Genomic DNA, 115343 nt, shown 5'->3' on the forward strand with positions numbered 1-115343 from the left:
GGAAAGTTTGGATGCTATTGTAAAATGGAAAAATAATGTTGAGTATACTGAAGCTAGAAATAAAGGAAGAGAAAGGTGGTATAAAAAATATCAACTGCGTATATGTAAAGTTGAACGAGAGTATGGGGTTGAAAAAGGTTAATAGATAGATAGTAAATTTATGTATGCAGCACTAAATAAATTTTTAAGTAAGTTTTTTAAGAAAAGTACCATATTTAAGTATGGGTTTAACTTATCTCCCATGTACAAAAGGTCTACAGGAAAAATAATATATGTATCTGATGACTTATTGAATGTGAAAGTGAAAATTCCTATTAGTTATAAAAATAAGAATTATGTGGGATCTATATTTGGAGGAAGTTTATTTTCGGCAACAGATCCAATTTATATGATTCAATTAATTAATATTTTAGGAAATGACTATGTTGTTTGGGATAAAAGTTCATCTATTAAGTTTATAAAACCTGTTTATGAAGATGGCTTAATAGATTTTATTTTTTCTACTGATGAAATTGAAGAAATAAAGAAGAGAATAGAAGTAGAGAAAAAAATAGATTTGATTAAAGAGCTAGAAATAGTAAGTAAAGATAAATCTACTGTTTTTACAAAAATTGATAAAACCATATACATTGCAGATAAAACGTACTATAAAAATAGACGAAAGAATAAATAATTTTTTATTGGTTCTTATAGCTTTATTAGTTATAACTTCTTGTAAAAAAGAAAAAAGTAATTTTACTGATAAACAAGTTTTTCGCTATAATGAGCATTCAAATATTACCTCATTAGATCCTGCTTTTGCAAAAGATCAGCGAAATATTTGGGCAGTAAATCAGCTGTATAATGGATTGGTAGAATTGGATGATAGTTTACAAGTACAACCTTCGATAGCAAAAAACTGGACAGTTTCTGAAGATGGAAAAACCTATCAGTTTGAGTTAAGAAATGACGTGTTATTTCATAAGCATGAGTTATTTGGAAAAGATTCTACGAGAAATGTAATAGCCCAAGACTTTGAATATTCTTTTAATAGATTACTTGATAAGAATGTAGCGTCTCCAGGAGGATGGGTGTTACAAAATGTTGCTGATTTTAAAGCAGAAAGCGATTCAGTTTTTACAATTAATTTAAAGCAGCCTTTTCCACCTTTTTTAGGGCTGCTGGCTATGAAATATTGCTCGGTTGTACCAAAAGAAGCTATTGATTATTTTGGGAACGAGTTTAGAGCAAATCCGATTGGAACAGGACCTTTCCATTTTAAACTTTGGGTAGAAAATACAAAGTTGGTATTGAGAAAAAATCTACTCTATTTTGAAAAGGACGAAAATGGAAAACAACTTCCGTATTTAGAAGCAGTAGCAGTTACTTTTTTACCAGATAAACAAAGTGAGTTTTTACAATTTATTCAAGGAAATATCGACTTTATGAAGAGTTTGGACGCTTCGTATAAAGATGATATTCTAAACACTGATGGAACTTTAAAAGAGAAATATGCTTCTACAATCAATATGCAAACAGGAGCGTATTTAAACACAGAATATTTAGGAATTTACTTAGATGGAGAAGAGAAACATCCAACAAAATCAAAATTGATACGACAAGCCATCAATTATGGTTTTGATAGGGAGAAGATGATTAAGTTCTTAAGAAACGGAATTGGGAGTCCTGCTACAAGTGGATTCATCCCGAAAGGATTGCCTTCATTCAATAACCAACAAGGATATTCATACAAACCTGAAGAAGCAAAGAAGTTGATAACGCAATACAAAGAAGAAACAGGAAATGAGAATCCACAAATAGCCATTACAACAAATAGTAACTATTTAGATTTGTGCGAGTTTATTCAACGTGAATTACAGAAAATAGGAATAGTAACTAAAGTAGATGTGATTCCGCCTTCAACCTTGCGTCAAGGAAAAGCAAATGGAAAGTTGCCTATTTTTAGAGCAAGTTGGATTGCCGATTATCCAGATGCAGAAAATTATGTATCCTTATTTTACAGCAAAAATTTTACTCCTAATGGGCCTAACTATACGCATTTTAAAAATGATTTTTTTGATACTTTGTATGAACAATCTATCAAAGAAGTAGATGTGAAAAAACGCTATAAACTATATCAAAAAATGGATAGTATTATTATTGCTGAAGCACCAATTGTACCGTTATATTACGATGAGGTAATTCGCTTTACACAGAAAAATGTTACCGGTTTAGGAATTAATCCGATTGATTTGTTAAACCTAAAAAGAGTACAGAAAAACTAAGTGTTACTTTTTGTTTCGTTCCAGTAATAGCTGTCAGGGTATATTCGTTCTCCAAAAATAGCTGTTCCAACACGTACAATAGTAGCGCCCTCTTCTATAACAATTTCTAAATCACCACTCATTCCCATAGAGAGTTCATTCATTTCTACATTAGGAATTTGTAGTGCTTTAATCTTTTCTTGAAGTTGTTTTAAAAGTTGAAAACATTTTCGAATTTCATCTGATTCCGAGCTTAGCAAATCAATGGTCATTAATCCTTTGATATGAATATTTTTAAACTTAGAAATTTCTTTCACAAACTCAATAGTTTCCTCTGGTTTGGCTCCAAATTTACTTTCTTCAAAAGACGTGTTTACTTGTATGTATACATCAATTTCTTTTCCTTCAAAAGTTAAACGTTGATGCAATTTTTGAGCTACAGATAAGCGATTGATAGATTCAATACAACTATCCCATTTTATAACTTCTTTAATCTTATTACTTTGTAAATGACCTATAAAATGTACTTCAGGTTGGAGGTGTTTTATTGCATTACATTTTTGTTTTAGCTCTTGTACTTTGTTTTCACCAACAAGAGATTCACCTTGCTATAAAGCAAAATTTATTTTATCAGTATTTACTGTTTTTGTAGCTAGTAACAATCGAACATCTTCTGGGTTTCTATTGGCTTTCTTACAAGCAAATTGTATTCTTTGATGAATAATGTTGATGTTGTTTTGAATATTATCCATTTACTAATTGATTGTTTAGTTCTTCTTTTTCAATAATTTTATTTTTTACAGCTCGAAGAGTAATGTCTTTAGCTTCTGCATACGATATATCATACATACGACTTACTTCTCTAAATTCTTCCGGGAATTGTTGCAGTAATGTTTCGTAATAGCTGTCTAAGTCTGATTCACTAGGTGCTTCGAATTTTAGTTTTAATTGAAAACGTCTTAAAAGAGCAGTGTCGATAACACTAGAGTGGTTCGTAGCAGCAATTAATAAAACATCATTTGGAAGTTGATCCACAAGTTGAATTACAGTATTAACCAATCGTTTCATCTCACTAGAATCTTTACTATCGTAATCTCGAGCTTTACCGATGTAATCAAACTCATCTAAAAATAAGACAGCACTTTCTCGAGTTGCTTTTTTAAAAACTTCGGAAATATTTTTAGCTGTTTCACCAAGTTTAGAAGAAACAATGCTGCCCAAATTAAGTATGATAATTTTTTTATCAAGCTTTTTAACAATAGCCTTTGCAGTGGTAGTTTTACCACAACCAGTATGTCCGAATAATAAGATTTTATTATCAACAGGGAGTTTGTATTGATTCAAAACAGCTACGTGTTTAAATTCTTTTAGTAGTTGCTGTAGCGTTTTTTTGTTTTCATTGCTAAGATGAACTTCATCTAGCTCTACAGTTGTTTCTTTCGATTGAAGAATCAGGTTATGTATAGCCATTTTTGTTGATTTTTTTGGTTTACAAATATACTAAGAGCTATCAAGAAGAAGTAGTAGAGAGTTACATTTTAAAACAATCTTAAGGTAAAATAAAATAGGAAGTTGGTGTTTTTTGAAGTGAAAAAGTTCTGTAATTTTGACAGTCTTAATTGTTTCAGAAAAAAGAACGTATAATTGAAAGTATATAAAAATTGTTTTAGGAAAAATAGAAAGAAAAAAACTGCCTTAAAGCAAATAGTTTTAGGAATGTTTTTTCTATTCAGTTATAAGCTGTTTGCTCAGTCTGAAATGCAAAGTTTCAAGGCTTTTGGGGTAAATCCAACGATACCTAACGATTCACTTTTTAAAAACATTAATCAAGCAAAGGATTTTAAAACAAAGTATGTTGCTACCTATGATCTTATTGAGTTTCATCAACAAAAAGGGAATATAGATTCAATCATATATTATGGGCATAAACTGTATACTGAAACTACTAATGAAAAACTTTTATCGAAGAAAGAAGAGTACTTATCTAAGGTTTCTTGTGCTATTGCTGAAGGAAAACTAGAAAAAGGGTTGTTTGATGAAGCGTTAAAGTGGTTTTTAAAAGGAATAGAACATTCTAAAAAGAATTTTGATGATGAGCTTTACGTTAAAAACAGAATAGGGTTAGGAGTTGTAAAATATGTTAGAGGAAAGGAAGAGGAAGGAAAAGAAATTATAGAAGAATGTATTGAAAACGCTCCTAATGAAAAACTAAAACACGACGGTTTTTTTGAACTCGGGTTTATTTATTATACTAAAAATGAGTTAGAAAAGGCAAAAGAAAATTATAATAAAGCAAAGTTGTTTTACGTTTCTGAAGGATATTTAAAAAAAACGTTAGAAGTTGATTTATGGCTTAGTAGAATATTAGAGAAAGAAGATAATATTAAAGAGGCTTTAAATGTTTGTTATAACGTCTTTAATGAGTCTCTTTCAAAAGGTTTTTTTACCCTCTATGCAAAGACAGGGAATGTACTTGGTGGATTTTATTTAAAAGAGAAAGACTACGATAATGCAAAGAAAATTTTATCAACTGTTTATATAAACTCTATTCAATGGGGGAATTTAGAAATAGAAAGAAGAGCCGTTTTAGGACTTCAAAATGTTTATGCTGAAACTGGAGATTTTAAAAATGCTCATGCTTTAATGACTCAGTTAAACCGTGTAAATCATAAAATACTAATTAGTCAAAACAGGCAGCAGGTAAATGAATTAGAAGTTCAATACCAAACATTAGAACAGCAACAAGAGATAGAGCGACAAAGAACAATAAAAACAAATATTTTAATAGGTTTTCTAATTGTTTTAATTCCTGTACTAGGCTTGTTGTATATGTATTATCAAAAACTTCAAACACAAAGTAAGCTTACCAAAACCTTAGAAGAGGTTAGTCAACAAAAAATAACAGCACTGTTAAAAAACCAAGAGTTAAAATTGGTAAAAGCTTCGTTAGAAGGTCAGAATAATGAAAGAAAACGTATTGCGAGAGAGCTTCATGACAGTATTGGAGGAAATTTGGCAACTATAAAACTACAATTATCAAACGAAGCCAAACTAGAAAAAGGAAACCTTATTAAGCAGGTTGATAATACTTACAATCAGGTAAGAGAATTGTCTCATAACTTAATGCCTAAAAAGTTTAAAGATTCTGCGTTTACATCAATAATTTCAGAATATATAGATAACGTAAAGAATTTGTCTAGTGAAGAAGTAACACTACAAATTCACCCAAAAGAAGAGGTTGATAAGATTGAAGAAAATTTAAAAGTAGAGCTGTACAAAATAATTCAAGAATTGCTAACAAATGCTTTAAAGCATGCAAAAGCAACTCAGATAGATATTCAACTTTCCGTATTTAATAATAGTATAAAGTTACTTTTTGAAGATGATGGGGTAGGATTTGATCAAGAAAAAGTAAAGTACGGACTTGGCTTTCAAAACTTAAAAGATAGATTAAAAATCATTAAAGGAGAAATGTTTATAAATGCTTTTCCTGATAGAGGAACGGTAATAGATATAGATGTACCTTTAAATTAATGTAGTATGGCATATAATATTATTCTGGTAGACGACCACAAAATGTTTTTAGACGGGTTGTTAAGCATTTTTAATAATGAAGAGGCTTACAATATTTTGTTAACAGCTAATAGTGGCGAAAATGTTATTAAGTATATAGGTGCAAATCCCAATCAACCAATAGATATTGTAATTAGTGATATATCTATGCCAGATATTGATGGTATTACATTAAACGATTACATAAAGAAAACTCGTCCAGAAATAAAAACATTGATTGTTAGTATGCATACCGATACAGGTATGATAGATACGTTAATAAAAAATGATGTTGATGGTTACTTGTCAAAAAACGCTACTCAATCAGAGTTACTTTTGGCTGTAAAAACAATACTGAGTAACGATAAGTACTTTTCAGAATCGGTGAAACAAGCTTACATGAATAATGTCTTTAATAAAGGAAAGGACACAATGGTAACACTTACCAAACGAGAAAAAGATGTACTAAAACTTATCGCTGAAGAATATACTACACAAGAAATAGCTGATAAACTTTTTTTAAGCAAACACACGATAGAGAGTTATAGGAAAAATTTGATATCGAAATTAAATGTGAAAAACTTAGCAGGTCTAACTAAATACGCAATAAAACTGGGCTTAGTAGAGTAGTTTTTACGTCTACCCCTGAAAACAGGGTATTAACTTTCGCTAGTTTCAGTCTATTTTAAGAAACACTTCCAACGCATCTTTGTACCGTAATTATTAAGCAATAAAGTTATGGTCATTTTTGGATGGCGTGAAGCCAAAATAAACATACAACCTGTAAACAATCATAGTTGTAGTTATTGTAATACACCAGAGCGTTTATTTATTCAGGTAAATAGATTGTATGCGCATATATTTTGGATTCCTTTTTTTCCATTATTCAAAAAAACGTATAGTATTTGCGGACATTGTAAGTTAGAGATGAGTAAAAGTCAAATGCCTCCAGATTTACAAAAAAAAGCAAAAGACTTTAAGCAAATAAGTAAAACACCTTGGTGGATGTTCTTTGGGCTTATAATCATAGCTTCATTAATGCTGTTTGTATTTTCTTCAGCACTTTTTAATTCATAAATAATAAAAATCAATATACAAACCATTTAAATTTTAATTAAACATGATTTACGGAATTTCATTAGTATTTCTAAGTATAGTGGCAGTACCGTCATTAATTTTAGCGAAAAAACCTAATGCAAAAGAGTTACTTGAAAAAATAGAGCCTTACCAAGGATGGATCGGTCTTATTTTTTGTATCTGGGGAATTTGGGGAATAATTTCAGCTATTTTAAACTTAGGTTGGTTAACTACTGCGCCAATTTGGTGGGTAACTTTATTAGCGGGTAGCGTAGTTGAAGCTGTCTTAGGATTTATGTTAGGATACGGAATGATAAACAAATTATTCTTATCAAAAAATGCTGAAGCTAAAGAAAAAGCAGAACAGTTGAGAGGGAAGATTGCGCCGAAACAAGGAAAGTTTGGAATATTAGGTATAATAGTAGGAATTTGGATGATTGTTGCTTCATTTTTATTCATATAAAACCTAAAAAGAAAGAAAAAGAAAAATATTTATAGCATTGCAAACTAAGGTGAAATATAGGTAGGGGTGTGGGGTTTCTATCAAAAAATCAAAAGCCTTGTTTGCAATGTTTTTTTAAACAAAAGGAAAGTTTACTTTTATAATCCAATAAAAAATTGTCAAAAATGAAAAAGATAAAAAGTGTTTTAACAATCATGGTAGCGTTTGTATTATTAGCAAGCTGCCAGAAAGAAACTCCGCAAAAAGTTGTTGAAAAAACAGTGTTAAAAGCCAATTTGTTAACGGCTAATTATGGTATAGGATATTTTGAACAACTGAAAGAATTACAAAAAAATGAATATTTAAAGTATTATGATAATGATGGAGAAGAATATGCCGCAACATTCTCTCAATATCTTCATAAGGTAACAATTCCAGATTTAGAAAAAAGTTTAAAAGATGTTCAAAAGTTAGAAATAAACGAAGACTCAAAAGAGTTGATAAATACTTCTATTGAATTGTTCGAATTTTGTATTAGTTTTTATAAAGAAGACTATGCAGAAATAGCCTACATGTACGACGAAGGAAAATCTCAACAAGAAATTTATATCTTAATCAATGAGTTTGAAGCTAAAAGTTTTCAAGAGTTTAAAGAGAAAAACCTTAAACTAGATGAAGCGGCTAAAATTTATGCTGAGAAGAAAGGGGTAAAGTTGAAGTTTGTTTAAAAAAAGCAACCCTTTTAAGGCTGCTTTTCATCTTTAAGAAACTAAATTTTTAATTCGTTTCGCAATAGTTTTTTTAATGTCTTTAGGGTAACTTCTATCTCCGTGAAAAACATCAGCCATAGCTTCGCTAAACTGCTGGCCGTATTTTTTTAATACAATATTTCGAATACTTTTTTGTTCGTAAAACCATTTAGAAAGCCATAAACCAGTTTTTATTTCAGGAAGTAAGTTTTCTGATATTTTTTCTAAGTATAACTTTTCAGCTAATTCAGACTTTTTATTACTCTCAATTATAGCTTCAGCAGCCAATTTACCACTGTAAATAGCGTTAGAAATTCCCTCAGCTGTAATAGGATCAGCAAAACCAGCAGCATCACCAATTAAAAACACATTGTTTTTAACAAATCCGTCTGTACGAGGAGCAACAGGGATTTGAAAACCATGTTGTGATTCGCTAACAATATTTGTAATCCCTAATGTTTTTAAATATTCTTGGTAATATTCTTTTAAATTAATTTTTGTTCTTCTTGCGGAAGCAACTCCGATAGATAAATGTTTTTTCTTCGGAAAACTCCAAGCATAACCATAAGGAATAGCATCAATATCAAAACGAACTTCTTTTGATAAACGTTCAAAATCTTCGTCAGAAACTTCTACTTCATATTCTAGAGCAGGAATTAATTTACGGGTATCTTCTTTCCATCCAGCCATTTTAGCTGTTGGACTCAAAGCGCCATCAGCAGCAATAACAAAATTAGCAGTAAAATTGCCTTTAGAAGTTTCTAGAGTAATAATGTCATCAGAAAAAGTTAATCCTTTTAACCTGTGATTTTCTAGTAAAGTAGCTCCAAATTCTTTAGCTTTTTGGGTAATAAGATTGTCAAAAGAATCACGCATGATCATAGAAATTGTAGGCTCTTCTCTATGTGTTTTAAAGTGAAGTTTCTCTCCCAAATAAATATCAACAGTATGGAACTCTTTTTCTACTACCTCTTTAATATCAAAAGGTAAGTTTTTACGACCTCTAAAAACAAAACCTCCACCGCACGTTTTATAACGGGGTAAAGTTTCTTTTTCAATAATAACAGTTGAAATACCTTTTTGTGCTAAATAAAAAGCTGTTGAAGCTCCTGAGGGTCCGCTACCAATAACAGCAACATCGTAGTGTTGTTTCATAGATTTATTTTAATTCGGATAAAAATACATTTTTATTCCGTACAAAATAATAAATCTACCAGTGTAAACGAGTCATAATAGGATGATGATCAGATAATTCTAAATCGGTATACGTTTTAAAATGGTTGATAGTCGTGTTTTTATCAGCCAAAATAAAGTCGATTCGCATAGGGTAGATATAGCGAAAAGACTTACCCAGACCCATGCCAGCTTCAATAAAAGCATCTTTTTTATTTGTTGCTAGCTGCTTGTATGCCCATGAATAGGCAGTGTTGTTAAAATCTCCACAAATTATTTTTTTACCTTTCCAAGTAGCTTCGTGTTGAGTTATCAAATCAACCTGATCAACTTGTTTCACAAAACCATTTTCTAAGCGTTTAAATAAACGTTCAGAACTTTTTTCGCCAAAATTCTCTTTTTTCGGATTAAGTTTTAACGATTCTAAATGTACATTGTATACACGAACGGTGTCTTTTTTTATAACAATATCAACAAAAATAGTGTTGTTGGCACTGCTTTTAAAATTAAGAGAACCGGAGTTAATGATAGGGTATTTTGAGTAAATCGCTAATCCGAACTTATTTGTTTTGGTTTTAGTTTTTATGTACTTGTAAGGAAGTTTTATGTCTAAAAGTTTTGAGTTGTAAAACTCTTGAAAAGCAATAACATCGGGAGTTTTGTCATTAATGAACTTGTATATTTTTTGCTCGGTTGTAGCATCATTTTCATGTTTGTAATGATTAAACAAACGAACATTATAACTCATAATTTTTAAATCATTGTTAAGTATAACTTCTTTGTTCGTAAACTTAATTAGGGGAGTAGAAATAAACCATCCTATAATTAAAACAAGAAATGATAATAAAGCATTTTTATGAATTTTAATCAACCAATAAACAAAAAAGCAAATATTAGTAACAACTAGTAATGGAACAGTTAAACTAAAAACTGAAAGAAAAGGAATTGTTTTAGGAGAAATATATGGAAGCGCATACGAAAGCAATAAAACAGTTGCAAAAACTGAATTAATGAAAAATAAAAATTTATGAGCTATCGAATACTTTCTCATTTAGTTTTTTCCTTGTTTGAATAAAAATTCTTTTTCACTTTTACTAAGTGTATCGTAACCAGACTTGCTAATTTTATCTAAAATAGCATCAATATCTTGTTGATTTTGTGTCTTATTAGCGCTTTTTTTAGGAGTTTTATTACCCGATTTATATACTGTTTTAAGCTTTGGTTCTTTTTTAGCAAAGAATTTTTTAATCGATTCAAAAATATCTAACTCTTTATTACTAGCACTACGAACGTAGAAAAAACCAAACAAAGCACCGCCAATGTGTGCTAAGTGTCCACCCGCATTTCCGGCAGGAATTTGAATAATATCAATAGCTACCCAAATACATGCCAATACCCACAATTTTACAAAACCAATTAAAGGAAATTTTAATTCATAATTAGGCATGTAGGTAGCAATACCTATAAAAATAGCTGAGATACCAGCAGAGGCTCCTAACAAAACACTATTATGAGCAACATTTTGTAAAGCAGGGAAAAAGTTATAGCTAGCTATAAAAATAATTCCTCCAAATATAGTTCCTAACAAGTAAAAACTAAGTAGTTGTTTGGGAGTAAAATATTGTTGAAATAAATATCCTACATAAAACAAAGCGATTAAGTTTAATAAAATGTGTAAAAAACTCGTATGTAAAAAACCATAGGTAATAAGAGTCCATGGTTTGGTGATAAAATCGTTAAAACTGGCAGGCAAAGCAAACCATTCAACAATAAAGTTAGTTTTTGATTGGAATAAAAAACCAAAGGTATTGGTGGTAAAAACCAATAAAAATACAGCAAGGTTTACATAAATAAGTTTTTCAACTACACCTGCGTGCTTAAATCTATATTTTAAGTTATCTAGTATGTTCATTACACATAGCTTCTTTTATAAATATACTAAATTAATGAAATCTGAATTGATTTTTCTTCCAGTACCATGCTATAATAAAACCGATAATAGCTCCACCAACATGGGCAAAATGCGCAATATTACCGATAGAATAACTCGTCATTCCGAAGAATAAATCACTCAAAATAATTAACGGAATAAAGTATTTTGCTGCTATTGGAACAGGGAAGAAGATCAATGCTAGTTTAGCGTTAGGGTAAGTTAATCCGAAAGCAACTAAAACTCCGTAAACAGCACCAGAAGCACCTACAGCAGGAGTGTTGTATAAGCTGTAAAATTCACTCATTTCCTTGTTTGAAAGTGTAATCAAACTATCGTTATACCTTCCCATGTCTAAAATATTTTGTATTTCAGCAGGCGATACTCCCATCCCAATTAATTGCTCATAAATTCCATTAAACTGATAGTAATTTGCAAGTGTATAAATTAATCCAGCTCCTATTCCAGCAGAAAAATAGAAGAATATAAACTTATTTCTGCCCCACATTTGTTCTAACGGAGTACCAAACGCCCATAAACCATACATGTTAAAAAGTAAATGTGCAGGTCCGCCATGCATAAACATGTGTGTAATATATTGCCAGAAACCAAAATGCTCATTTGTAGGATAGTGCAAAGCAAACAAATTGGTTAAATCCATATTTAATAACTGCGGAGCAAAAAATAGAATCACGTTAATGATTATTAAATGCTTTATGGCTTGTGTTAATCTAGGCATATTACTTTTTATTTATTAAAAATGGCATCTATTTCATTTAAAGCTAATGTTTTAAACGTAGGTTTGCCAAATGGTGAAATGTTAGGTTCTTTACAAGAGAATAAGTTGTTTACTAAATTTTCTTGTTCTTTCATATTTAAAGAAGTACCAGTTTTTATAGCTAGTGATTTTGCAAAAGATTTTGCCATTACGTCAAAGTGACTAAAACTACTATCAGGTACTTCGAGTTTAATATCGTCTAATAACTGTTCTAAAATAAGGGTGATTTGACTTTCACTTATAGAGGTTGGAATTCCTGCAATTACTACACTTTCTTTGGTGAACTCATCAAACATAAAACCAGCACTCTCTAAATCAGATTTTATACTGTATATCATTTCTATATCAGATGAAGAGAAAGAAATATTTACAGGAAACAGTAATTGTTGACTGCTTGCTTCTTTAACTGTAATATTCTCTAAAAACTCTTCATACAAAACACGTTGATGTGCTAAAGATTGATGAATTAATACCACGCCTGATTTTATAGAACTCAACAAGTATTTTTTTTGAATTTGGAAGGTCTTTCCTGTTTCAGTTTCTTGTTCAGACTCAAAAAGTTGCTCTTGTTGAGTAGGTTCAATAGTATCAGTATTTGTATATAAAGCTTCCCAACTTCCAGTATCTTTTTTAAAATTAGATTGATAACTGTGTGTTGTGTTACTTTTAGAAGAGCTACTTGTATTAGAAGGTTCTTTGTAGTTAGTTTCCGTTTTAAAAGGATTAAATGTAGGATCAACTGTTATTGGAGGAACTGAAGAGTTACTTTTTTTACTATAATCGTAAGGAGTATCTAAAGTAGCATCTCTATCAAAATCCAATACAGGAGCTACATTATATTGCCCCAAACTATGTTTTACAGTAGCACGTAAAATAGCATATAATGCTTTTTCGTTATCAAACTTAATTTCCGTTTTTGTAGGATGAATGTTAATGTCAATCGTATTTGGAGGTACTTCTAAATACAAGAAATACGAAGGATGCGCTCCTCCTTCCAACAAACCTTCAAACGCATTCACAACCGCATGATTCAAATACGAACTTTTGATAAAACGGTCATTCACAAAAAAGAATTGTTCACCACGTTTTTTCTTAGCAAACTCTGGTTTAGCTACAAACCCATTAACAGTAATAATATCTGTTTGCTCATTAATAGGAACTAATTTTTCATTCATTTTAGTTCCAAAAATAGCTACGATACGTTTACGTAAATTACTTTTCTTTAAATGATAAACTTCGTTGTTATTATGATGTAATAAAAAAGAAATGTTGGGGTGTGCTAAGGCTACACGTTGAAATTCATCAACAATATGACGAGTTTCAACAGTATCAGATTTTAAAAAGTTACGACGTGCAGGAATGTTAAAAAATAAATTTTTAACAGCAATACTAGTTCCTTTCGCAGCTGACACCACCTCTTGAGAAGTTATTTCACTACCTTCAATTTTTATCTGTGTTCCTAATTCATCATCTTCTTGCTTCGTTTTTAATTCAACATGCGCAATGGCTGCAATAGAAGCTAAAGCTTCTCCACGAAATCCTTTGGTATTTAGGTTGAATAAATCTTGTGCATCTTTAATTTTCGAGGTAGCATGACGTTCAAAACTTAAACGAGCATCGGTAGCACTCATTCCTTTGCCGTCATCTATTACTTGAATTAAAGTTTTTCCAGCATCTTTTAACAATAGGGTAATAGAAGTAGCACCAGCATCTATAGAGTTTTCAATCAGTTCTTTTACTACAGAAGCGGGACGTTGAACGACTTCTCCAGCAGCTATTTGATTGGCAACATGATCAGGAAGTAACTGTATGATATCTGACATTTAGTTATTTTTAGGGAAAAAGATTGAAAGATCAAAATCGATAATGAATAAGAAAATAAGCGTTAAAATCAATGCGATAATTACGATTGTTTTATTAAATCGGTATCCTGACCCTTTAAGATCGTCTAAAGCAGCGTTGAATTTCCCTTTTAAACTCTTCTTCTTTCCAATAGTAGTTCTATACTGATCAAACTTTTGTTTTATCTCATAAGGATTCCCTTCTCCTTGATAATAACGAGGTTTGTAATCGAACTTTTTATTTTCTCTTTTGATAAATCCCATAAAAATGTTGCTTCATTAATAGCTTATGTGGAACAAAAATCACACCAAATAAGTCGAAATTCAAAGTTACTGAATTATAGAGAGGTGGTCAAAAATAGTGAATAAATTAAAGTTAAAAAAAAGCGAGAAATCTTAAAAAGATTTCTCGCTTTTTATTCTCTTTTTTTAAGAAATTAAAACCCTAATGAGTTAGATGTGCGCTCTTGGCTTTTAATAGCAGCCATTTTAATAGCAGCTACAGCGCATTCAATTCCTTTGTTTCCTAATTTTCCACCAGAACGATCAAGTGATTGTTGCTTGGTGTTGTCAGTCAACACACAGAAAATTACAGGAACATCGTACTTTATGTTTAAATCTACAATTCCTTGTGTTACCCCTTCGCATACAAAATCGAAATGCTTTGTTTCACCTTGGATAACGTTTCCAATTGCGATAATAGCATCTAATTTTTGAGTTTCAATCATTTTTTTGCATCCGTACACCAATTCAAAACTACCAGGAACGTCCCAAGAAATAATATTTTCTTGTTCAGCACCACAATCTACTAAAGTTTCAATAGCACCTTTATGAAGGTTTTGAGTGATTTCAGGATTCCATTCTGAAACAACAATCCCAAATCGAAAAGATTTCGCATTTGGGATTGAAGCTTTATCGTAATAAGATAAATTTGTTGTTGCCATTACTGAGCGTATTTTGCGCTGTTGATATATTTTTCAATATCTCTTCCTTGATCAGAATCAGCGTATTTTTCTTTAATGGTTGTGTATAATTTTTCAGCTTTACTGTACTCTTTTAAATCCATAGCAATTTGAGCTGCTTTGAATAAGAATAAAGGAGTTGTAAATTGATTGTCTTTTTTGTTGGCTGCTTGTTGGTAGTAATCTAAAGCTTCTTTTGGTTGGTTAATGTCTGCAAAAGCATCACCAATAGCACCTAAAGCAGTAGGACCTAATAATTCGTCGTCAGATTTAAAGCTACTTAAATAGTCAATAGCTTCTTCATACTTTTTCATTTTTAAGTAAGAAATACCAGCATAATAGTTTGCTAAGTTACCTGCATTTGTACCGCTAAATTGATCAGCAATATCAATAAAACCGTATTTACCATCACCACCTTCTAAACCTAATGTGTATAAAGAATCTGCAATAGCACCTGCAGAAGTATTTGCTTTATCGAAGAATGTACGAGGGTACGCTAATTCATTTGAAGCTTCTTGTTGTGTAGGTTCAGCAATAAATTTATTATAAGCTAAGTACACTAAAATTAAAGCTGCAATAGCTACCAATCCGTAAAATAATGGCTTGCTGTTTTTCTCAATCCATTCCTCTGATTTGTTTGCAGTTTCGTCTAAAGTATTAAATACTTCAGCGGTAGTACTTTGCGTTTCATCAAATGTTTCTTCTACTTCTTGTGTAACCTTTTCTTTCTTAGGTTTATAACCTCTTTTCTTGTATGTAGCCATAGTTGCTTAAAAAATTAGTGGCGACAAAAATAGTTTTTTTAATTGGATTTTAAAAGTCGTTTTTTCGTAAATTTTCGATAATTTGCGCTTTCTTTCAGTAATAAGGCTTATTCATGTATTTGCAAAAACTATCTTTGGTAAACTTTAAGAATATTGAATCGCAAACTTTTGATTTTCAAAAGAAAATTAACTGTTTTGTAGGAAATAACGGTATTGGAAAAACCAATGTGTTAGATGCAATTTATTACCTGTCATTTGCCAAAAGTTACTTCAATTCGATTGCTGGACAGAATATCCGACACGGTCAAGAATTTTTTATGATTGAAGGAGATTATTTGTTAAACGACCGACAAGAAAAAATTATTTGCTCCTTGAAAAGAGGTCAGAAAAAAGTATTGAAACGCAATGGAAAAACTTATGAAAAATTTTCTGAACACATAGGGCAGTTACCGCTGGTAATCATTTCTCCTGCAGATAGAGATTTAATTGTTGAAGGAAGCGAAACGCGTCGTAAATTTATTGATGGAGTAATTTCGCAACAAGACAAACAGTATTTACAAGCTTTAATCTCGTACACAAAGATTGTAAGTCAACGAAATGCCCTGTTAAAGTATTTCGCAGCAAATAGAACATTTGATGCTCTGAATTTAAAAGTATACGATGAGCAGCTAATTGAGTATGGAACGGTTATTTATAACAAAAGAAAAGCTTTTTTAGAAGAGTTTGTGCCTATTTTTAACGATAAGCATAAAATTATTTCTGGAGCAAACGAAGAGGTAAATTTACGTTATAAAAGTCAGTTGCACGAGGTGTCTTTAGAAGTTTTGTTGCAACAAAACTTAGAGAAAGACAAGATGCTGCAGTATACATCTGTTGGAATTCATAAGGATGATTTAAATTTTGAGATAGAGGAACATCCGATTAAAAAATTTGGTTCGCAAGGACAACAAAAATCGTATTTAATAGCATTAAAATTAGCGCAGTTTGAATTTATAAAAAAACAATCAAACGTAACTCCAATTTTGTTATTAGATGATATTTTTGATAAGTTAGATGAAAATCGTGTTGCTCAAATTGTTGATTTAGTGAATAGTGATGAGTTTGGACAAATTTTTATCACAGATACGCATGCTGATAGAACAGAGGAAGTGATAAAAAAGAGTAATCAAGAATATCAGATTTTTAAATTATAATAGCGTTGCTATGAGCAAGGCACAAAGTAGAATAAATGGCTAAAAGAGAAAACGATAGTTTTTCAATCAAAGATTTAATGGGGAGCTTTATTCAAGAGAATAATAAATTGAAAAAAGGATTTCAAAAAATTCACATTGACGAAGCTTGGGAAAAATTGATGGGTGCAGGAGTAGCTTCGTATACCAGTGAAGTAAAACTACAAAACGGAACCTTAATTGTTCGTTTATCTTCTTCAGTATTGCGAGAAGAGTTAAGTTACGGAAAAGACAAGATTGTCCGTATGATTAACGAAGAAATGGGAGAAGAACTTGTTAAAAAACTGATGTTGGTTTAAAAGAAGTTTTTTGGTTTGTTTTAAAAATGACAAAATGACCTTTTTTTAATAAAAAAATAATAGGTGGCTGTAAAAATAACAGTCGAATGTTAAAGAAAATTAAAAGTTAATAAAAGAAGTTGTCTCGTTTTTTATTTTGGCTCATTATTTGCAAAATAGGTGATTGAAATCACTTAAGGTTTCATATTTGAAATAATGTTTAATTAAAATTTTGTAATTATGAGCAGTTTAATTAATGTTCCTAAAAACGGAAGTTTAACAAGCACTAATTCAAACGTAAACTTCCCTAACTTGTCTAGTTGGCTAGATGATGTGTTTAATAGAGATCTTCCAGCTGTGTTTACATCAAACTTTAATACAGGTATTACTTTACCTAAAGTAAACATTAAAGAAACAGCAGATAGTTATATTGTAGAAATGGCTGTTCCTGGTTTAAGTAAATCTGATTTTCATATAAATATTGATAATCAAATATTATCTATTAGCACAGAAATAAAAGAAACAAATGAAGAAAAACAAGAAAACTATACTCGTAGAGAGTTTGGATATTCTTCGTTTAAAAGAACATTTACGCTACCAGAAAGCGTGAATGATGATAAGATTAATGCTAGCTACAAGGATGGTATCTTAAACATCTTTTTACCTAAAAAAGATGAAGCAAAACAAAAACCAGCAAGAACAATTAAAATTTCATAATGTTTTTTTATCCTTAAAGGAGGTAAGGAGGCTGAATTAACAGCCTTCTTTATAAATATTTTCCTATTAATTTAAAATACAATCATATGCCTAGAAAATTTAAATCAGGAGATTGGGTGAGATTAAAAGGTAGTAATAAAACTCCAAAGATGGAAGTGCTCAAATACATCCTAAAGAAGGATGCCTTATTAGGGGTGAATAATAATGATACTTATTTAGAGTGTTTGGTATAAAGAAGGTGAACGAAAATCAAAAATATTTCATCAAAACAATTTAGTGAAGTCACCAGAAACAGGAGGTTTATATAAGGTGTAGAAGTTTAATTAACCTTATTAAGTTTACGAATTGTTTAACAAAAAATAAAAATGATGAGAAAGTATATGTTATGTATGGTCTTGGCTTTGTTAACTATTAGTTGCAATGGTCAAAAACACAGACAAAAAGAAAGTGTTGAGCGTATAGAAAAACAACCTAAAGGAAGTTGGAAAGTTGATAAAGAGTTTGATGAAAATGGAAACTTGATACGGTATGACAGTATTTATACCTGGTCACTTAACAACAATGAAACAAATCTTTCTTCTATTGACAGAGATAGTTTGTTAAAATCATTTAAATCTAAATTTTTTACAAACTTTTCAGAATTTCAAAAGCAAGGATTTGAAGATGTCTTTTCTGAAGACTCTCTTTTTAGTAAACATTATTTTAGTAATGACTTTTTTAAAAGTAATTTTGGTAGAGAGTTTATGGAGATAGATAAAATAATAAAACAAATGGAAGATAGGCAGAAGAAGTTTTTAGAAAAATATCAGTCTGAATTTATAAACCCTAAATAAGCTAGTTTAAATTAGCTAAAAGGATGCATTTTGCTTAGTAAAGGGAAAATAATTAGAGAAAGATTTATAAAAAAACTCGCTACAAAACTGTAGCGAGCTTTTATAATATCTATAAATTTAGTAACCTAAATTAAAGATTAAAACATTTCTCTTCCTGAAAAGTGGAAAGCACCTTCGATAGCTGCATTCTCATCAGAATCAGAACCGTGTACTGCATTTTCACCAATAGAAGTAGCGTATAATTGACGGATAGTTCCTTCAGCAGCTTCAGCAGGGTTAGTAGCACCAATTAAAGTTCTAAAATCTTCAACAGCGTTGTCTTTCTCTAAGATCGCAGCGATGATTGGTCCGCGAGTCATAAACTCAACTAATTCACCAAAGAAAGGACGCTCGCTGTGTACTCCATAAAAAGTTTCAGCATCACGCTTAGTCATTTGAGTTTTTTTCATAGCTACGATTCTAAATCCTGCAGCGTTAATTTTTTCTAAAATTGCACCAGTGTGTCCGTTTTCAACAGCATCTGGTTTAATCATTGTAAAAGTTCTATTTGTTGCCATTATTAAATGTAATAATTATCAATAAAATGATAAATTCCTTAATTGTTGTTGTTTACACAAACTTTGTGTAAATCGGCGCAAAAATACACTTTTTAATGTTATCTACAAGTTAAGGGTATATTTCGTTGATTTCTTGTAAGATAGCTCCATCTTTACCACGCATTTGTAAGGTGGCTTTTTTAGTTTTTAAATCTAAAAGTAACGTACCATAGCTTAAAGAGTTTACAACTTTTCCAATTCGGTAGTCATTTTTTTCAGAAGTAAAAGAAGAATACGCATGTGTTAACCCACTTGAAGTGAAATCAATAACTGGGTATTTTAATCCTTCGACAGTTGTTTTAGAGAATTCAGAAATATGTCTATCTCCTGAAAGAAGAATTACACTCGTATTTTTAGCTTCTTTAATTAAGTTGAATAACTTATCTACTTCATGAGGGAAGTTACCCCATTTTTCAAAACCGTGTTCTTTTGATAGTATTTGAATACTGCTTACAACTACTGTGAAAGTAGCGGTAGAGTTGGTAAGTTCGTCTGTAAGCCATTTCCACTGAGTATCACCTAAAACAGTACCTTCGTTATAACTGTTTGGTTGAAAACGTTGTCCGTTAGTTCCCTTAGTTAAAGCAGTTCTGAAGTAGCGTGTGTCAAGAACAATTACTTTAACATCTCCATTTTTGGTGTTAAATGTTTTTGAGTGATACACACCTTTTTGTTTTCTTCTTGGAGAGTCTTTCGGTACATCTAAAAAATCTAAAAATAACTGCTGACTTTCATCTTTCATCACAAATTCTACTCCAGCATCGTTTTTACCATAATCATGATCATCCCAAGTAGCAAGTATAGGAGTTGTAGAGCTTAATTCTTTGTAGCCTTTTATGTTTTTTTGAGTTTTATACATGCGTTTCATTTTACGCATATTGTTGGTGTCGGCATAAATATTATCACCTCCCCAAATCCATACATCTGGTTGTAATGAAACGATATCTTGCCAAAAAGGATTGTCAAGTTTTTGGTTGTTGCACGATCCAAAAGCAATGGTGAAATTTTCTTGTCCAAATGAGGTGATAGAAAAAGTAACTAAGAGTACAAAAGAAATTATAGATTTCATAAATGTTATGATGATTTAATTTTTATGCGAAGAAACAAAAAGAAAAGCTTAAAAAGGTTAGTAAAACATTAATTTGTATCTTCGCCACTTATGATTTTAAAGCACTTTACAGAACTAAAGCAATTTTTATCACAACCAAGAAATATTGTGATTATAGGACATAGAAATCCTGATGGAGATGCAATTGGCTCAACCTTAGGGTTAAAACACTATTTGGATAAAAAAGGGCATACTACTCAAGTGTTGATGCCAAATGAATATCCTGATTTTTTACATTGGGTTCCGGGTTCAGAAACAGTTAAGCGTTTTGATAGACAAAACAAGCAATCTGTAAAAGCTTTAGCAAAATCAGAGATCGTTTTTTTATTAGATTTTAATGCTTTGCATAGAGTTGGAGATGATATGCAAAATACTTTAGAGCAATATGAAAATGAATTTGCATTGATAGATCATCATCAACAACCAGATGAATTTATGTACATGTATTCAGATACTTCAATGTCTTCTACTTGTCAAATGGTCTATAATTTCATAGAAATGATGGATGATGTTGAGTTGATAGATAAAAATATTGCTACTTGTTTGTATACGGGTATTATGACGGATACTGGTTCTTTTCGTTTTCGTTCTACAACGAGTACAACCCACAGAATCATAGCTCATTTAATAGATAAAGGAGCTGAAAATGATAGAATTCACAGCAATGTGCAAGATTCGAACTCGTACGATAGGTTGTTGTTGTTAGGGCAAGCTTTGAGTAATATGAAGGTGTTGCCAGAATATAAAACAGCATTTATAACACTAACGGAGGAGGAAAAGAGAAGGTTTAATTACGAAAAAGGAGATACGGAAGGAGTTGTGAATTATGCACTATCTTTGAAAGGGATTGTTTTTGCAGCTATTTTTATAGAGGATGAAGAGCAAGGAATTATAAAAATATCTTTCAGATCTAAAGGGAATTTTTCAGTAAATCAGTTTGCTCGTAACTACTTTAATGGAGGAGGGCATGACAATGCTGCAGGTGGAAGAAGTGATGAAAGTATGGAAGATACGATAGCAAGATTTAAAACGTTATTAACTTCGTATCAACAAGAACTACAAAATTCGTATGAAGCATAAAACAATACTTTTTATTCTTATAACTTTATTGGTGGTGGTTTCGTGTGAAAAACCTGAAGCAAGAAGACCTAAGCAACACGGTACAACAAATTTTTATGATGAAGTTCTTGAAGAGAATAAAAAATTAAACGCTTTGGAAAAAGAGCGTTTAGAAAAATGGATTTCTCAAGATACAATTGCAGAGTATAAAACTTCACCTCATGGTTTTTGGTATACTTATCTTACAAAAGATACCTTAGGGTTAAGTAGTCCTAAACCAGAAGATGTAGTTTTATTATCATATAGTATTTCAGATATGAGCAACGGACTTATTTATGAAAGAAGAGAAAAAACTTATAAAGTAGATAAAGAAGATTTTATTCCTGCATTACAAGAAGGAGTAAAGTTGATGAAAAAAGGAGAAACTATTACATTTGTAATTCCATCATATAGAGCTTTTGGAGTTACAGGTGATGGAAATAAAATCGCTGTTAATCAGCCAATACAAAGTACAGTAACACTAATCGATATAAAATCAAAAAAAGACAATGAAATTAACTAATATTTTAGCAGCTACGGTAGTAGGTTTATCAGTTGTATCTTGTAGCAACGGTCAATTCAAAGAAAAAAGCTCATTAGCAACAGAAGTAGATTCTGTAAGCTATGCTTTAGGATTAGATATGGCAAATAAAATTAAAGTAAACTTTGATGATATGGATCAAGGTTTATTCGTTCAAGGCTTTAAAAACGGAATGGATTCTACCAACTTATTAATAGAGTCAAAAGACATCAACAATATTTTAAGAACATTCTTTCAAAAGAAACAACAAGAAAAAATGAAAGAAATGCAAGAAGAGCAAGCTAAAAAAGCAGAAGTTGAGTTTGGAGATAACAAAAAAGCAGGAGAAGAGTTTTTAGCAGAAAACAAAACTAAAGACGGAGTACAAACTACTGAAAGTGGCTTACAATACATCGTTTTAAAAGAAGGTGAAGGTGATGCTCCTACTGCAAGCTCTAGAGTTAAGGTTCATTATCACGGTACTTTAACTGACGGAACCGTTTTTGATAGTTCAGTTGAAAGAGGGGAGCCAAGTGAGTTTGGAGTAGGGCAAGTAATTAAAGGGTGGACAGAAGGTTTACAGTTAATGAAACCAGGAGCAAAATACAAGTTTTTCATCCCTCAAGATTTAGCTTACGGAGCACAACAAAGAGGGCAGCATATTAAACCTTTTTCAGCTTTAGTTTTTGAAGTTGAGTTATTAGAGGTAAAATAAAATTAAACTCAAAAGGTTGATAATTAATTAGGTTAGCACTGGTTGTTAACCTAATTAATTGTTTATAAAAGTAATTTTTTTAAAAATAAATTAATGAAACTATTTAAAATTCTACTATTCGTGTCGGTGTTGTTTGCGTCATGTAAAACAACAAAATATTCTGATTTAGAAAATGGATTGTATGCTGATATTCAAACCAATCAAGGTGATATTTTAGTAAAATTGTTTGATAAAGATGTACCTATGACGGTGGCTAATTTTGTAGCTTTAAGTGAAGGAACGCACCCTAAAATGACCGATTCTTTAAAAGGAACTCCTTTTTATGATGGGGTTGTATTTCATAGGGTGATTAAAGATTTCATGATACAAGGAGGAGATAGAACTGGTAAAGGAAGTGGAGATGCAGGGTATACTTTTCCTGATGAATTTACTACAGATGAAGAAGGGGAGCTATTACATAAGCATGATGGACCAGGTGTTTTATCTATGGCTAACTACTCAAGGCCAGTAACAAACTCTAGTCAGTTTTTTATTACTCATAAAGCGACTCCTTGGTTAGATAATGGACATTCTGTTTTCGGACGTGTTTTAAAAGGTCAAATGGTGGTAGATACTATCCAAAAAGGGGATGTTATTAATAAAGTAGTGATTCTAAGAATAGGAGAGAATGCAAAAAAATTCGAAGCATCATTAGTGTTTGAGCAAGAGTTAGCAAATGCAGAGAAGATGGAGGTAGAGCGCAAGCAAAAATTAGAAGAGCTAAAAAAGAAATACCAAGAAGAGCAAGGAATTAACGATGCAATTACTACTAATTCAGGATTAAAAATTTTATCGTTACAAAAAGGAAATGGGAAAAAAGTAAATCCAGCTTTGCCTACCACTGCACATTATACATTATATTTAACAGACGGAAGAAAAATAGATTCTAGTTTAGATAAAGGTGAAGCTTTTGTTTTTACAGTTGACGATGAAAATTTTCCGTTAATAGCTGGTTGGAAAGAAGGAGTGAAAACGATGAGAGAAGGAGATAAAGTACGTTTGTTTATTCCTCATTATTTAGGATATGGAGACCAAAGAATGGGGCCAATTCCTCCTAAATCAGATTTAATTTTTGAAATAGAAGTTTTAAAAGTAGGAAAGTAGTTTTGATAGAAAATATTATACAAAAAGATAAAGAGCTTTTAATTTATCTTAATAATTTAGGAAGTGAGCAATGGGATGGTTTTTGGATAACAATAACCAATCAGTTTACTTGGACTCCTTTATTTGTTTTTGTGCTTTTTTTAGTGTTTAAGCAATTTGGATGGAAAAAAGGTTTGTTTACAGTCTTGTTTATAGCTGTTATCGTAGCTTTTTCTGATCAGTTTACGAACTTAATAAAAAACACTACCGAAAGAGTAAGGCCTTGCAATGCAGAGGGTATAAAAGAGTATTTACGCCAAATAAAATACAGATCTGGCGGGTATAGCTTTTGGTCAGGACACGCGTCATTGTCAACCACAGTAACAACGTTTATGATTTTATTGTTAAGAAAGCATTTTAAGATGATTTACTTAATGATTTTATTCCCTTTAATATTCGGTTATAGCCGTATTTATTTAGGAGTGCATTTCCCTGTAGATGTAACAACAGGGTATGTTACAGGAATCATATTAGGAACATTGTTTTACTTCGGGTATTCTGCCCTAGAAAAGAAATTAAGTTTAGTAAAAGAACAAGAGTAGTATAAGAATTTAAATACTTATTAAAATCAAAAAAAGCTTACGTAATTGTAAGCTTTTTTTCTTTAATCCCCTAAAAAAAAACCGAAGCTTTCACTTCGGTTTTGCGGAGAAAGAGGGATTCGAACCCCCGGACCTGTTACAGTCAACGGTTTTCAAGACCGCCGCATTCGACCACTCTGCCATTTCTCCTGAGCGTCTCATCAGATATTCCCTGATTGCGGGTGCAAATATATGACCTTTTTTCAATTCTAAAAAAGTTTTTACCTACTTTTTTTAAGTTTTTTTCAATCAAAAAGTAAAGGTAATTATAACACTTTTGCAATCAGTTAGTTTGCTTTAACTTGGAGAAGAAAAAAAATACTGTTTTTTTATTGAATCTAATGATGGGTTAGGTAAAACAGTAGCTTTGTAAGGAAATAATAGACTTTTAAATGTAGATTTTTTTATAAAATAATTCTACCTTCGTTCTTAAATTTATTAAGTATGTTTAATTCGTTTGGAAATATTTTAAAAGTGACTACTTACGGAGAATCTCACGGAGTGGCAATAGGAGGTGTTATTGATGGATTCCCAGCAGGAATGAAAGTAGATTTTGAAGCAATTCAATATGAATTAGACCGTCGTAAACCAGGTCAGTCTAAAATTGTAACACAACGTAAAGAACCAGATACAGTTGAGTTTTTATCGGGAATTTTTGAAGGTGTTACTACAGGAGCTTCTATTGGTTTTGTAATTAAGAATACCAATCAGAAAAGTAAAGATTACAATCATAATACCGACGTATATCGCCCTTCACATGCCGATTATACTTACGATAAAAAATATGGTATTAGAGATCATAGAGGTGGAGGAAGAACCTCTGCGCGTGAAACTGCCAATTGGGTAGTAGCAGGGGCGTTGGCAAAACAGTTAATAAACCATATAAATATTAATGCATTTACCTCGTCAGTTGGTGATGTGTTTATGATGAAACCGTATCAAGAGTTAGATTTTTCAAAAACAGAAAGTAATATTGTTCGTTGTCCTGATGAACAATCTGCTGAAATTATGATTGATAAAATCAATGAAATACGCAAAGCAGGTGATACGATTGGAGGAACTATTACTTGTGTGGCACAAAATGTACCTGTAGGTTTAGGAGAACCTATCTTTCATAAGTTACATGCTGAGTTAGGGAAGGCAATGTTATCTATCAATGCAGTAAAAGGGTTTGAGTTTGGAAGTGGTTTTTGCGGAGCGAAAATGCAAGGTTCTGAACATAACGATATTTTTAATCCAGACGGAACAACACAATCTAATCTGTCAGGAGGTATTCAAGGAGGAATTTCTAACGGAATGGATATTTACTTCCGTGTAGCGTTTAAACCTGTGGCTACCATTATGCAAAACCAAGCAACAATTAATTCAAAAGGAGAATCTACCGATATTCATGGAAAAGGGCGTCACGATCCTTGTGTGGTGCCGAGAGCGGTGCCTATTGTAGAGGCGTTGACAGCTTTGGTATTAGCAGATTTTTGGTTGTTAGACAGAACTAGAAGAATATAATTTTAAGCTGAACTTCTAAAGTTGATAAATATCAAATCAATCTAACAAGCTTGTTTTAATAAAAAAGCTCACCATTAGGTGAGCTTTTTCTATATCTGTTTATTGAAAACTATGCTAACATCGTAACTGGGTTTTCAATATACGTTTTTAAAGTTTGTAAAAACTGAGCACCAACAGCACCGTCAACCGTTCTGTGGTCACATGCTAGGGTTAATTTCATTGTATTACCTACAACGATTTCTCCGTTTTTAACGACTGGTTTTTGTACAATTGCTCCAACCGATAAAATAGCTGAATTAGGTTGGTTGATAATTGAAGTAAAACTTTCAATACCAAACATTCCTAAGTTAGAAACTGTAAATGTACTTCCTTGCATTTCGGCAGGAGTAATTTTCTTATTTCTAGCTTTACCTGCTAAATCACGTACCGCAGCACCAATTTGTGTTAAACTTAACGCGTCGGTATGTTTTACTACAGGTACAACTAAACCTTCATCAACAGCTACAGCTACACCTACGTTAATATGACTGTGGAATAAAGTGTTATTATCTGTCCAAGTAGTATTTACTTGTGGATGTTTTTTTAATGCCATTGCACATGCTTTTACTACCATATCGTTAAACGATATTTTAGTATCAGGAATCTCGTTGATTGTTTTACGAGAAGTCATGGCATTATCCATATCTACTTCTATATTTAAATAGAAGTGAGGAGCAGAGAATTTAGAATTACTTAATGCTTTAGCAATAGCTTTGCGCATTTGAGAATTCTTAACTTCAGAAGTGTCTTCTTCTCCAGCAATTGCAAAATTAGTTGCTGCTGAAGGTGTAGCCGCTACACTTTCGCTTGCTGCTACTGGAGCTTCAACTTTAGCAGTTGGGGTATAGTTTTCAACATCTTTTTTGATGATACGACCATTTTCTCCAGAACCTTTAATATCTGCTAAATTAATTCCTTTGTCTTTAGCAATTTTCTTAGCTAAAGGAGAAGCAAAAATACGTCCACCTTTATTATTTGATACAGTCTCTACTGGAGCAGCAACTGTTTCTGTTTTATTTTCTACAGCTTTAGGAGCTTCTTCTTGTTTTTCAGAAGTTTCTCCACTAGTTAGAGTGCCAGCTTTGTGAGCTTCTACTAATGATGAAATATCGGTACCAGCTTCACCAATAATAGCTAATAAGCTGTCTACAGGAGCGCTTTCACCTTCTTGAACACCGATATGTAACAAAGTACCTTCATTGAAAGATTCGAACTCCATGGTAGCTTTATCAGTTTCAATTTCAGCTAAAATATCACCTTCTTCAACTTTATCACCTACTTTTTTTAACCAAGAAGCAACGGTACCTTCAGTCATTGTATCACTTAAACGAGGCATGGTTACCACTTTCACTCCTTCAGGAATAGCAGTATTTGTAGATGTTGCTTTGGGCTCTTCAGTTTTAGGTTCTTCTGATTTTGTTTCAGCAGAAGCGGAAGTGTTTCCATTTAATAATGCTGAAAAATCTTCTCCTTCTTCACCAATAATAGCTAATAAACTATCAACAGGAGCTGTTTCGCCTTCTTGAACTCCGATATGTAATAAAGTTCCTTCATGGAAAGACTCGAATTCCATTGTAGCTTTATCAGTTTCGATTTCAGCTAAAATATCACCTTCTTCAACTTTATCACCTACTTTTTTTAACCAAGAAGCTACCACTCCTTCTTCCATTGTATCGCTTAAGCGAGGCATGTTTATAATTGTAGCCATAGTTTACTTAGATTTTATAAATGGATAATCTTCTTGTTCATATACCATATCATATAATTGATTAAGCTCTGGATATGGAGAATCTTCAGCGAATTTTTCACATTCTTTAACCATATCTTTTACTTCTTTATCAATTGCTTTGATCTCATCTTCTGTAGCGTACTCTTTTTCTTTGATGACATCTAAAACTTGAGTGATAGGATCTATTTTTTTATACTCTTCAACTTCGTCTTTTGTACGATAATGTTGAGCATCTGACATAGAGTGACCTCTATATCGGTATGTTTTCATTTCTAAGAAAGTAGGACCATCACCACGACGAGCTCTTTGAATAGCTTCATCTACAGCTTCAGCTACTTTGATAGGGTTCATACCGTCAACTGGTCCACAAGGCATTTCGTACCCTAAACCTAATTTCCATATATCTGTGTGGTTTGCAGTTCTTTCAACAGAAGTTCCCATAGCATATCCATTGTTTTCAACAATAAATATTACAGGTAACTTCCAGTTCATTGCCATGTTAAAAGTTTCATGTAAAGAACCTTGACGTGCAGCACCATCACCAAAATAACATAAAGTAACAGCATCGCTACCTTTGTATTTATCTCCAAAAGCGATACCAGCACCTAATGGAATTTGTCCTCCTACAATTCCGTGACCACCATAAAAACGGTATTCTTTCGAGAAAATATGCATTGAACCACCCATACCATGAGAAGTACCTGTAGCTTTACCATATAACTCAGCCATAACACGTTTTGGATCTTCACCCATACCAATTGGTTGAACGTGATTACGATAAGCAGTAATCATTTTATCTTTAGTCAAATCCATTGCATGTAATGAACCGGCTAAAACAGCCTCTTGACCGTTGTATAAGTGTAAAAAACCTCTTACTTTTTGTTGAATGTAAACTGCAGCTAGCTTATCTTCGAATTTTCTCCAAAATAGCATGTCTCTATACCAATTGATATAGGTTTCTTTGGTGATTTTCTTCATTATATACTTAGTTGTTTATTTAAATGTTTGTTTGCTTTACTTATTACAAAACGTAGCTACAAAAATAAGTAGTTTTTAGTAATTTAAAAAAAGTTATTACTAAAAGTTGAAGAAAGGTTTTTGGAGAAGTGTAAAGGTGTAATTATTATTCTTTAGCTACAATTATAGTGGCTTTAGCAGCTGTAGCTAAATTCCACTCGTTAGATGAAATTAACATACCTGCATCGTTATAAATTTTAAATGCGGCTGTGTTTGGACCAGAGGTACCTTGGTTTAAAGCTACAATTTTTATAGTGTTAATACCTTCATCTAAAGGAAGGTTGAAAGACTGATAACGTTGTTTAAGTGTTAAGTTACTTACAACAGGTACGTCATTTATATAGATGGTTACTCTGTCTCCATCAGGATATTGGTAATCTCTACAAATAATATTTACACTACCACTTTTTGTTCTGAAACTTCCTAAATCTTGATCAATAACAGGGTATTGATACATTCCGTTTACTTGTTTAAAAGCTTTTAGGTGTCGTTCTTCGGCAATTTTAGCTCTTGTTAAAATTCCTTTATTCTCAAACTCACTTTTAGCTCGTTGTTTTTCAAGTTCTTTTTGTAGGTCGTTATGTGCAGTTTTAAAACCACTATCACTATTAAAATCTAAGCTCTTAGGTTTAGTAACTTCTTTTGCAGGCGCAGTAATAATTCCGAAGGAAGTATTTCCTTTTTCTTTACCGCCTGTTGTACCATCCATTTGAGCAACAACATTAGATGTTATGCTGAATAAAAAAATGATAGCGAGTGTTGGTGTAATTTTCATCATTGCAAAAAAACTAAACAAATATAATGCCGATTTTTAAGAGCTTCTTTTAATAAAGAGTTAAAACTAATTATTTTACAGGGAAATCAAAAAAAGTTTTAGGGAAAGGTTCACCTCTAAGAGTAAAATGCCACCATTCTTTACTGTAAGACCTGAATCCATGTTTATTCATAACTTTTTGTAGTAATTGTCTGTTCTTTTTTTGTTGATCAGAAAGACTATCATAAGCGATATGAGATGAAATTCCGAAGAAATCATACGGACTTCCCATGTCTAATTCTTCTCCAGTTTCTAAATTGATGATGGTAAGGTCAACAGTACTACCTCTTGAATGTCCAGATTTAGAAGAAATATATCCTTTTTTAAACAGATGGCGCTTGTTTATTTTTGGATAGTATTGCTGTTTCATTAAAGTGTCGTTTACTATTCGAGCCCATTTTACAAAATGATTAACAGCTGTTTGTGGGCGATACGCATCGTATATTTTTAAGCCTAAGTTTTTGGTAGCTAACTCATCTTGTACTTTTTTCAAAGCTTCAGCAGTAGGAGTGGTGGCAATCAATATATTTTCTTCGTATCCATTAACTGGAACCCCCATAAAGTTGTTGTTATGGCAATATCTTAAATCAGCTTGTATTGTGGGAGAAATATCATTAATATATGAAAAACCTTTAGGTAAATTTTGAGAGTGAACTCCTAAAGTAATTAGTAGAGCTAAAGTTAAAATCCATTTCATAGAGTGAGGGTAAAAGGGGAGTTATTCTGTGACTTTTAAACGCGCTTTAGCGGTTACTGAAATATCAGAATAATCATTGTTTAAGTATTTTAAATATCCAGCAATAGCAATCATAGCAGCATTATCTGTGGTATATTCAAATTTAGGAATGTAGGTTGTCCATCCCCAGTGCTTTTGAGCTGTAGTTAGTCGTTTTCTAATTTCAGAATTAGCAGAAACACCTCCAGCTATAGCTATGTGTTTTATGTCTGTTTGTTTTACAGTATTTTTTAGTTTATCCATTAAAATTTCAATAATGGTATGTTGAATAGAGGCACAAATATCGTGTAGATTTTCTTTAATGAAATCAGGATTTTCTTTTGTGTTTTTTTGAATGAAGTATAAGATTCCTGTTTTCAATCCACTAAAACTAAATTCTAAATTCCCAACTTTCGGTTTGGTAAATTTGAAAGCTTTCGGGTTTCCTAATTGCGCGTATTTATCAATTAAAGGACCACCAGGGTAAGGTAAGCCTAATATTTTTGCAGACTTATCAAAAGCTTCACCAACAGCATCATCAATCGTTTCTCCTAAAATTTCCATTTCAAAATGATTGGTGATTTTTACGATTTGAGTGTGACCTCCACTAATAGTTAAGCAAACAAAAGGAAAAGGAGGAATTTGACTACCTTCTTCTTCAATAAAATGTGCCAAAATATGCGCTTGCATATGGTTTACATCTATTAAAGGAATGTTTAATCCTAAAGCTAAAGATTTAGCAAAAGAAGTTCCGACAAGTAATGAACCCATAAGCCCAGGGCCACGAGTAAAAGCAATAGCATTTAAGTCATGTTTTGTAATACCTGCTTGCTCAATGGCCTGTTGAACCACAGGAACGATGTTTTGTTGATGTGCTCTTGAAGCTAATTCAGGAACCACACCGCCGTATTTAGCATGTACTTCTTGGTTAGCAACAACATTACTTAGTACTTTTCCGTTGCAAATTACTGAGGCACTTGTATCGTCACAAGAGCTTTCAATTCCTAAAATATAAACAGTTTTGTTACTCAAATCATTTCGGATTTAGACCACAAAAATATTGATATTACGTTAGATTTTCGTTAAAATCAATATTTCTTTAAAATAAGGCAGCATTTTTGCAGTTTGCTGATTACTTTTGTTTATTAAGATTGTAAAAAGGGGAAATCATTAAAAGAGTAGGTAACATAATAGGTAGGATATTAAAGTACACGTTGCTTTTTCTACTCTTGCTTTTCATTTTATTATCACTTCCTTTTGTTCAAAGCAAGATAGCAAAGCAAGCTACAAATTGGGTAAATAAAGAGTTTAATACAAATATTGTTGTAAAACGAATAGATTTATCTTGGTTAGGCAAGGTTCAACTAAAAGAAATTGAAATTAGAGACCATCATAAAGATACCCTTATTTTTGTTAATAAACTAAGTACTTCCTTATCAAATGTTAAACGAGTATTAGAAAATAAAGTAGATTTAGGAGAGGCGTCTTTAACGGGGGTTCATTTTTATATGAAAACCTATAAGGGTGAGAAAAATGATAACATGTCTATTTTTGTAGACAGTTTCGAAGATGGTAAGCCTAGAGATAGTTTAGCAGCTCCTTTTATTCTTAAAAGTGAAAAAATCGAGTTAGAAGACCTGACTTTTAAACTCATGGATGAGAATAAAAACGAATTACTTCAATTTGCAGCGTATGATGGAGGAGGAGAGTTACTAGATTTTTCTATTGTAGGGCCCGATGTTTCTGCAAAAATTAAAAACTTATATTTTACCGAGAATAGAGGGATAAATGTATCTAATTTATCAACGAATTTTACATACACAAAATCATCTATGGATTTTGCTGAAACAGTACTTGAAACAGATAATAACACTAAGCTACAAGCAGGTATAAAATTCACTTATGATAGAAAAGACTTTGTGAATTTTAATGATAAGGTGAAAATTAAAGCGAAGTTTCAAGAAAGTACAGTCTCAGTTAAAGATTTGAATAAGCTTTATAATGAAATAGGAGGAAATGATTTCTTATATGTAAGTGGAGGAATTAATGGTGTTCTTAATAATTTTAGTGCAAATAATGTTCGAATTCACTCTAAAGGAGGGATGCGAATTATTGGCGATATGGGATTTGTTAATTCCTTTAATACTGATAGAGGTTTTGTTTTTGATGCAGATTTAGAAAACCTTACGGCAAATTATTATCAGTTAAGGAATGTGCTTCCAAATTTACTAGGTAAAACACTACCAACAGAATTTCAACGATTAGGTAATTTTACAATGAATGGTTTGGTAAAAGTAACACCTGATCAAATGGACGCTACTTTATCAGTAAAATCTGAAATAGGAACTGCTATCTCAGACCTTCAATTAACTAATATAGATAATATAGACAATGCTGAATACACCGGTGAAATTGAGTTTAAGAACTTTGATTTAGGGGTTTTTGCAAACGATCCTGTACTAGGAACGGTATCATTAAAAGCAGATGTAAATGGAAGTGGATTTAATGTAGAGAATGTAAATACTATTATCATTGGAAAAGTAACTAGCTTGTATTTTAATAACTATGAATACAAGAATTTACTGGTGAACGGACAATTTCAAAATAAAAAGTTTGATGGATTATTAAATGCTGAGGACGATAATTTTAAATTGAATTTTGAAGGATTGGCAGATTTTTCATCAGAAATAAATAAGTTTGATTTTATAGCAAATGTCGATAGAGTTGATTTGAAAAAAACAAATCTATTTACAAGGGATAGTATTGCTGTGTTAAAAGGAAATATCAACTTGAATATTTCAGGAAACACTTTTGATGATATTGTAGGTAAGGCAACGTTTAAAAACTTAGTGTATACAAATCAAAAACAGAGCTATCCTTTTAGGAGTTTTGAAGTAAATTCATCCGTAAAAGATAGTATTAAAACAATAGAAGTAAATTCTGAAGATATTGTAAAAGGAGAATTAAGAGGGAAGTTTTCTTTTGAAGAACTATTACCAATTACGCAAAATGCTTTAGGTAGTGTGTATACGAACTATCGTCCGCATGAAGTAGCCCCTAATCAGTTTTTAGATTTTGATTTTACTATTTACAATCAAATTATCGATATCTTTTTACCTAGTGTTTCAATAGGTAGTAACACTCGATTAAAAGGACGAATCAATTCTGATAAAAATTCCTTAAAACTTACTTTTGAGTCACCTGAAATAAATGTTTATAAAAATATAATTGAAGGAGTTGTTTTAAGGTTAGACAATAAAAACCCATTATATAATACACACCTAACAGCCAATAAGGTTAATACGAAGTATTATAACATAGAAAAATTAAACCTATTAAACCGTACTCAAAATGATACGCTGTTTTTTAAGTCGGTTTTTAAAGGTGGTAAAGATTATGCTGAGAGTTTTAATTTAGATTTCTTTTATACGATTGATGAACTTCAAAAATCGGTTGTAGGAATTCAAAAATCAACCTTATACTACAGAGGGTTTGATTGGGTTGTGAACCCCAATGATGATAAAAATAATAAAGTAGTTTTTGACCTAAAAAAAGACGATTTTACTATTAGTCCATTCGTGTTTAAATCAGGAGAACAACAAATAGGTTTTAAGGGAGTTGTAAAAGATAGTACTTATAAAAACATACATGCCAACTTTAATAAAGTAAAATTAGCTAGCTTTTTACCTCCTGTAGATAGTTTAAAATTAAATGGGAAATTAAACGGAAAACTGGAATATAAACAAGAGCAAGGAAAAGTAGCTCCTAAAGGAAATCTATATATAGAAGATTTTCTTATTAATGATTATCCTCAAGGAAACTTGGCTTTAAATGTTACAGGAGACAACTCTTATGAAAAATATAATGTTAATCTTGCTTTAGAAAATGAAAGTGCTAAAAGTATTTCAGCAACAGGTAGAGTGGATTTTTCTAAGAAAAGACCTATAATAGACTTAGAAGTATACCTAAAAGAATATGATATAGCAGCTTTTAGTCCTTTGGGAGAAGACGTTTTATCTAAGTTAAGAGGAAAAGTAACAGGAGATTTTACAGCGAGAGGTTATTTAGGGAGTCCAGATTTACAAGGAGAGCTTAATTTTGAAAACGCAGGATTGGCATTCCCTTATTTAAATGTAGATTTTGATTTAAAAGGGAATTCATATGTTGAGTTAGATGCACAAGAATTTATCTTCAAAGATATTATTCTCGAAGACACAAAATACTTAACGCAAGGAGATTTATCAGGAAGTATAGCGCATCAAAACTTTAAAGATTGGTTTTTGAACTTTGATATTAATACAAGAAATTTATTAGTATTAGACACACAAGAAAAAGAAGAGTCTCAATATTATGGAACAGGTTTTTTAGATGGAGAAGCTAAAATTAGAGGACTTACAAGTAATTTGAATATTGATGTAAATGGTAGAACAAACAAAGGAACTTTGTTTGTAATCCCTTTAAGTGATGTTAAAACGATAGATAATTATAAGCTAATTCGATTTAAAACAGAAGAAGAAGGAGATGAAACCAAAGGAAGAATCATTAAAGATATTAAAGGGTTAGATTTAAACTTAAATTTAGCGGTAACGAAAGATGCTGTTGCGCAAGTAGTAATAGACAAAGTTTCTGGAAGTGAATTAAAAGGTAGTGGAGAAGGGAATTTATTTATAGATATAGATACCAGAGGTAAGTTTAATATGTTTGGAGATTTTACGGTAGATAATGGTTTTTATAACTTTAAGTATGCAGGAATTACCAAACCATTTATAGTACAAAAAGGAGGAACGATTTCATGGAATGGAGATCCTTATGATGCAGAATTAGATATTACTGCAGTATATCGAACCAAGGCGAATCCAGCACAATTGTTAGATAATATCAATTCCAACCGTAAAATACCTATCGATTTATACACAAAAATTACAGGAGGTTTATTTAGCTCAACACAAGAGTTCGATATTAAAATACCTAATGCGAATTCAACGGTGACTTCAGAGTTAGAGTTTATTCTGAATGAAAATGATTTAAATACCAAAATGCAGCATTTTTCATTCTTACTAGCTTTTGGAACATTCTATAATGCAGATGCAATTGGAAATAGTGCAAGTGCAGGAATAGCAGGAACAGCATCAGGAATTGCCTCGAGTATATTAACAAATATGTTAAATAGTGATGGGAATAAGTTCCAATTAGGAGTAGGGTATACACAAGGAGATAGAAGTGAGGTAGATAATCTTAACTCAGATGACCAAGTAGATGTTTCTGTTTCTACACAATTAAGCGACAGAGTGTTAGTAAATGGTAAGGTTGGTGTACCAGTAGGAACAAATACACAAACAAGCGTTGTGGGTGAGGTAAAAGTAGAGGTGTTGTTAAATGAAGAAGGAAACTTAAGAGGTACGGTTTTTAATCGTCAAAATGAAGTGCAATATTCTACCGAAGAGGAAGGATATACGCAAGGGGTAGGTATTTCTTATCAAGTTAATTTTAATAACTTGCGTCACTTAGGAAGAAAACTAGGGCTGAATAAAAAGAAGGAAAAAATAGACACTCTAAAAGATAGTATTCAACCAAAAAGGAAAAAAGGACTGATCAACTTCAAGTCTAAAAAAGAAAAATAACCAAACAATTTTATGAGTAGAACAGTTAAGGATTACGTGGTAATCATATTGAAAGGAATGGCTATGGGAGCTGCTGATGTTGTTCCTGGAGTTTCTGGAGGTACAATCGCATTCATTTCAGGGATTTACGAAGAATTATTAGGGTCTATTAGTAACATTAATCTAAAATTATTAAAAACTCTAAAAGAGAAAGGTATAAAAGCAGCATGGAAACAAGCTAATGGTAATTTTCTAGCTTCTCTTTTAATAGGGGTTTTTATAAGTATAGTTTCGTTAGCGAAAATAATATCTTGGTTGTTAACGAATCATCCAATCTTAGTTTGGTCTTTTTTCTTCGGGTTAGTATTAGCAAGTGTTATTTATATTGCAAAACAAGTAACACAATGGAACGTTTTATCAGGAGTTTTACTAATTTTAGGAGCAGTTGTGGCATATTACATCACTACTTTAAATCCGTTAGTTTCTGAACACTCTTCTATGTCGTTTATGTTCTTAGCAGGGGCAATTGCAATTTGTGCGATGATTTTACCAGGTATTTCAGGATCCTTTATATTAGTGCTTTTAGGAGCGTATAAACCTGTTTTAGCGGCAGTAAACAATCGTGATTTAACAACGATAGCAGTTGTAGGGGTTGGAGCAATTATTGGATTGTTATCTTTTTCAAGAGTTTTAAAATATTTGTTTGCTAATTATAAAAACTATACGTTGGTCGTGTTAACAGGCTTTATCGTTGGTTCATTAAATAAAATTTGGCCATGGAAAAAAGTGTTGACCTATCGTACCAATTCGCACGGTGAACAAGTTCCGTTTAATGAATTGTCAATATCACCTTTTTCTTATGACGGAAATCCTCAGTTAATGTATTCAGTATTGTTAGCTTTCTTAGGATTTGGACTAATTTTAATGTTGGAAAAATTAGCGGTAAAAAAGCAATAGAAAATAAGTACCTTAGCGTTCTAATCAGATAATATGTATAGAGAGCGCACGCTACCACAAAAAATCTATCTTTTTTTAAAAGGCCTAATCATGGGAGGTGCTAATAAAGTGCCTGGGGTTTCAGGTGGTATGGTAGCCTTTGTTATGGGGTTTTATGAAGAGCTTATTTATACGTTTCAGAGAATAAATGGTAAGGCTTTTAAACTGCTTTTTAATGGTAGGTTTAAAAGCTTTTCGAATTATACCAATTTACAGTTTTTAGTGTGGGTAATGGCGGGGAGTATGTTTAGTTACTTTAGCGTTTCTTTGGTGTTAGATTATTTTCTGAAAAATTACGAGTTATATGTTTGGTCATGGTTTTTCGGAATGATTATAGGTTCTATTTATTATATTTCAAAAGACTTTGGTGATTGGAAACCTAAAACTGTTTTAGGGTTAGTTCTTGGAGCTTTAGTGGGTGCTTCCATTAGTTTTATGACACCAGCAACAGAGAATGATAATTTATGGTTTGTGTTTGTGTGCGGGATTATAGGTGTATCAGGAATGACATTACCAGGCTTGTCAGGATCTTTTATTTTGATATTGTTAGGAAACTATGTGTTGTTACTAGTTGATAGTGTAAATGTTTTAGGAAACGTAATTACGAACTTAGTTTCGGGTAATTTTGAGGTGTTACAAGACGAGGTTAAAGTAAGGTACCTAAAAATAATAGCAGTTTTTACAGCAGGTTCAGCATTCGGATTGGTTTCTATTTCACATGTGTTAGGGTATGTGTTAAAAAGATGGCATCAGATTGTGACAGCTATTATTATAGGGTTTATTACAGGGTCTCTAGGGGTTGTTTGGCCTTGGAAAAAAACAATATATAAAACTGATGGAACTTCTTTTTTGTTAGATCAGAACGGGAATAAGATCATCGAAAATTACCAAAGATTTATTCCTAATTTTAACAATCAAGAAACATGGATTTCAATAGGATTCATTATTATTGGGATCTCATTAATCTTAATTATTGATTTTTATGACAGAAAAAGAAAATAAGTATTTGTATGCTTTAGTAGGAAGAAATATTTCTTACTCATTTTCTCGTGGATACTTTACTGAAAAATTTGAAAAATTAGACTTAGAAGATCATAAGTACATCAATTTTGATATTCAATCAATACATGAGCTTCCTCAAAAGATAAAAGAAAATAAAAAGAGGTTAAAAGGAATGAATGTTACTATTCCTTATAAGCTTGAAGTATTTAATTTTTTAGATAGGATTGACAAAAAAGCATTGAAGGTTGGAGCGGTAAATACTATAAAAATCTCCAAAAAAGGAAGGCTAAAAGGGTATAATACTGATGTATACGGATTTAAAAAATCACTAAAACCTTTACTGAAAAAAAATCATAAAAAAGCATTGATTCTAGGAACAGGAGGGGCAGCCAAAGCTGTTACCTATGTGCTTGAAAATTTAGAAATTAAATACAAGCAAGTTTCTAGAACACCAGAAGGTAAGAAACAAATTTCTTATAGTGATATAACTGAAGAAATGATGAATTCATATCATCTAATTGTAAATTGTACACCGTTAGGTACACATCCGAATGTGGAAAATTGTCCTGATATTCCTTATGAGTTTATTTCAGATAAACATTTGCTATACGATTTAATATACAACCCAGAAGAAACCACTTTTTTAAAAAAAGGAAAAAATAAAGGAGCAGTCATAAAAAACGGATTAGAAATGCTAGAGCTTCAAGCCGAAAAAGCTTGGAAAATATGGAATGAAGACTAATTCCCTAAAAATGAAAATAAAATTTGCTATTACATTAGAATCCGTATCTTTATAATCTAAATCAAGGAACTTAAACATTGTAGATATGTTAGAAAACAACGAAGAAAAAGTGGAAAACCCAATTACAGAAGCGCAAAACGACGCAAGTAAGGAAACTGAAAGTGCAGTTAACGAAGTAGAAAACGAAGTGGCTAATGAATCTGAAAAAGCAGATGAAAAGCACGAAATTCCAATGCTTGATTACGCTTCGATGGAATTGGAGAAATTGGTTGATGAATTAAAAAAGTTGCTAAAAAACCATCCAGTTCAACAATTAAAATCAAATGTAGATGCTTTAAAAACAGCGTTTAATTCAAAGTTTGGGGCTTTACTTGCTAAGAAAAAAGAAGCTTTTTTAGCAGATGGTGGTAATTCTATTGATTTTCAGTTTTCTAGTCCTGTTAAAACAGAGTACAACAAATTACTTGGTGAATATAAAACCAAAAGAGATACGTATTATTCTCAATTAGAAAAACAACTAAAAGAGAATTTAGAAAGAAGAAATAATTTAATAGAAGAGTTAAAGAATTTAATCGAAAACGCTGACCCTAAAACGATGTACAATGATTTTCAAGAAATTCAAAATCGTTGGAAGAGTATTGGTCCTGTTCCTAAAACAAAGTATAATGATACTTGGAGAACCTATCATCATCACGTAGAGCGTTTTTATGACTTATTACACCTAAATAAAGATTTTAGAGAGCTTGATTTTAAGCATAATTTAGAAGAAAAGCTACGATTAATTGAAAGAGCAGAGGCTTTAAATGAGATTGAAGATGTAAATGTAGCTTTTAAAGAGTTACAAGAATTACACCGTTTATGGAAGGAAGAAGTAGGACCTGTTGCAAAAGAAAATAGAGAAGAAGTTTGGGGTAAGTTTAGTGAAGCTACAAAAAAAATACACGATAAACGTCATCAGTACTTTAGAGAGTTAAAATCAAAGTATCAAGAAATGATTGATGCAAAATTGGCAGTTGCTGCAGAAATAAATGCATACGATACATCAAACAATAAAACACACAACGACTGGCAAAAAAGTATTGTAGAAATAGAAAAGCTACGCAAAAAATACTTTGACATAGGAAAGTTACCTTACAGTAAAAGTGAAGCTGTTTGGCAAGAATTTAAAGCAGCTACCAAAAAGTTTAACTCAGCAAAAAATGCCTTTTACAAGCATGAAAAAAGTGCACAAAATGAGAACTTAAGAAAGAAAAAGGAATTGGTAGAGCTTGCAGAAAGTTTAAAAGATAGTGAAGATTGGAGTGAAACTACCAATACCATGAAACGTATTCAAGCAGATTGGAAAAAAATAGGACACGTACCTAGAAAATTCTCTGATGATATTTGGAAACGATTCAAAAATGCTTGTAATTACTATTTTGATAGGTTACATGCTCGTAAAAATGAGGAAAATAAAGAGCAATTAGCAGTAGTAGAAGCTAAAAAAGAGTTTATAGAGCAAATTAAAACTGCTGAGATTTCTACAGAAGAAGATGTTGAAAGAGTGTTAGGAGAGTGGAGAGATTTAGGAGCTTTACCTAGAAACGCTCGTCATTTAGACGAGAAATTCAACAAGGCGATGGATGCTCATTTAGAAAAATTGGATATGAATAGAGTAGATGTTGAAATGATGAAGTTTAAGAATGTAGTAGATTCATATTTATCACAAGAAGATTACAGAAAGTTAGATAGCGAGCAGTTCTTTATTCGTAAGAAGATTGATGAAACTGTAAGAGAAATGCAGCAGCTAGAAAATAATTTAAGCTTTATTTCTAACGCTACAGAAGATAATCCTTTAGTTCAAAATGTACGTAAAGGAATCCAAGATTTCAAAGACCAATTAGATCTTTGGCAAGAAAAGCTAGATTACTTAAAAAGATTAGATTACTAATCAGATGTAATTTTACAAAACAAAAAAACTCGAATCAATTTGATTCGAGTTTTTTTGTTTTGAATAACTGTTGTTAAACAGGTTTAGAATACACATAAAAGCTTTCATCAACTTCAATGGAAGTTCCTTTAATCGTTTTTGTTTGCCAGTCTTCTGTCGGATATAATAATTCAGACTTTCCGTTAATTGTTATTCGTAAAGGCATGTTGAATCCTTTAACAACATTAGTCCAACGATATTTTAACTTGTTATTCTCAATATGATATTCAAATTCAGGGATATCAACCGTACGTAAGTATTGGTCAAAAATTTTACTTAAATCAATTCCTGATTTTTCAATCATATATTTTTCAATTTCTTGAGTGGTAACTGTTTGATGATAAAAATCAGCGTTTAATCCGCGTAAAATTTGTCGCCATTTTTCATCGTTATTTACTAGTTGACGAATGGTGTGCAACATGTTAGCTCCTTTGTAATACATGTCTCCAGAACCTTCGTTATTAACATCATATTGTCCTATAATTGGTTTGTCATTTTGAATAGCATCACGAGTTCCTATAACATATTCAGCAGACGCTTTTTTTCCGTAGTAATAATCTAAAAATAAGTTTTCAGAATAAGCTGTAAAGCTTTCATGAATCCACATATCAGCAATATCTACATTCGTAATATTGTTAGCAAACCATTCATGACCAGCTTCGTGAATAATAATAAAGTCGAATTTTAACCCCCAACCAGTTCCGGATAAATCTCTACCTAAATACCCGTTTTTATATTGATTTCCATAAGTAACAGAACTTTGATGTTCCATTCCTAAATAAGGAACTTCTACTAGTTTAAAACCATCTTCATAAAAAGGATATTTTCCAAACCAATGTTCAAATGCTTTCATCATTTTAGGAGCATCTTTAAATTGCTTTTTGGCTTTTTTAAGATTGTCACGTAACACATAATAATTCATGTCTAATTCTCCATCTTCACCTTTATATTTTTCAGAAAAATGTACATAATCTCCAATATTAACATTTACTCCGTAGTTGTTGATTGGATTATCAACAAACCAATGGTAGGTAGTCGTGTTGTCATTATGTTGTTCTATTTTTCGTAGGCGTCCATTAGAAACATCCATTAAATTTTTAGGTACACGAACACTAATCGCCATACTATCTACTTCGTCATACATATGGTCTTTATTAGGCCACCAAACACTGGCACCTAATCCTTGACAAGAAGTAGCAACAAAGTGATTTCCATTACTGTCTTTTTCCCATGAAAAACCACCATCCCAAGGAGCTCTGATAGCTTCTTTAGGTTTTCCTTCATAATATACATCAACAGAATTTACAGTTCCTTTCTTTTGAGGAGATTGTAGTTGAATAAAATGCGCATTTCCTTCAGAAATAACTTGTAGTTCTTTATTGTTTTGAGTCGCTTTGGTAATTTTTAAAGGAGATTGTAAATCTATTTGTAAAACCTGATGAGGTTTTAAAACTTTATATTGTACTGTATTTTTTCCTTTAATAAACTTTTTGTCAGGGTTAACAGTTACATTAAGATGGTAATATGTTAAATCCCACCAAGATCTTTCAGGAGTAATAGAACCACGTAAAGAATCTTGACGTGTAAACGTCTCACTTTTTGAAAATAACGATGTGCTTTTTTGAGCGCTTGAAGAAGAACATCCAGCAATTAAAATTGCTAAAGATGTCATAAAAACAGATAAAGAAAATGTTTTTTTATACATAGTATTTGTTCTTGAAAGATAAAACGCTAAGATAAGTTTTAAAGTTTTTTTATTGAAGTTAACTTTAAGATATTTGCTTAAAATAAGAACAATGTCGAAAACAGTTTTCATTACAGGAGCTTCTTCAGGGATAGGGAAATCAATAGCTACCTATTTACACGATAGAGGGTTTAAAGTTTACGGAACAAGTAGAAATCCACAAAAAGTAACTACTCCATTTCAAATGGTAGCATTAGATGTAACCAATCAAGAGTCTATTAAGAAAGCTGTAGAAGAAGTAATCACTGCTGAAGGAAAGATTGATGTGTTGATAAACAATGCAGGAAAAGGAATTACTGGTCCAATTGAGGATACACCTACACAAGAAATGAAAGATAATTTTAATACAAATTTTTTTGGGGTAATTGATGTTGTTAAAGAGGTGTTACCTCACATGAGAAAACAGCAATCGGGAACGATTATCAATACAACTTCAATCGCGGGGTATATGGGATTGCCTTTTAGAGGAATTTATTCTGCAAGTAAAGGGGCGTTAGAGTTGGTAACAGAAGCGTTAAGTATGGAGGTGAAAAGTTTCGGTATCAAGGTTGTTAATGTAGCTCCAGGAGATTTTGCTACGAATATTGCTGCAGGAAGGTATCATACACCTGTTTTTGAAAACTCTGCTTACAAAGAAAAATATGCTGAAAACTTAGCCTTGATGGATGCTCATGTTGATTTAGGAGCAGACCCAATACTAATGGCAGAGGCAATCTATAAAATAATTCAAAACAAGAATCCTAAAATTCACTATAAAGTAGGAGGGTTTATGGAGAAATTTTCAATTGTGTTAAAAAGAATATTACCTGATAAAGTTTATGAAAAACTACTAATGAATCATTATAAATTGTAAATTCGCAAAAGATTTGTAATTAAAGAAAATTACGGTGTAAAATGTTGTTTTACATGTTGTTTTGTAGAGAGTTGAGCTCTCGGAAAAAATTAAGGATTAGAACACAACTACATAATAAATATACAGATGAAATTTTTTATTGATACAGCTAACTTAGATCAAATTAGAGAAGCGCAAGCTTTAGGTATTTTAGATGGGGTAACAACAAACCCGTCATTAATGGCTAAAGAAGGAATAACAGGAGAAGATAACATTATCAATCACTACAAAGCAATTTGCGAAATAGTAGAAGGAGATGTTTCTGCTGAGGTAATCTCTACTGATTTTGACGGTATGGTGAAGGAAGGTGAAGCGTTAGCTGCTTTAAATCCTCAAATCGTAGTGAAATTACCTATGATTAAAGATGGAATAAAAGCATGTAAATATTTTTCTGATAAAGGAATTAAAACCAACGTAACTTTAGTGTTTTCAGCTGGTCAAGCATTATTAGCAGCAAAAGCAGGAGCAACGTATGTGTCTCCGTTTATTGGTCGTTTAGATGATGTTTCTACAGATGGTTTAAACCTAATTGCTGAAATCCGTCAGATATTTGATAACTATGCATTTGAAACAGAGATTTTAGCAGCTTCTGTACGTCATACTATGCACATTATTGACTGTGCTAAGATTGGATCTGATGTTATGACAGGGCCTTTAAGTGCTATTGAAGGATTATTAAAACACCCTTTAACTGATATTGGTTTAGCTAAATTCTTAGCAGATTATAAAAAAGGAAACTAACCAGCTTTAGTTGGAAAAAATATAATGTCATTTCGACAGAAGTGAAAAATCTACTTAATCAAAAAAGGTTTTTCGTTTTTTCGAAATGACATTTTTTAACTTAAAAAGAAATGTTCCCAAAAAAAGAACTCGCGCAATTAGTAGTTTCAGCATGTAATCAATTTAATATTGATACCGTTGTGATTTCTCCAGGCTCTCGTAATGCACCACTTACAGTCGGATTTTCAAATCATCCAGAAATAAAAACATTAAGTGTAGTAGATGAGCGTTGTGCAGCCTTTTTTGCAATGGGGATAGCACAACAAAAGCAACAACCTGTAGCCATTGTATGTTCTTCTGGTTCGGCTTTATTGAACTATTATCCTGCGATAGCAGAAGCTTTTTATAGTAATATTCCGCTAGTTGTAATTTCAGCAGACAGACCAAAGCACCTGATTGATATTGGCGATGGACAAACCATTCGCCAAGAGAATGTGTTTGAAAATCACATTTTGTTTTCGGCTAATTTGATTGAAGAAGAAAATCAATTAAAAAATAATACCGATTTGTTGACGGAAGCTTTGCAAACTTCAATTAATAACAAAGGGCCAGTTCATATCAATGTTCCATTTGATGAGCCTCTGTATGAAACAGTAGAAGAGCTTAAGTTTTTTGATTTTACAAATGTTACTTCGAATGCGGTCGAGAAATCTCAAGTAGATTATCAAAAAATTTCATCTATTTGGAATTCTTCAACTAAAAAAATGATTTTGGTAGGAAGTCATTTTCCAGATACTGAACTTCAAAAAATATTGAATGTATATGCAGAAGATACTTCTGTTTTAGTATTAACAGAAACTACTTCAAATATATACCACCCTAAGTTTATCAATAGCATTGATAAATTAATATCTAAATTAACTGAAAAAGAATATAAAGAGTTGCAACCTGAAGTATTACTAACTTTAGGAGGAATGGTAATTTCTAAAAGAATTAAACAGTTTTTACGAAAATTACAGCCGAAACATCACTGGCATGTTGATGAGTTAAAGGCAATGGATACGTATCACTGTTTGTCAGAATTTTTACAAGTAAAACCTGTAACCTTGTTAACAAGTCTTTCTAAGGAAAAGAAAAATGTTGAAAGTAGTTATCAACATGCATGGTTACAAGAAAAAGAACAAAGAGCTGTAAAACACGAAGAGTATTTGAAAGATTGCGAATATTCAGATTTAAAATCTTTTGAAGTTATTTTAGAAAGTATTCCAGATAATTCGCAAGTACAAATAAGTAACAGCTCAATTATTCGATATTCACAATTGTTTGATGTAAACTCTACGCTGAAAGTATTTTGTAATCGAGGGACAAGTGGGATTGATGGTAGTACAAGTACAGCTGTAGGAGCAGCATACGCCTCAAAAAATCAAACAATATTTATAACAGGAGATTTAAGTTTCTTTTACGATAGTAATGCGTTGTGGAATACAAATATTCCGAAGGATTTTAGAATTATTATTTTAAACAATGCTGGAGGTGGTATTTTTAGATACATCCCAGGGCCATTAACGACAAATGCGACTGAGTATTTTGAAACACCGCACGGTTTAACAGCAGAGCATATGTCAAAAATGTATGGTTTTGATTATGTTCAGGTAAATGATTTAAAGAGTTTACAAACTAGTTTGACTTCGTTTTATGAAGAATCGAAACAACCAAAAATAATGGAGGTTTTTACTCCAAAAGAAATAAATGACGTAGTTTTAAAAAACTATTTTAAAAACTTATAAGATGGAATTAAAAGAAGGTGATAAGGTAGATTTAGTAATTGGCGTTCAAACCGCTTTAGGTTATTCAGTATTAATTAATGAAGCATATGAAGGCTTGTTGTATAACAATGAAGTTTTTAGTGATGTAGAAGAAGGAATGCGAACGGTAGGTTATATTAAAAAGATACGTGAAGATGAAAAAATTGATGTATCTCTACGACCGCAAGGATTTAAGAATGTAATTGATTCAGATGTTGATATAATCTTAAAAAAGCTAGAAGAAAAAGGCTTTTTATTGTTAACAGATAAAAGCTCTCCTGAATCAATTAAATTTCACTTGCAGATGAGTAAAAAAGCATTCAAGAGAGCTATTGGCAGTTTATATAAAAGTAAAAAAATAGAATTACAAGAAGACAGAATAGTGTTAAAATAACCTATTCTTGTCCTTCTTCTTGTTGCTCTTCTATATTTTCGTATATTTCTTCAGTAGGATTTTCTTTCTTTTCTGTTTTCATTAAATCGTTTATACGTTTAATGTTTTCATAAAAAGCATCAGCATTAGGGTTTGAAGGATCCATTTTTCCGTAAGCAGCTTTATAGTAAAAATCTGCTTTTTCATATTCTTTTCCTAACTCATAATACTTACCAATATAAAAATCTCCCATATGTGAGTCAGGGTATTTTATCATAACAAAGTCACCTAAAACTCTAAGATAGTCACCATCCTGCCTGTCTATAACGATATCTTCAATAACAAAAATATCATCCAAACGAACATTTAAGTTAGATCCGTATAAATATTGAATATCTAAGTATTTTTTCTCAACATATTTAATAGCATCTAGCGGAGCTAAGTCTTTAACATTAGCTTCGTACTCTTCTTTAGTAATTTTAGAATATAAGCTAAACATTTGTGTAAAAGCTCTAGGAATAGTTTCGGCAATTACAGCTAAGTGGTTAGGGGCATTAGGGAATTCATCAAAATTAACGTGTAAGTTTTTAGCTTCGTAAGAAGTTACTAATGTTTTGATCTCACTGAATAAATTGTATTGCTTAGAGTCTATATATTTATTGTTATTACTAGTGTATAAAAAGTAAGTGTTGTCTATAGAGCTTAACCTGCTTAAAGAATAAGACTCTATAATAGCAGGAGCAAATTGCGGAAACTCTGGAGTGATACAAATAAGCGAGTTGAAAATAGGTTGCTCATCTTTTAAGTAATGAGTTATAAAGTTAGCAGCTTTCCCTTCACCTACAATTGTCATAAAAGGAGAGGTTCTAAAGTTCCCTTCCATAAAAGGAATTAACTCATGCTTTATAAAGTTAAAAAAATGTACCCCAGAAGTTGTTAAAGCATTGTTAGCAGGTATTATTGAAACGTCTCTCCCGTATGTGTCTTTCATGTCAATTCCAACAACAATTTGTCTCGGTGCTTTATCAACGTTAGCATATAGCTTTGCGTTTCCTACATATAAATCAAAAAGGTATTCATCTCCTAATACAATAGCCAACGGGTAATTAGTAGTTTCATCTGCATCATAGCCTTTTGGAAGGTAGATTTTTACATTTCTATCTTTTTCTAATTCTTTTGAATTGATTTTTTGAGTAACAACTTTTTGAGAAAAAAGACTAGTACTAATTAATAAGGTAAATAATAAATATACTTGTTTCATATTTAGGGGTAAATTATATCGTTCAAATATAGAAAAGAAAAATAAAGTTATTATGTTATTTTTGTACAACTAAATAACGACAATATTTTAAGATTATGATACAACCAGACTGGAAAGTTGCCAAAGAGTACGAAGATATTACCTATAAAAAGTCACACAACGTTGCAAGAATAGCATTTAACAGGCCTAATGTACGTAATGCGTTTCGACCAAAAACTACTTCAGAGTTATTAGATGCATTTCATGATGCACATGAAGATACGAATATAGGAGTGGTATTGTTGTCTGCAGAAGGACCATCAACTAAAGATGGAGTCTGGAGTTTTTGCTCTGGAGGAGATCAAAATGCACGTGGACACCAAGGGTATGTTGGGGATGATGGTTACCACCGTTTGAATATTTTAGAAGTACAACGCTTAATTCGCTTTATGCCAAAAGCAGTAATTTGCGTCGTTCCAGGTTGGGCTGTAGGTGGCGGACATAGTTTGCACGTAACTTGTGATTTAACTTTAGCGAGTAAAGAACATGCTATTTTTAAGCAAACTGATGCCGACGTAACTTCGTTTGATGCAGGATATGGTTCAGCATATTTAGCTAAAATGGTGGGGCAAAAGAAGGCCCGTGAAATATTTTTCTTAGGAAGAAACTACTCAGCACAAGAAGCGTATGAAATGGGAATGGTAAATGCAGTAATTCCTCATGACGAGTTAGAGCAAACAGCTTTTGATTGGGCACAAGAAATCTTAGCAAAATCACCAACTTCAATAAAAATGTTAAAGTTCGCAATGAACTTAACGGATGATGGAATGGTTGGTCAGCAAGTATTTGCAGGAGAAGTAACTCGTTTAGCATATATGACGGATGAAGCCAAAGAAGGACGTGATGCGTTTTTAGAAAAACGTAAGCCTAACTTCCCAAAAACTTGGATACCTTAAAAGCCAACCCTAACCCTCCCAAAGGGAGGGAGTTAGTTTGAGTAAATTATAAAAATAAAAGAGTATGATTTTTCCCTTTGGGGAAATTAAAAGGGGCTTATGAAAATAATTTGTATTGGTCGCAATTATGCAAAACATATAGAAGAATTAGCGAATGAAAAACCAGAAAACCCTGTAGTTTTTTTAAAGCCAGATTCGGCTATTCTTCCAAAGAAAATGCCATTTTTTATCCCACCATTTTCAAATGATGTACATTATGAGGTAGAAGTATTGGTAAAAATAAACAAAGTGGGAAAACATATTTCTCCAAAATTTGCACATAAGTATTATGATACTGTCGGACTAGGAATCGACTTTACTGCACGAGATGTACAAGCAGAGTGTAAAGAAAAAGGATTGCCATGGGAAAAGGCGAAAGCTTTTGATGGCAGTGCCATTGTTGGAGAGTTTTATCCGAAAGAAGAGTTTGATTTAGAAAATATTTCTTTTCAGTTGCTAAAGAATGATGAGGTGGTTCAAGATGGAAACACGTCTAGTATGTTGTGGAAAATTGATGAGTTGATTAGTTATGTGTCGCAATATTTCACGTTGAAAAAAGGAGATATTATCTTTACAGGAACACCAGCAGGAGTTGGAAAAGTGGCAGAAAATGACATTTTAACAGGAACTATTGAAGGAAAACAAGCTTTTCAAATTAAAGTAAAATAAAATATATCCCGCTTCGGCGGGATTCTTTTTTAGATATATAAATGAATGCAGAAATTATAACGATAGGAGATGAAATTCTTATCGGACAAATTGTAGATACCAATTCACAATGGATTGGTCAAGAACTTAATAAAATAGGAATTTCGGTTTATCAAATCTCTTCAATTCAGGATGAAAAACAGCACATATTAAATGCGTTAAAAGAAGCAGAAAGTAGAGCAGATATTGTGATAATAACTGGAGGATTGGGACCTACCAGAGATGATATCACAAAAAAAACAATTGCTGAATATTTTCAAGACGATAAGGTTGTTGAATATCCAGAGGTGATTGATAATATTAAATTTTTATTCAAAAAAGTTAATCATCCGTTCAACGAAATACAGAAGTATCAAGCGCAGCTTCCTTCGAAAGCAACCTTATTAATGAATCGTTTAGGAACCGCACCTGGAATGTGGTTTTATGAAAATAATACTGTTTTTGTTTCTCTTCCGGGAGTGCCATATGAAATGAAAGGGTTAATGAAGTATCATGTATTGCCTAAGCTACGGTCTACTTTTAAATTGCCATTTATTTTACATAGGACAATTATGACGGTAGGTACAGGGGAAACAATTATTGCAGAAAGAATTTCTGATTGGGAAGAGAGTTTACCTAATTTTATAAAGCTAGCCTACTTGCCATCTTATGGACGTGTTCGTTTACGTTTATCAGCTAAAGGAAAAGATAAAGAGGTATTAGTGAAAGAGATGGAAAAGCAAGTTGCAGCATTATATATGCTAATACCAGAAATTATCGTTGGAGATGATAATGAAACATCTTTAGAAAAAGAAGTGGGTAAACTGTTAAAAAAACATGGGAAAACCGTAGCTACTGCAGAAAGTTTAACGGGAGGGAAAATAGCTTCAACTATTGTTTCCGTTCCAGGAGCATCATCATATTTTATGGGCGGATTTGTCACGTATACAGCAGCTTTAAAGGAGCAGCTACTAGGTGTTTCTAAAGAAACAATAGATAAGTTTACCGTGGTAAGTAAAGAAGTAGCTTTAGCAATGGCAAAAGGATGCAAGGAAAAGCTACAAACAGATTATGCAATAGCTGTAACGGGGAATGCAGGACCAACAACTGATCATAATGATAAGAGTGTAGGTTTGGTATATATTGCTATTACTAGTAAAGACGGAGTAGATGTACACGAGTTTAACTTTGGACAACCTAGAGAAAAGGTAATTAATAGAACGGTAACCAAATCTTTAGAACTTTTACAGGCTGCCATATTAAAATAAATTAGTATTTTTGCGCCCGTTACGCTTCCAAATAGGTTAGATGCTGAGCCTAGTTTTGAAAAGATTAAAATTAATTAAAATTTAATCGAGAATATTTTTGTGCAGTAAATTAAAATGCATAAATTTGCACCTCGTTTAGAAATAACACTAAAAACTGTCAAGAAGATGTCTAGAGTTTGTGAATTAACAGGAAAAAAAGCGATGGTAGGTAACAATGTATCTCACGCTTTAAATAGAACTAAAAGAAGATTTAACGCTAATTTAATGACTAAGCGTTTCTATATTCCAGAAGAAGATAAATGGGTAACTTTAAAAGTATCTGCTTCTGCATTAAAAAATATTAATAAAAAAGGAATCTCTGCGGTTATTAAAGAAGCTAGAGAAAAAGGTTTCTTAACTAAATAATTCCTTACTAGATAAAATTTTAGAGAGATGGCAAAAAAAGGAAACAGAGTTCAAGTAATTTTAGAGTGTACTGAGCATAAAGCTTCTGGTCAACCAGGAACTTCTCGTTATATTACAACAAAGAACAAAAAGAATACTCCTGATAGAATGGAATTAAAGAAATTTAATCCAATCTTAAAGAAGATGACAGTTCATAAAGAAATTAAATAATAAGCTACGGCGTAAACTTTAATATAAAATGGCAAAGAAATCAGTAGCATCGTTACAAACAGGTTCGAAAAGATTAACCAAGGCTATCAAAATGGTAAAGTCTCCAAAATCTGGAGCTTATACATTTGTTGAAGCTATCATGGATCCAACACAAGTAAACGACTTTTTAGCAAAAAAGTAATTCTTGTATACAGTTTAAAGAAAAGCTACTTTCATTAGAGAGTAGCTTTTTTTATATTTGACAGTCTCAAGTTTTTAAAACACTTTAAAGATTTGGGCGTTACCCTAGCAGGTCGGGCTTTCGGCAGTCGCTTCCCGAAGTATCGGGAGAGCTTCAACAAATGCCTCAATCCCTAACGAAAAAGTTACGGTATAATGACAATTTGACTGTATCAGTAAAACGGTATAGTTTTTAACCTATGTAAGCGATTATAATATTTAAGAATGAGTTTTTTTAAGAAAATCTTCTCAAAAGAGAAAAAAGAAACCTTAGACAAGGGATTAGAAAAAACCAAAACAAGTTTTTTCTCTAAATTATCAAAAGCAGTTGCAGGAAAAGCAAAGGTAGATGATGATGTGTTAGATAATTTAGAAGAAGTACTCGTGTCGTCTGATGTAGGAGTAGAAACTACCCTAAAAATTATTGATAGAATTGAAGAGCGTGTTGCTCGCGATAAATATTTAGGAACAGAAGAGCTAAACCAAATTTTACGTGAAGAGATTGCTGGTTTATTATCAGAAACAAATACTGGTGATGAAACCGATTTTACTATTCCTGCAAATACAAAACCTTATGTGTTAATGGTTGTAGGTGTTAATGGAGTAGGAAAAACAACTACGATAGGTAAACTAGCTTCACAATTTAAAAAGCAAGGGTTAAAAGTGGTTTTAGGAGCTGCAGATACGTTTAGAGCTGCTGCGATTGATCAACTACAAGTTTGGGCAGATAGAACAGATGTTCCAATTGTACGTCAAGAAATGGGGTCTGATCCTGCTTCAGTAGCGTATGACACTGTACAGTCAGGTGTAAACCAAGGAGCAGATGTTATAATTATTGATACTGCAGGACGTTTACACAACAAGGTAAACTTAATGAATGAGTTGACAAAGATTAAGCGTGTAATGCAAAAAGTGATACCAGATGCACCACACGATGTATTGTTAGTGTTAGATGGTTCAACAGGGCAAAATGCTTTTGAACAGGCAAAACAGTTTACCAAAGCAACCGAAGTAACTTCGTTAGCAGTAACCAAACTAGACGGTACTGCAAAAGGAGGAGTAGTAATTGGTATTTCTGACCAATTTCAAATTCCTGTAAAATATATTGGAGTAGGAGAAGGTATTGATGACTTACAAGTATTTAACAAACACGAATTTGTAGATTCGTTTTTTAAATAGAAAATATAAGTAAATAAAAAACTCCCAATTTGGGAGTTTTTTTATTTTAAACTGTTTCAATAACCTTATCAAAAGCTAATCTTGATTTAGGCTTTCTGTCAGGTTGATTAAAGTCCTCGTCATCTCTATAGCCAATTGCCACAGCAACAACAGTTGCGTAACCTTTGTTGTTTAAAATTTTGTCATAATTTTCTGGTTCAATACCTTCCATTGGAGTAGCATCGATTCCCATTTCTGCACAAGCACTTAAAAAAACTCCTAAAGCCAAATAAACTTGTCTGTTAAACCAGGCTTTAATCTCTTCTTCAGGTTTTGGTTTTATAAATTCTTTATAATAACCAACAGCACCCTCAGGGAGCTCCTCTTCAATTTGTTTTTCAAATAAAGCGATGTCATCAATTCGGTTAAAAACTACAATAGTATCACTTTCAAGAACCTTGCTAGTATTTAGCCAAGATACTTTTGAAAGTTGTTCTTTTGTATCGATGTCAGAAACAAAAGTGAATTTCCATGGTTGACTATTAATTGAAGAAGGACTTAGTTGTAAAACCTGTTGTAACTCTCTAATTTTTTCAGATTCAATTTTTTTTGAAGCATCGTATTTTTTAGTTGTATAACGTTGCTGCATAGATGTTATAAAGCTCATATTTTATTTTTTTAATTAAACTATAAAAATTATAGTAGCAAAAGTAAGTATAGTATTTTATCTTTGCAATAACGGTCAAAAAGGATAGTATAAAATATGGAAACACAAATGTCCAAAACATTTAAATTTAAAGGGAGAGAATTTCCTTGCTGTACAAGTCTTACTATGGGAGTCATTGGGGGAAAATGGAAGACAGTAATTCTTTTTCATTTAATAAAAGGAACGCTTCGCTATAGTGAGTTAAGAAAAGAAATTCCAATGGTTACAGAACGAACTTTAAGTTTACAGTTGAAAGCCTTGGAAGAAGATGGTGTGATTAAAAGAAAAGTGTATACATCAAAACCTCCATTAAAAGTGGAATACTCTTTAACTGATTTAGGAAAAAGTTTAATTCCTATAATTCAGTCTATCGCAGACTGGGGAGATTTTGCTGTAAAAAATCATTCGAAATAATAGTATTTGTGCATCGTCAGCTATTAGAGTTTAGGTAATAAGGTAGTTTTGTTATCCTAAAAAAGCTTTTCAATTTTTATAATTACATTTGAGTATCAAATATTTAACCAATGAGAAAAGCTACTTTTTTATTATTAATTGTTCTATTTATAGGTGCATGTAAGCAAAAAGCTGTAAAAGTATATTTTAAAAGTTACGACGAATCATCAGAAATACAAAAACAGCAAGGTCACGAGAAAAAGAGAATGCAGTTTAAATTACTTCAGTCTCATTTTTTAGATTTAAATAAAGAATTCAAACCTTTTGAAAAGGAGTTATCAAAATTTTCAGAAGAAGAATATCAACAACTAAAACCATTAATTTTAGAAAAAGATATTCCAACTATTCAAAAAAGCATAACAAATAAAAAACTCACCTACGAAAAACTAACATTATTCTATTTATATAGAATACGAAAGTTTGAAAGTGATAGCACAAAGTATTTGAATGCAATTATATCTCTAAATCCAAAGGTGTTAGAAGAAGCAAGAGCAAAAGATAAAGAATCAAAAGAAGTTAATGAATATTCGCTTAGTGGAATTCCTATTTTAATAAAAGACAATATCGATGCAGAAGGAATGAAAACTACAGCAGGAGCGGTAGCTTTACAAAACAACTCAACTGACAAGGATGCTTTTATAGTCAAAAAATTAAGAGAATCGGGAGCATTAATTTTAGGAAAAGTAAACTTGAGTGAATGGGCGTACTTCTTTTGTGAAGATTGCCCGTTAGGATATAGTACTACTGGGGGACAAACCTTGAATCCTTATGGGAGAAAAATTTTTGAAACAGGAGGTTCTAGCTCAGGAAGTGGTGTTTCTGTAGCAGCAAATTATGCAGTAGCTGCTGTGGGTACGGAAACAGCAGGATCAATAACGTCACCTTCTAGTCAAAACTCAGTGGTTGGATTAAAACCAACAATTGGTGTTTTAAGTCGGTCAGGAATTGTTCCAATTTCAAGTACATTAGATACTCCAGGACCGATGACCAAAAGCATAGTAGATAATGTCATTTTATTTGAAGCGATGCTAGGAAAAGATAATGAGGATGCTGCTTCTTTAGAGATAGAAGATTTTAGTCCTAAAGAATTACTCAATAACAACTATACAGTTCAAGGAAAAAGAATAGGGGTGCTACAACCTATTTTAACAGATTCTATTTACAAAGCAAGTGTAGAAAAGTTACAAGAAGCTGGAGCAGAAATTATAGAGATAACACCACCAGAAATTTCATTTGATGGATTTATTACGCTGTTGAATATAGACATGAAACATGATTTACCTGAATACTTATCTACTTACGGAAACAAAAAGCTAACAGTGAAAAATATACAAGATGTGGTTGAGTTTAATAAAAAAGATTCTATAAAAAGAGCTCCTTACGGACAACAGCTATTTGAAGGAATAATAAAAGATACGACTAGTTTAGCTCAGTTAGAGGTAGTAAAAGATAGTCTAAGTTATAATGGAAAGAAATTTTTACAAGCTTTAAAAGTCCAAAATTTAGATGCTATTCTATCGATTAATAATTATCATTCTGGTATTGCAGCAGTAGCGAAGTATCCGACATTAACAGTTCCTATGGGATATAAAAACACAGGAGAGCCTGTTAGTTTAACGTTTATAGGAAAGCCTTTTACAGAAAAAGAGTTACTACAAATAGGGCATGCATTTGAGCAGTTAACCAAAGTAAGAAAAGCGCCAGTTGATTATAACTAATAGACAACATATAAAAACTCCTAATTTGGGAGTTTTATATGTTGAGATTTCAAAAGGTTTCGCTATCGGTTAAGATATCTCTTGTTTCAATGATAGATGTCGTCTTAAAAAGATGTTAGAGACAAACTAACTTTTCATTATTCAAATTAGCTAAAAAGCTGAATTAAAGCGTATATTTGCACTCCGAATTTTTTTTACAATATGCGTACTAAAACAACAAAACAAAACAAAATTAACGTAGTAACTTTAGGTTGCTCTAAAAACGTTTACGATAGTGAAGTGTTAATGGGGCAGTTAAAAGCCAATGGTAAAGAAGTGGTTCATGAAGATGAAAATGACGAAGGTAATATTGTAGTGATCAATACATGTGGTTTTATTGGTAAAGCCAAAGAAGAAAGTGTAGAAACTATTTTACACTACGCACAGAAAAAAGAAGAAGGAGAAGTAGATAAAGTGTTTGTTACGGGTTGTTTAAGTGAGCGTTACAAACCAGATTTAGAAGCTGAAATTACCAATGTAGATCAGTACTTTGGCACACACGATTTACCAAATTTATTAAAAGTTTTAGAAGCTGATTATAAGCATGAGTTAATTGGTGAGCGTTTAACCACAACTCCAGAGCACTATGCATATTTAAAGATAGCAGAAGGTTGTGATCGTCCATGTTCGTTTTGTGCCATTCCATTAATGCGTGGTAAACATGTTTCTACTCCAATTGAAGATTTGGTTACTGAAGCAACCAAGTTGGCAGAAAAAGGGATTAAAGAAATCATGCTAATTGCGCAAGATTTAACCTATTATGGATTAGATATCTATAAAAAACGTGCCTTAGCAGATTTATTAAAGGAGTTGGCAAAAGTTGAAGGAATTGAATGGATTCGTTTACACTATGCTTTTCCAACAGGCTTTCCAATGGATGTGTTAGAAGTGATGAAGAACGAACCAAAGGTTTGTAATTATTTAGATATTCCGTTACAGCATATCAATACCGAGATTTTAAAATCAATGAAACGTGGTACGACACACGAAAAAACAACAGCATTGATTCATAAATTCCGTGAAGCAGTTCCTGATATGGCAATTCGTACAACGTTAATTGTTGGATATCCAGGAGAAACCGAAGAGCAGTTCCAAGAATTGAAAGATTGGGTAGAGGAGATGCGTTTTGAGCGTTTAGGTGCTTTTGAATATTCACACGAAGAAAACACAGGAGCGTATGTGTTAGAAGATGATGTGCCTGCAGATGTGAAGTTTAGAAGGGTGAATGAAATCATGGAAGTGCAGTCGCAAATTTCTTGGGAATTGAATCAAGAAAAAATAGGAAAGACTTTTAAATGCTTGTTTGATAGAAAAGATGGTGAATATTACTACGGACGTACCGAGTTTGACTCACCAGATGTAGATAATGACGTAATTGTTGATGCTCGTGAGTATTATATAAAATTAGGAGAATTTATAGATATCGAAATTTTCGATGCAGGTGATTTTGACTTGCATGGAAAGCCTGTAGTAAAACAAGAAAGACCAGTTCCTTTAAATCAAAAGAGGAAATAAAATCAAACCTGCAAAATGCAGGTTTTTTTTATGCATATTTGTCACATGAAAAAAGCCTATTTTAACTGGAGTTCAGGAAAAGATTCGTCGTTAGCATTGTATAAAATATTACAACAAAAAGAGTACGATGTACAAAAATTAATTACGAATGTAAATCAAGATTATCAGCGTGTTTCAATGCATGGTTTACATGAGGATTTACTGGATGCACAGGCGGAAAGTATTGGAATTCCATTAGAAAAAATATATTTTCCTGCTGAAGTTACCATGGATTTGTACAATCAAAAGATGAAGGAGAAAACTGCTGAGTTAAGAGAAGCTGGACTTGTAAATGGTATTTTTGGAGATATTTTTTTAGAAGATTTAAGAGCTCATCGTGATTCGAAGCTACAAGAGGTTGGAATTACAGGAGTGTATCCACTTTGGAGACAAGATACTAAGGAGTTACTTAGAGAGTTTTTAGCTTTAGGTTTTAAAACGATTACTGTTTGTGTCAATGCTAAATTATTAGGTGAAGAGTTTGTAGGAAGAGTTATTGATAAAGATTTTATCAATGAACTTCCTGAAGGAGTTGATGTTTGTGGAGAGAATGGAGAGTTCCATACGTTTTGCTATGACGGTCCTATTTTTAAGAAACCTGTGGAGTTTGAAATAGGAGAGAAGGTATTGAAATCGTATACGTTACATACAAATGATGATGACAATTGTTATCAAGATTCAAAGAAAACCAAGAAATCAGAAGAAACTACTATTAAAAACTATGATAGAAGTTTTTGGTATTGTGATTTACAGTTAAAAAAATAAACTACTTACTGTTTTTAGTAATTCTTTAGCAGGCGCATTTTCTAAGCAAGAACTACACGCATTGTACATAAACAAGCAATCGATAAAATCGGTTAGCATATGTAATAATAGCCCTAAGCCAATAATGTTGTATGGTCTTTTAAAAAAAAGTAAAATAATATAGAAGCCAATTGCGTAGTAGGAGTGGAGTATATGAAAGCCAAAACTACATCGATTGGGATCAAATATAGGGCTTGCTAATAAGTGATCTAGATCTACCAGCATAGTTGCTAGTAGTATTATAGCAACTTTTTTCCAATTTTTTCTAAAAAAGAAGAAAGCGATTAAAACAGGAAATCCGAAATGTAAAAAGTAATGAATAAATGTCTGCATTTACTTACAAAAGTAAACTACTTTCTTATTCTAAAATAAAAAAAAGCACATGGATTATGTGCTTTTTTTGCTCGCTTAAAGAAACTAGTACTCCGTTTTGAAGATATTTATAAAACAGGTATAAAATATTAGTACTTGTTTTGGTTTTTAAGCCTGTGGTTGTAGAATAATTATCTTTTGTTTATCATCTACTTGTTTCTCATTCTCCTTTTCAATATTGTTTTTTAAAGACTTTATTGTTGTTGTTTGATATTTATAACCATTAAAGTTTTTTGTGATTTCTACTTTTTCTAACCAATAAAAATAGCCTTGATGAATGATAGGTAAGAATAAAAATTTAACTTTTTTATTTCGCCTAACCCTTGTTGTTCTTTTTTTTAATTTTAACTTCATTATGTAGGGGTTTTTAATTAATGGATATTTAAAATAAGTATAAAGAAAACACAACTATAAACATAATTTTTAGTTAATTATTTAACGTGTAAATTTTTAATGTAATCGTAACGATTGTTCCTTTTAAAGGAATTGAAACGGTTGAGAATGAATTAGAAGAAGAATAATTTAACAATTCTAATCGTTCTTCGATTAATTTGGTTCCCTTAGATTGTTTGTTAGAATTGTTATAGTCAACTCCTTTTCCGTTATCAATCACTTCACAAACTAAAGAACCGTTATTTTGAGTAAAGTTTATGGTTAGTTTTGGGTTTTTAGAGTTGCTGTCAAAAGCATGTTTAAAAACATTTTCTATAATTGGTTGTAGTAGCATAGGAGGTATCCCAATCGTATCTAAAGCCAAGTAATCAGCTGTTATTGTAGTGGTTACTTCGGTTTCAAAACGTAACTTTTCAAGCTCTATATAGGTTTTTAAGTAGCTTATTTCTTCAGCTAAGCTTATGTATTGTAAAGATGAATTATGAAGTGTTTTTCTTATTAGTTTTGAAAACTCTCCCATATATTTTAATGAGTTATCAATATCATTATCTATAATAAAATTCTGAATTGAATTCATAGCATTGAAAATAAAGTGAGGATTCATTTGACTTTGCAATGCCTCCATCTTAGTTTCTGAAACTCGTTTTAAAATATCTTGTTTAAGTAGTTCTTCTTTCTTTATACGATTAATTTTAAACCTATAAAGTATATAGCCTCCTAAAAATAGTACAATAGGAATTAAGCTAATAAACCACCAAGTTTTCCAAAAAGGAGGAGTAATAGTTATGCTTAGTAATTTACTGCTGTAAGTTTTTCCGTTACTATAGTCTTTAATTTCTCCAGTAATATTATAATCACCATTGTTTAAGTAGTTTAATTGAACTGTGTTTTCACTAGTCCACTGACTCCATTCATCACTAACTATTTTATATCGATATTTTAATTTATTAGGGAGTGGATGGTTGTTAATATTAAAGGAAAATGAAACAGTATTTTGTTTATAAGGTAGTTTTATAGATTTTTTGGTGTATTGAGACCAATTGTAGTTTGATGACGGTATATCTTTGTAATTTACTTTAATGTTTGAAATACTAAAGTCATAAGGTTTTATATTAAAATTATTAATAATAGTTTTTAAATCAATTTTATAGTAACCTTTGTCAGTTCCTATTAATAAATTATCGTTGGAGATTATTGCTGAAGAAAAAAGCTTATTTGTTATTCCTTGTTCTTCATCTAAGAAAATAACTGAATTATCTCTGTATAAATTAATTCCTTTTTCAGTACCAATAATTAAATATTCTTTATACGATTTTAAGAAAAGTATGGTGTTTCCTATAATCTTACTATTTTCAATTTTATTTACAACTTCAAAATAATCATCCGTTTTAATAAAGAAAACTTCACCTTTTGAATTGCTGATAATTAATTGATTGTTGTTATTAACAGCTGAATAAATTAGCTCTTTCTCTTTCCAAATATTGTTTTTTATAAATGATTTAAATTCCCCGTTATGATACTGATACAAGCCTGAAAATCTAGAAAGGAAAAACAAGTTATTATTTACATCAATGATTGAAGTAACACCTCTTGGATTATTACTGTTTTCAAGTTCAAAATCAGAATGTTTGATATTATTTTCTAGATCTTTTAATAAGTAAACTTTAGAATAAGGAGTTTGAAAAAAAGCATTATTTTTTGAGGTAAAATAAAAAGTATTAGTATAAAAGGGGAAATAACTCTCTACGCTATTATTTTTAGCTACTTTAAATAACCCAATAGTTGTATTTACCCAAATAGTATTATCTATTTTTTTAAGGCTTTTAAATTCTAAATCTTCAAGATTGTTGTTTTTAAAACGAGCAAAACTAAAGCCTTCTTTAAGAGTTAATTTCTCATCATCAAAAAAAAGCTGATATTTTGAATAGAAGTCTTTAGGAGGGATATACATGTAAGTGTTTCCTTTAACATGTAATCCGTCTTCAGACAAATAGTACTCTGTGTTTTCTGTAACTTCAATATCAATAATATTTTTTATTTGATTATACAGCGTAACTTTTTTTGTTAAATCTACTTTAAAAAGTCCTTTATCTAAAGTTCCAATAAATAAAACATTGTTATTTGAGTCGTACTCTAAAGACCATTGTTTTGTGCTTTGCACATTGAATGTCGAATTGAGTATTTCAGCAGCATTATTATTTAAATTAAATAAACCACCTGAAGGGTAATTAATACCATCGGCAACTCCATAAATATTTTGATTTCTGTCAGAAACAAAACTCCAAAAAACGCTGTTACCAAATTCGTTTAAAGGCTTGCTATCATTGATGTAATTTCTAATATTATATTTTTTGATGGATTTATCTTTGTAAAAAAAACCATCAAAACTGACTAGTATTAAATCTTTGTTTTTAAATATTGAAAAAACAGAATCATAATTATGATGTAAAAAAACTAATTGATTTTTTTCTTCATTATACTTCCATAATCCGTCTCTGTAGGTTTGAATATAAACACTTTTTTCAAACTCAAAAAAACCCATAACTTGGAACTTCAAATCGTTGTTGATTACAGGATTAGTAATTTCTTTACTGTTAATATCTATAACCGATAATCCGCTTTTGGTTCCTATAAAAACCTTTTGATTGTGATAAAATATTTTACGTATGTAATTGTTTACCAAACCCTTCGAGGTATTGTAAACAGAGAAGTTGTTTCCATCATAAAATGTTACCCCACCACCGTAACTACCAAACCATAAATTATGATTAGCGTCTTCTTCAATAGCCCAACAATTATTATAAGCTAAACCATCTTCTTCATAAAAATTAGTAATCTTGTTATTCCTTATTTTTGAAACACCTGCACCAGTACCAACCCACAAAATGCCTCTGCTATCTTTTTTTATTGAATAAGCACTGTTATTAGGTAATCCGTTTAAAGTGCTAAAATTAGTAGACGAGAAGGTTTGAGAAAACGTTAATTGAATAGGCAAAAAACAAATAAAAAGGACAAGCTTATTTTTTAGGAAGTATCGCATTTAAAAAACTTTCTTTTTTTCTTGAAGCAAGAGGTAATTGTTCTCCATTATTTAATTCAACATATAAATCTACAGATTTATTGAAACGTACTATATGGTTTAAATTTACTAAATAAGATTTATGAATTCGATGAAAACTTGTTTTAGGTAGTAATTCCTCAATATATTTTAGTGTTTTTGATAAAATTATTTTTTTACCATTTATAAAGGTTACCGAACTATAATTGCTATCAGCTTGACAATATAAAATTTGATTAGGGTTTATAATTTCATACCCAGATTCAGTAGGTAAAGCTATTTTATTAAAGTTGCTATCACCAGAATCTATTTGGTTTAAAATTATTCTTAAATTATCTTGTTTTGTATCGTTTTCTAAGCGTTGTTTATAGCGTTTTATGGTTTCTAATAAATCAATATAATTTATTGGTTTAAGAAGATAATCAAGCGCGTTTTCTTTTATAGCTTTTATGGCATATTCAGAATAAGCGGTGGTAAAAATAACATCAAAACTTCTACTTTTCATTTCTTTTAATAGCTCGAAACCATTTTTATTAGGCATTTCTACATCTAAAAAAATTAGTTCGGGTTCGTTTTTTTCAATAGAAACAATAGCTTTATCAACGCTTTCACATTTATCAAGTACTAAGAATTCATTAGGTAAATATCTATTCAATAATTTTTCTAAAAATTCTCTAGCATTATGTTCATCATCAATAATAATTGTCTTTATCATAACGGTAAATTTATTTTTATAATAAGTGAAAAAAAGTATGAATTAGTAAACGTATTAAAAAATTGTTTTAAAGTAGCATAATTGCTCTTTATTAACTCATTTAAAACTTTTCAAAAACTCCTAAACCAAATAAGGCAAAATCATATTTAACAGGGTCTTTAGCATCAAAATCTCTTAAAGTAAGGTCTAGTTCTTGAATTGCTTTCCAATCATTTTGTTTTCGAGTAAGAATTCCAAGTTTTCGAGCAATATTTCCTGTATGAACATCTAACGGACAATGTAAATGCGCTTGTGAGTGGGTATGCCATATTCCTAAGTCGACACCAGTTGTATTATCTCGAACCATCCAACGTAAAAACATATTTATTCGTTTTGAAGCTGATCCTTTTAACGGATCAGAAACATGCTTTAAAGTTCTTGATTGATGAGGAATTTCAAAAAAAACTTGTTTGAAATGATGAATAGCATGTTGGTAATTATCAGCGTTGTTTTTTGGTTGTAAAACAGCTTCTAATCCATCATGATTTTGATAGATGTTTTTTAACGATTGCACAAAAAACTTAAAATCATCGGCATTAAATGTTCTGTGTACGAATCCGTCAAAATTGGCAAGGTCTTCTTCAGAATGATTCATGATAAAATCGTACGGAGAATTCCCCATTAAATCCATCATTTTATGGGAGTTGTTAATAATCATTTTACGATTTCCCCAAGCAATGGTTGCTGCTAAAAAACCAGCAATTTCAATATCTTCTTTTACTGAAAATTGATGCGGTATTTGAATAGGATCACTATCAATAAAATCAGGATTATTATATTGTATGACCTTTTCGTCTAAAAATTCTTTTAGTTCTTTTTTGTTCATCTTACATTAAATCTCCTAAAAAAGTAGCTCCTACAAAAATCCCATTATAAACAGCATGAAGTGCCATGGCCCAAAGTAAACCAAAACGAACACGAATAAAACCTAAATAGAACCCTAATAAGGTTTGAGGCAACACTAAAATAGGAGAGAGCAATAGTACGTTTGTAGAAATTTGGTAATTAGTAATATGTACAAAACCAAATAAAATAGCAAAAACATAAAAAGCTATCCTAAATTGTTTTCCTTTTTTAAAAGCTGTAAGAGGGGATCTAAAAAAAGTTTCTTCGAGTAAAGGAGCAAGAATAACAGCTAAGAAAAAAACTACAATTTTAGGAAGTGACTTAAATAGCTCTTCAGCTTTATGATCTTCAGCTAAATTAACTAATCCAAGTTTGTCAACAAGACTTATTAAAGCTAAACTAACCATTGCAGTTAGTATGCTTATTATTAAAAGATGTAAGAATTTTTGAAATCGATACAAAGTATCTTGATTGGCATCTTTTTCTAAAATAGGGTTTTTTAAATAGTTGATAAGCTCGTGAAAAGTTTCTTGCATAGTTTTAGGTGTGTTTTATACTACATAGGTATATAGAAACTTAAAAACATTACATTATTCAACAATAATTCCGTCTTTCATTGTAAGTGTTCTATCGGCCATTTGTGCTAATTCTTTGTTATGTGTAACTAACACAAAGGTTTGTCCAAACTCATCACGAAGTTTAAAAAATAATTCGTGTAAGTTTTTTGCTGAGGTTGAATCCAAGTTTCCAGAAGGTTCATCGGCAAAAATAACAGAAGGTTCGTTAATTAAAGCTCTAGCAACGGCAACACGTTGTTGCTCCCCTCCAGAAAGCTCGTTAGGTTTGTGGTTTTCTCTATGTGATAATCCTAAAAAGGCTAGTAATTCTTTGGCTCTTTTTTCGGTTTCTACTTTTCCTTTTCCTCCGATAAAGGCAGGAATACAAACGTTTTCTAAGGCAGTAAACTCTGGTAGCAACTGATGAAATTGAAAAATGAATCCGATATGTTTATTTCGGAAAGCAGAAACTTTTATATCGTTTAAATCTTTTATAGAAACACCATCGACTAATAATTCGTAGCTCTGATTTTTTAAGGGCTTATCTAAAGTTCCTAAAATTTGTAATAAGGTTGTTTTTCCTGCTCCAGAAGGACCAACAATAGCCACAATTTCTCCTTTTTTTATATGAAGATCAACGCCTTTTAATATTTCTACTTCTCCGTAATGTTTGTGGATGTTTTTAGCAACAATCATAGTGTTAATTTGTAAGAAACGAATGTATAAAAAAGAAATCAGATAAACTTTAATACTTACCTGATTTCAAACAATACATAAACGTGTATTTAAATTATGTTTTTGATGTTGTTGTAATCGATAAAATAAACCAATCGAATAGAGAATCTATGCTGCATACTTTGGTCAAAAAGTTTTGAGATGTTGTCTTTAAAATCAATATTAGCTGGAGCAAAATCATGATCAGGCCTTATTGAGTTTCTGTAGAAAAAAATCAATTGACTACCAGGAGCAAATTGCCATTGATAGTTCAAATCTAAGTTCCAACTATTAAAGTTTTTATCGTGTTCTCCTTGATAATTATTTGAAACAAGTTCTCCATTATCTTCATTCAAACTATAAAATAGACCTAAATATGGAACTTTACTCCAATTGTGCCTAAACGATAACGACGCTGCTGATTTTGTACTAAATGTGTATTTTCCAGTTAATGAATTGTCATAAGTATCCCAATCTCGTTGCCCGAAAATAATGTGATTTTTTAAAGGAGCTAATAAAGGTTTTTCTTCTACATCATCTTCATCAATCTTTGTAACATACCCCTGACCGTTATTGGTTTTGCCATATCTAAAACCATAAATCAAAGAAAACTTATTAGTGAAACGATATCTAGGAGAAACTCTAAACCCATAATCTTCTTTAGGGTTGTTTTTGTAAAAAGTATAATACCAATCGTAGTCTATTGCAAACTTTTTTCTATAATCAGTAGACCCCCAATGATTCACATTTAGCCTTTCAGGTCTGTTAAAAAAAACTCCACTAGTAGTTCCTTGTCTAGGTTCAAAAAAATCTTTTCGTTCTGTGCTATAATTCAAGTTTCCTCCAAAACTGAATCGCTTTTTTGTATCAGCGCCAAAAGATAAACTAACATTTGTACCTACATACGTTCCTGGATTGTGTAAGAAGTTAATATCATAAAAAACATTAATTCTATAATTATTGAATATTCCTTTAGGTTTTAATAATCGATAGCCAACAAAACCATAAATAGCTTGTTCGTTGTTGCTAAAAAGAATCCCCATATCGTTAGGGTTGTAGTCTTTATTTTCAAAATTATATCCAATTTCTCCACGCCAATTCCCTGAATGTTTACCTATACTGGTATCGAAAGTGTACCCCGTATTAGGGTTGTCTTCATCGTCAGAGATACTACTCATTTTAAAACTTCCGTCTATATTATACCTACTTTTTTTATCCTCAACATGCCATAGAAGTCCAGTAACATTAGCATCTCTAAATCGTCCATCACGAGTTACATTGGTGTTAATTAAGGTAATAGATGAGTTTTGATTAAACTGTTGGTCTAACACCATAATATTGTAATTAGAAAATGGATTAACTGTAGTTTTATAAGTACTTACATTGCTAATAGTATCTAATCCATTAATTGTTTGCTTAGTTCTTTCAACAGTAGCTTCTGTTTTTTCAGTAATGGCATTAAAGAATCCTATTCCTAAACCACCTTTGGTTCTTCCAGATATTTTTATGGCGTTTAGCATTTGAACTTTATCAGGAAGATCTATAACTTCATCATTTATTTTTTTTCCATTAATAAACTCATCATCGTCTTTTCGTTCGTTAGAAAATTGATCTATTGGTCGTCCTCCAATTCTTCTTGAGTAAAACAAATTACCTTTACTAAATAGTTCAGTTCCTTCAGTAAAAAACTGACGTTGTTCTGTAAATTGCTGTTCAAAAGGCCCTAAATTTAAGGTAACATTGTCAAAACCTACTTGACTAAAATCAGGAATTAAAGTAGCGTCTAAGGTAAAGTTTTCGGTAATACCATACTTTACATCCATACCTACACTCCAATCAAAGTCAGTATTACCATTTTTAGTGGTCGTAGTTGCTGATGCATATGGATAAAAGTTTAATCGGGTAGGAGGTTTTATGTTGGTGAAGTTTTCATACAAACCATCATATTGCGTCCAATTTCCTTGTTGATTATCAATATGATTCCAAGTGAAAAGAGCATTTAAATTAAGTACTTTTCTGTGGAAGTTTATTCCCCATGATTGAACTGGAACATTAGCAAATCGCAAAGCTCTATAAGGAATTTTCATTTCTACAACCCAAGAGTCTTCATTAATACTAAAATCACTGTCCCATACAGCACTCCAATTAAAATCTTCATTTCCGTTTGATACTTTAGAGTCTGCTTGCGCACCTGAACTGGTTACAATAAACTCAAAAGGATTTTGCCCGTCGTCGTTAGGGTTGATAGTTATTAAAAAGAAATCGCTGTTACCAATATTGTCTCTGTTAGTAAACTCAGCAGGTATTTTTGAAGGTTCAGGATCATACATTTTAGCACTAATGTAAATAGCATCATCATTGTACACTAACTTAACTACTGTTTTATGGGTGTTAGGTTCTGCTTTTCCATTCTCGGGGCGCATCATTACAAAGTCTTTTGCTGCAGGAACATTTTTCCAAGCAACGTCGTCTAACTTTCCGTCAATTTTAGGAGGAGTATCTACGCGTACTACGTTTAATTTTTTTCTGTTTTTGTTAATGGTTTGGGCAGTTGTAACTCCTACAAAGAAGAAACAGGCTGTGAAAAATGCTAAAATTTTAAGCATAGTTGATTAGAGATAGAATTAGTTGTAAGGCTAAATTATTATGATTTGTATTAATAAATCACAAAATCATGTTAATTACGGTAAAGACCTGTTAAAAAAAGAATGTTACATGTTTAAATGTTAAAAAAATGTGAAATAGAAAATTAACTAAAATTGATTTTAATTATAAATTAAAGTATAATTTATAAGGTATTATGAATTGAATTTGTATTTTTGTTCGACTTTTAAAAATTCATATCTAATGAACTTACACGAATATCAAGGTAAAGAAATATTAAGCAGTTTTGGCGTTCGTATTCAACGTGGAATTGTTGCAAATACTCCAGAAGAAGCTGTTGAAGCAGCTAAAAAATTAACAGAAGAAACAGGTACTGGTTGGCACGTAATTAAGGCTCAAGTACACGCAGGTGGTCGTGGAAAAGGTGGAGGTGTTAAGTTAGCTAAAAACTTAGATGAGGTAAAAAGTATTGCTGATGACATTTTAGGAATGATGTTAGTAACTCCTCAAACTTCAGCAGAAGGTAAGTTAGTTAACCAAGTGTTAATTGCTGAGGATGTGTATTATCCTGGTGATAGTGAGCCAGATGAATTTTATATGTCAGTTTTATTAAACCGTGCTACAGGTAGAAACATGATTATGTACTCTACTGAAGGAGGTATGGATATTGAAACTGTGGCAGAAGAAACTCCGCACTTAATTTTTACTGAAGAAATTGATCCAGGAACAGGATTGTTACCTTTCCAAGCTCGTAAAATTGCTTTTAACTTAGGGTTAAGCGGTGGAGCTTTAAAAGAAATGGTAAAGTTTGTTACTGCTTTATATACAGCATACGTAAAATCTGATTCATCCTTATTTGAAATTAACCCAGTATTAAAAACATCTGATGATAAAATCATGGCTGTTGATGCTAAGGTTACTTTAGATGATAATGCTTTATACCGTCACAAAGATTATGCAGAAATGCGTGATTTACGTGAAGAAAACCCAATTGAAGTTGAAGCGAATGCTGCAGGATTAAACTATGTAGATTTAGATGGTAACGTTGGGTGTATGGTAAACGGAGCTGGTTTAGCAATGGGAACTATGGATTTAATTAAGCAAGCAGGTGGTGAGCCAGCTAACTTCTTAGATGTTGGTGGTACTGCAGATGCACAACGTGTTGAAACTGCTTTCGGAATTATTTTAAAAGATCCTAACGTAAAAGCTATCTTAGTAAACATTTTTGGAGGTATCGTTCGTTGTGACCGTGTGGCACAAGGTATTGTTGATGCTTACAAAAATATGGGTGACAAAATTAATGTGCCTATTATTGCTCGTTTACAAGGAACAAACGCAAAAGAAGCAAAAGAATTAATCGATAATAGCGGAATGGAAATTATCTCAGCAACTGAGTTCCAAGAAGCAGCTGATAAAGTAGGAGAAGTTTTAAGTGCTTAAAACTTTTTAATTAATTCTTAGTAATATATTAAAAAACCTCACTGAAAAGTGAGGTTTTTTTGTTGATGCTTTTATGAGTGTTTCGCTATCCGATAAAGTGTTTAATATTGAATGACAGTTTACTTATCATTATAATTTTATTTAACAAAATTTATAATCAAATAAGCTCCAAGTATAATAATGAAAATTACCCACTGCCACAGGACACCTCTCTTTCGAATGTCATTAATAGTATTACTAGTTGCTGGTACTGTTTTGTAATCAATAGGTTTCTTTTCAATCATTTTTAAATAACCTTTGGTACCAATAATGAAAAGGATAATTCCAATTATTATAGGGTAATCAGAAATAATTATTTTTAGTCCATCTAAAAAATATTCAAAGTATTCAGTTAATATGTTTAAACTTTTATTTTTCATTAAAGCTATTTTTAGATATTCGTTGTTTTAATGAGCTGATATTGTTCGAAAACGAAGTTAGCAGTTAAAGATTAAGAATAAAATTAAATTTATTTATAAATTCTCTTTTAAAACCTCAATTTCATCACGTAGTTGTGCTGCAACTAAAAAGTCTAAAGCTTTGGCAGCTTCTTCCATTTGTTTGCGTTTGTCGCGTATGCGTTTTTCTATTTCTTGTTTTGGCAGGTATTCTAAATCTTGTTCAGCAGCTTTTTGTGTAGCATTGTCATAATGATACGAAGTAATCGCATTTTTAGATAAAGTGTTGTCTATCTTTTTATTGATTTGCTTTGGTGTAATTCCGTGTGCTGTGTTGTAATTAATTTGTTTTTCGCGTCTACGGTTGGTTTCGTCAATGGTAAGTTGCATACTGTTGGTAATTTTATCAGCATACATAATTGCTTTACCGTTTACGTTACGTGCAGCACGCCCCACGGTTTGTGTTAATGAACGGTGTGAACGTAAAAAACCTTCTTTGTCAGCGTCTAAAATAGCCACTAAGGAAACCTCAGGAAGGTCTAATCCTTCTCTTAGTAAATTAACTCCGATAAGTACATCAAACAAACCTTTACGTAAATCTTGCATGATTTCTACACGTTCTAGGGTGTCGACATCGGAATGTATATAACGACAACGCACTTGAATACGAGTTAAGTACTTGGCTAATTCTTCTGCCATACGTTTGGTAAGTGTTGTTACCAAAGTACGTTCGTCTTTTTCTACACGCACTTGAATCTCTTCAATTAAATCATCAATTTGGTTTAAACTTGGTCGAACTTCAATTTCAGGATCTAATAGTCCTGTTGGTCGAATAACTTGTTCTACAAATAGACCTTCTGTTTTTTGTAATTCGTAATCAGCTGGAGTTGCAGAAACGTAGATTACTTGGTTTTGTAAAGCTTCGAACTCTTCAAACTTTAAAGGCCTATTATCCATTGCAGCAGGTAAACGGAACCCGTATTCTACCAAGTTTTCTTTTCGACTTCTGTCTCCACCATACATGGCATGCACTTGTGGTACAGTTACGTGACTTTCGTCAATGACCATCAAGTAATCATCAGGAAAGTAATCTAACAAACAGAAAGGTCGTGTACCTGCTTCTCGTCCGTCTAAATAACGAGAATAATTTTCAATTCCTGAACAGTATCCTAATTCCCGAATCATTTCTAAGTCGAACTCAGTTCGCTCTTGCAAGCGCTTTGCTTCTAAATGTTTTCCTATTTCCTTGAAATAATCTACCTGTTTTACCATGTCTTCTTGAATTTGATGAATGGCATTTTGTAATATGTCAGGAGAGGTTACAAATAAGTTGGCAGGATAAATATTTAGTTTTTCTAAACGTGTAATAATTTCGTTAGTTTCTATGTTGAAGGTCTCAATTTCTTCAATTTCATCCCCAAAAAAGTGGACTTTATATCCATTATCTCCATACGATGGATAAATGGTAACCACATCACCTTTTACTTTAAACGTTCCGCTTTTTACTTCAACTTCGGTACGGGCATATAAACTTGTTACTAAACGGTGTAAAAATTTTGTACGTGAAATTTGTTGGTCAACTTCAATAGTAATCACATTCTTTTTGAATTCCGTAGGATTCCCAATACCATACAAACAAGATACTGAAGCAACTACCAATACATCTCGACGTCCAGAAAGTAGGGAAGAAGAGGTGCTAATTCGCAAGCGTTCTATTTCATCGTTGATGGATAAATCTTTCTCAATATAGGTTCCAGTGACAGGAATATAAGCTTCGGGTTGGTAGTAATCATAGTATGAAACAAAATATTCTACAGCGTTGTTTGGAAAGAACTGTTTGAACTCTGAATACAACTGAGCAGCTAAGGTTTTATTATGAGCCAATACTAATGTAGGTCGATTTACTTCGGCTACAACATTGGCTACTGAAAACGTTTTACCAGAACCTGTAACACCCAAAAGTGTTTGGTACTTTTCATCGGCTAAAATTCCGTTAGCCAACTGTTTGATTGCTTGTGGTTGATCACCAGTAGGTTTAAATTCAGAGTTTAATTCAAAGTTCATTCAACAAAAATACGGATAGTTTTACTGAAAATCTATCCGTATTAATTGTAATTTATTTAAGAGTTTTTACTTTCTAAGTAAAGAAAAATGTCCTGTCTTTTTTCTTACCTTACCGTTTTTATCTATTAATTCTGCATTGTACCAATAATCGTTTGTAGGTAGGGTAGTACCATTGTATACACCATCCCAACCAGGATGATTTTTATCGGTAATTTCACTAATCAATTTCCCAAAACGATTAAAAATTTGAACTTTAACAACATCATAATAATCATTATCAACACCTAATACTTTCCATGTGTCAAAATGACCATCTCCATTTGGGGTAAAATGACGTTGGAAGTATATGGTTGAAATTTGATTAGAAGATACAACGCCACAACCATTTCGATCTCTAACAGAAATAAAATTCAATCCAGGAGGAATATTGGTAAAGGTATATGTTAGGTTTTCGTCTCCTTTGACAAAATCACCAAAATTAGTACTGTTAAGAGCATATTCATAATCTCCAATTCCATCTACAGTAATTTTTATTTTATTACTATCTGGATTGTCTTGGTCGTCCACAGATTTGATATTAACAATTAATGCTTGATTGGATTCTTTGACAAAAAAAGTGTTATACCCCATGGATGGGGTATTTATGTTAGGATACTTTCTGTATGCTTCAACTTTATATTCACCTGCTGAATTAGCATTATAAATGGCTGATGTTTCGTTTGGAATTAAATTACCATTTAAGTACCATTTGTAGGTATCTGTTGTATTTCCAGTATCAGCATTTAAGGCTATAGTATGAGGTTGAGGGGTTCGTCTTGGGTTGTCTACGCATAAAATTTCCTCGTTTAGATTTCCTTGCGGAATAGGGAGTTTTTCTACAAGTATTTTAAAATTCCCAACAGTTTCACAAGATGTTGTTCCTTTGTTAGAAATCCTTACATAGATATCAGAATTATTAGTAAATAAATGATCTTCATAAGGAGGGAGAATTTGATTTGTTTGTAAAGAGGCGTCTTCTGCAGTTCTGTAATATTGAAAATCGTGAGTAGTTTGCGATAAGGCTCCTCCAGAATTATTGATTATTTGTTGAGTTTTGATTGAGAAATCAAAAAATCCATTACCTGTACCTATACTAAATTTAGCATTTGCATTTGATGCATTTTGATCTAACTCACTAATATGTTCATCAGAGTATATATTTAATCCAGTAGGATTTACCTGTAAATCGATAACCTGAGTTTGATAACAGTTTGTAGTATTGTTTGTTACTTTTACTGTAATAGAATGATTTGTAGCTACTGAATTAGTGTAGTTATTTTTGTTAAGAGGTCTTGAAAAGTTACTATCAGAAGTTTCAAAAAAATCTATTGAAATATTAGAAAAATCATCAACTAAAGAAGCTTCCAAAAGCTCAAGGTTAAAAGTAGCAAATCCGTCATGAGGATTACTATCGAAGTCACATTGAATATAGGGTTGAATTGTATTAATAGTAGGTTTAGGTTCGAATGTAACTTGAACTTTACCTGTATATGTTTTTTTACAATATGAATTAGACTCTATTTTAACTTCGTATAAACCACTTCCAAAATTTACATTACCTACAGTTAATTCTCTCGTTTTGGCTATTTCAACCCCATCTTTATACCATGTGTAAGTATCGTTTGGATTATTAATTTCAGGAACTATCTCATAGCTATCTCCTATACAAAATACTTGATTTGTGTTACTTAATACAGCATTAGAGTCAGCATTCAATAACTTAACAGGAGCAAAAAATGATTGGATAAAAGGAGGTAAGCCCTGAGAGGTTCTTCCTCTTCCTAAATCAATAGCTACTGGTTTGTATGTAACGTTTTTTGCGCTTTCATCAGGGTTTTCAATGGCGCCTAAATATGACTTATCAGGAATAGAACTGTATATTTTTCCATCTGAAGCTAGTTGTAAAGCGCCTCTATACCCAGATCCTCTCCATATTTGAGCTTTTGTTTGCGCTACATCTCTATCAAGTAAGTCGAATTGGAGAATACTAAAGGTAAATGGAGGAATAAATAATGAAGCATAAAGTTTAGATGATTGAGGAGAGAATTCAACACCATAAGGAACTCCATCAATAGAAGGGGTAGTTAATGTTTCTCCTGATGAAGTAATTTTTCCAGTGACGTTATCAAAATCATACAATACCAAACGACCATTTCCTGTATTTTGACCAGCTGTAAAGTCGGCCAAAGCTACTTTTGTACCATCAGGCGATACTTTTAAATATCCTCTTTTATCTTGTAAAATATAAGAAGATTTAGAAATAACAGGGTTCAAATAGTCTACACCGTTTTGATCAATTTTATAAGCATAAAAAGAGTCTTCTACAATAGATAAAACCCAAATTTCAGTACAGTCTTTTCCTTGAACAGCTGTAACTTTTTCAGACCAATAAAAATCTTTTCCATCGGACAAATTGGTGGGACCTTCTATAATTTCGCCACCGTTTCCTTTTGTGATATCAATAGTGTAAAAATTAAAACCAGGATTTCTAGGGTAGCCAGAATTATTAGGGATATAATCGGTTCCTACAGTGAAAATATAGTATATGTTTTTATTTTCTGGAGCAGGAACAATTAAACCAGATTGAGAACTTGATGGATTTCCTTGTAAATTATTAGCAAGTTGCCCATTATAATATCTCATTAATTCGTGGTTTTTTGTCCATACTTTAATTCCATCAGAATAAAATAAAAGATTTCCGTCTTCATCTGAAATAGTAGAACAACCTTCTTCGGTATTTAATGCGCCATTTGTTAAAGCGATTGGAGTTCCATTAAAATCAATTCCAGCGTTGTTTCCAAAATACCAAACATTGGCTTCTTTTTGACTATAAATAGAAAGTGAGCTTATACACAGAAATACAAAAAGTAGTTGTTTTACCATTTAAATAAATTTTTATACAGATAAAACAGCTAAATTACATAAAACCCTCTATAAATCTCGTTTTTTTAACAAAGCGTATGATGAATAAATAAAAATAGCTGTCCAAATTAACACAATTGTTATGTTGAATAAGCTAACAGAATAGTCTTTAGTAAAGTTTTCTCCTATTTGACTTGCTACCGATTTTACAGCTCCTAATCTAGTAAAAGGTTCTTTAATTAAGTTAGCCATTGATTCTAAAGGAAAAAATTGCATGACACTGTTTACTGCTTCATCAGTTCCTGTTTTTACATCTCTAAAAGTCCAATACAAGTAGCCTTTAATTAAACTTTCAACAATTAACCAAACAATCATAGCTGCTACAGCAAATGCTGATCGTTTAATTAAAATACCTAAGAATAAACCAAAAGAGAAAAAGCCTAATAATTTTATGAAAAAAGCAACTAAGTAACCTAAATCTGAAAAGATGATAGACATTTCATTAAAATCTGAATAAATAGCCCCAAGAATCAATGAAACAATAAATACAAATACGGTGGAAATAAAAGCAAAAGCAATAACAGTGTAGAATTTAGAAAGCACAAACTCTTTTTTACTTAAACCATCAATTAAGTTTTGTTTTAGTGTTTTATAGCTATACTCATTAGCCATCATAGAAACAATAACTAATAGCAAGAAAAATTTAAAAGTTGCAGCTATATAGGTATTAAAGTGCCAGATGTAGGGAAAGTTAAAAATACCTTGTTCTGCTAAGTGAAACTTAATCGGACCTATATCAAATTTTATTGCAGCAATTAAGGCAATAGATGTTAATAGGGCGAAATAAATAATTGAAAGAACTTTACTAGCTCTGTTATATTTTAATTTATGTAATTCTATATTTAAAAGTCGTAGCATGATGTAAGTTTATTGGTTGTTGGTAAGGTCTAAGAATTGTTGCTCTAAACTAGGTTTACGTTTTACTAAATGCGAAAGAGAAATTCCGTTGTCAAATAGAAATTTATTAATTTCTGAGGCAGACAATTCAGAAGATAAATTTGCAATTAAAAGTCCATTTTCACTATTAATAGTTCCTATTGAAGAGTGATTTTCTAAAAGTTGTTTAAGCTTGTTTTGATCTTCGGCTTGTAGCTCGAAAAATCCATTTGAAGCTGTCATTTCATCAACTCTACCACTGTATAGTTTTACACCATTTCTTATTACTACCACATGAGAACACACTTTTTCTACTTCATCAAGTAAGTGTGAGGCAAGTAAAATAGTCGTGCCGTTTTGAGCAATTTCTTTTATAATTTGACGAATCTCATGTATACCTTGAGGATCTAATCCGTTAGTTGGTTCGTCTAAGATTAATATTTCAGGATCGTTTAATAGGGCAGAAGCAATTGCTAAGCGTTGTTTCATTCCTAAAGAGTAAGTTCTGAACTTACTGTTTCTACGCTCGTAAAGGTTTACAATTTTTAATTTTTCTTCTATTTTATCATACGAAACACCCTTTATTTTACAGATAAGCTGTAAGTTTTGAACTGCCGACATATAAGGATAAAAATTAGGACGCTCAATAATAGCACCTACTTTTTTTAAAGCTTCATGAGTAGATAGTTTACCATCAAACCAGCTAAAACTTCCTGAGGTTTTGTTAACTACATTTAAAATAATACCTAAAGTGGTTGATTTTCCACTTCCATTAGGTCCTAATATTCCGTAAACATTTCCTTTTTGAATGTCAAAAGAGAGGTTATTTACCGCATGAACTTTTCCGTATTTTTTATCGAGGTTTTGTATAGATAAAATTGTTTCCAAGCTTTTTTGATTTTGTTGATTATATGTATTTGACGATTCATTCAAATTATTGTTACAATGTATAAAAAAAAGTAACAGAAAATAGTTTAAATGGAAAACATGGCTTTTTAGAAAGAAATAAAACCTATTCAGAAATAAATTTAACTAGATGGTTTAAAACCAAGGTAGTTTTGCATGTCAAATTATATTATTATGAAAAAAATAAACTACTTATTAGCGATTATTTTAACAACTGTTTTTTACGTAAGCTGTTCATCTGATGATGTTCAAGAAATACCAAATCAATTTATAATTGAAGGAAAAAATTATCCGATGGAATCAATTTTCGTAGAAAAATTCACTAAACATAGTAGAACTACTATATTGTTACATTTATTAAATATTACTGAACAAGATATAGAAGCTGCCCGAAACTCAGGTGTAGCCTTAACTGAGGTAGATTTCTTTTCAATTGCTGTTCGTGATGAAAATTTAACCTCAAAAACTTATACAACAAATAGTTTATGGTATGAGTTTATGACTGATGGAGAATTTTTAGGAGAATACGATAATGAACAATTACTAATGGAGTATGAAAATGGAGATGAAGTTACTTTAACTATAAATTCAATTAACGAAACTAACATTTCATTAGACTTTAAAGTGAAAAGAGTTAACGGAAGTGTAGCAACAGGAAGTTATAAAGGAAAGTACAGTACTATTGAAGAATTATCAGGAGCAAGATAGAAAAATAAATAGATTAGATAATAAAAAAAGCTTAGGGTTTACCTAAGCTTTTTTTATTTAAAATGATATTATTTGTTGTCAATTAATCTAAAACCTTCACCATGAATATTTAAAATCTCTACATTTTCATCATTTTTTAAATATTTACGAAGTTTAGCAATGTATACATCCATACTACGAGAAGTAAAATAGTTGTCATCTCTCCAAATTTTTGTCAATGCTAATTCACGTGGCATTAAATCATTTTTATGGATAGCTAACATACGTAATAATTTACTTTCTTTAGGTGACAACTTTTGAGGTTCTCCACCTTTGTATGTTAAGTGACGTAACTTAGAGTTAAAGTCAAATCCACCAATTTTGAATTCGAACTCATCACTATCGTTTGTTTTTTCAGTTTCTTTACGTTGTAAAATAGCTTTGATTTTGTGTAATAAAACTTCTGAATCAAAAGGTTTATTCAAATAATCGTCGGCTCCAACTTGGTATCCTTTTAAAACATCTTCTTTTAATGTTTTAGCAGTTAAAAATATAATTGGAATTTCTTTGTTTGTAGCACGAATGTCTTCAGCTAAAGAAAAACCATCTTTACGAGGCATCATAACATCTAAAATACATAAGTCGTACTCAGCATTTTTAAACATGATTAAACCATCTATTCCATCTTTAGCATGTGTAACATTATAATCGTTAAGCGCTAAATAATCTTTAAGAACTGTTCCAAAATTTGGATCGTCTTCTACTAATAATATTTTTTTACTCCCCATTCCTTAATCTTTTATATTAATGGTAATTTAACTGTAAACGTGCTTCCTTTGCCTTTTTCACTCTCAACGTGAACGGTACCTTGGTGACTGTCTATAATTTCTTTTACATAGGCTAGCCCTAAACCATGGCCTTTTACGTTGTGTATGTTCCCTTTATGTTCTCTATAGAATTTATCGAACACATATTTTTGAGCATTTCTGCTCATTCCTATACCTTCATCTTTAATCTTAAAAATAAAGTATTTATTTGTGTTTTCAGTAAATACATCAATTTTAGGTGCATTTTCTGAGTACTTTAATGCGTTTTCTAATATGTTAACGACAACATTGGTTAAGTGGAATTGGTTTCCTAAAACCTCTGTTGAAATAGCTTGGAAATGTGCGGTAACACTTCCTTTTTTATCATCAGTCAATAACTGAATGTGTTCAATAGCTTCTTCAATAATATCGTGCATATCAACTGCATCTTTATTAATTTCAAGTTGATTTTTTTCTAGTCTTGAAATTCGTAATACATTTTCTACCTGCCCATGCATACGCTTATTTTCATCGCGAATCATTTGCACATAGCGCTTTACTTTTTCTTCGTCAGATATAATCTTCGGGTTTTTAATCGCATCTAAAGCAAGGTTAATGGTTGCAATAGGTGTTTTAAACTCGTGTGTCATATTGTTAATGAAATCTGTTTTGATTTCAGAAATTTTCTTTTGACGTATTAATTGATATAACGATGTTGAAAAAGCAGCAATTATAATCCCTATAAAGAATAAGGAAAGTATTAAAACTTTCATCATTCCTGATAACAAGTTTTTTCGCTTGTCTGGAAACTTTACATATAGCTTATATTTACTATTTCCATTTTCATCTTCAAGCAGAGGGTAATTAATATCTTCTGGTTGTATGTTAAAATACCCTGATTTTAATTGTGTTGCTAATCCGTCTTCATAAACAACATACTTAAAATCTTGAGTAATATTCATTTTAGCGAATTCATCTTTAAGTATAAATTTTAACTCTTTATTGCTTATTCTTTGATGTATCGCATAAATGCTTTTACTCCTACGAAAAGCATGTTCCATTACATCATCATTCCAACTCGGGTAAGTTTTGTATACTGAGTAACGGCTTTCGTTTAAAAAAGGTTTAAAATCTTTATTTTCTGATTTTACAACCTGAGAAAAGAGAATATCTTCTTTTCCAGAATATCGTTTAATAATAATAGAATCATTATCAACAAACTCACCAGGCATTTTAAAGCTTTCTTCTAAAATAGAACTACCAAAAGAGAACTTAGTTTTGCTAACAGTATCAACTTGCTGAAAAAGAAACGTTGTTATTTCTGCTTCTGTTCTTAGTTTGTTACTTTCAAAGTAATCTTTATAGTTTTGCTGAAACTCTAAGTACTCTCTCTCTTTTATGTTTTCAGAGGTACGAGCTAAAGCAATGGTTACATTATTTTTAAATTGTTGTTGTTTGTTTTTTATAGCATCTTTTATCCAATATACTTGAATAGAGATAATTCCTATTAAAGAAATACTCATCAAAACAACAATGAGAACAAAGATTTTTTTACCCATTATTCAAAAATAAATTAATAAAAGATAGAGCGGTAATGTTTTAACTTAGATTAACAAAGTTATTGTAAAATTAAGTAAATTTTAACACTTAAAGCTAGTGAAGCATAAATTACATCACCTTTTTTGTTAAAGAATTATGGATTTTTAATACTTGTTCTTTAGAATTGTTAAGTGTTTTGTTTTCAATGATATAGTTTGATTGTAGTGTTTTTTTAATCTCACTCCATTGGCTTTTTATTCTATTTTTCACTTCTTCAATCGTAGTGCTGTCTCTTTTTATAACTCGGTTAATTCGGACTTCTTCGGGAGCTGTGACAGTAATAACTTTATCACAAAAAGTATCGCTTCCGTTTTCAAAAAGTATTGCATTTTCATACAAAATGTAAGTTTTGTTAGAATTCTTTTTGATAAAATCTTGCAAATGCTCATTTACAACAGGATGAACAATAGAGTTTAACAAAGCTAATTTCTCTTTGTTTTTAAAAACGATAGAAGCTAAATATGGTCTGTTTAATTCGTTATTAATGTAGGTTTCTTTGCCAAATTCAGTAATTAAACGAGATTTAATTACTGATGAAGTATGCATGAGTTTTTTAGCTTCATCATCTGCCATGTAAATAGCAATGTTTTTAAATTCTAAAAACATTTTTAAAATGGTGGATTTTCCGCTACCAATTCCGCCTGTTAAACCTACTACCATATTATTCGTAAATTAAAAAGTCAATTTTATCGGGAACTATTCTTAGTACTGTAGCTAAATTAGGAACATCTTTAAGTTTAGGTGTAAGGTAGTTCAACTCGTTATTTTCAGCTTCTAAATAATCACATTCTATTTTAAATAAATCGGGCGTGATTTCATTAAAATTTTTCAAACCTACTTTATATATCACTTTTACTTTTTTAGGGAAAATATTAATTCCTTTTGGAGCATTTTTAACTAATACAGGTACTTCAATTTCCCCTTCTGTAAATTTATCTACCAACAATTCAATATCTACTGATTTATGACTTGCTTTGAGTTGAATATTTTCAGGAAATAGAATAGAAGAGGTGATATTTGTGTTTTTAGAGATATTTTCTAAAGTAGCGCTATCAAGATTTAGAAACTCTATTCCGTTAACATCAGTTTCATCACCAGAAATTAAAATGCTATCTGGAGTAAGGTTTAAAGGTTTTGAAAGACCGTATCCTAACTGAAAAGAAATGTTTACATTAGGTTTTAACGGAACTTTTTTAGAACTCAATAATCCTATTTTTACTGGAATAGTATCTTGCGTGATGCTGTTTAACTCAATATTATATTTTAATTGATGTTGTATTTCAGAATGCAAGTTTTTTGATAAAAAATAATAGTTGCTTCCCTTTTTTTTAACCGCTTTGTCTAATTGTAGCGTGATTGGTTTTTGATTAATGCTGGACATTAATAAATTATAGCCACTACTTTTTACATCTAAGGTTAGTTTGTTAAAAGGAGCATCAATCAGCGTTTTTTGTTGAGGTAATTTAGTGTATTCAATATCATATTCCACCTCTGCATTATATTCTTTTGAAAGGTTTATAAGTAACCAAAAAAATATAGAGGCGATTAAAAAACCAAAAAAGGTTTTAGGTATGTTAACGTTTTTTTTCAAAAAATAAATATTAACGCAATCTACATAAAAAACAAAAAAGTGAGCTAATTAGCTCACTTTTTTTATATCGATATCTTAGTGTTATTTTTTAGTTTCAGCAATGTACTTTTTGCTTAACTCCATTGAAATGGCAGAACGTTCAAATTTAATCTTTCCAGCACCAGTTTCGATGGAAACTGTGTTGTCAGTATCATTAATTTCAACGATTTTTCCATGAATACCACTTGTGGTGACAATTTTAGCACCTTTTTTAATTTCTGTTTGAAACTGCTTTTCTTTTTTTTGACGACGCATTTGAGGGCGAATAATTAAAAAGAAAAAAACAGCAATCATTGCTACAAAAGGAAGCATGTTCATTAAACTTTCTTGAGAACTAGCTTGTAAAAAAATAGTTGTAAACATTATGCGTCTTTATTTTTAGGGGTTACCATACCAGAAATTTTGATAATTTCTCTACCTTTCTCAGTATTGGTAGTTAACGTAACAGATTTTGATTGTTTGTTAGTTCTTCCACTTGTATTAAAGCTAACTTTAATATCACCTGTTTCACCTGGTGCAATTGGGGCTTTTGTCCACTCAGGAACCGTACAACCACAAGATGCTTGAGCGTGTGTTATTACTAAATCACTTTTACCTGTATTGGTTACAACGAAAGTAGTTTCAACAATTTCACCTTCTTTAACTGTACCGAAATCAAATTCTTCTTTGTCAAAAGAGATCTCTGGAGCACCTTGGCTAATAGTATTATCTCTTTTTTCTGCGTTTTCAATGTTTTCTTTTTTTACTTTTGATGAGGCATTACCTTGTCCACAAGAAACTAACATTCCTGCTGAAACAACAAATGCTAATGCTACTGCTATTTTCTTCATTGTAAAATATTTTTGTTTGTTGTAAAAATACTAATTTTTATAATAATCCTCTACCTATTTTAACCATCTTGTTAGAGCTAAGGTAGTCTTTAGCTAACTTGTCTAAAACACCATTTATAAAGTAACCGCTTTTGTTAGTAGAATAGTCTTTAGCTAACTCAATATATTCATTAATAGAAACTCTACTTGGAATAGAAGGGAAGTGTAAAAATTCTGTAATAGCCATTTTAATAATAATCATATCAATATCGGCAATTCTATCGGCTTCCCAGTTAGGTGTTTTTTCTTTGATATCTTCTTCGTACTTATGTTGATTTAACACAGTTTTGTTGAATAAATTAGAAACGAAAGCTTGATCTTCGTTATCTTTATACAAACTACCTAAAATAAATGGTTTATTAGCTTTTTGTTTGTTTAGAGTTTTTAATACCCAGGTATTTACAAAAGGAATATCATCAACCCAAGAAATCATTTTATCCTCAAAATAATCCGCTATTTTTTCGTTAGGAGCTACAATTTCTCTAAAAAAGTCAATAATAAAAGCACGGTCTACATTAAAAGAATCTTCAACAGTGTCCATGTATTTTTTGTAGATGTCACTTTTCTGTAATTCATCTAACAAAATTTTTACATACTCATCGTCAAGATCCCAATAATTTAATTTATTAAGCTCAACATATCCTTCTAAGCTTACGCTTTCGTTAAGTTGGTTTAAAAGTTTGTTATCTATAAATTTTGTATTAGGATTAAGTTCTTCTTTAGTAGCAAGAATTTTCTTTTTTGAAAGCTCTATTCTCTTTCGAGCTAATTTTTGAACTTCAACTAATAGTTGAAGGTTTAAAACGTACAAGTCGTACATTTTTTGAATGCTGTGTTTTAAGAATTTTTCTTCCTTAACTAAATCATCGCTGTGCGATTGTTGCATCGCATATACCGACTGCATTACTTTAACACGAATATGTCTTCTGTTAATCATTCTAAAGAACTTTAAAAAAAAGAGCGATAGAAACTATTTCTAACGCTCTGCAAAAGTAAAACTTTTTTATTTTTTATCTAGCTATTTTGCTCTTTTTTGCGAGCATCAATTCTTGCTTGTGCAATATTGAAAGCAGCTTGATGTGTAGTGATGTTTTCTTTTTCTGATAAATTGAAAATCTCTAATGTAGTGTTGTAGATGTTTTCAGTTCTCTTTAAGCTTTCAGCTTTGTCGTAACCTTCAACTTCTGCATATACATTAATAATACCACCAGCATTGATTAAGAAGTCAGGAGCATATGCAATTCCTCTTTCTTTTAACATCGTACCGTGCTTTAATTCATTAGCTAATTGGTTGTTAGCAGCACCAGCTACTACTTGGGCTTTTAATTGAGCGATGCTTTCATCGTTAAGAGTAGCACCTAAAGCACAAGGAGCATAGATATCAAGGTCTAAACCAAAAATATCGTTTCCTAATACTACTTTAGCACCGTATTTTTTGCTTAATTCTTCTAAACGAGCTTCGTTAATATCGTTTAAGATAACTTGAGCACCTTCGTCAGTAATATGCTTTACTAAAGTTTCACCTACGTGACCAACACCTTGTACTAATACTTTTTTACCATCTAAGTTTTCAGTTCCAAATTTGTATTTAGCAGCAGCTTTCATCCCCATATATACTCCGTAAGCAGTTACAGGAGAAGGGTTTCCAGATCCACCAATTGCTTCAGAAACACCTGTTACGTGTGGAGTTACTTCACGGATAATGTCCATGTCACGAGTTTCCATCCCAACATCTTCCGCAGTAATATATTTTCCGCTTAAAGAGTTTACAAACTCACCAAACTTACGCATTAATGCGTCATTTTTTTGAGTTTTAGCATCACCAATAATAACTGCTTTACCACCACCAAGGTTTAAACCAGTAACAGCAGACTTATAAGTCATACCACGAGACAAACGTAATACGTCGTTTAAAGCTTCCCATTCACTTTTATATTGCCACATTCTTGTACCTCCTAAAGCAGGGCCTAAAGTTGTGTTGTGAATACCAATAATTGCTTTTAAACCTGTATCTTCGTCGTTGCAAAAAACGATCTGCTCGTGATTGTCAAAAGATAATTGACCAAACACAGGGTCGTTCTTAAGATCTTTAGTATCAATGATTTCTGATGTCATTTGTTTTAGTTTTTTAATTTGAGATAATTTAAGCAATCTCAAAAATTCGAGCACAAAAGTAAGAAATCGTTAAAACAAAAGCAAAAAAAGAGAGCTCAATTATGGTATCTTTAACAAGAGCCCTTTTTAAAGTTAAATTTTTATAAAAAAGTAAGATTGAAAGCATTACAGCATTTAAATAAGTATTTCATAAAGTATAAGTGGAGGTTATTGTTAGGGGTTTTTATAACTGTTCTAGCAAAAATATTTACACTAAGAATCCCCGATTTTGTTGGTGATTCATTAAATGTAGTAGAAGACTATCAGTTAGGGAAAATAACAGAGCTATCTGAAGTAAAAAGCATTTTGTTAAATAATATTTTACTTATTATTGGAGTAACTTTATTAGGTGGTTTTTTCACTTTTTTAATGCGTCAAACTATAATAGTGATGTCTCGAATGATTGAATTTGATTTAAAAAACGAGATTTACCAACAATATCAGCGATTATCTCTTAATTTTTACAAGCAAAATAGGACAGGTGATTTAATGAACCGTATTAGTGAAGATGTGTCTAAGGTGCGTATGTATGTTGGTCCGTCTATCATGTATTCTTTAAACATGCTGGTGTCTTTTGTAATTGGTTTTACTCAGATGTATGCAATTTCTCCAAAACTAACTTTATATACTATGATACCATTTCCAGTTTTATCGGTATCGATTTTTGTGTTGAGTAAGCAGATAAATAAGAGAAGCACCATTGTCCAACAATATTTATCGAAGTTAACAACTTTTAATCAAGAGTTTTTCTCGGGTATTAATGTAGTGAAGTCATATGCTATTGAAGATGCAGTAATCAAAAATTTTGATGATTTAGCTGATGCCAATAAAGAAAAGAATATTAACCTATATAAAGTACAAGCACTGTTTTTCCCTCTAATGATACTATTAATAGGAATCAGTAATATTATTGTGTTGTACGTTGGAGGAACATTATATATTAATGGAGAGATTCAAGTTGGAGCAATCGGTGCTTTTGTTATGTATGTAAATATTTTAACATGGCCTGTTGCTGTTGTAGGTTGGGTTACTTCTATGATTCAGCAAGCGGAAGCTTCTCAAGAAAGAATTAATGAGTTTTTACAGCATGTTCCTGAAATACAAAATAGGAATGAAGAAACTACGGAAGTAGAAGGGGAGATTGAATTTAAACATGTTTCCCTAACTTATGAAGATACTGATATCACAGCATTAAAAGATGTGAGTTTTAAAGTTGATAAAGGAGAAACTTTAGCAATTTTGGGTAAAACAGGTAGTGGAAAATCGACCATTATCAACCTTATATCACGATTGTATGATACTACTGAAGGAACAGTGTTTATAGATGGACAAGATATTACAACGTGTAATTTATATGATGTAAGAAATCAAATAGGATTTGTGCCGCAAGAACCTTTCTTATTTTCTGATACAATTGAAAATAACATCAAGTTTGGTAAAGAAGATGCTACAGAAGAAGAAATTATTGAAGCTGCTAAAAACGCTGTAATTCATGAGAATATTATCGATTTTAAAGAAGGATATAAAACCATTTTAGGAGAAAGAGGAGTTACACTTTCAGGTGGTCAAAAGCAACGAACCTCTATTGCAAGGGCGATCATTAAAGATCCGAAGATTTTAATCTTTGATGATTGTTTATCAGCGGTTGATACCGAGACAGAAGAGCGAATTTTATCTAATTTAGAGCGAGTTTCTAGCGATAAAACCACAATAATTATTAGTCACAGGGTATCTTCAGCAAAAAATGCAGATAAAATTATTGTATTAGATGATGGAAAGATAATTCAACAAGGTGTTCATAATCAGTTGATAAAGGAAAAAGGATATTATAAAGACCTATATGAACAGCAACTTTTAGAAAAAGAAATATAGCAATTCGTATTGCTAAGTCAAATATTTTGTTAGATTTGTTGAGAAATTTTAAGTAAACAACTATTATTTAAAGCGAATTATGAGCGAGAGAGTAGAACAAGAAGAAATCTTTTCACAGGTTTTAAGGGCAGGAAGAAGAACGTATTTTTTTGACGTTAGATCTACAAAGGCAGATGATTATTATTTAACAGTAACAGAAAGTAAAAAATTCACTCACGATGATGGATCTTTTCATTATCAGAAACATAAAATTTACTTATATAAAGAAGACTTTACTGATTTTACAGAAATGTTAAATAAAGCAACAGACTTTATTGTAAATGAAAAAGGTTCTGAAGTAATTAGTGAGCGTCACCAAAAAGATTATAAGAGAGAAGAAGGTGCTTCAACAGAGGCTACTTCTACAGAAAGTTTTACTGACGTTTCTTTTGAAGATATTTAAAAGCAGAGGATAACTGTTTTGTATAAACCCTAAACACAATTTATAATTTGTGTTTAGAGTTTGGTTTGTGCATAAAAAAATCAATTCAAATTCAATTTACACTTAGAAAACCGCCAATTGTTGCACAGCAATTGGTGGTTTTTTTCTTTTACACAAGCGATTTTATTTTGTTTGGTAGTTTTGATGCGAATTCAACCAGCTGCTTATACGTTAAAGTTCTACCTACTCTACTATTAAGTTTATCTTCACGCTGGTTAATCCTTAGTAATTTTTGTTTCATAGGAAAGCGAGTTTTGAGTTCACCTAAATATAATAAAAAAAACTGAATTTCAGTAGGTTATGTTTATTTTGAGGTAAAGTATTTTGTAGAGTAGGTGTTTTTCCTATAAAACTTTTTTCATAGTAGTAGTTTTTGCTACTGTTTCTTGCCATTCTTTTATAGCATTACTGTCGTTTGTAATACCACCACCAACATAAATATATACAACATCGTTAGAAACCTCCATACAGCGAAGATTAACGAATAAATTACTTTCTCTATCGTCAATATTTAGTTCTCCTAAAAAACCAGTATAAAAACTTCTGTGATAGTTTTCGTTATCTAAAATAAATTGTTTTGAAGCCTCTAAAGGCATTCCACAAACAGCAGGAGTAGGGTGTAAGCTTTTGATTAAAGAAGCAGTATTAGTTTTTAATTTCCCATTAAGAATGGTTCTTAAATGAAGTAATTTACCCGCTTTTATAGTTTTAATACCAGATGTTTTAATGTTTAAGGAAATATCAGATAACCTATCAGTAATGTAGTCAGTTACAAATTGTTGTTCTTCTAATTCTTTTGGTTGCCAAGTAACATTAGTTGTACCATTGTAAACTTGAGTCCCTGCCAAAGCCATAGTAGTAAAACTTTTATCTTTAATACTAACTAGAGTTTCTGGGGTAGCTCCTAACCATAACCCAACTTTAGGATGATACCAAACATATACAAAAGCAGTAGGATAGTTACTCAGAAGTTTTTGAAAAGTTTTAATAAGATTAAAGTCAGATAACTCAATTTTTTCTTTTCTGGAAAGAACTACTTTTTTAAACTGCTGATTTTTAATAGCGGCTATTCCTTTTTCAACTAGTTGAATGTGGTTCTCTTCGGAAGCTGCATCAGGAGCGTGATTAGTGTTGTTAGTTTGAGTATCGTCAATAGTAACTTTTTCTTCAACATAAGTAGATTGATTTCTAGGAATTAAAATAGCTTTATCTCTGCTGTCAAACGGAGCAAAAATAAATCCACTCTCATTATAATTTTCAGAAGTAATTACATCGTTGTTTTGTTGAAACCACCCTTTAATTATAGAACTGTTAGGCTTTCTGTAAGTAACAAAAGGTAATTCTTTGTTGAAGGCTTCTTTTATGTTTAAAAAAATACTCAATCTAATTGTTGTATTAAATGTTCTTTAATCGTGTCAAATTTACTCCAAATAAATCCATGACCAGCATCAGGAATGCTAATTAACTCAAACTGATTTTTAGGAAACTGCTCTTTCAAAAATAAAGAGTTTTCAATAGGTACAATCCAATCATTAGTTCCATGAATACTTACTATGTTGTTAGGAGTAGATTTCCAGTTGTTTTCAAATAGTTGTAAATCTTGTTTATGAGATAACTTTTCCTTGCTCGCTTCTTGCCATATTGGAGGAACTAGCCATCGAGTAACTTTCCATTTGTATAAATTTAAAGACCACGGCATGGGTTCTACTTCACTACATATAGCAGGAGCCAGCAAAATTACTTTTCTAACTTTTTCTTGTAAAGCTAAGGCAATAGGTCCGCCATAAGAATAACCTACAAGAATCGTTTTATCGGGGTTAATATTATGTAAAATATTCTTTAGCATGTCACGCTCAAAAGCAATACTTTCTTGAACCGGATTTTTGTCTTGAAAATTGTAACCAATTCTGTCGTATGAAATCATATTAGCTTTGCTAAGCAATACACTATCCATCATATATTTTACAAAATCGGTAGAAGAACCTATCGTTCCGTGAACAAAAACCAGTGTAGGTAAGGTAGTATCTTTTATGATTGAAAGTTTTCTGTACTCAAACCCATTAAAGTTTTCATAAGTAAGGACAGGAGTAGCAGAGCTTCCAGAAAATTTTTCAAGTACTTTTACATCAGATTTAGGAGCAGAAAAATTCCAGAATAAATAATATAAAACAAGGAAAAGCACAAAGAGAACAATTCCAGCGATTTTCAAGATTTTTTTTAGCAATTTCATGTTATTGTTTGTCTAAAACAATATTGGTAATCTTACAAAGTGAAATCAAGTTATTATCCTCATCAACAATTCTCACTTCCCATAAATGTGTAGTTCTACCTTTATGAATCGCTTTAGCTGTAGCAAAAACATGTCCCTCTCGCTTACTTTTTACATGATTGATGCTCAGTTCAATCCCTTTAACAATTTTATTAGAGTCTCTTAAAAAAAAAGCGGAAGCACAACTACCAACCGATTCTGCCAAAGCAGCAGTAGCACCACCATGTAATATTCCATAGGGTTGATGTACTTTAGATGTCACAGGCATTTTTGCTGTAATAAAATCATCTCCTACATCAACAAACTCTATCTCTAAAGTTTCCATCAAGGTGTTTTTGTTGTAACTGTTTAAGACTGTAAGAGATGCTTGCTTATTCATGGTAACTAAAAATTATCACCCAAAAATACGTATTTTTGTACTGACAAAAAATGATAGAATGTATAAAGTACGCGTAATTTTAGATACGAAAGAAGATGTAATACGAACCCTGTTAGTAAACGAAAAAGCTTCATTAGAAAACCTACACTTTGATATTGCAAAAGCGTTTGGTTTTAACGGACAAGAAATGGCATCTTTTTACCGTACCGATGAAGATTGGAATCAAGGTGAAGAAATTCCTTTATTCAATATGTCAGAAGCAGGAGAAGGAATTTCAATGGCAACATGTATTTTGCATGAAGCCTTACCAAACCAACACGATAAGTTAATTTATGTGTACGATTTCTTACAAATGTGGACGTTTTATGTAGAGGTAATAGAACAATCTAATGAAGAAGTTACTGAAACAAAAATGATCTTGTCTGTAGGAGAAATCCCAGAGCAAGCTCCAGAAAAAGAATTTAAGGCAGAAGATCTTTCAAAAAATATAGATGATGAAATTGATGATGAATTTAATAACTTTGAAAGCCTAGACGATTTTGACTTTGATAATTACTAAGCTATGGCACAATTTATAAAACTGTATAATGACAACCCCAATCCAAAAGAGATTGAAAAAATTGTAAAAGTTTTACAAAACGGTGGGTTGATTATCTATCCAACCGATACTGTTTATGGTTTAGGCTGTGATATTACCAATACTAAAGCACTAGAAAAAGTAGCAAGAATAAAAAAAGTAAAGCCAGAAAAAGCCAACTTCTCGTTTGTTTGTAACGACTTAAGCCATTTATCTGATTACGTAAAGCAAATAGATACTGCAACTTATAAAATTTTAAAAAGAGCTTTACCAGGTCCATATACTTTTGTATTACCTGGTAGTAATTCACTACCAAAAGCTTATAAAAAACGAAAAACAGTAGGTATTCGTGTACCTGATAATAATATAGCAAGAGCTATTGTAGAAGCTTTAGGAAACCCGATTGTATCTACATCTATTTACGATGAAGACGAAGTATTAGAATATACAACCGATCCTGAATTAATCTTCGAGAAATGGCAGAATATTGTTGATGTTGTGGTTGATGGAGGGTATGGAGATAACCATGCATCTACTGTAATCGATTTAACAACCGATGAACCAGAAGTAATTCGTGAAGGAAAAGGAAGCTTAGATATTTTGTAAAATGAAAAGAAAAGGTTTTGTGTTATTCTTCTTCTTAGTGTGGATAAATTGCAATTCACAAGAGTTATTAGAGGGACAAAAGCTATGGAGTAATGATAACAAATTAACGGTTAACGATTATAAATTAAAGAAACATGATGTTTACAATGAGTTGATTGTTAGTCAGTTCTTGATTTCACATCAAGTTAATGGATTCGATTTTTTTAAGAAGAATTTTAATAATAGAGTTTTAAATATTTTTGTGGGAAACGCTTCTTGGATTGATATAAATAATATTTCAAATATTAACAAACAGCTAGCATTTCAGCAACTTCAATTTGATTTAGCAGAAATTTGTACTAGGCATTTTAGGAAAAGATTATTGTTGAATAAAAGAAAAATAGCAAAAGGCTTTACAGTTGTTAATAAAATTAGTAATGAAATAATTGCTGAGTTTTCATCTAGAAGATTAAAACTTGTGAATGAAACAAAGGGAGGTAAAGATGAAAAGAAAGTTAAAGAATGGAGAGAAAAAATAAAAAAAGAATTGGAAGACCTGAACGAGTTTAGGTTTGAAAATAAAAAAAGAATAAAGCTTAAGTAACTATTTTTTTAACATATTGAATTTTTTTCTTCCTTTAGTGTAATACTGCCAAACTATAGACTTGTGTTCGTAGTAATTCGATTTTTTAGGAGATTCTTTTCTTTTTTTTATGAACTTAAAAAGGTGCGCATAAAAACTAAAATGAGCTTTTAAAATAGCAAACAAATGATTAGGTTTTCCTTCTAATAAAAATTTAAGGCTTGCTAAACCGTCTAAGATCAAACGAGAAAAAATGATTGGAAACAATTTCGTAGAAGGTAAGTTCTTAACCAAGTTGAGTAAACTATTCCTAAAATTTAAAAACGTTTTTCTAGGATTTAAAGTATCCAATGTAGCACCACCAACATGATATACAGTGGATGCTCCTACATATTTTATAGTATGCCCACTATTTTTAGCACGCCAACACAAATCAATCTCTTCCTGATGTGCAAAAAAATCTTCATCAAAACCTTGTAGTTGATGAAAAACTCCAGAGCGGATAAAAAAACAAGCACCAGATGCCCAAAAAATTTCGGTAGTATCGTTAAACTGTCCGTTATCTGTTTCCAAGTCGCTAAACAAACGACCGCGACAATACGGATATCCAAAAGCATCAATAAAACCACCACCTGCACCAGCATATTCAAACTTAGATTTGTCTTTAAAGTCTAAAATCTTCGGTTGGATAATCGCCGTATTAGGTTCCTTTTTAAAAGTATCAATAATGGGAGTTAACCAGTTCTTGGTAACCTCAATGTCAGAATTTACTAAACAATATACATCTGCATCAATATGCTGTAAGGCATCGTTGTAACCTTTTGCATAACCGCTATTTTCTGAGTTCTGTACAATTTTTACAGTAGGAAAATGTTGCTCTACAAATGCAATAGAGTCATCTGTAGAAGCATTGTCTGCGACATACACTTCCGCTTCTTCAGAACTAAAATTAACGACAGAAGGTAAAAACTGCTCAAGCAATTTTTTTCCGTTCCAGTTTAATATGACGATAGCTGTTTTCAAGACGGCAAATTTACAGTTTATAAATGAAATTCTAGTTAAAAAGCATGAGTCATTCTGTGTTTCGTCATTCCGAACGAGGTATGATGAGGAATCTCATAAGTTAAGTAATTCTCATGTTTAAGACTTCGTCTTCCATTTTGGTAGTGAAGCAATTTTTCGGTTTGAAATAAAGGTATTTACTTGTACTCAGGAATATCTCTTAAAAACACATAGGTTTCGTTCTCTTTATCGAGCATACAAAAAAAGTGTTGTAGTCCGTTGGTTACGATGAGGTAATCAGCATCAAGCTTTAAGTTATAACGAGCAATCTGATCAAAGGTATCTTGGTTAATTTTTATATGTGGTGCTTTACATTCTACAATAATATTCGGATGTCCGTCAGAAGTAAAAACCACAATATCGGTACGTTTTTTAAGGTTGTTGATAACCAATTGTTTTTCAATAGCGATTAATGAAACAGGGTAGTTTCTCTCTTGAATTAACCATTGCACAAAATGTTGGCGTACCCATTCCTCGGGAGTTAACACCACATATTTTTTTCTCAAATTATCAAAAATAAGCGTCTTATTTTCGTTACTTTTGAGCTTGAATGTGTAGCTAGGAAGGTTGAGCTTTTGCATAACTCAAAAATAATTATTTAAATTTATTAAAGTGCGATTTAACTTTTTCATTTTATTATTTTTAGTAGTAACTCAACTACAAGCTCAAGACTTTTATAAAACCCCATCAGGTAAAAAGTTTCATACAGCTACTTGTAGAATGGTAGAGAATGTATCGAAAAAGGTAAATGAAGATGAAATTAACGCTTATGGCTTAACTGCTTGTAAAATTTGTAAACCTTCTTATGTGGGAAGAACAGCTGGTTTTACGAATAAATCTGTAGGAAAATCTTATACGGTAAGATGTAAAGGGGTTACGAAAAAGGGAACACGGTGTAAGCATCAAACAAAGCTAGCAAACGGATTTTGTTATCAACATACTAAACAATCAAATACTAAAAGTACAAAATCGTATAGTTCAACTTGTGGAGCAAGAACAAAATCTGGTGGTTCTTGTAAAAGAAAAGTAAAAGGAGGAGTACGATGTTATCAACATCGTTAAAAATAGAATAAATAACACTTCCTCTCCTTCGGAGAGGACTGAGGAGAGTCTTTATGAACGAAATTAAATCTATCATATCCGATATAAAAGGAGGTAACATCAAACCCATTTATTTTTTAATGGGAGAAGAACCGTATTACATTGATAAAATTTCAGATTATATTGAAGACAATGTGTTAGATGAATCTGAAAAAGGATTCAATCAAGTAGTTATGTACGGTCGTGATGTGTCGATAGAAGAAATTGTATCGTCGGCAAAACGTTTTCCGATGATGGCAGAAAAACAGGTGATTATTGTTAAAGAAGCGCAAGATTTAAGCCGTACGATTGATAAAATAGAGTCGTATGCTGCCAATCCGCAACCGACTACCGTATTGGTGTTTAACTACAAATATAAAAAGCTCGATAAACGTAAAAAGGCGTACAAAGCCATTGCTAAAAGCGGACTTATTTACGAGAGTAAAAAACTATACGATAATCAAGTAGCCGATTGGATTCGTCAGGTTTTGGGAGGAAAGAAGTTTAATATCGAGCCAAAAGCAGCTCAAATGTTGGTAGAGTTTTTAGGAACTGATCTGAGCAAGATTAGTAACGAACTTGATAAATTAACTTCAGTATTACCTGCAGAAACTATTATTAGCGATAAGCATATTGAAGAAAATATCGGTATTTCTAAAGATTTTAACAATTTTGAGTTGCGTAAAGCAGTAGGGCAGCGTGATGTGGTAAAAGCGAACAGGATTATCAATTATTTTGCTCAAAACCCTAAGAATAATCCGTTAGTAATGACAATTTCCTTGCTAAATAGTTTTTTTACACAGTTATTGATGTACCACGGATTAAAAGATAAATCGAAAGCTTCGGTTGCTAAAAACTTAGGGGTAAACCCTTATTTTGTAGACGACTACGTAAACGCAGCTCGCAACTACCCGATGCGAAAAGTATCGCAAATTATAGCCTTATTACGTGATGCCGATGTAAAAAGCAAAGGAGTTGGTGCTAACCAAACCCATGCTGATATTTTAAAAGAATTGTTGTTTAAGATTTTGCATTAACAAATTTAGTCGCTTTTTTAAAAAATAAGTATGAGAGAATAATTCGATTCTTCTTTAATGACTTTTAATAGTTGTTAGCTATAAGAATAAGACTTTATTTTTCAATTACATCTTTGAACATTTTTGTATTTAAGGCAACAAAAATATTTTGACTTGCTTTTTCGATTTCTTCTTTAGGTAACTTAGTTTTCTTTAAAAAATAATTTATCATTTTTCTTTTTGTCCTATTGTTTTTATAACCGATTCTTGGAGAAATAACTTCTTCTCCTTTTGTAAAAATGATTATTGGAAAATTATTATTTCTTAATTTATCTCCGATTAACTCCCACCACATATTGTCAGAGTCTCCAAAAGAAGTTCCAAAAATACAAATGAGGCTAGCTTCTTTAATTTTTGATTTGAATAGATTATCTATAGTGTGTCCGTAAGCTAAATTACATTTCTCTTTTACTATAGCTTCTAAAACATCAAGGTTTTGGTGAAATTTTTTGTTTTTAAGCTGAGAAACATCATTAACACCTAAAACCATTCTATTGTCTATAAAACCGTGAATATGTTCTACTCCTCGCAATGTAACAGGGACATTATCTCTAATATGATGCCCTATAGAAATATTTTTCTTTTCTTCAATTATTTTCTCAATAATGGTTGTGTAATTGAATGTAAAGATGTCAACTATCCAAGTGCTGTTTGAATAGCTATTTTTGAATGTTTTAATTTTATTATTGTCAGCAGTAGGAAGGTATACTTCTGGCTTGACTAGGTTTTCAAAGAATTTTTCTTTATTTATAGTTGAAAAGTCAAATTTTGATTCCTCTTTTTTTAAATATTCGGCAAGTTGTTCTCCAATATCTTCAAAAACTTCATCAAAATCATCAATAGTTTCAAATTCTTCTGTATACTGTCCTAAAGCCAATTCTAAATCAGACCAATTTTTATAATTATTAGAAATATTGTTTTTTAAATTATTAATATTGTCACTAGACGATTCGATGCTCTTGTAAAAGTCGTAAAAATCTTTATAACTTGTGTTTAAATCAAGATTCAAGTCAAATCCATTTCCTATTATATGTAGTATTTTCAATATATTTTCTACTTTGTTATATATTTTCGAGTTTGGTTTTTTCTTTCCATGAAATATACTTATTGGTGTATTTTTCTCCTAGTCTGTCTATTGTTCCAATATTATTTTCTAATAATAATTTTACAGTACTCCATTTATTTTTTTCTGCTGCCCAATAAACAGCTCTTTCTGAACCATTGTCGTAATCTTGAATGTCATTGTCAATTAAAAATTGTAATAATTCAATTTTACCTGTGCTAGCAGCACTACAAAAAATTCCATTAAAATCTTCAAAATAACCGAGTATTAATTCCATTATTTCTATGTTTCCTTTTGAAGCAGTCCATTGTATCGCAGATGTTTCATTCTTATATTCGTCAGAATTATTAATTAAATATTTGACTAAATTTAAATCTTCTGCATCACAAGTATAAGCTAGTAGCATTTTTTTTGCCGCTGATTTATGTGAAATTCCATTTTCGAGAAAATAGATAATAATTTCACTATAATTTTTTCTGCCCACTATATCAATACACCAATCATCTTGTATGTGGATATTAACTCCATATTTTATACAAGTTTTTATGTTTCTGAAGTTTCCTTCAAAACATGATTCTATAAAACTTTTTTCTTGATCTGTCATAATTAAATACAACTAGTTTATATACATCATAAAATCACTAAAACTTTCTTTTTAAGGACGGCTCATAGGAGATTTTAGCAATTTTTTGTTCTCTCAAATATAACAAAATTAACTACTGTATAAATGAAAGTTTTTGCCAACTTATTAACCGTTTTTGTTAATTTCGTCGCTTAAAATTATTTGTATGATTACGGTAGATCAATTAACGGTTGAGTTTAGTGGTAACACCTTGTTTAGCGACGTTTCGTTTGTAATTAATGAAAACGATAAAATTGCTTTAATGGGTAAAAATGGGGCAGGAAAATCCACTATGATGAAAATTATTGCGGGAGTTTCTAATCCTACCAAAGGAGGTGTTCGTAGTCCGAAAGATACTGTAATCGCTTATTTACCGCAGCATTTGTTAATGGAAGACAATTGCACGGTAAAAGAAGAGGCTTCTAAAGCTTTTGAATCGGTTTTTGCGATGAAAGCTGAAATGGAAGATCTCAACAAACAATTAGAAACCCGTACCGATTACGAATCGGATGATTATATGAAAATCATCGAGCGTGTATCGGATTTAGGTGAAAAATTCTACGCGTTAGAGGAAGTAAACTACGAAGCAGAAGTAGAAAAAGCCTTAAAAGGGTTAGGATTTAAGCAAGAAGATTTTGAGAGAGCAACCTCTGAGTTTAGTGGGGGTTGGCGTATGCGTATTGAGTTGGCGAAAATCTTACTACAAAAACCCGATTTAATTTTATTAGACGAGCCTACCAACCACGTAGATATCGAGTCGGTAATTTGGTTGGAAAACTTCTTATTAAACAAAGCCAAAGCGGTAGTGGTAATTTCGCACGATAAAGCCTTTATCGATAATATTACCAACCGAACCATTGAGGTAACGATGGGAACCATTCACGATTACAAGGCGAACTATTCGCACTATTTAGAGTTGCGTAAAGAGCGTCGTGCACATCAGTTAAAAGCGTATCAAGAACAACAAAAGTTTATTGCCGATACCAAAGCGTTTATCGAGCGTTTTAAAGGAACCTATTCAAAAACAAACCAAGTAGCTTCGCGTGAGCGTATGTTAGAAAAATTGGTTCCTGTAGAAATTGATGAAGTAGATACTTCAGCATTAAAACTGCGTTTTCCGCCTTCACCACGTTCGGGAGATTATCCTGTAAAAGTGGAAGGATTGACCAAGAAATATGATGATTTAACCGTGTTTAAAGACGCGAGTTTTTCCATAGCTCGTGGTGAAAAAGTATCGTTTGTAGGAAGAAACGGAGAAGGAAAATCAACCATGATTAAAGCAATTATGGGAGAAATTGATTTTGAAGGAGAGTGTGGTTTAGGGCACAACGCTAAAGTGGGATACTTTGCACAAAATCAAGCTTCGCTGTTAGATCCTGAATTAACAATTTTCCAAACCGTAGATGAGGTTGCTGAAGGAGATATCCGAACGCAAATCAAAAATATATTAGGACGTTTTATGTTCTCGGGAGATGATTTAGAAAAGAAAGTAAAAGTACTTTCTGGAGGAGAGAAAACACGTTTGGCAATGGTAAAACTGTTGTTAGAACCTGTAAACGTGTTGATTTTAGATGAGCCTACGAACCATTTAGATTTAAAATCAAAAGAGGTTATTAAAGAAGCCTTATTACACTTCGACGGAACCTTAATTTTAGTATCACACGACCGTGATTTCTTACAAGGATTATCTCAAAAAGTATTTGAATTTAAAGACCAACGTGTTATAGAACACTTTGAAACGATTGATGCTTTTTTAGGGCGTAACAATATCAAAGCGTTAAAGGAGATAGATTTATAAAAACGTCATTGCGAGTGTAACGAAGAAATCTGTTAGTCGATGGAGAGATTACTTCAGTTGTAACCTCCTTCGAAATGACGAGTAGAGGGAGCGGTTAGTTCACCCCACAACACTTTTTATACTTCACTCCGCTATCACAAGGACAAGGATCGTTTCTGGAAATATCAAGGCGTTTTAAATGCAGGTTCATGTCGTCCATATCTTGTTTAAAGATTTGCTCTAGCAACGTATAAAGCTCAGGGTGTTTTCTGGCTAATAACTTCGGATGCTCAAAAAAGTATTCGCTTGCTACCGAGAAAAATTCTGCTTTGTTAGTTCCGCCATACGGATTGATATCGGAAGCGTCGTTGTATATTTCTTCAATCTTTTTTGTTGATTAAATCTACCCACGGAATGCTGTATTGTTTTTCTAATAATACATGCGGAACTCCGTCAATGTTTCCATCTAGTTTATCAATTAAATGCACAAACTCATGGATAGCAGTGTTTTTTTTATCGGTTTCATTCTCAAAACCTAAATGTAAAGCAGGTTTCGATAAAACCATTTTTCCTTCTAAATATCCGTTACCTACCATTCCTAAAATTCTTCGGTTGTCTCCTTCGGTTTCAAAATGCTCGTTGAACATAGCAGGGTATAAAATAATTTCTTTGATATTAGGATAACGCCATTCAGGAAAATTAAAAATAGGAATTACAGCACTAGAAGCTATCAGTAATTTATCGGTAATTGTAACCGTAACATCAACGCCAATAACTTTATGATTTAACAAGAATTCAAAAACTTTAAACTCAAATAATTCTTTTTCATCAGGAGTGAGTGCGTTGTAAAAAGCGACTTTTTTAGTTAAAATAACTTTCCATTTGTTTGGAAAAGGAGTTGTAGGTTGTTTCCACTTTGTTGTTGAGGTCCTTTTTTTGAATACAAGAAAAATACCTACGAGTATAATTATAGATAAATAAGTCATTTAAAATAGCATTGAGACTACTAGTAATTTTTTTTTCAAATATATAAAAATAGGGTAGAGTACAAGCGTCATTGCTAATGGAGTGAGGCAATCTGTATATCGTGTACCGAGTAAAAGATAGCCACGTCGTTCATTTCGATTTCGCTCAATGAGCCTCCTCGCTATGACGTTTATGTATGGTCATTCTAATCAAGTTCTTGAAATTTCCAAAAGAAGAGGTGTTAAACAAAAAGAAAGCAATAGTAAATCGTATTTTAGATTTACAGCGGGCTTTGTCTTTAGGAAATTTAGAAAGAGAAAGGTAAAAATATTTTTATGGATGTGGATGGTTTAAAGAGAGTAGAAACAACCGTTTGGGGTATTACTGATGCCTCGGTAATTTTAAAAGAGTCTACTATTATTCCATTAGAAAGAATTGTAAGAGTTGCATAAATAAAAAAGACCTCGAAATTTCGAGGTCTTTTTTATAGGTGTTATATTTATTAAGCTTCTGCTTCCATATAATCTTCAATAGGATTACAAGAGCAAATTAAGTTACGGTCACCAAAAGCATCGTCTACACGGCGTACCGAAGGCCAAAACTTATTGTCTGCAATATAGTCTAAAGGAAATGCTGCTTGTTTACGAGAGTATGGTAAATCCCACTCATCAGCAGTTAACATTTCTTGCGTATGTGGTGCATTTTTAAGCGGGTTGTTAGGATTTTCTTTACTCGCTTCGGCAATCTCTTTCCTAATAGAGATTAACGCATCACAAAAACGGTCTAATTCTGCTACACCTTCCGATTCGGTAGGCTCTACCATAATTGTACCTGCTACAGGGAAAGATACCGTAGGCGCGTGGAATCCGTAGTCCATTAAACGTTTCGCGATATCAGTAACTTCAATTCCGTTTTGTTTATACTCACGACAGTCTAAAATCATTTCGTGAGCAGCACGGTTCATTTCACCAGTATATAAAGTGCTAAAGTGTCCTTTTAAACGCTCTTTAATATAGTTTGCGTTTAAAATAGCATTCTTAGTAGAGTTTGTTAACCCGTCAGCACCTAACATTGTAATGTATCCGTAAGAAATTAAACATACCAATGCAGAACCCCAAGGAGCTGCTGAAATAGCTGTAATGGCATTGTCACCACCAGTTGCTATTACAGGGTTGGTAGGTAAATACGGAACTAATTGAGGAGCTACACAAATTGGTCCAACACCTGGTCCACCACCACCGTGAGGAATCGCAAATGTTTTGTGTAAGTTTAAGTGACAAACATCGGCGCCAATGGTTGCAGGGTTTGTTAATCCTACCTGTGCATTCATGTTTGCACCGTCCATATATACTTGTCCGCCATTATCGTGGATAATTTGCGTAATTTCTTTAATAGCCTTTTCAAATACTCCGTGAGTAGATGGGTAAGTTACCATTAAAGCAGCTAAATTATCAGCATGTTTTTCAGCTTTAGCACGTAAATCTTCTACATCGATGTTTCCTCTTTCATCAGTTTTGGTAACGACCACTTTCATACCCGCCATAACAGCAGATGCAGGGTTCGTTCCGTGAGCAGAAGCAGGAATTAAACAGATGTTTCTGTTGGTGTCTCCATTTGCTTCGTGATAAGCTCTAATAGTCATTAATCCAGCAAATTCACCTTGTGCACCTGAGTTAGGTTGTAAAGAAGTACCTGCAAAACCAGTAATAACATTTAATTGGTTTTCAAGGTTGTTTAACATGATTTGGTATCCTTCTGCTTGATTTAATGGTACAAATGGGTGGATATTTCCCCATTGAGGAGTACTCAACGGTAACATTTCAGAAGCAGCATTTAACTTCATGGTACAAGACCCTAAAGAAATCATTGAGTGATTTAATGCTAAATCTTTACGTTCTAACTTTTTAATATAACGCATCATGTCAGTTTCTGATTGATACGTGTTAAATATTTCGTTATCTAAGAAAGAAGTAGCTCTCTTTACGTCTGCTGGAATTACATCAGCTGTTGCAAATTCAGTAACTAAAATATCTTTGATATTGAATGCTTGTTCGAAACAATCAACAATTTCGTTGATTTCTTTTAAACCTACTGTTTCGTTTACAGAGATTGAAACATACTCTGCATCGATGTAGTTAAAGTTGATTCCGTTTGCTTCTGCTACTGGGCGTAACTTGTCAGCTTCAACTTCAACTAAAATAGTATCAAAATAAGCACTATTTTTTTGTTTGAAACCTAAATCGTTTAACGCTTTTGCTAAGGTTGTAGTGCTTGTGTGTACACGATCTGCAATGTATTGTAAACCATCTTTACCGTGGTATACAGCATACATACCTGCCATAACAGCTAATAATACCTGTGCAGTACAAATGTTTGAAGTTGCTTTTTCACGTTTAATGTGTTGCTCACGTGTTTGTAATGCCATACGTAACGCACGACCACCGTCAACATCTTTTGTAACTCCAATAATACGACCAGGAATGCTACGTTTGTAAGCTTCTTTAGTAGCAAAATATCCAGCGTGAGGTCCTCCGTATCCTAAAGGAATACCAAAACGTTGTGTAGTACCTACTACAACGTCAGCACCAAATTCAGCAGGAGCTTTTAATTTTACTAATGATAAAATATCAGCAGCAACAGCTACTTTAATGTTATTTGCGTTACAGTTAGCAACGAAATCAGTATAATCATATACTTGTCCGTGCTTACCAGGATATTGTACGATAGCACCAAAGAATTCTTCTGAGAAGTTAAACTCTTCGTGGTTACCAACAACTAATTCAATTCCGATAGGAATAGCACGTGTTTGTAATACTGATAAGGTTTGTGGTAAAATTTCTTCTGAAACAAAAAACTTGTTTACGTTAGCTTTCTTTTGTGCTCTTTCACGAACATCAAATAATAAAGCCATAGCTTCAGCAGCAGCAGTACTTTCGTCTAATAACGAAGCATTAGCTAACTCCATTCCTGTTAAATCACAAATCATAGTTTGGTAATTTAACAAGGCTTCTAAACGTCCTTGTGCTATTTCAGCTTGGTAAGGGGTATAGGCAGTATACCATCCTGGGTTTTCTAAAATATTACGTTGGATAACACTAGGTAAAATAGCTTCGTGATATCCTAAACCTATATAACTTTTAAAAACTTTGTTTTTTGCACCTAATTCGTTAATGTGATTTAGGTATTCGTATTCGCTCATTGCCGGGGCTAAATCAAGCTCTTTTTGTAAACGAATATCGTCGGGAATAGTTTCATAAATCAATTGGTCTAAACTCTCAATGCCAATTGTTTGAAGCATTTGATCCTGATCTTTAACACGAGGACCTATATGCCTTAGTTGAAATGAATTTGTGTTCATTATTGTGTTGTTGTATTTCGTGCCTCAAAAATAGTGAAATTGGTTGATTTGAGACTACATATTTTTTTGTTAAAAACAATATTTTATTAACCAAAACAACTGGTTATAAATAGAAAAGTTATTTTTGTTAGATGAACCTTTTTAAAAAAGTACTCGATTTTTATATAAACTCTAGTATTCATGTAGCCTTAGCGGTGTTTTCTTTGTTTAGAATTACGGAATTATATTTTGATTTTTCATATGATGAATCACTTGGTTTTTTTGTGTTTTTTGCGACAATTACTGGATATAATTTTGTTAAATATGCAGGAGTAGCGAAACTCCATCATCGAAGTTTGACTAAAAACTTGCGAATCATTCAAATATTTTCGCTGATTTGTTTCTTATTGATGTGTTATTATGCGTGGTTACTACCTTTAAGAACTTTATTGTTTTTCGTGCCTTTAGGGGTTTTAACTTTTTTATATGCAGTACCTTTTTTAAGTGGGTTCCAAAAAAACTTACGAAGTATTGGCTATTTAAAAATAGTAGTAGTGGCTTTGGTATGGGCTGCAACTACGGTGTTATTGCCAATATATGCTAATGAAATTTCTTTTACAACTGAGGTGTACTTGTATGTAATTCAGCGTTTTTTGTTGGTAATAATATTAATCCTTCCCTTTGATATTAGAGATGTGCAATACGATGCTATTTCTTTACAAACAATTCCTAAAAAAATAGGTTTAGAAAACACTAAAAAGTTTGGGGTTGTTTTGCTTGGGGTGTGTTTGGTGTTGGAGTTTATGATTAGTCCGAATACTCAATACCGTACAGCTTTTTTATTGGTGTTTTCCGTATTGTTAATTTTATTGATGAGAGCAAGAGTAAATCAGTCTAAACACTACAGTTCTTTTTGGGTTGAGGCAATTCCAATTTTTTGGTGGTTATTTTTGTTAGTTTAAGATTGAAGCTTTTAGCAGGTATTGAAACTTGAAAAGTAATAGCTTGTAAGCAGCGTGTTTTTTATAGTTAAAAACTGAAACTTAAGGGTTTTGTAATATGTGTTTTTAAGAAAACCTTTGTACATTCGTTGGCTTAACAACACAACAACAAAAACACAAATTAAGTAACATGAATTTAGTAAAACGAAATTTCGTTTTCGATTTCGATAGTACACTTACCAGTGTGGAAGCATTAGATGTTTTAGCCGAAATCACCTTGAATGGGAGTCCGAAAAAAGATGAGATTATTCAAGAGGTAATCCATATCACTAATCAAGGAGTTGATGGAGATATTTCTTTTACTGAGTCCTTAGAAAAACGTATTCAGTTATTAAGTGCAAAAAAGTCTGATTTACCTTTATTAATAGAGGAGCTAAAGCAAAAAGTATCTCCTTCTATAGAGAGAAATAAAGAGTTTTTTGAAAGCTTTTCTGATGATATTTATGTGATTTCAGCAGGCTTTAAAGAATTTATTGATCCGATTGTAGCGGCATATAATATTCCTTCTGAAAGAGTATTTGCAAACACATTTGAGTTTGACAAAGATGGAGTTATTGTTGGATTTGATACCCAAAATCCATTATCTAAGCACAACGGAAAGATAGATTGTTTAAAATCCTTAAATTTAGAAGGTGAAGTACAAGTAATTGGAGATGGCTATAGTGATGCTCTAACTAAAGAAGCTGGTGTTGCTGATACTTTTTTTGCTTATACAGAAAATGTGTCGAGAGATAAGACAATCGCAAATGCCGACCATATTACACCTAATTTAGATGAATTTTTATACGTAAACAAGTTGCCTAGAAACCTATCATACCCAAAGAATAGAATTAAGATATTATTATTAGAAAACGTGCACCCTGATGCTTTTACAAAGTTAACAGGTGATGGTTTTTCTGTAGAAACTGTTTCAAGAAGTTTATCGGAAGATGAATTGATTGAAAAATTAAAAGATGTTCATGTGTTAGGGATTCGTTCTAAAACACAAGTAACACGTAAAGTGATTGAAGCTGCTGAAAAATTAATGGTGGTTTCTGCTTTTTGTATTGGAACGAAGCAAATCGATTTGGAGGCTTGTAAAGAAAACGGAGTAGTAGTTTTTAATGCTCCTTATAGTAATACACGTTCGGTAGTTGAGTTAGCGATAGGTGAAATCATTATGTTAATGCGTAGTGTTTTCCAAAGAAGTACTGAAATTCACAACGGCCAATGGAATAAAACAGCACAAGGTTCAAGAGAAGTTCGTGGTAAAAAGTTAGGAATTGTAGGGTACGGAAACATTGGAAAGCAATTATCTGTGTTAGCAGAGGCTTTAGGAATGGATGTGTATTATTACGATGTAGAAGACAAGTTAGCTTTAGGAAACGCTACAAAGTTGGATACTTTAAAAGAATTATTGAATATTTCTGATGTAGTTACTTTGCATGTGGACGATAATGCTGTGAATAAAAACTTTATAGGGAAAGAGGAAATAGCTGAAATGAAAAACGGAGTTCATTTAGTAAATCTTTCTCGTGGATTTGTAGTAGATGTTGAAGCTTTGGTTGAAGGTTTGAAGTCTGGTAAAATTGCTGGGGCTGCTGTAGATGTATATCCTGAAGAGCCTAGAAAAAATGGTGAGTTTTACACTGAATTAAAAGGATTAGATAATGTGATTTTAACGCCACACGTAGGGGGTAGCACAGAAGAAGCTCAAAAAGATATCGCTGATTTTGTTCCAAGTAAAATTATGGCATATATCAATTCAGGTAACACGGTAGATGCGGTTAATTTCCCAAATATTCGCTTACCTAAGCATAAAAATGCACATCGTTTTTTACATATTCATAAAAACGTACCTGGAGTAATGGCGAAGATTAATGAGGTCTTAGCTAAATATGAATTGAACATAACAGGACAATACCTGTCTACAGATGAAAAAGTTGGGTATGTAATTACTGATGTTGATAAAGAATATAATCAAGAAGTAATAACAAAGCTTAAAAAGGTTGAAGGAACTATTAAATTTAGAGTTTTGTATTAAATAATATAAAATCCCGCTTAAGCGGGATTTTTCTTTTATAAACTATCAAAGTCACTTAAATTCTGTTCTATGATATTGGCTCCTTTTTGTAAAATTTGAATATAACTTGTTACATTCTCCATTTTAAATCTACTTGAAGGTCCAGAAGCACTGACTCCAGCAATTACTTTTCCTTTTTTGTTATAGATAGGAATGGCAATACAAACCAACCCCAATTCTGATTCCTCAATATCTAATGCAAATTTTTGCTGTTGAATTTGTGCTAATTCCTTTTTGAATTTTGAAACTGAGGTGATGGTGTTTTTTGTAAACGACTGTAATGTGGTTGAGCTTAGAAACACTTCTTGATTTTCTAAAGAAGAAAAAGCTAAGAGTAGTTTTCCAATCGCGCTTCCGTTAACAGGAGCGTAAGAACCGATAGAAGTACTTATTTTAAGTCCTTGTAAACTATCGGCTTTATTGATATGAAATACTTGTTGCTCTTTTAAAATACCCAATAAAACAGTTTCTTGAATTTCTAAAGCTACCTTCTGTATAGGTTCATTAGTTAAATTTCTTAGTGATTTATAGATTGAAACACGATTGCCTAATTCAAACAACTTACTGCCCAGTTGGTATTTCTCATTATCATTCTGTTGTACAACATTCAACGAAACTAAAGTACTTAGTAATCGGTATACGGTACTTTTGTTATGGCCTGTTTTAGTAGCTAATTCTCTAACGCCCCATTCTTTTTTATCATTGGTAAAAGCATCTAAAACAGTAAATGCTTTGATGATTGATTGATTTAAACTTTTGGAATCGAGCTTCATTTTTTTAGAAAATTATTGACTAATATAATAAAATTATGTAGATTTATAAAACGCCGTTTTATTATATGAAACACTTTAGTTTTTTATTTAGAATCAAAAATGAAGTATCTTTAGTGTTTTGAAATGGTTTTTAGAAATAAAGATAAGTATGTATAAACCAACATTCGATTACGCACAACAACAAGATAAAGAAGATAAATTAGCTCATTTAAGAGCGCAATTTCATATTCCAAAAGACAAGGATGGAAACGACTGGTTGTATTTTACAGGAAACTCTCTTGGGTTGCAACCAAAACAAACACAACAATACATTCAACAAGAATTAGACGATTGGGCAAAATATGGAGTAGAAGGGCATTTTGAAGCTCGAAACCCATGGATGCCATATCACGAATTTTTGACAAATTCGATGGCGAAAATAGTGGGAGCTAAACCATTAGAAGTGGTAGTGATGAATACGCTAACGACCAATTTACACTTGTTAATGGTGTCGTTTTACCAACCGACTAAAACAAAGTATAAAATTGTTATAGAAAGTGACGCTTTTCCTTCAGATAGATACGCGGTGCAATCGCAATTAAAATTCCATGGATTTGATACGGAAGAAGGATTGATAGAATGGAAACCTCGTGAAGGAGAAGAATTATTACGTATTGAAGATTTAGAGAAAATAGTAGATGAGCAAGGTGATGAAATAGCCTTGTTATTGATTGGAGGAGTGAACTATTATACAGGACAGTATTTAGATATCAAACGTATTGCAGAAATAGGACACGCAAAAAACTGTATGGTAGGGATTGACTTAGCACACGGTGCGGGAAATATTTCTCCAGAGTTACATGATAGCGGAGTTGATTTCGCGGCTTGGTGTACCTATAAGTATCTAAACTCAGGTCCAGGAAGTTTAGGAGGCCTATTTGTACATGAAAAACATGCACACAATAAAGACTTACCGCGTTTTGCAGGATGGTGGAACCATAACAAAGAAACTCGTTTTAACATGCGTCAACCCTTTGATGTAATACCAGGAGCAGAAGGTTGGCAGTTATCAAATCCTCCTATTTTATCGATGGCAGCAATTAGAGCTTCATTAGATATGTTTGAAGAGGTAGGAATGGAAGCGTTAAGAGCTAAATCGGAAAAATTAACGGGCTATTTTGAATATCTAATTAACCAGATTGATACCGATAGAATTAAAATAATTACGCCATCGAATCCGAAAGAAAGAGGTTGTCAATTATCTATCCAAGTAAAGAATGCAGACAAAAGTTTACACAAAAAACTAACCGAAAATAATATTATAACCGACTGGAGAGAACCTGATGTAATTCGTTGTGCACCGGTGCCAATGTATAACAGTTTTGAAGATGTATACAGAATGGTTGAAATTTTAAAAACCTTATTGTAAAAAAATGAGTAAAAAAGACAACATAGTAATTATAGGTGCTGGTTTATGCGGAAGTTTATTGGCACTTTGTTTAGCCCAAAGAGGATATAAAGTAGCAATGTATGAAAGTCGTCCAGATTTACGAGTTACCGATATTTCAGCAGGACGTTCTATCAATTTAGCATTATCTGATCGTGGTTTTAAAGCACTTCGTTTATGTGGTGTAGAAGAAAAAGCGCGTGAAATTTGTATTCCGATGTACGGACGTTTAATGCACGATAGAGAAGGGAATACGTTTGCTTCTAATTATTCAGGTAGAGAAGGAGAATATATCAATTCTATTTCGAGAGGAGACTTAAACGGAATCTTATTAAACGAAGCGGAAGCACACGAAAATGTAAGCATTCATTTTAATACAGAATGTACTTCGGTTGATATTGAAAATACGGTAGCGCATTTTAAAAACTACAATACGAAGGAAGAGTTTTCAGTAGATGGAGATGTGATTTTTGGAACAGATGGTGCAGGGTCTGCATTGAGGAAAAGCTACTATTTAGAAAGAAAATTCTTGTTTAGCTATTCGCAGAATTTCTTGACACATGGATATAAAGAATTAGAAATTCCTGCAGACAAGTTAGGGAAACACCAAATAAGTAAAGATCATTTGCATATTTGGCCTCGTGGAGAGTACATGTTAATTGCATTGCCGAACTTAGATGGAAGCTTTACGGTAACCTTGTTTTTAAGTTTTGATGAAGGGAAATACAATTTCAATAACTTAACTTCCGAAGAAAAGATAACTGAGTTTTTTGAAAAAGAATTTTCAGATGCCTTAGCTTTGATACCAAGTATTAAAGATGAGTTTTTGAACAATCCAACAGGAGCTTTAGGAACGGTAAAATGTTCTCCTTGGCATTATCAAAATAAAACCTTGTTAATGGGAGATGCGGCACATGCGATAGTTCCGTTTTATGGACAAGGAATGAATGCTTCGTTTGAAGATGTAACCGTATTTGATGCGATTCTAGATGCACACGAAGGAGATTGGCAAGCTACTTTTAAGGCTTATGAAAAAGCACGTAAAGAAGATACCGATGCAATTGCTGATTTAGCTATCGATAATTTTTACGAAATGCGTGATCATGTAGCAAATCCATTATTTAAACAAAAAAGAAAGTTAGAAATGGATTTAGAAAAGACGTTTCCAACAGAATATTTTTCAAAGTATTCTATGGTAACTTTTAATGAAGAGATTCCGTATGCAGAAGCGATGAAAAAAGGACGTGCGCAAGATAAAGCTCTGTTAAATATGGTAGCTCATCATGATTTGGATACAATTACCGATCTGAATGAAGTGTTAAAAAAGGTGCAAGAAGAAACCAATGAGATTTTAGAAGAGGATAAAATAGCGGGATTATAAATGAATAGATATATAATATTACTAAGAGGAATCAATGTCTCGGGAAAAAATAAACTTCCGATGGCTGAATTACGAGAAATGTTGAATGAATTAGGGTTTCAAAATGTACAGACCTATATTCAAAGTGGTAATATTATTTTAGATTCTGAAGAAACAAAAGAGATCGTTTGTCTGAAAATTAAAGAAGCGATTGCTGCTAAATATGGATATGATGTACTTGTATTGGCTAGAACTCCAGAGGAATGGAAAAGTACACTAGAAAACTACCCTTTTTCACAAGAAAATGAAAAAATAGTAGCTTTTACTTTTTTAGATAGAGTAACTAAAGAATCAGTTATTGAAGTTAATGGAATTAACGAAGACAAATATAAAATAGTTGATGATGTGGTGTATTTGTATTGTCCGTCTAGTTTTGGAAAAACTAAACTGACAAACAGTGTAATAGAAAAGAAGTTGAAGGCAACAGCAACCACACGCAATTTAAAAACAACGATAAAACTATTAGAATTAGCAACTACCTAATAAAACAGAACGTCATTCCGAGTGTAGCGAAGGAATCTCTTGATAAAAGAATACTTCAACTTTTAAAAGTTTCGCAATGATGATTAAAAACAAAAATATGGACAGTAAAGTAATCAAAGGAAAAGCAATACCAAGAGGAAAGTTTCCGCATGTAAAACAAGTAGGAAATTTTATTTATGTATCTGGAACCAGTTCACGTAGACCTGATAATTCTTTTGAAGGTGTCGCCGTAGATAAATTTGGAACGACCAACTTAGATATTAAAAAGCAAACCCGAGCGGTAATAGAAAACATTCGTGATATTTTAAATGAAGTTGGAGCTGATTTATCTGATATTGTAGATGTAACTTCATTCTTGGTGAATATGAATGATTTTGGAGGCTATAATGAAGTATATGCTGAATATTTTGATTATAACGGACCAACTAGAACAACAGTAGCTGTACATCAATTACCACATCCTCATTTATTGATTGAAATTAAAGTGGTGGCGTATAAGAAGCAAGAGTAAAGACACTAGAACCAAGACAAAAGAAGTCTCTTTTCTTTTCTCTTTTTTCTTTAATCTGTGAATGAAATGAACATTAAAAACTACATAAACGGAGAACTGGTAGCACCAGTAGCAGGTAATTACATTGATAATTATAATCCATCTATTGGAGAAGTGTATGGACAAATTCCTAATTCAACTAAGGAAGATGTAGCGTTAGCATATGAAGCAGCAAAGGAAGCTTTTCCTGCTTGGTCGAATACTACATTAAATGAACGTAGAGATATTCTTTCTAAAATAGCACAATTAATTCAACAGAGGTTACCTGAATTGGCAGAAGCAGAGGCAAAGGATAATGGAAAGCCATTAAGTTTAGCTACAGCGATTGATATTCCGAGAGCATCATCTAATTTTCAATACTTTGCAGATGCAGTTACGCAGTTTTCATCTGAAGCTCATGAAAGTGTAGGCTTAGGAGCGATGAATTTTACGTTACGTCAGCCTATTGGAGTAGTAGGATGTATCTCACCTTGGAATTTACCTCTTTATCTATTCACTTGGAAGATTGCTCCGGCCATAGCTGCAGGAAACTGTGTGGTAGCAAAACCTAGTGAAGTAACACCAATGACAGCCTATTTATTAGGTGAAATTTGTAATAAAGCAGGTTTGCCTAAAGGGGTATTAAACATAGTTCATGGATTAGGAACCACCACAGGACAAGCCATAATTGAACATCCAGATATTAAAGCGATTTCATTTACAGGAGGAACCGCCACAGGAGCACATATAGCTCGTACAGCAGCACCAATGTTTAAGAAATTGTCTTTGGAGTTAGGAGGTAAAAATCCAAACATCATTTTTGCTGATTGTGATTATGATAAGATGTTAGATACCACGGTTCGTTCTTCATTTGCCAATCAAGGGCAGATTTGTTTGTGTGGAAGTAGAATTTTTATAGAAGAAAGTATCTACGAACAATTCAAAAAAGATTTTGTTCAGAAAGTATCAGAACTAAAAATAGGAAATCCTTTTGATGAGGATACTAATGTTGGAGCCTTGGTATCGAAACCACATTTAGAAAAGGTAAAATCATACATAGATATTGCAGAACAAGAAGGAGGTAAGATTCTATATGGAGGTGACAGAGTCACTGTCAAGAATTGTGAAAACGGTTACTATTTACAACCGACGATTATTGAAGTTTCAAGTAACAAGTGTAGGTTAAATCAAGAAGAGATTTTTGGGCCTGTAGTTACTTTAATGTCTTTTAAAACAGAAGAAGAAGCTTTACAGTTAGCTAATGACGTGGTATATGGACTATCATCAACATTGTGGACAAACAACTTGACAAGAACCATGCGTATGTCTAAAGAATTACATACAGGAATCGTTTGGGTAAACACTTGGTTGTTACGTGATTTAAGAACTCCTTTTGGAGGTCAAAAAGCGAGTGGAGTAGGACGTGAAGGTGGTTTTGAAGCTTTACGCTTTTTTACAGAACCCAAAAATGTATGTATAAAATATGAATAGGGAAATAAAGGAAAAAATAATAGCTATTTGTGAAGAGAAGATTGCTAAAAAAGGAGAAAATGTAGGGCTTTCGTTTTATGTGTTTTTCAAAAATAAAAATGACAATCCGAAAGTACTGATGGAAGTGGCTACTTGGTGGATTCAGACACACCAATTAGATCATTTTGAGAAAGCGGTTAAGATTAAACAAATGATTCAGAATAACGAATAAAATGAATTTAGATATACAACATAAAAACGCCTTGGTATGTGGTAGTACTCAGGGAATAGGAAAAGCGGCAGCAATACAATTAGCCGAAGAAGGAGTAAATGTGACCTTAGTAGCTCGTAGTGAAGATAAATTAAAATCTGTGTTGGCAGAGTTACCTAATACTAACCAAAATCACGGGTATTTAGTTGCTGATTTCACCAATCCAGCAGATTTAAAAGAGAAGTTAGAGGCAACAAATTTACAGTTTCATATTTTGGTGAATAATACAGGAGGTCCAGCAGGAGGTCCAGTATTTAATGCCAAGTTAGAAGAGTTTGAACGTGCTTTTACCATGCATTTAAAATGCAATCATGTGTTGGTGCAAGCAGTAGTACCGTTTATGAAAGAGGAAGGTTATGGTAGAGTAATTAATGTGATCTCTACATCAGTTAAACAACCGTTAGATGGTTTAGGAGTTTCAAATACCATACGTGGCGCAGTTGCCAATTGGAGTAAAACATTAGCGAATGAGTTAGGACAATTCGGAATTACTGTAAATAATATATTACCTGGGGCAACTGCTACAGAACGTTTGACAGAAATTATCAATAATAAAGCTGTAAAAACAGGTAAAACTGTTGAAGAAGTTGCAGAAATGATGAAGAACGCATCACCAGCAAAGCGTTTTGCAAAACCAGAGGAGGTGGCCAATGCGATTGTGTTTTTAGCAAGTGAAAGAGCAAGTTTTATCAACGGAATTAATGTCCCTGTTGATGGAGGAAGAACAAAATCTTTATAAAAGAGATCAAAAATAAAGACTTTTTGAAATAAGACTATTTAAGTATCTTTAAAACAATCTTAACTCTTGTGTTTAAAAGTCTAAAAATCTAAATAAAATGAGCAAGTTAGTACAACCTTTAAATTTTAAAAAGTGGATTGATGAAAATCGTCATTTATTAAAACCACCAGTTGGAAATAAACAAGTTTGGGATAATGGGGAGTATATCGTAATGGTTGTTGGAGGACCTAACAATCGTAAAGATTATCACTACAATGAAACTCCAGAATTTTTCTATCAGTTAGAAGGAGATATGGTACTGAAAATTATTGATGATAAGGGTGATATGATTGATGTTGAAATTAATGAAGGAGATATTTATTTGTTACCAGGGAAGGTGCCACACTCACCACAACGTAAAGCGAATACAGTAGGTTTAGTTATTGAATATCCACGTGATGAAGGAATGATGGATGCCTTGGAATGGTATTGTGAAAATTGTGGACATCAATTATACCGAGAAGAATTTGCTTTAGATAATATTGAAACTGATATGCCAATAATTTTTGATAAGTACTATTCTGACAAAGAGAAATGTACTTGTGATAAATGTGGTACTGTGATGGAAGCACCAAACAAAGCATAAATTTTGCAATAGAAACTAAAATGAAAAAACGCAAATTAAGAATAAACGGACATTCGCATTTATTGCCTTATCCAGAGCAAATTCCGCAGTTTATGAAAGACAAAGGAATTTTTTGGGTAGATAAGGATAGAAAATTCATGCTACAAAAAGACTGGAGTCGTCCCGTGACGGATTCTAGTTTCTTTTTAGATGAAAAACTAGCTTGGATGGAGCATTTTAAAATAGACCATGCGGTTGTTTTAAATCTGTCTCAATTGTATGGGAATGGACTTCGTTTAGAAGAAATGAAGCAAGCGTTACGTTTTCAAAATGATTTTAATGCGCGTGTACAACATGAAAATCCGTCGAAATTCACAACAGGTTTTGTAGTACATCCAGGGTTTGTTCGTGGAGCTTTATGGGAGATAGAGCGATGTGTTGAGGTGTTAGGGATGCGTTTGCTGTGCTTACCAACACACTATATGGATACCATTGGTACTTGGCGTTGTATTTTTGATGAAGAAAACGAACCTATTTTTGAGCTAGCAGATAAGTATAATTTAGCAGTTGAAATTCATCCGTATGATGGAGAGAAGTTCATCAAACTACAAAATACAAGTTGGCGTTTCCACCTAATTTGGATGCTGGCGCAGTGTGCAGATGCATACCATTTTTTAACCTTAAATGGATATTATGAAAAATATCCTAATATGCGAGTGTGTTTTGCTCATGGAGGTCAGTTAGCACAAATGAACCTAGGACGTCGTATACAAGGTTTTGATGGAAGACCAGATTTGTTTGAAGGTAAAACTCACCCTAGAAAAGCGGTGGGGCACAAAAACATTTTCTTTGACACATTAGTCCATGATACCGGTTCGTTAGATTTACTGATTAAAAATCAAGGTTCTAAGCAAGTGTTAATAGGATTAGATGATCCATATCCGTTAGGAGAGATGGAGAGTGAAATTCAATCGTCATATCCAGGGAAAATTTTAGATTTAGCTATTGATAGAAATATTATCACAGAAACAGAGCGTGATGAGATGTGGGAGGGTAATGTATTACAGTGGTTATTCGGAGATGATGAAAAAGCAAAAAGAGATTTAGTATCTAAAATTCTTAAATAGAAGAAGTAGATATAAATAAACAAAAAACCGAAGTATTAGCTTCGGTTTTTTGTTTTATAAACTATTTAATTTACCTAATAGCTTTATAAGTTTTCCTTTTGTCTTGGCGTATTCATACTCATTTTTAATTTCTTTCAATTTACTCTCAATTAGTTTTACTTCTCTATAATTAATTAGAAAAATAGAGCTCTCACCCAAAGTAAACTTACGTTCTTCACTTTTTACAATTGTATGATAATCGTTTACAAGTTTTTTTAAAATATCATTTTGCTTTTTATATGATGTAATTTCTTGCTCGGTAGCCGTTATTTTGTTTTGTAAAGAGACTTTAGTTGATGCAATTTCAAAGTCGATATCTTGTAGTTTTAGCTTAGCAAGTTTTAAATCTCCTCTAGATTTACGTAAGAATAGAGGAATGCTAACTTGAAGAGAATTCTTGTAGTTCGCAGTGCTAAAAGCATCAAAATTATCCACTTTTGAAGCAAGGAAGTTATACTGAAAATCTACTTTAGGTAATAGGTTGTTTACTTTTAGTTGCTTATTTATTTCTAGGTTTCTTTTCTTTAACTCCAGTAATTTTAACTTAGGATGGTTTTCAAATTCATTATCAAATAATGTAGTTATAGAAGTGTTTAGAATAGCATCAATATTAGAAAAAGTAGTAACGTCAGGAATTATTTCTTCTTTTATTTCCATAGGAATGTTGTTACCAATCCATAAATAATTAGAAAGTTCTAACTTAGATTTAATGTATTTAATATTCGCTTTTTCTAGGTCTAACTTTCTGTTTTTTAAATTGATATTTGCTTCTAAAGTATCTATAGCTGGTTTATCACCAGCTTTGAAGCTTTTCTTTACGTTTTTTAACCTGATATCTGCATTAGTGTAATAATCTTTATAAACATTATAACTCTGATAATATTGCAACCAGTTTAAGTACGTGTTTATGGCTTCAAATAAAATATCGTTAACGAGTAACTGTTGTTCTAGTTTACCTTGCTGTGTATAGAGTTTAGCTTGTTTTAAAGTAGCCATTCTTTTATTAATGAATAAGTTTTTTGCTAAAGAAACCGATACACCAACATTATATAGTCCTTTTTCTGGAGTATTGTGTTCAGGGTTTAAATATTGACCAGAATTATTCTCATAACTACCTTTTAGCTCTATTCCATACCAAGTCGGAATTTTAAAGGTTGAATTTAACTTTTTGTAATAATCTTTGCCTTTAAATTCTTTTCTGTCATAGTCTACTTCTATTTTAGGGTCGAAACCACCTCTAGCTTTTAATAATTTAGCCTCATTGGTACTTGTAATAAGTTCAGCTTGCTTTATAATAGGGTGGTATTTTTTTACATACCCTAAATATTCTTCTAAACTAAGTTGAATACTTAAATTATCTTGTGCTGTAGCTATAAAGCTTAGTAACAAAAAAAGGATACTTAACCTTTTCATCTATTTGTTTTTTATTGTTTTACTGAGTAGTTATTAGGCTTCTTTTTTTGACTTTTTACCACTTTCTTTATTTTTTGGTTGGTAGAAGTTAGGAGGGAAGCTGTTAATCTGTCTCCATAACTCAAACCATATAGGTACATTTTCTAACAAGGCAATGGTTTTTGCTCCAGAGCCTACTCTAATAGCTTTTGGCCAAGGTTCTTGATCATTATTAGGAACAATTAAAACACGATACTTCCCGTTACTACTAATAAAATTTTCGATAGCTACAATTTTAGCACCGTAAGTTCCGTATGATACATTAGGCCAACCACTAAATACCATAGCAGGCCAACCATCAAACTGAACGCGAACTTCTTCACCAATGTGTATCAATGGTAAATCGATAGGTTGTATGTACATTTCAACAGCTAAATCGTAGTCAGCAGGCATAATATTTACTAATTGTTCACCTTCTTTAAAAGTTTCACCAATACCAGACTTTATAGCTTTATTAATATACCCATCTTGTGGAGCTGTAATGAATAATAAAGAGCTTCGTTTGCTATAATTAGCTAAGCTAGTTTCTAGTTTTGAAACTTGAACTTCAGCATCATAAGCACCAGATTGTGCACTATACAAGCTGCTTTCTGTTTTAGATAATTTATCAGCATAAGAAGCTTGTGTACTACTAATAGCTAATTGTGCATTAATAATATTGTTTTTAGAAGTAAAGAATTTGTTTTCTTGAGAAATCAATTTAGCAGATAACTCTTGAAGTTTTGCTCTTTTTTCTTCAACATCCTTTACAGCTTTTAAACCTTCTTTTTCTAAGGTAACAGTTCTATCAAATTGAGTTTGAGCTATTTTTTGTTTTATTTTAATAGCTTCAAGATCAATACTATCACTTTTAGCTTTTAAGTAGGCTTGTTTTAATTTGTTTTTTGCTTGCTCTAGTTTTAATTTACGTTCTCTTTTAATAGCTATAATCTGATTTTGCAAGGCACTAATCTTATTGTTATATGCTTTGGCGGATAGTGTTTTAGAGTTTAACTGTTTACCGG

At 31.9% G+C, this 115343-nt stretch carries 113 protein-coding genes, 1 tRNA gene and 1 pseudogene (2 of these 115 only partly in view); 60 read left to right on the top strand and 55 right to left on the bottom strand.

Features of this window, described 5'->3' with window-relative positions:
- The 3 genes in view from Q0663_RS04495 to Q0663_RS04505 are tightly spaced (at most 18 nt apart) and all read left to right on the top strand, a layout consistent with a single transcriptional unit that may run on beyond the window.
- On the top strand, positions 1–142 hold the 3' portion of the coding sequence (locus Q0663_RS04495; protein ID WP_299007030.1) for an antibiotic biosynthesis monooxygenase. The gene continues 179 nt to the left of window position 1, outside the view; only the last 142 of its 321 coding nucleotides appear in the window; the start codon falls outside the window, past its left edge; it ends in the stop codon at positions 140–142.
- A gap of 18 nt (positions 143–160) precedes the next feature.
- Positions 161–673: a DUF4442 domain-containing protein gene (locus tag Q0663_RS04500; protein ID WP_299007033.1), complete on the top strand. Its 513-nt coding sequence runs from the start codon at positions 161–163 to the stop codon at positions 671–673.
- A 16-nt stretch (positions 674–689) separates the two neighbouring features.
- The gene (locus Q0663_RS04505; RefSeq protein ID WP_299008065.1) at positions 690–2264 is read left to right on the top strand and encodes an ABC transporter substrate-binding protein; all 1575 of its coding nucleotides are present in this window, start codon (positions 690–692) and stop codon (positions 2262–2264) included.
- Here Q0663_RS04505 and Q0663_RS04510 read toward each other — a convergent pair.
- Together Q0663_RS04510 and Q0663_RS04515 are read right to left on the bottom strand one after the other, a co-directional pair.
- Positions 2261–2995 (bottom strand): annotated as a pseudogene (locus Q0663_RS04510) (YggS family pyridoxal phosphate-dependent enzyme). The gene Q0663_RS04505 and the pseudogene Q0663_RS04510 sit on opposite strands and share 4 nt — an antisense overlap.
- Entirely contained in the window at positions 2988–3713 is a 726-nt protein-coding gene (locus Q0663_RS04515) for an AAA family ATPase (RefSeq protein WP_299007036.1), read from the bottom strand. The pseudogene Q0663_RS04510 and the gene Q0663_RS04515 overlap by 8 nt, the downstream one beginning before the upstream one ends.
- A gap of 246 nt (positions 3714–3959) precedes the next feature.
- Between Q0663_RS04515 and Q0663_RS04520 the strand changes: the two genes are divergently transcribed.
- The 5 genes from Q0663_RS04520 to Q0663_RS04540 all read left to right on the top strand — a co-directional run bounded on the left by Q0663_RS04520 (position 3960) and on the right by Q0663_RS04540 (position 8042).
- On the top strand, positions 3960–5777 hold the full coding sequence (locus Q0663_RS04520) for a sensor histidine kinase (protein WP_299007038.1): 1818 nt from the start codon (positions 3960–3962) through the stop codon (positions 5775–5777).
- 6 nt (positions 5778–5783) lie between these two features.
- Complete coding sequence (locus tag Q0663_RS04525) at positions 5784–6425, top strand: response regulator transcription factor (RefSeq protein ID WP_299007041.1); 642 nt, start codon at positions 5784–5786, stop codon at positions 6423–6425.
- A gap of 108 nt (positions 6426–6533) precedes the next feature.
- Complete coding sequence (locus Q0663_RS04530) at positions 6534–6872, top strand: hypothetical protein (protein ID WP_299007043.1); 339 nt, start codon at positions 6534–6536, stop codon at positions 6870–6872.
- Between the two features lie 43 nt (positions 6873–6915).
- Positions 6916–7335 (top strand): hypothetical protein, encoded by a 420-nt coding sequence (locus Q0663_RS04535; protein ID WP_299007046.1) that lies wholly within the window; start codon positions 6916–6918, stop codon positions 7333–7335.
- 164 nt (positions 7336–7499) lie between these two features.
- The gene (locus Q0663_RS04540; protein ID WP_299007049.1) at positions 7500–8042 is read left to right on the top strand and encodes a hypothetical protein; all 543 of its coding nucleotides are present in this window, start codon (positions 7500–7502) and stop codon (positions 8040–8042) included.
- 33 nt (positions 8043–8075) lie between these two features.
- Here Q0663_RS04540 and Q0663_RS04545 read toward each other — a convergent pair whose 3' ends face one another.
- From Q0663_RS04545 to Q0663_RS04580, 8 genes are all read right to left on the bottom strand, one after another.
- Positions 8076–9218: a geranylgeranyl reductase family protein gene (locus tag Q0663_RS04545; RefSeq protein ID WP_299007052.1), complete on the bottom strand. Its 1143-nt coding sequence runs from the start codon at positions 9216–9218 to the stop codon at positions 8076–8078.
- A 55-nt stretch (positions 9219–9273) separates the two neighbouring features.
- A complete protein-coding gene (locus tag Q0663_RS04550) occupies positions 9274–10287 on the bottom strand; it encodes an endonuclease/exonuclease/phosphatase family protein (RefSeq protein ID WP_299007057.1) in 1014 nt (337 codons plus the stop codon).
- Positions 10288–11148 (bottom strand): rhomboid family intramembrane serine protease, encoded by an 861-nt coding sequence (locus Q0663_RS04555; RefSeq protein WP_299007078.1) that lies wholly within the window; start codon positions 11146–11148, stop codon positions 10288–10290.
- A 31-nt stretch (positions 11149–11179) separates the two neighbouring features.
- Positions 11180–11905 (bottom strand): rhomboid family intramembrane serine protease, encoded by a 726-nt coding sequence (locus Q0663_RS04560; RefSeq protein ID WP_299007082.1) that lies wholly within the window; start codon positions 11903–11905, stop codon positions 11180–11182.
- A gap of 8 nt (positions 11906–11913) precedes the next feature.
- Entirely contained in the window at positions 11914–13767 is a 1854-nt protein-coding gene (gene mutL / locus Q0663_RS04565; RefSeq protein ID WP_299007084.1) for a DNA mismatch repair endonuclease MutL, read from the bottom strand.
- Positions 13768–14049 carry a riboflavin synthase subunit beta gene (locus tag Q0663_RS04570; RefSeq protein WP_299007087.1) on the bottom strand — a complete coding sequence of 94 codons (282 nt, stop codon included), beginning with the start codon at positions 14047–14049 and terminating at the stop codon, positions 13768–13770.
- Between the two features lie 173 nt (positions 14050–14222).
- Positions 14223–14729: a 6,7-dimethyl-8-ribityllumazine synthase gene (gene ribH / locus Q0663_RS04575; RefSeq protein WP_299007090.1), complete on the bottom strand. Its 507-nt coding sequence runs from the start codon at positions 14727–14729 to the stop codon at positions 14223–14225.
- Positions 14729–15511, bottom strand: a complete 783-nt coding sequence (locus tag Q0663_RS04580) for a tol-pal system YbgF family protein (RefSeq protein WP_299007093.1) — start codon at positions 15509–15511, stop codon at positions 14729–14731. Before Q0663_RS04580 ends, ribH begins: the two co-directional genes overlap by 1 nt.
- 113 nt (positions 15512–15624) lie before the next feature.
- Between Q0663_RS04580 and Q0663_RS04585 the strand changes: the two genes are divergently transcribed.
- From Q0663_RS04585 to Q0663_RS04605, 5 genes are all read left to right on the top strand, one after another.
- Positions 15625–16704, top strand: a complete 1080-nt coding sequence (locus Q0663_RS04585) for a DNA replication/repair protein RecF (RefSeq protein ID WP_299007096.1) — start codon at positions 15625–15627, stop codon at positions 16702–16704.
- A 35-nt stretch (positions 16705–16739) separates the two neighbouring features.
- Complete coding sequence (locus Q0663_RS04590; RefSeq protein WP_299007099.1) at positions 16740–17039, top strand: DUF721 domain-containing protein; 300 nt, start codon at positions 16740–16742, stop codon at positions 17037–17039.
- Between the two features lie 219 nt (positions 17040–17258).
- The gene (locus Q0663_RS04595) at positions 17259–17735 is read left to right on the top strand and encodes an Hsp20/alpha crystallin family protein (protein ID WP_299007102.1); all 477 of its coding nucleotides are present in this window, start codon (positions 17259–17261) and stop codon (positions 17733–17735) included.
- An 86-nt stretch (positions 17736–17821) separates the two neighbouring features.
- On the top strand, positions 17822–17968 hold the full coding sequence (locus tag Q0663_RS04600) for a hypothetical protein (RefSeq protein WP_299007105.1): 147 nt from the start codon (positions 17822–17824) through the stop codon (positions 17966–17968).
- 135 nt (positions 17969–18103) lie between these two features.
- Positions 18104–18568, top strand: coding sequence for a hypothetical protein (locus tag Q0663_RS04605; protein WP_299007108.1), 465 nt, complete (start codon positions 18104–18106; stop codon positions 18566–18568).
- A gap of 137 nt (positions 18569–18705) precedes the next feature.
- Here the strand turns inward: Q0663_RS04605 and Q0663_RS04610 are convergent, their stop codons facing one another.
- Together Q0663_RS04610 and Q0663_RS04615 are read right to left on the bottom strand one after the other, a co-directional pair.
- Entirely contained in the window at positions 18706–19125 is a 420-nt protein-coding gene (locus tag Q0663_RS04610; protein ID WP_028892988.1) for a nucleoside-diphosphate kinase, read from the bottom strand.
- Positions 19126–19234: 109 nt separating this feature from the next.
- Positions 19235–20233: an alkaline phosphatase D family protein gene (locus tag Q0663_RS04615; protein WP_299007111.1), complete on the bottom strand. Its 999-nt coding sequence runs from the start codon at positions 20231–20233 to the stop codon at positions 19235–19237.
- Positions 20234–20323: 90 nt separating this feature from the next.
- Here Q0663_RS04615 and Q0663_RS04620 point away from each other — a divergent pair, with 90 nt between their 5' ends.
- The 5 genes from Q0663_RS04620 (at position 20324) to Q0663_RS04640 (ending at position 24329) form a co-directional block, all read left to right on the top strand.
- Entirely contained in the window at positions 20324–21352 is a 1029-nt protein-coding gene (locus Q0663_RS04620) for a bifunctional oligoribonuclease/PAP phosphatase NrnA (protein ID WP_299007114.1), read from the top strand.
- On the top strand, positions 21342–21893 hold the full coding sequence (gene gldI, locus Q0663_RS04625; RefSeq protein WP_299007117.1) for a gliding motility-associated peptidyl-prolyl isomerase GldI: 552 nt from the start codon (positions 21342–21344) through the stop codon (positions 21891–21893). Before Q0663_RS04620 ends, gldI begins: the two co-directional genes overlap by 11 nt.
- Positions 21880–22605, top strand: coding sequence for an FKBP-type peptidyl-prolyl cis-trans isomerase (locus tag Q0663_RS04630; protein WP_299007119.1), 726 nt, complete (start codon positions 21880–21882; stop codon positions 22603–22605). Before gldI ends, Q0663_RS04630 begins: the two co-directional genes overlap by 14 nt.
- 93 nt (positions 22606–22698) lie before the next feature.
- Positions 22699–23748 carry a peptidylprolyl isomerase gene (locus Q0663_RS04635; protein ID WP_299007122.1) on the top strand — a complete coding sequence of 350 codons (1050 nt, stop codon included), beginning with the start codon at positions 22699–22701 and terminating at the stop codon, positions 23746–23748.
- A gap of 2 nt (positions 23749–23750) precedes the next feature.
- Positions 23751–24329, top strand: a complete 579-nt coding sequence (locus Q0663_RS04640) for a phosphatase PAP2 family protein (RefSeq protein ID WP_299007126.1) — start codon at positions 23751–23753, stop codon at positions 24327–24329.
- Positions 24330–24433: 104 nt separating this feature from the next.
- Here the strand turns inward: Q0663_RS04640 and Q0663_RS04645 are convergent.
- A tRNA-Ser gene (locus Q0663_RS04645) sits at positions 24434–24518 on the bottom strand.
- Between the two features lie 294 nt (positions 24519–24812).
- On the opposite strand from Q0663_RS04645, the gene aroC reads away from it, so the two are divergent.
- Positions 24813–25874 (top strand): chorismate synthase, encoded by a 1062-nt coding sequence (aroC, locus tag Q0663_RS04650; protein ID WP_299007129.1) that lies wholly within the window; start codon positions 24813–24815, stop codon positions 25872–25874.
- Positions 25875–25983: 109 nt separating this feature from the next.
- Here aroC and Q0663_RS04655 read toward each other — a convergent pair whose 3' ends face one another.
- The 5 genes from Q0663_RS04655 to tsaD form a co-directional block, all read right to left on the bottom strand.
- Entirely contained in the window at positions 25984–27621 is a 1638-nt protein-coding gene (locus Q0663_RS04655; protein ID WP_299007132.1) for a pyruvate dehydrogenase complex dihydrolipoamide acetyltransferase, read from the bottom strand.
- 3 nt (positions 27622–27624) lie between these two features.
- Positions 27625–28620, bottom strand: a complete 996-nt coding sequence (pdhA, locus tag Q0663_RS04660; protein WP_299007135.1) for a pyruvate dehydrogenase (acetyl-transferring) E1 component subunit alpha — start codon at positions 28618–28620, stop codon at positions 27625–27627.
- A gap of 145 nt (positions 28621–28765) precedes the next feature.
- A complete protein-coding gene (locus Q0663_RS04665; protein WP_299007137.1) occupies positions 28766–29437 on the bottom strand; it encodes a hypothetical protein in 672 nt (223 codons plus the stop codon).
- A 67-nt stretch (positions 29438–29504) separates the two neighbouring features.
- A complete protein-coding gene (locus Q0663_RS04670; RefSeq protein WP_299007141.1) occupies positions 29505–30170 on the bottom strand; it encodes a M15 family metallopeptidase in 666 nt (221 codons plus the stop codon).
- A gap of 21 nt (positions 30171–30191) precedes the next feature.
- Entirely contained in the window at positions 30192–31220 is a 1029-nt protein-coding gene (tsaD, locus tag Q0663_RS04675) for a tRNA (adenosine(37)-N6)-threonylcarbamoyltransferase complex transferase subunit TsaD (RefSeq protein WP_299007144.1), read from the bottom strand.
- Between the two features lie 197 nt (positions 31221–31417).
- On the opposite strand from tsaD, the gene Q0663_RS04680 reads away from it, so the two are divergent.
- The 5 genes from Q0663_RS04680 (at position 31418) to Q0663_RS04700 (ending at position 40458) form a co-directional block, all read left to right on the top strand.
- Positions 31418–35809: a translocation/assembly module TamB domain-containing protein gene (locus tag Q0663_RS04680; protein WP_299007147.1), complete on the top strand. Its 4392-nt coding sequence runs from the start codon at positions 31418–31420 to the stop codon at positions 35807–35809.
- A 12-nt stretch (positions 35810–35821) separates the two neighbouring features.
- The gene (locus Q0663_RS04685; protein ID WP_299007151.1) at positions 35822–36745 is read left to right on the top strand and encodes a DUF368 domain-containing protein; all 924 of its coding nucleotides are present in this window, start codon (positions 35822–35824) and stop codon (positions 36743–36745) included.
- A gap of 33 nt (positions 36746–36778) precedes the next feature.
- Positions 36779–37786 (top strand): DUF368 domain-containing protein, encoded by a 1008-nt coding sequence (locus tag Q0663_RS04690; protein WP_299007158.1) that lies wholly within the window; start codon positions 36779–36781, stop codon positions 37784–37786.
- Entirely contained in the window at positions 37767–38528 is a 762-nt protein-coding gene (locus Q0663_RS04695; protein WP_299007166.1) for a shikimate dehydrogenase, read from the top strand. Before Q0663_RS04690 ends, Q0663_RS04695 begins: the two co-directional genes overlap by 20 nt.
- 85 nt (positions 38529–38613) lie before the next feature.
- Positions 38614–40458, top strand: a complete 1845-nt coding sequence (locus Q0663_RS04700; protein ID WP_299007173.1) for a DUF349 domain-containing protein — start codon at positions 38614–38616, stop codon at positions 40456–40458.
- Positions 40459–40531: 73 nt separating this feature from the next.
- Here Q0663_RS04700 and Q0663_RS04705 read toward each other — a convergent pair whose 3' ends face one another.
- Positions 40532–42202 (bottom strand): M1 family metallopeptidase, encoded by a 1671-nt coding sequence (locus Q0663_RS04705; protein WP_299007181.1) that lies wholly within the window; start codon positions 42200–42202, stop codon positions 40532–40534.
- Between the two features lie 91 nt (positions 42203–42293).
- On the opposite strand from Q0663_RS04705, the gene Q0663_RS04710 reads away from it, so the two are divergent.
- The 4 genes from Q0663_RS04710 to Q0663_RS04725 all read left to right on the top strand — a co-directional run bounded on the left by Q0663_RS04710 (position 42294) and on the right by Q0663_RS04725 (position 46052).
- Positions 42294–43094 (top strand): SDR family oxidoreductase, encoded by an 801-nt coding sequence (locus Q0663_RS04710; protein WP_299007188.1) that lies wholly within the window; start codon positions 42294–42296, stop codon positions 43092–43094.
- A gap of 126 nt (positions 43095–43220) precedes the next feature.
- Positions 43221–43874, top strand: a complete 654-nt coding sequence (gene fsa, locus Q0663_RS04715) for a fructose-6-phosphate aldolase (RefSeq protein WP_299007194.1) — start codon at positions 43221–43223, stop codon at positions 43872–43874.
- A 110-nt stretch (positions 43875–43984) separates the two neighbouring features.
- Positions 43985–45640, top strand: a complete 1656-nt coding sequence (menD, locus tag Q0663_RS04720) for a 2-succinyl-5-enolpyruvyl-6-hydroxy-3-cyclohexene-1-carboxylic-acid synthase (protein ID WP_299007197.1) — start codon at positions 43985–43987, stop codon at positions 45638–45640.
- Between the two features lies 1 nt (position 45641).
- A complete protein-coding gene (locus Q0663_RS04725) occupies positions 45642–46052 on the top strand; it encodes a DNA-binding protein (protein WP_125068184.1) in 411 nt (136 codons plus the stop codon).
- Position 46053: 1 nt separating this feature from the next.
- Here the strand turns inward: Q0663_RS04725 and Q0663_RS04730 are convergent, their stop codons facing one another.
- Positions 46054–47292, bottom strand: a complete 1239-nt coding sequence (locus Q0663_RS04730; protein WP_299007211.1) for an alpha/beta hydrolase-fold protein — start codon at positions 47290–47292, stop codon at positions 46054–46056.
- A gap of 95 nt (positions 47293–47387) precedes the next feature.
- On the opposite strand from Q0663_RS04730, the gene Q0663_RS04735 reads away from it, so the two are divergent.
- The 7 genes from Q0663_RS04735 to ftsY all read left to right on the top strand — a co-directional run bounded on the left by Q0663_RS04735 (position 47388) and on the right by ftsY (position 52234).
- Entirely contained in the window at positions 47388–48227 is an 840-nt protein-coding gene (locus Q0663_RS04735; RefSeq protein ID WP_047790629.1) for a 1,4-dihydroxy-2-naphthoyl-CoA synthase, read from the top strand.
- Positions 48228–48326: 99 nt separating this feature from the next.
- Positions 48327–48935 carry a fumarylacetoacetate hydrolase family protein gene (locus tag Q0663_RS04740; protein WP_299007229.1) on the top strand — a complete coding sequence of 203 codons (609 nt, stop codon included), beginning with the start codon at positions 48327–48329 and terminating at the stop codon, positions 48933–48935.
- Positions 48936–48976: 41 nt separating this feature from the next.
- Complete coding sequence (locus tag Q0663_RS04745; RefSeq protein WP_299007232.1) at positions 48977–50221, top strand: competence/damage-inducible protein A; 1245 nt, start codon at positions 48977–48979, stop codon at positions 50219–50221.
- 165 nt (positions 50222–50386) lie between these two features.
- Positions 50387–50626 carry a 50S ribosomal protein L28 gene (gene rpmB, locus Q0663_RS04750; RefSeq protein WP_047790661.1) on the top strand — a complete coding sequence of 80 codons (240 nt, stop codon included), beginning with the start codon at positions 50387–50389 and terminating at the stop codon, positions 50624–50626.
- Between the two features lie 27 nt (positions 50627–50653).
- Positions 50654–50836 (top strand): 50S ribosomal protein L33, encoded by a 183-nt coding sequence (rpmG, locus tag Q0663_RS04755; RefSeq protein ID WP_013070733.1) that lies wholly within the window; start codon positions 50654–50656, stop codon positions 50834–50836.
- Positions 50837–50864: 28 nt separating this feature from the next.
- A complete protein-coding gene (locus tag Q0663_RS04760; protein WP_125068173.1) occupies positions 50865–51017 on the top strand; it encodes a DUF4295 domain-containing protein in 153 nt (50 codons plus the stop codon).
- Positions 51018–51280: 263 nt separating this feature from the next.
- Positions 51281–52234, top strand: a complete 954-nt coding sequence (gene ftsY / locus Q0663_RS04765) for a signal recognition particle-docking protein FtsY (protein WP_299007258.1) — start codon at positions 51281–51283, stop codon at positions 52232–52234.
- Between the two features lie 46 nt (positions 52235–52280).
- Here the strand turns inward: ftsY and Q0663_RS04770 are convergent, their stop codons facing one another.
- Complete coding sequence (locus Q0663_RS04770) at positions 52281–52880, bottom strand: nitroreductase family protein (protein WP_167455899.1); 600 nt, start codon at positions 52878–52880, stop codon at positions 52281–52283.
- 96 nt (positions 52881–52976) lie between these two features.
- On the opposite strand from Q0663_RS04770, the gene Q0663_RS04775 reads away from it, so the two are divergent.
- From Q0663_RS04775 to Q0663_RS04790, 4 genes are all read left to right on the top strand, one after another.
- Positions 52977–53333, top strand: coding sequence for a helix-turn-helix domain-containing protein (locus Q0663_RS04775; RefSeq protein ID WP_125068168.1), 357 nt, complete (start codon positions 52977–52979; stop codon positions 53331–53333).
- Positions 53334–53443: 110 nt separating this feature from the next.
- A complete protein-coding gene (locus tag Q0663_RS04780; protein WP_299007270.1) occupies positions 53444–55090 on the top strand; it encodes an amidase family protein in 1647 nt (548 codons plus the stop codon).
- 201 nt (positions 55091–55291) lie between these two features.
- Positions 55292–56644 carry a 30S ribosomal protein S12 methylthiotransferase RimO gene (gene rimO / locus Q0663_RS04785; protein ID WP_299007273.1) on the top strand — a complete coding sequence of 451 codons (1353 nt, stop codon included), beginning with the start codon at positions 55292–55294 and terminating at the stop codon, positions 56642–56644.
- A gap of 45 nt (positions 56645–56689) precedes the next feature.
- The gene (locus tag Q0663_RS04790) at positions 56690–57448 is read left to right on the top strand and encodes a diphthine--ammonia ligase (RefSeq protein WP_299007276.1); all 759 of its coding nucleotides are present in this window, start codon (positions 56690–56692) and stop codon (positions 57446–57448) included.
- Here the strand turns inward: Q0663_RS04790 and Q0663_RS04795 are convergent.
- From Q0663_RS04795 to Q0663_RS04830, 8 genes are all read right to left on the bottom strand, one after another.
- On the bottom strand, positions 57437–57820 hold the full coding sequence (locus tag Q0663_RS04795) for a DUF6122 family protein (protein ID WP_299007278.1): 384 nt from the start codon (positions 57818–57820) through the stop codon (positions 57437–57439). The two genes, Q0663_RS04790 and Q0663_RS04795, sit on opposite strands and share 12 nt — an antisense overlap.
- Before the next feature lie 147 nt (positions 57821–57967).
- Positions 57968–58213 carry a hypothetical protein gene (locus Q0663_RS04800; protein WP_299007281.1) on the bottom strand — a complete coding sequence of 82 codons (246 nt, stop codon included), beginning with the start codon at positions 58211–58213 and terminating at the stop codon, positions 57968–57970.
- A gap of 73 nt (positions 58214–58286) precedes the next feature.
- On the bottom strand, positions 58287–61247 hold the full coding sequence (locus Q0663_RS04805) for a histidine kinase (protein WP_299007284.1): 2961 nt from the start codon (positions 61245–61247) through the stop codon (positions 58287–58289).
- Positions 61248–61269: 22 nt separating this feature from the next.
- Entirely contained in the window at positions 61270–62025 is a 756-nt protein-coding gene (locus tag Q0663_RS04810) for a LytTR family DNA-binding domain-containing protein (protein WP_299007287.1), read from the bottom strand.
- Positions 62026–62125: 100 nt separating this feature from the next.
- Positions 62126–62890: a TIGR02757 family protein gene (locus Q0663_RS04815; protein WP_299007290.1), complete on the bottom strand. Its 765-nt coding sequence runs from the start codon at positions 62888–62890 to the stop codon at positions 62126–62128.
- Position 62891: 1 nt separating this feature from the next.
- The gene (locus Q0663_RS04820; RefSeq protein ID WP_299007293.1) at positions 62892–63446 is read right to left on the bottom strand and encodes a CPBP family intramembrane glutamic endopeptidase; all 555 of its coding nucleotides are present in this window, start codon (positions 63444–63446) and stop codon (positions 62892–62894) included.
- A 54-nt stretch (positions 63447–63500) separates the two neighbouring features.
- Complete coding sequence (locus Q0663_RS04825; protein WP_299007296.1) at positions 63501–64163, bottom strand: ABC transporter ATP-binding protein; 663 nt, start codon at positions 64161–64163, stop codon at positions 63501–63503.
- Between the two features lie 89 nt (positions 64164–64252).
- Entirely contained in the window at positions 64253–66787 is a 2535-nt protein-coding gene (locus Q0663_RS04830; protein ID WP_299007298.1) for a DUF5916 domain-containing protein, read from the bottom strand.
- 241 nt (positions 66788–67028) lie between these two features.
- Here Q0663_RS04830 and sucC point away from each other — a divergent pair, with 241 nt between their 5' ends.
- A complete protein-coding gene (sucC, locus tag Q0663_RS04835) occupies positions 67029–68225 on the top strand; it encodes an ADP-forming succinate--CoA ligase subunit beta (RefSeq protein WP_299007300.1) in 1197 nt (398 codons plus the stop codon).
- 137 nt (positions 68226–68362) lie between these two features.
- On the opposite strand, the gene Q0663_RS04840 is transcribed toward sucC, so the two are convergent.
- The 5 genes from Q0663_RS04840 to Q0663_RS04860 all read right to left on the bottom strand — a co-directional run bounded on the left by Q0663_RS04840 (position 68363) and on the right by Q0663_RS04860 (position 75451).
- Positions 68363–68644, bottom strand: coding sequence for a hypothetical protein (locus tag Q0663_RS04840; RefSeq protein WP_299007303.1), 282 nt, complete (start codon positions 68642–68644; stop codon positions 68363–68365).
- Between the two features lie 93 nt (positions 68645–68737).
- Positions 68738–70726, bottom strand: a complete 1989-nt coding sequence (gene uvrB, locus Q0663_RS04845) for an excinuclease ABC subunit UvrB (RefSeq protein WP_299007306.1) — start codon at positions 70724–70726, stop codon at positions 68738–68740.
- 66 nt (positions 70727–70792) lie between these two features.
- The gene (locus Q0663_RS04850; protein ID WP_299007309.1) at positions 70793–73648 is read right to left on the bottom strand and encodes a T9SS type B sorting domain-containing protein; all 2856 of its coding nucleotides are present in this window, start codon (positions 73646–73648) and stop codon (positions 70793–70795) included.
- Between the two features lie 48 nt (positions 73649–73696).
- Positions 73697–74545: an ABC transporter permease gene (locus Q0663_RS04855; RefSeq protein ID WP_299007312.1), complete on the bottom strand. Its 849-nt coding sequence runs from the start codon at positions 74543–74545 to the stop codon at positions 73697–73699.
- A gap of 9 nt (positions 74546–74554) precedes the next feature.
- A complete protein-coding gene (locus Q0663_RS04860) occupies positions 74555–75451 on the bottom strand; it encodes an ABC transporter ATP-binding protein (protein ID WP_299007315.1) in 897 nt (298 codons plus the stop codon).
- Positions 75452–75643: 192 nt separating this feature from the next.
- On the opposite strand from Q0663_RS04860, the gene Q0663_RS04865 reads away from it, so the two are divergent.
- On the top strand, positions 75644–76177 hold the full coding sequence (locus Q0663_RS04865; protein WP_299007318.1) for a hypothetical protein: 534 nt from the start codon (positions 75644–75646) through the stop codon (positions 76175–76177).
- Positions 76178–76245: 68 nt separating this feature from the next.
- Here the strand turns inward: Q0663_RS04865 and Q0663_RS04870 are convergent, their stop codons facing one another.
- The 8 genes from Q0663_RS04870 to Q0663_RS04905 form a co-directional block, all read right to left on the bottom strand.
- Positions 76246–76944 carry a response regulator transcription factor gene (locus Q0663_RS04870; RefSeq protein ID WP_274634651.1) on the bottom strand — a complete coding sequence of 233 codons (699 nt, stop codon included), beginning with the start codon at positions 76942–76944 and terminating at the stop codon, positions 76246–76248.
- Between the two features lie 11 nt (positions 76945–76955).
- Positions 76956–78485: a HAMP domain-containing sensor histidine kinase gene (locus tag Q0663_RS04875; RefSeq protein WP_299007321.1), complete on the bottom strand. Its 1530-nt coding sequence runs from the start codon at positions 78483–78485 to the stop codon at positions 76956–76958.
- Positions 78486–78630: 145 nt separating this feature from the next.
- Positions 78631–79221, bottom strand: a complete 591-nt coding sequence (gene coaE / locus Q0663_RS04880) for a dephospho-CoA kinase (RefSeq protein ID WP_299007324.1) — start codon at positions 79219–79221, stop codon at positions 78631–78633.
- Position 79222: 1 nt separating this feature from the next.
- Positions 79223–80152: a hypothetical protein gene (locus tag Q0663_RS04885; RefSeq protein ID WP_299007327.1), complete on the bottom strand. Its 930-nt coding sequence runs from the start codon at positions 80150–80152 to the stop codon at positions 79223–79225.
- Between the two features lie 81 nt (positions 80153–80233).
- On the bottom strand, positions 80234–80554 hold the full coding sequence (gene yajC / locus Q0663_RS04890) for a preprotein translocase subunit YajC (protein WP_299007330.1): 321 nt from the start codon (positions 80552–80554) through the stop codon (positions 80234–80236).
- Positions 80554–81021, bottom strand: a complete 468-nt coding sequence (locus Q0663_RS04895; RefSeq protein WP_299007333.1) for a DUF1573 domain-containing protein — start codon at positions 81019–81021, stop codon at positions 80554–80556. The genes yajC and Q0663_RS04895 overlap by 1 nt, the downstream gene beginning before the upstream one ends.
- A gap of 37 nt (positions 81022–81058) precedes the next feature.
- Entirely contained in the window at positions 81059–81997 is a 939-nt protein-coding gene (nusB, locus tag Q0663_RS04900) for a transcription antitermination factor NusB (protein ID WP_299007336.1), read from the bottom strand.
- A 77-nt stretch (positions 81998–82074) separates the two neighbouring features.
- The gene (locus Q0663_RS04905) at positions 82075–83175 is read right to left on the bottom strand and encodes a Glu/Leu/Phe/Val dehydrogenase (protein ID WP_299007337.1); all 1101 of its coding nucleotides are present in this window, start codon (positions 83173–83175) and stop codon (positions 82075–82077) included.
- A gap of 156 nt (positions 83176–83331) precedes the next feature.
- Between Q0663_RS04905 and Q0663_RS04910 the strand changes: the two genes are divergently transcribed.
- Both Q0663_RS04910 and Q0663_RS04915 read left to right on the top strand, forming a co-directional pair.
- Complete coding sequence (locus Q0663_RS04910; protein WP_299007339.1) at positions 83332–85086, top strand: ABC transporter ATP-binding protein; 1755 nt, start codon at positions 83332–83334, stop codon at positions 85084–85086.
- A gap of 79 nt (positions 85087–85165) precedes the next feature.
- Positions 85166–85528, top strand: a complete 363-nt coding sequence (locus Q0663_RS04915) for a PUR family DNA/RNA-binding protein (protein ID WP_299007341.1) — start codon at positions 85166–85168, stop codon at positions 85526–85528.
- 383 nt (positions 85529–85911) lie between these two features.
- Here the strand turns inward: Q0663_RS04915 and Q0663_RS04920 are convergent, their stop codons facing one another.
- From Q0663_RS04920 to Q0663_RS04930, 3 genes are read right to left on the bottom strand one after another with little or no spacing between them, the layout of a single operon-like run.
- Positions 85912–86949 (bottom strand): chorismate-binding protein, encoded by a 1038-nt coding sequence (locus tag Q0663_RS04920; protein WP_299007344.1) that lies wholly within the window; start codon positions 86947–86949, stop codon positions 85912–85914.
- On the bottom strand, positions 86946–87797 hold the full coding sequence (locus tag Q0663_RS04925) for an alpha/beta fold hydrolase (protein WP_299007348.1): 852 nt from the start codon (positions 87795–87797) through the stop codon (positions 86946–86948). The genes Q0663_RS04920 and Q0663_RS04925 overlap by 4 nt, the downstream gene beginning before the upstream one ends.
- A gap of 1 nt (position 87798) precedes the next feature.
- A complete protein-coding gene (locus Q0663_RS04930) occupies positions 87799–88215 on the bottom strand; it encodes a PaaI family thioesterase (protein WP_299007351.1) in 417 nt (138 codons plus the stop codon).
- A gap of 58 nt (positions 88216–88273) precedes the next feature.
- Between Q0663_RS04930 and Q0663_RS04935 the strand changes: the two genes are divergently transcribed.
- The 3 genes from Q0663_RS04935 to Q0663_RS04945 are packed head-to-tail and all read left to right on the top strand — an operon-like array spanning position 88274 to position 89981.
- Positions 88274–88774 carry a hypothetical protein gene (locus Q0663_RS04935; RefSeq protein ID WP_299007354.1) on the top strand — a complete coding sequence of 167 codons (501 nt, stop codon included), beginning with the start codon at positions 88274–88276 and terminating at the stop codon, positions 88772–88774.
- 3 nt (positions 88775–88777) lie between these two features.
- Positions 88778–89398 carry an L-threonylcarbamoyladenylate synthase gene (locus Q0663_RS04940; RefSeq protein WP_299007356.1) on the top strand — a complete coding sequence of 207 codons (621 nt, stop codon included), beginning with the start codon at positions 88778–88780 and terminating at the stop codon, positions 89396–89398.
- Between the two features lies 1 nt (position 89399).
- Positions 89400–89981, top strand: coding sequence for a hypothetical protein (locus Q0663_RS04945; RefSeq protein WP_299007359.1), 582 nt, complete (start codon positions 89400–89402; stop codon positions 89979–89981).
- Here Q0663_RS04945 and Q0663_RS04950 read toward each other — a convergent pair whose 3' ends face one another.
- Positions 89982–90983: a glycosyltransferase family 2 protein gene (locus Q0663_RS04950; protein ID WP_299007362.1), complete on the bottom strand. Its 1002-nt coding sequence runs from the start codon at positions 90981–90983 to the stop codon at positions 89982–89984.
- Positions 90984–91159: 176 nt separating this feature from the next.
- Positions 91160–91603: a type I restriction enzyme HsdR N-terminal domain-containing protein gene (locus Q0663_RS04955; protein WP_299007365.1), complete on the bottom strand. Its 444-nt coding sequence runs from the start codon at positions 91601–91603 to the stop codon at positions 91160–91162.
- A 31-nt stretch (positions 91604–91634) separates the two neighbouring features.
- Here Q0663_RS04955 and Q0663_RS04960 point away from each other — a divergent pair, with 31 nt between their 5' ends.
- Together Q0663_RS04960 and holA are read left to right on the top strand one after the other, a co-directional pair.
- Positions 91635–92084 (top strand): DUF5763 domain-containing protein, encoded by a 450-nt coding sequence (locus Q0663_RS04960; protein WP_299007369.1) that lies wholly within the window; start codon positions 91635–91637, stop codon positions 92082–92084.
- A 53-nt stretch (positions 92085–92137) separates the two neighbouring features.
- Positions 92138–93139: a DNA polymerase III subunit delta gene (holA, locus tag Q0663_RS04965; protein ID WP_299007372.1), complete on the top strand. Its 1002-nt coding sequence runs from the start codon at positions 92138–92140 to the stop codon at positions 93137–93139.
- 94 nt (positions 93140–93233) lie between these two features.
- Here holA and Q0663_RS04970 read toward each other — a convergent pair whose 3' ends face one another.
- A complete protein-coding gene (locus Q0663_RS04970) occupies positions 93234–94223 on the bottom strand; it encodes an AbiH family protein (RefSeq protein ID WP_299007375.1) in 990 nt (329 codons plus the stop codon).
- A gap of 16 nt (positions 94224–94239) precedes the next feature.
- Positions 94240–94845, bottom strand: a complete 606-nt coding sequence (locus tag Q0663_RS04975) for an ankyrin repeat domain-containing protein (protein WP_299007378.1) — start codon at positions 94843–94845, stop codon at positions 94240–94242.
- Between the two features lie 184 nt (positions 94846–95029).
- On the opposite strand from Q0663_RS04975, the gene Q0663_RS04980 reads away from it, so the two are divergent.
- Complete coding sequence (locus Q0663_RS04980) at positions 95030–96661, top strand: ABC-F family ATP-binding cassette domain-containing protein (protein ID WP_299007381.1); 1632 nt, start codon at positions 95030–95032, stop codon at positions 96659–96661.
- Between the two features lie 94 nt (positions 96662–96755).
- Here the strand turns inward: Q0663_RS04980 and Q0663_RS04985 are convergent, their stop codons facing one another.
- The 3 genes from Q0663_RS04985 to gcvP all read right to left on the bottom strand — a co-directional run bounded on the left by Q0663_RS04985 (position 96756) and on the right by gcvP (position 100964).
- Positions 96756–97025: a zinc-dependent peptidase gene (locus tag Q0663_RS04985; protein WP_367171434.1), complete on the bottom strand. Its 270-nt coding sequence runs from the start codon at positions 97023–97025 to the stop codon at positions 96756–96758.
- Positions 97021–97626, bottom strand: a complete 606-nt coding sequence (locus Q0663_RS04990; protein WP_299007384.1) for a zinc-dependent peptidase — start codon at positions 97624–97626, stop codon at positions 97021–97023. Before Q0663_RS04990 ends, Q0663_RS04985 begins: the two co-directional genes overlap by 5 nt.
- Before the next feature lie 482 nt (positions 97627–98108).
- Positions 98109–100964: an aminomethyl-transferring glycine dehydrogenase gene (gene gcvP, locus Q0663_RS04995; protein ID WP_299007387.1), complete on the bottom strand. Its 2856-nt coding sequence runs from the start codon at positions 100962–100964 to the stop codon at positions 98109–98111.
- 131 nt (positions 100965–101095) lie between these two features.
- Here gcvP and Q0663_RS05000 point away from each other — a divergent pair, with 131 nt between their 5' ends.
- Positions 101096–101905 (top strand): hypothetical protein, encoded by an 810-nt coding sequence (locus Q0663_RS05000; RefSeq protein ID WP_299007390.1) that lies wholly within the window; start codon positions 101096–101098, stop codon positions 101903–101905.
- A 169-nt stretch (positions 101906–102074) separates the two neighbouring features.
- Positions 102075–103967 (top strand): phosphoglycerate dehydrogenase, encoded by a 1893-nt coding sequence (serA, locus tag Q0663_RS05005; RefSeq protein WP_299007392.1) that lies wholly within the window; start codon positions 102075–102077, stop codon positions 103965–103967.
- A 35-nt stretch (positions 103968–104002) separates the two neighbouring features.
- Here the strand turns inward: serA and Q0663_RS05010 are convergent, their stop codons facing one another.
- Positions 104003–104779 carry an IclR family transcriptional regulator gene (locus Q0663_RS05010; RefSeq protein ID WP_299007395.1) on the bottom strand — a complete coding sequence of 259 codons (777 nt, stop codon included), beginning with the start codon at positions 104777–104779 and terminating at the stop codon, positions 104003–104005.
- 148 nt (positions 104780–104927) lie between these two features.
- Between Q0663_RS05010 and kynU the strand changes: the two genes are divergently transcribed.
- From kynU to Q0663_RS05055, 9 genes are all read left to right on the top strand, one after another.
- Positions 104928–106187, top strand: coding sequence for a kynureninase (gene kynU, locus Q0663_RS05015; protein ID WP_299007398.1), 1260 nt, complete (start codon positions 104928–104930; stop codon positions 106185–106187).
- Positions 106188–106191: 4 nt separating this feature from the next.
- The gene (locus Q0663_RS05020) at positions 106192–107586 is read left to right on the top strand and encodes an FAD-dependent monooxygenase (RefSeq protein ID WP_299007400.1); all 1395 of its coding nucleotides are present in this window, start codon (positions 106192–106194) and stop codon (positions 107584–107586) included.
- Entirely contained in the window at positions 107587–108108 is a 522-nt protein-coding gene (locus Q0663_RS05025) for a DUF1697 domain-containing protein (RefSeq protein ID WP_299007403.1), read from the top strand.
- A gap of 97 nt (positions 108109–108205) precedes the next feature.
- Entirely contained in the window at positions 108206–108619 is a 414-nt protein-coding gene (locus tag Q0663_RS05030; RefSeq protein ID WP_299007406.1) for a RidA family protein, read from the top strand.
- Positions 108620–108685: 66 nt separating this feature from the next.
- Positions 108686–110128 carry an aldehyde dehydrogenase gene (locus tag Q0663_RS05035; protein WP_299007408.1) on the top strand — a complete coding sequence of 481 codons (1443 nt, stop codon included), beginning with the start codon at positions 108686–108688 and terminating at the stop codon, positions 110126–110128.
- Positions 110121–110339 carry a DUF6500 family protein gene (locus Q0663_RS05040; protein ID WP_299007410.1) on the top strand — a complete coding sequence of 73 codons (219 nt, stop codon included), beginning with the start codon at positions 110121–110123 and terminating at the stop codon, positions 110337–110339. Before Q0663_RS05035 ends, Q0663_RS05040 begins: the two co-directional genes overlap by 8 nt.
- A 1-nt stretch (position 110340) precedes the next feature.
- On the top strand, positions 110341–111117 hold the full coding sequence (locus tag Q0663_RS05045; protein ID WP_299007411.1) for an SDR family oxidoreductase: 777 nt from the start codon (positions 110341–110343) through the stop codon (positions 111115–111117).
- A 97-nt stretch (positions 111118–111214) separates the two neighbouring features.
- Positions 111215–111742: a 3-hydroxyanthranilate 3,4-dioxygenase gene (locus tag Q0663_RS05050; protein WP_299007413.1), complete on the top strand. Its 528-nt coding sequence runs from the start codon at positions 111215–111217 to the stop codon at positions 111740–111742.
- Between the two features lie 20 nt (positions 111743–111762).
- Entirely contained in the window at positions 111763–112848 is a 1086-nt protein-coding gene (locus Q0663_RS05055; RefSeq protein ID WP_299007416.1) for an amidohydrolase family protein, read from the top strand.
- A 54-nt stretch (positions 112849–112902) separates the two neighbouring features.
- Here Q0663_RS05055 and Q0663_RS05060 read toward each other — a convergent pair whose 3' ends face one another.
- A complete protein-coding gene (locus Q0663_RS05060; RefSeq protein WP_299007419.1) occupies positions 112903–114300 on the bottom strand; it encodes a TolC family protein in 1398 nt (465 codons plus the stop codon).
- A 33-nt stretch (positions 114301–114333) separates the two neighbouring features.
- Positions 114334–115343 carry the 3' portion of an HlyD family efflux transporter periplasmic adaptor subunit gene (locus Q0663_RS05065; protein WP_299007422.1) on the bottom strand. It continues 352 nt past the right edge of the window, so only the last 1010 of its 1362 coding nucleotides appear in the window; the start codon falls outside the window, past its right edge — the gene reads right to left on this strand; the stop codon is at positions 114334–114336.

This window comes from uncultured Tenacibaculum sp., assembly GCF_947504135.1.
In the GTDB taxonomy this organism is placed as follows: Bacteria; Bacteroidota; Bacteroidia; order Flavobacteriales; family Flavobacteriaceae; genus Polaribacter.

Coding starts and splice junctions, on each gene's coding strand:
- Q0663_RS04760 (WP_125068173.1), top strand. CDS start 50,865: ATGGCAAAGAAATCAGTAGCATCGTTACAAACAGGTTCGAAAAGATTA.
- Q0663_RS05045 (WP_299007411.1), top strand. CDS start 110,341: ATGAATTTAGATATACAACATAAAAACGCCTTGGTATGTGGTAGTACT.
- rimO (WP_299007273.1), top strand. CDS start 55,292: ATGCGTACTAAAACAACAAAACAAAACAAAATTAACGTAGTAACTTTA.
- ribH (WP_299007090.1), bottom strand. CDS start 14,729: ATGGCAACAACAAATTTATCTTATTACGATAAAGCTTCAATCCCAAAT.
- kynU (WP_299007398.1), top strand. CDS start 104,928: ATGTATAAACCAACATTCGATTACGCACAACAACAAGATAAAGAAGAT.
- Q0663_RS05060 (WP_299007419.1), bottom strand. CDS start 114,300: ATGAAAAGGTTAAGTATCCTTTTTTTGTTACTAAGCTTTATAGCTACA.
- Q0663_RS04555 (WP_299007078.1), bottom strand. CDS start 11,148: ATGAACATACTAGATAACTTAAAATATAGATTTAAGCACGCAGGTGTA.
- Q0663_RS04685 (WP_299007151.1), top strand. CDS start 35,822: ATGAGTAGAACAGTTAAGGATTACGTGGTAATCATATTGAAAGGAATG.
- Q0663_RS04710 (WP_299007188.1), top strand. CDS start 42,294: ATGTCGAAAACAGTTTTCATTACAGGAGCTTCTTCAGGGATAGGGAAA.
- Q0663_RS04815 (WP_299007290.1), bottom strand. CDS start 62,890: ATGAACAAAAAAGAACTAAAAGAATTTTTAGACGAAAAGGTCATACAA.
- Q0663_RS04795 (WP_299007278.1), bottom strand. CDS start 57,820: ATGCAGACATTTATTCATTACTTTTTACATTTCGGATTTCCTGTTTTA.
- Q0663_RS04895 (WP_299007333.1), bottom strand. CDS start 81,021: ATGAAGAAAATAGCAGTAGCATTAGCATTTGTTGTTTCAGCAGGAATG.
- Q0663_RS04550 (WP_299007057.1), bottom strand. CDS start 10,287: ATGAGAAAGTATTCGATAGCTCATAAATTTTTATTTTTCATTAATTCA.
- Q0663_RS04525 (WP_299007041.1), top strand. CDS start 5,784: ATGGCATATAATATTATTCTGGTAGACGACCACAAAATGTTTTTAGAC.
- Q0663_RS04730 (WP_299007211.1), bottom strand. CDS start 47,292: ATGAAACAAGTATATTTATTATTTACCTTATTAATTAGTACTAGTCTT.
- Q0663_RS04800 (WP_299007281.1), bottom strand. CDS start 58,213: ATGAAGTTAAAATTAAAAAAAAGAACAACAAGGGTTAGGCGAAATAAA.
- Q0663_RS04605 (WP_299007108.1), top strand. CDS start 18,104: ATGAGAAAGTATATGTTATGTATGGTCTTGGCTTTGTTAACTATTAGT.
- Q0663_RS04635 (WP_299007122.1), top strand. CDS start 22,699: ATGAAACTATTTAAAATTCTACTATTCGTGTCGGTGTTGTTTGCGTCA.
- Q0663_RS04830 (WP_299007298.1), bottom strand. CDS start 66,787: ATGCTTAAAATTTTAGCATTTTTCACAGCCTGTTTCTTCTTTGTAGGA.
- Q0663_RS04735 (WP_047790629.1), top strand. CDS start 47,388: ATGATACAACCAGACTGGAAAGTTGCCAAAGAGTACGAAGATATTACC.
- Q0663_RS04535 (WP_299007046.1), top strand. CDS start 6,916: ATGATTTACGGAATTTCATTAGTATTTCTAAGTATAGTGGCAGTACCG.
- Q0663_RS05040 (WP_299007410.1), top strand. CDS start 110,121: ATGAATAGGGAAATAAAGGAAAAAATAATAGCTATTTGTGAAGAGAAG.
- aroC (WP_299007129.1), top strand. CDS start 24,813: ATGTTTAATTCGTTTGGAAATATTTTAAAAGTGACTACTTACGGAGAA.
- Q0663_RS04595 (WP_299007102.1), top strand. CDS start 17,259: ATGAGCAGTTTAATTAATGTTCCTAAAAACGGAAGTTTAACAAGCACT.
- Q0663_RS04955 (WP_299007365.1), bottom strand. CDS start 91,603: ATGCAAAAGCTCAACCTTCCTAGCTACACATTCAAGCTCAAAAGTAAC.
- Q0663_RS05035 (WP_299007408.1), top strand. CDS start 108,686: ATGAACATTAAAAACTACATAAACGGAGAACTGGTAGCACCAGTAGCA.
- Q0663_RS04610 (WP_028892988.1), bottom strand. CDS start 19,125: ATGGCAACAAATAGAACTTTTACAATGATTAAACCAGATGCTGTTGAA.
- mutL (WP_299007084.1), bottom strand. CDS start 13,767: ATGTCAGATATCATACAGTTACTTCCTGATCATGTTGCCAATCAAATA.
- nusB (WP_299007336.1), bottom strand. CDS start 81,997: ATGATTAACAGAAGACATATTCGTGTTAAAGTAATGCAGTCGGTATAT.
- Q0663_RS04940 (WP_299007356.1), top strand. CDS start 88,778: ATGGCACAATTTATAAAACTGTATAATGACAACCCCAATCCAAAAGAG.
- Q0663_RS04540 (WP_299007049.1), top strand. CDS start 7,500: ATGAAAAAGATAAAAAGTGTTTTAACAATCATGGTAGCGTTTGTATTA.
- yajC (WP_299007330.1), bottom strand. CDS start 80,554: ATGTTTACAACTATTTTTTTACAAGCTAGTTCTCAAGAAAGTTTAATG.
- Q0663_RS05000 (WP_299007390.1), top strand. CDS start 101,096: ATGAACCTTTTTAAAAAAGTACTCGATTTTTATATAAACTCTAGTATT.
- Q0663_RS04690 (WP_299007158.1), top strand. CDS start 36,779: ATGTATAGAGAGCGCACGCTACCACAAAAAATCTATCTTTTTTTAAAA.
- Q0663_RS04875 (WP_299007321.1), bottom strand. CDS start 78,485: ATGAGTATTTCTTTAATAGGAATTATCTCTATTCAAGTATATTGGATA.
- Q0663_RS04915 (WP_299007341.1), top strand. CDS start 85,166: ATGAGCGAGAGAGTAGAACAAGAAGAAATCTTTTCACAGGTTTTAAGG.
- Q0663_RS04780 (WP_299007270.1), top strand. CDS start 53,444: ATGAGAAAAGCTACTTTTTTATTATTAATTGTTCTATTTATAGGTGCA.
- Q0663_RS04570 (WP_299007087.1), bottom strand. CDS start 14,049: ATGGGATTTATCAAAAGAGAAAATAAAAAGTTCGATTACAAACCTCGT.
- Q0663_RS04990 (WP_299007384.1), bottom strand. CDS start 97,626: ATGACTTATTTATCTATAATTATACTCGTAGGTATTTTTCTTGTATTC.
- Q0663_RS04725 (WP_125068184.1), top strand. CDS start 45,642: ATGGAATTAAAAGAAGGTGATAAGGTAGATTTAGTAATTGGCGTTCAA.
- gcvP (WP_299007387.1), bottom strand. CDS start 100,964: ATGAACACAAATTCATTTCAACTAAGGCATATAGGTCCTCGTGTTAAA.
- Q0663_RS04585 (WP_299007096.1), top strand. CDS start 15,625: ATGTATTTGCAAAAACTATCTTTGGTAAACTTTAAGAATATTGAATCG.
- Q0663_RS04850 (WP_299007309.1), bottom strand. CDS start 73,648: ATGGTAAAACAACTACTTTTTGTATTTCTGTGTATAAGCTCACTTTCT.
- Q0663_RS04670 (WP_299007141.1), bottom strand. CDS start 30,170: ATGAAATGGATTTTAACTTTAGCTCTACTAATTACTTTAGGAGTTCAC.
- holA (WP_299007372.1), top strand. CDS start 92,138: ATGAACGAAATTAAATCTATCATATCCGATATAAAAGGAGGTAACATC.
- Q0663_RS04775 (WP_125068168.1), top strand. CDS start 52,977: ATGGAAACACAAATGTCCAAAACATTTAAATTTAAAGGGAGAGAATTT.
- Q0663_RS04630 (WP_299007119.1), top strand. CDS start 21,880: ATGAAATTAACTAATATTTTAGCAGCTACGGTAGTAGGTTTATCAGTT.
- Q0663_RS04515 (WP_299007036.1), bottom strand. CDS start 3,713: ATGGCTATACATAACCTGATTCTTCAATCGAAAGAAACAACTGTAGAG.
- Q0663_RS04590 (WP_299007099.1), top strand. CDS start 16,740: ATGGCTAAAAGAGAAAACGATAGTTTTTCAATCAAAGATTTAATGGGG.
- Q0663_RS05050 (WP_299007413.1), top strand. CDS start 111,215: ATGAGCAAGTTAGTACAACCTTTAAATTTTAAAAAGTGGATTGATGAA.
- Q0663_RS04980 (WP_299007381.1), top strand. CDS start 95,030: ATGATTACGGTAGATCAATTAACGGTTGAGTTTAGTGGTAACACCTTG.
- Q0663_RS04615 (WP_299007111.1), bottom strand. CDS start 20,233: ATGAAATCTATAATTTCTTTTGTACTCTTAGTTACTTTTTCTATCACC.
- Q0663_RS04855 (WP_299007312.1), bottom strand. CDS start 74,545: ATGCTACGACTTTTAAATATAGAATTACATAAATTAAAATATAACAGA.
- Q0663_RS04695 (WP_299007166.1), top strand. CDS start 37,767: ATGACAGAAAAAGAAAATAAGTATTTGTATGCTTTAGTAGGAAGAAAT.
- Q0663_RS05020 (WP_299007400.1), top strand. CDS start 106,192: ATGAGTAAAAAAGACAACATAGTAATTATAGGTGCTGGTTTATGCGGA.
- Q0663_RS04945 (WP_299007359.1), top strand. CDS start 89,400: ATGAAAAGAAAAGGTTTTGTGTTATTCTTCTTCTTAGTGTGGATAAAT.
- coaE (WP_299007324.1), bottom strand. CDS start 79,221: ATGGTAGTAGGTTTAACAGGCGGAATTGGTAGCGGAAAATCCACCATT.
- Q0663_RS04530 (WP_299007043.1), top strand. CDS start 6,534: ATGGTCATTTTTGGATGGCGTGAAGCCAAAATAAACATACAACCTGTA.
- Q0663_RS04810 (WP_299007287.1), bottom strand. CDS start 62,025: ATGATAAAGACAATTATTATTGATGATGAACATAATGCTAGAGAATTT.
- Q0663_RS04665 (WP_299007137.1), bottom strand. CDS start 29,437: ATGATGAAAATTACACCAACACTCGCTATCATTTTTTTATTCAGCATA.
- Q0663_RS04790 (WP_299007276.1), top strand. CDS start 56,690: ATGAAAAAAGCCTATTTTAACTGGAGTTCAGGAAAAGATTCGTCGTTA.
- Q0663_RS05010 (WP_299007395.1), bottom strand. CDS start 104,779: ATGAAGCTCGATTCCAAAAGTTTAAATCAATCAATCATCAAAGCATTT.
- Q0663_RS04840 (WP_299007303.1), bottom strand. CDS start 68,644: ATGAAAAATAAAAGTTTAAACATATTAACTGAATACTTTGAATATTTT.
- gldI (WP_299007117.1), top strand. CDS start 21,342: ATGAAGCATAAAACAATACTTTTTATTCTTATAACTTTATTGGTGGTG.
- Q0663_RS04930 (WP_299007351.1), bottom strand. CDS start 88,215: ATGAATAAGCAAGCATCTCTTACAGTCTTAAACAGTTACAACAAAAAC.
- Q0663_RS04705 (WP_299007181.1), bottom strand. CDS start 42,202: ATGTATAAAAAAACATTTTCTTTATCTGTTTTTATGACATCTTTAGCA.
- Q0663_RS05030 (WP_299007406.1), top strand. CDS start 108,206: ATGGACAGTAAAGTAATCAAAGGAAAAGCAATACCAAGAGGAAAGTTT.
- Q0663_RS05055 (WP_299007416.1), top strand. CDS start 111,763: ATGAAAAAACGCAAATTAAGAATAAACGGACATTCGCATTTATTGCCT.
- rpmB (WP_047790661.1), top strand. CDS start 50,387: ATGTCTAGAGTTTGTGAATTAACAGGAAAAAAAGCGATGGTAGGTAAC.
- Q0663_RS04825 (WP_299007296.1), bottom strand. CDS start 64,163: ATGATTGTTGCTAAAAACATCCACAAACATTACGGAGAAGTAGAAATA.
- Q0663_RS04935 (WP_299007354.1), top strand. CDS start 88,274: ATGTATAAAGTACGCGTAATTTTAGATACGAAAGAAGATGTAATACGA.
- Q0663_RS04975 (WP_299007378.1), bottom strand. CDS start 94,845: ATGACAGATCAAGAAAAAAGTTTTATAGAATCATGTTTTGAAGGAAAC.
- menD (WP_299007197.1), top strand. CDS start 43,985: ATGTTCCCAAAAAAAGAACTCGCGCAATTAGTAGTTTCAGCATGTAAT.
- Q0663_RS04655 (WP_299007132.1), bottom strand. CDS start 27,621: ATGGCTACAATTATAAACATGCCTCGCTTAAGCGATACAATGGAAGAA.
- uvrB (WP_299007306.1), bottom strand. CDS start 70,726: ATGAACTTTGAATTAAACTCTGAATTTAAACCTACTGGTGATCAACCA.
- sucC (WP_299007300.1), top strand. CDS start 67,029: ATGAACTTACACGAATATCAAGGTAAAGAAATATTAAGCAGTTTTGGC.
- Q0663_RS04700 (WP_299007173.1), top strand. CDS start 38,614: ATGTTAGAAAACAACGAAGAAAAAGTGGAAAACCCAATTACAGAAGCG.
- Q0663_RS04925 (WP_299007348.1), bottom strand. CDS start 87,797: ATGAAATTGCTAAAAAAAATCTTGAAAATCGCTGGAATTGTTCTCTTT.
- Q0663_RS05025 (WP_299007403.1), top strand. CDS start 107,587: ATGAATAGATATATAATATTACTAAGAGGAATCAATGTCTCGGGAAAA.
- Q0663_RS04545 (WP_299007052.1), bottom strand. CDS start 9,218: ATGAAACAACACTACGATGTTGCTGTTATTGGTAGCGGACCCTCAGGA.
- fsa (WP_299007194.1), top strand. CDS start 43,221: ATGAAATTTTTTATTGATACAGCTAACTTAGATCAAATTAGAGAAGCG.
- rpmG (WP_013070733.1), top strand. CDS start 50,654: ATGGCAAAAAAAGGAAACAGAGTTCAAGTAATTTTAGAGTGTACTGAG.
- Q0663_RS04580 (WP_299007093.1), bottom strand. CDS start 15,511: ATGGCTACATACAAGAAAAGAGGTTATAAACCTAAGAAAGAAAAGGTT.
- Q0663_RS04600 (WP_299007105.1), top strand. CDS start 17,822: ATGCCTAGAAAATTTAAATCAGGAGATTGGGTGAGATTAAAAGGTAGT.
- Q0663_RS04740 (WP_299007229.1), top strand. CDS start 48,327: ATGAAAATAATTTGTATTGGTCGCAATTATGCAAAACATATAGAAGAA.
- Q0663_RS04500 (WP_299007033.1), top strand. CDS start 161: ATGTATGCAGCACTAAATAAATTTTTAAGTAAGTTTTTTAAGAAAAGT.
- Q0663_RS04870 (WP_274634651.1), bottom strand. CDS start 76,944: ATGGGGAGTAAAAAAATATTATTAGTAGAAGACGATCCAAATTTTGGA.
- Q0663_RS04865 (WP_299007318.1), top strand. CDS start 75,644: ATGAAAAAAATAAACTACTTATTAGCGATTATTTTAACAACTGTTTTT.
- Q0663_RS04560 (WP_299007082.1), bottom strand. CDS start 11,905: ATGCCTAGATTAACACAAGCCATAAAGCATTTAATAATCATTAACGTG.
- Q0663_RS04770 (WP_167455899.1), bottom strand. CDS start 52,880: ATGAGCTTTATAACATCTATGCAGCAACGTTATACAACTAAAAAATAC.
- Q0663_RS04905 (WP_299007337.1), bottom strand. CDS start 83,175: ATGACATCAGAAATCATTGATACTAAAGATCTTAAGAACGACCCTGTG.
- Q0663_RS04620 (WP_299007114.1), top strand. CDS start 20,324: ATGATTTTAAAGCACTTTACAGAACTAAAGCAATTTTTATCACAACCA.
- Q0663_RS04520 (WP_299007038.1), top strand. CDS start 3,960: ATGTTTTTTCTATTCAGTTATAAGCTGTTTGCTCAGTCTGAAATGCAA.
- Q0663_RS04820 (WP_299007293.1), bottom strand. CDS start 63,446: ATGCAAGAAACTTTTCACGAGCTTATCAACTATTTAAAAAACCCTATT.
- pdhA (WP_299007135.1), bottom strand. CDS start 28,620: ATGAAGAAAATCACCAAAGAAACCTATATCAATTGGTATAGAGACATG.
- ftsY (WP_299007258.1), top strand. CDS start 51,281: ATGAGTTTTTTTAAGAAAATCTTCTCAAAAGAGAAAAAAGAAACCTTA.
- Q0663_RS04745 (WP_299007232.1), top strand. CDS start 48,977: ATGAATGCAGAAATTATAACGATAGGAGATGAAATTCTTATCGGACAA.
- serA (WP_299007392.1), top strand. CDS start 102,075: ATGAATTTAGTAAAACGAAATTTCGTTTTCGATTTCGATAGTACACTT.